Raw genomic sequence first — 105,728 nt, 5'->3', positions numbered from 1 at the left:
CCCACTGACAACCACCCCCCCCCGAAAGAAGCCACCCTGACTGGGTCAGAACACAACCCCCCCCCCCCCCTTCCCCCCCCCCCCCCCCCCCCCCCCCCACCGCCATGTCGTACCAGGTGTGCGGGATCAGGCCGCGCTGCCCGCCTGCCACTCGCTCCACGACATGTTCCAGCCGTTGAGGCCGTTGTCCGGCTTCACGGTCTTGTCGGGCGAGTTCTTGACGACCACGACGTCACCGACGAGCGAGTTGTCGAAGAACCAGCTGCCGTTGGTGCTGCCGCCGCCGCCCTTGTTGTCCTGGAGGCCGACGCAGCCGTGGCTGGTGCCGGACTTGCCGAAGATCGACGGGCTGCCCCAGTAGTTGCCGTGGATGAACGTGCCGGAGCTGGACAGCCGCATGGCGTGCGGGACGTCCTTGATGTCGTACTCGCCGCCGAAGCCGACGGTGGAGCCGTCCATGCGGGTCTGCTCGAACTTCTCCGAGATGACCATCTGGCCGTTGTACGTCGGGTTCTTCGGGCTGCCGCCGGAGATCGGGATGGACTTCACGGTCTTGCCGTCGCGGACCACCGTCATGGTCTGGGTGTCCATGTCGACGGTGGAGACCTGGGAGCGGCCGATGGTGAAGGTCACCGTCTTGGACTGCACGCCGGTGATGCCCTGGCCGCCCTTGACCCCGTCCAGGTCGATCTTGAGGGTGACCTTGGAGCCGGCCTTCCAGTACTGCTCGGGGCGGAAGTCCAGGCGCCGTGCGCCGAACCAGTGCCCGACGACCTTCTGGCCGCTGCTGGAGGTCACCGTGATGTGGGACTGGACATCCTTCTTGTTGGTGATCGTCTTGTCGAAGTTGACGGACACCGGCATGCCCACGCCGACGGTCTTGCCGCCGTCGGGGGTGTAGGAGCCGATGAAGCTGTTCTTCGAGGAGACGGTGGTGAAGGTGGCGTTCTCGGTGGCCGCCCGGTCCTTGGCGTCCTTGGCGTTGGCCACCAGCTTGTACTTCGTACCGCGCTCCAGCTGCACCGACGGCTTCCAGGAGGAGCCGTCGGCGGATATCGAGCCCTTGACCTCGGCGCCGTTGTCCGCCTGCACCAGCTTGACCTCGGTCAGCTTCCCGCCACTGACCTTCACACCGGTGTCGTTGATGCTGGCGTCGGTGGCGCCGTTCTTCGACGTGACCGAGATCTTCGCCTCGGAGGCGTCCTTGGCGGCCGCGGCGTCCGCACCGGCCTGCCCCTTGCCGTCGTTGCCGCCCGCCGAGGCGTCACCGCCGCAGGCGGACAGGGCCAGGGCACCGGCGGCGAGGAGGGAGGCCGCCGCAAGACCGCGACGCAGCCGGCGCTTGGCGCGGGACGGTGCGGGCGGCGCGGTGTTGTCCGGCATTGTCACGGGCTGCTCCATGCAAGGGTGTTGTCAGTCAGTGCTGGTAAACAGCAACTACGGACGGGTTTGGTTGCACTCCCGACTTCGTTGTGACGAGCGTCACATGAGGGGGGGGGAAGGGGGGCGTCGGCCGGTCCGGACAGCCAGGCGCGCAAGGGGTCGCCGTGCTCGTCCAGAGCGGGCGGCGCGTGCGGCGGGACGACGGGTGTGGCGGTCAGCCGCAGCGGACTGCGCACCTGCGGCGTCCGGTCCGCGCCGACCGGCACGACCGGGTCCAGGCCGAGCCGTCCGGCCAGCTCCAGCGCCTCGCCGACGGTGTGGACCGGCCCGCACGGCACGGAGACCGCGGTCAGCCGCTCGGCCCAGGCCGCGGGCGTCTCGGCCGCCAGCCGCTCCTCCAGTTCCTTGACCAGTTCGGTACGGTGCCGCACCCGGTCCTGGTTGCGGGCGAAGCGCTCGTCGTCGGCGAGCCAGGGTGCGTCCAGCGCCTGCGCCAGCGCCCGGAACTGCCGGTCGTTGCCGACCGCGACGGCGAGCGGCTCACCGTCCCGGCAGGCCAGCGTCTCGTACGGGGCGATGCTCGGATGCCGGTTGCCCATCGCGCCCGGATCGCGGCCGGTGGCCAGCCGCCCGGACGCCTGGTTGACCAGCGAACCGAGCAGCGACGACAGCAGGTTGACCTCGACGTGCTGCCCCTGCCCGGTGCGGTCGCGGTGGCGCAGCGCGGCCAGGACGGCGGTGGCGGCGTCCTTGGAGGTCAGGACGTCGACGAGCGCCACGCCGGCCTTCAGGGGCGGGCCGCCCGGTTCGCCGGTGATGCTCATCAGGCCGCCGACGGCCTGCACGACGAAGTCGTAGCCCGGCAGGTGCGCGCCCTCGCCGGAGCCGAAGCCGGTGATGGAACAGTGCACCAGGCCCGGGTGGGCGGCCAGGGTGGCCGCCGGGTCCAGCCCGTAGCGGGCGAGCGCACCCGGCCGGAAGTTCTCGATCAGTACGTCGGCCCGGCGGGCCAGCTCACGGGCCGCCGCGGCGTCGCCGGGGTCGGCGAGATCCAGGGCGAGGCCGCGTTTGGAGCGGTTGGCGGCGTCGAAGTACGCGGCGGTGCCGTCGGAGGAGAAGGGCGGTCCCCAGGAGCGGGTGTCGTCGCCGGAGCCGGGCCGCTCCACCTTGATCACTTCGGCGCCCAGGTCGCCCAGCGTGGCGGCGGCCAGCGGACCGGCCAGGACCCGGCTGAAGTCGGCGACCAGGACGCCTTCCAGGGCTTTGGGAGCGACGGGCGCCTTCTGGGTGGCGCGCGGTGCGGTCGGCTGCGGCACGTGCGGACTCCTCACGTCGGGAGGGCGGGGTGCCACATGCTCGTGGACGATCTTGGGCGAGGGGAAGGGGGCGTCCGCGCACGGGCGGTGTGCGCGAAACGTGGGGAGGGCGGGCGGGAGGTGGGGAGGTGTGGGAGTGATGCGGGAGCGGTGTGGGAGTTACGTCACTTGTGGGGCGTAAGTCCGTTCAATCCCCTGACGGAAGTCCCTGACATGGTGTCTACTACTGAAGTCCGCCCCGCCGGGGCCCGCACGGGCCCGGAATCGCACCGTCGCGCACCCGACCTGGAGGACCGCATGTTCCCCTCCGTTCCGCTCCTCCAGCAGATCGGCCTGGCCATCCTGCTCACCGTCACCGTCGGGTGGGCCGTGAGCCAGGCCCGGATCGTGCGCCGGCACCGCTTCGGGAACCCGTCCGGAAACGGCCGCTTCGGGACCCCGCCAGCCAACGGCGGATTCGGCGCGACACCCGGAAACGGCACGAGACCGCTGCTGCGCGCGGTACCGCGGCAGACCGGACCGGCCGGACCACCGTCCGAACGCGTGGAGCTGAGCGCCGCCGAGCGCGAGGCCTTCGCCGGACTCGTACGGCAACTGGGCGGCAACGAGCGGCACTGAGCGGTGCCGCCCGGGGGAACGCGCCCCGCCTCAGCGCACCGGCCCCAGTTTCAGCAGCGCCAGCGAGGCCAGCATCTGCACCGCGACCGCCACCGCCGCCTTGACGGTGGACAGATGGTGCTGGCCCCGGATGAGCAGGATGGCCAGCAGATAGCCGAAGCCCCAGGTCGACCAGGCCACCGCCTGGACGAGCGTCGAGCCGTGCGGCAGCCACGTGGCCAGCACCAGCCGCGGCAGGTCGGTGACCCAGAACAGCACGATGAACAGGCTGACCGTCGGCTCGAACCGGCCGTTCCCGCCGATCGTGCGCGCTATGGCGTGGGTGACCATGCCCAGCGCGAGACTGGCGACCAGCACGCCCGCCTCGGCGATGGCCGCCAGCTCCAGTGCCTGCTGCTGGTCCGCCGGCCACTGCTTGCGGAACGCGTCCACCGACAGGATGCCGAGAGCGCCGCTGATCAGGCAGAGGAGGACGGCCGCGCTCCAGGCACTGCGGTCGCGCGCCTCGTCCATCACCTCGACGGGCCGGTACCAGAGTCCGAGGAACAGCCGGTGCCACCACAGCCGCCGCTGCCGCTTCGGCGGCGGTGGCGGGCCCGGCTTCTTCCTGGGCGATGGCTGGACGAGCGTGGGGGGAGGAGGCGGCGCGGACATATGGCCCGTTCTACCACCGGAGTCAGGAGGGCGGCTGCGACGGGTAGAGGTCACGGTACGACGGGAAGCAGCCGCCCGGAGTGTCCACCGTCTCCGCCGCCAGTACGCCCTTGACCACCGCACGGGCCAGCACATCGGCCCCCGCGGCCAGGATCTCGTTGAGGGCGCCGGCCTCGGCGAGCGCCCCGAACGCCGGGTCGGCGGCCGCCTCTTCCGGCAGCGGCGGCCGGTCACCGGTGGCGAGCGCGAAGACCGTGTCGCCGTCGGTCAGCAGATGCGCCGGGCGTACGGCGCGGGCCAGCCCGTCGTGAGCGGTGCCCGCCAGCTTCTGGGCCTGGGCGCGGGTCAGCACCGCGTCGGTCGCGACGACGGCGAGGGTGGTGTTCAGCGGCGGGTGCACGGAAGCGGCCGAACGTCGCTCGGAAGCGGTACGGGCCTCGGCGAGGCGACGTCGCGCGTCGGCGTGCGCGCCGGGGGAAGGCAGACCGGCGCCGCCCTCGGAGGCCGCCCGCGCCAACTCCTCGCACACGTCCCCGTACTGCCCGTACAGCACACCGGTACGCGGGTCGACCACAGCCCCCGCCGCGTTGACGGCCGCCAGCGCGGCGACCGTGATGCCCGAGGGCAGGACCAGGCTCGCGGTGCCGATGCCGCCCTTGACGCCGCCGGCCACCGCGCCCGTACCGGCACCGGTGTTGCCCTGCCGGACGGGCGCGTTCAGCTCCGCTGCCGCGGCGTCCTCGATGGCGGCGCGCCCCAGCGCGGCGTCCGGGCGCGCGTGCCAGTTCCCGCCACGCCCCAGGTCGAACAGGGCCGCGGCCGGTACGACGGGGACCACCTGCGCCGGGTCGGGGCCGACGCGGAAACCGCGCCCCTGCTCCGCCAGCCAGGCCACTGCCCCTGAGGCGGCGTCCAGGCCGAAGGCGCTGCCGCCGGTGAGGACCACCGCCTCGATGCGCTGGACCAGGTTGCGCGGGTCCAGGGCGTCCGTCTCGCGGGTGCCGGGGCCGCCGCCGCGTACGTCCACGGCGGCGATGACGCCGCCCTCGGGCGTCAGGACGACGGTGGTGCCCGTCAGGCACCCGTCGCCGAGGCGCTGTGCGTGCCCGACCCGGAGCCCGGTGACGTCGGTCAACGCGTCACGGGGGCCGGGACGTTGCGGGGTTTCCCCGGGGGCGAAGGCGGTGGCGCGGGGGGCGGCTTCGTCGAGCGAGTGCTGAGCGTCGTCGGCCATGGCACATGCGTACCACGGGTGATGCGGGGGCGGTAAGAGCTGTCTTGGCCGGTGCGGCGGGCCTGGCGGGTGTGGCCCGTACCGGCGGTGCGGCCGTCCCGGTCGGCGGCGCCCGGTGTCAGTGGCCCGCCGGGCCCATCACGATGACCGGGTGCTGGGCCGGGTCCAGCGTCCGCAGCAGTTCCTGCATCACCTCGGGCTTGAGGCTGATGCAGCCCTGGGTGGGGCCGTTGTGGTCGACATGCAGCCAGACGCCGCCGCCCTTGGCCGCGCCCTGCGGGCGGCGCTGGTCCAGGGGCGAGGAGCCCTTGACGCGGTTGTAGTCGATGGCGATGACGTAGTCGAAGGCGCCGCCCAGCGGCTCGCCCTCGACGCCGGTGCCGTGCGCGACGAAGCTGTCGTTCCGGTCGTACGGCAGCTTGGTGCCCTCGGGCGGTGCGAACTTGCCGCCCGCGTCGCTGAGCGTGAACACGCCCTGCGGCGAACGCAGGTCGCCGTAATGGTGGTCCTTGGTCCAGCCCCGGGACGCGTTGTGCGCGGCCCACCGGGCGCCGGGCCGCCAGTCGTCGGAGTTCTCGGCGCGGGTGTAGAGCACGACGGAGGAGTCGTGCTGGTCCGCACCCTGCCCCGTGACGACCAGGACCTGCCGGGACTCGGCCGGGATCTGCTTGCGGGTGGCGTCGCTCAGGTCCGGGATCGCGCGCGGCGCCGGCGCGGCGGTACCGCCGGTGACGTGCAGCGCGGGGGTGTCCGGGGCCGAGGGGGCCGGCCGGGCCTGGTCGGCGCGGTGGCCGTCGTGGTCGTCGCCGGAGGCGGGCCAGGCCCACAGCGCGGTGCCCACGAGCGTGGTCAGGGCGAGGCCGCTCACGGCCTTGCCGCGACGGGTCATCCTTATTCGCGTACCGCTTGGCTGGGCGTGGCGGGCAGCCATGTCGTGGCGTCTCCTCGCCCGTCGGCTCCGGGCCGGTGGGCTGTCGTAGGTATAAATCGGGCAATCTGCACCCTACACCGTTCGGGGAAACAGTCGGCACCGGTCCTGGCGGTCTTCATGCGCCGCGAGAGGCCAATGGCCGAAAGGTGCAGGACCTTTGGCCGGAAGCATGGGTTCCGTGGGTCTGCCCGGACACGATACGAACGGCCTGACGCGTGGGGCCCACGGCCCCGTGTGAGGTGGTGAGCACCGTATGTGGCGGCTGGTCAGCTGCGGCGGCGGGTCGGCTGCGGCGGTGGTTCGGCTCGCCGGAGCCCGTCCCGGCGCACGGTCAGCTCGCCGGAGACCGCCCCCGCGCGCGGTCAGCTCCCCAATGCCTGCCCCTGGCGCGCGGTCAGCGTCGCTCCCACCGCCACCGTCAGCGACGCCACCAGCCCGGTCAGCAGCACCGCGCCATGACCCGCGAACGTACAGGCCAGCACCAGAACGGACGACACCGGCAACACCAGTTGCTGGGCCGGGCCGCGCTTCTGATGGCGGGAGTGGATCAGCCACACGGTGAACATGAACAGCGCGCCGGGCACGGTGACGCACGCCGACGCCGCGAACTCCGAGATGTGCGCCTTGCCAACCGACTCCTCCACCGCCACCTCGATCCCCGCGCCGATCGCCGCCGCCGAGCCGAAGACCAGGTAGTGCCCGTAGCCCCAGACGAACGCCTGCCGGTTGGAGGCGAGGTGCAGGTGGATCGGGACCGCGAAGTAGATCCAGTACGCGGCGAAGATCAGCAGCAGGCCACCCGCCGCGATGGGCAGCAGGCCGCCCAGCGCTTCCTGCTCGTCCACCGCGGACTGCACGGCCACTGTTGCGGCGGCGACCGTCTCACCGAGCATGATGATGACGAACAGGCCGTACCGCTCCGCGATGTGGTGCGGATGCCAGGCCGTCTGATGGCCGCGCTCGGCCAGCGTGGGTACGGCCATCTCCGCGACCGCCAGCGCCAGGAACACCCACGGCCGTACGGACTCCGGCGTCAGCAGCAGGGCCAGCCAGCCGAACTGGCACAGCGTCACCCCGCCGGCGTAGCGCAGCGCGGTGGTCCGCTCGGGACCGGTACTGCCGTGCGCGGCCCGCAGCCACTGCGCCACCAGCGCGAGCCGCATCACCAGGTAGCCGGACCAGACCACCACGAAGTCACCGTCGAACGCGCGCGGCACCCCCGCCGCCAGAATCAGCACGCCCGCCATCTGTACGAGCGTCACCACCCGGTACAGCGCGTCATCCGTGTCGTACGCGGACGAAAACCACGAAAAGTTGACCCAGGCCCACCACATGGCGAAGAAAAGCATCAGATAACCCGGGATGCCGTGCCCGGGATGCCCTTCGGCGAGGGCGTGCACGAGCTGCCGCCCGGCCTGGGCGGCGGCCACGACGAAACACAGGTCGAAGAAGAGCTCCAGCGGGGTGGCCGCGCGGTGACCCTCGGACCGGCCGCGCTCCTTCATGCGGGCCATCACGGGCGGCCCGCCCGCGCGGCCCGGCCGCTCACACAGGCGCGACGCTCATGGCCCGCCCAGCTCACCTGGCCCGTCCCGCTCACCTGGCCCACCTGACTCATCCGGCGCTCCTTGCTCCTGTACCGCGTCGAGGGCTGCGCCTCAGTACAACCCGCCCGGCCCGCCGGCCGCCACGGGACGCGCGGAGACCCCGCCGGTCGGGGGACGGCGGAGAGTGGCCGGGAGCGGCGGGGCGTTACGGGACGGGGGAGTGTTGCGAGGCGGCGGAGTGCGCGCCCCACTTGGCGACGTAACCGGCCCCGTGCCTGCGGTTCCGGTTCCTGTCCCCGTTCCGGGAAGGGAACTCCTCGCACGTAACGCACGTTCTCCCTAAAGCATTTACGTGGAAAGGAGATGCCTCGTGCAGCAGTCGGCCCGCCGCGCCCCGGCGGCACCCGCGAAGGTGGCGTTTTCGGCCCGTCGCGACCGGTCCTGGCCTCGCCCGGGCGTCCGTTACATGATCAAATGCTACGTATGAGCGATAGCGCGCGCGACACCGTACTGGCCCCGCTCGACGCCCGCATGGCGGACCTCGAATCCCTCTACGAAGACCTCCACCGCCACCCCGAACTGGGCTTCCAGGAGAACCGCACCGCCGCCGAAGCGGCCCGCCGCCTGACCTCGTACGGCTACGAGGTCACCACCGGCGTCGGCCGTACGGGCGTGGTCGGCGTGCTGCGCAACGGCCCCGGGCCGGTCGTCCTGCTGCGGGCCGACATGGACGCCCTGCCCGTCACCGAGCGCAGCGGCCTGCCGTACGCCTCCGCCGTGCCCGGCGTCATGCACGCCTGCGGCCACGATGTGCACGTCACCTGCCTGGCAGGAGCCGCCGATCTGTTGGCTGCGGGCCGGGAGCACTGGTCCGGCACCCTGGTCGTGCTCTTCCAGCCCGCCGAGGAAGTCGGCGACGGTGCCCGGGCGATGATCGAGGACGGGTTGTTCGGCGGGGCGGCGGTGCCCACTCCCGACGTCATGCTCGCCCAGCACGTCGCGCCGCTCGGCGCGGGCCTGATCTCGTACGCGCCCGGGGCCTGTATGGCCGCCTCGGACAGCCTGAAGATCACCTTCCATGGCACCGGCGGCCACGGCTCCCGCCCGGAGACCGCCGTCGACCCGATCGTGATGGCCGCCGCCTTCGTCCAGCGGCTGCAGTCCGTCGTCGCCCGGGAGATCGCGCCCAAGGACCGTGCCGTCGTCACCGTCGGCTCCTTCCAGGCCGGGGACGCCCCCAATGTCATCCCCGACCAGGCGGTGGTGCAGCTCAGCGTCCGCACCTTCGACGAGGATGTGCGCGCCCGGGTGCTGGCGGCCGTCGACCGGATCGCCAAGGCCGAGGCCACCGCCTCCGACGCGCCGCGCGAGCCGGAGACCGAGGTGCTGAACACCTTCCCGGTCACCCGCAACGACGACCGGACGCTGGCCCGGGTCAACGCCGCCTTCACCGACCACTTCGGCGCCCAGCGGCTGTTCGGCTACGAACCGGCGGCCGGCAGCGAGGACGCCGGCCTGATCGCCACAGCCGCCGACGCGCCGCTTTACTACTGGTGGCTCGGCGGCTGGGACCCCGACGAGTTCCGCGCCGCCATGTCCTCCGGTCGCCTCGCCCAGGACATCCCCTCCAACCACTCACCGCACTTCGCACCGGTCAAGCAGCCCACCCTGACCATGGGCGTCGAGGCCCTCACCGTCGCGGCCTTGAGCCACTTGGAGCCGGGACGGTGAGCCGTGGTCCCGGCCGTACGGCGGCGGTCAGGGCGCCACGATGCGGTCGACGGCGGCGTGGACGAGTGCGTCCCGCTCGGCGTCCGAGAACACTCCGGGGAGCGTGAGCTGTTCGACGATGAGCCAGTTGAACGCCAGGTACAGCAGCCGGACGGCGGTCGCGTCGCCGGGGAGGCCGGATTCCGCGTGGTAGGCCACGTTGGCGTCGATGTCGGCGCGGACGCGTTCGGTCAGCAGTGCGCGCAGTGCGGGGCGCCGGGTGGCTTCGAGGCGTAGTTCCAGCAGCGCCAGGTAGCCGGCGCGGAACGCGCTGATCCGGCCGACCAGCTCGCGCATCAGCATCGCGTACGTCTCCCGGTCCGGCGGGCCCGACCGCTGCCGCGCGACCGTCTCCTCGTCGGGCTGGAGCCGTTCGTAGACCCGTGCGCCCGCCTGCGTGAGCAGGTCGTCGCGGTTGGCGAAGTAGTTGGAGGCCGTGCCGGCGGGGACGGCGGCCTCGGTGTCCACCGCGCGGAAGGTCAGCCCTCGTGCGCCGTCCTTGGCCAGCACCTCGATCGCGGCGTCGACGAGGGCGGCCCTGCGTTCGTCGTTCCTGCGGACCATTGACACCACTCCATTCGTAGTACTACGTTCTGGCCGCTTCAGTTAGAGCACTATGAATGGAGTTGTTTATATGCGCAAGCTTGTGTACTACGTAGCCGTGTCCCTGGACGGCCGTATCGCGGGCCCCGGCGGGGAGTACGACTTCTATCCGGCGGGCGACGAGGAGCAGGCCGCCGTCTACGGAGCCTGGGTCAACGCGCGCTACCCGGAGTTCGTCCCCACCGCGATGCGCGCCGCCCTCGGCCTCGCCGATGCGCCCAACCAGCGCTTCGACACCGTGCTGATGGGACTCGGCAGCTACCGTCCCGCGCTGGACATGGGCATCACCAGCCCGTACGCGCACCTGCGCCAGTACGTCGTGTCGAGCACGCTCGCACCCGAGACCGACCCCGCCGTGACCGTGGTCCGCGCGAGCCCGCTCGGGCTGGTCCGTGACCTGAAGGGGGAACGGGACCGGGAGCGGGACATCTGGCTGTGCGGCGGCGGACGGCTCGCGGGCGCGCTGCTGCCCGAGATCGACGAGCTGATCATCAAGAGCTATCCGGTGGTCGCGGGGGCCGGGATTCCGGTGTTCGACGGGGCCTTCGACCCAACGGTCTTCGAGGTGACCGACCGTGTGTCGTTCGACAATGGTGTGACGGTGACGCACTTCGCCCGGAGTTGAGCGGGCGGCCCTCCTTGACCTTGCCCTTGGGGGAAGACACAGCCTCGGGACTGCGGGGGGGCCTCCCCGTACGAGGAGGGCAGGGCGGTGGGCGGAGACATGGGACCGGGGTCGGGGCCCGGCAACGCGGCCGGTGAGGACGCCGGACGGCTGCTGGGCATCGGAGCATTCGCCAGGGCGGCGCGGCTCTCGCCGAAGGCGCTGCGGCTCTACGACGAACTGGGGCTGCTGCCGCCCGCACAGGTCGACCCCGCCAACGGCTACCGGCGCTACGCGCCCGCCCAGTTGGAGCGCGCCCGGCTGGTCGCCTGGCTGCGCAGGCTCGGTATGCCGCTGGCCCGTATCCGGGACGTGTGCGAGCTGGCCCCGGGGCCGGCCGCCGAGGCGGTCTCGGCGTACTGGGCACGGGTCGAGACCGACACCGCCGCCCGCCGCGAGCTGGCGGCCTTCCTCGTCGACCACCTGAAGGGGAAGGGCACGGACATGACGAAGACATCCGCGGGAGAGCCGGGGCCCGCACGGCCGCTCGGCATCCGGTACGCGGCGCTCTCGGACACCGGGCTGGTACGGGAGAGCAACCAGGACACGGCCTACGCGGGCGACCGGCTGCTGGCCGTGGCCGACGGCTTCGGCGGGGCCGGGGCGTCCGCGGGGGCGGCGGCCGTCGAGGCGCTGCGCGGGCTGGAGAGCTTCGACGGCGGGGCGCTGCGCCCCGGCGACCTGCTCAACGTCCTGGCGGACGCGGCCGGGCAGGCGAATCGTTCCGTACGGGGTGTCGTGACGGCCGCGTCCCCGGGCCGGGACCACGCGGGCACCACCCTGACCGCCATGCTCTGGACGGGCTCCCACCTCGCCCTGGTCCACGTCGGCGACTCGCGTGCGTACCTGCTGCGCGGCGGCGAGCTGTTCCAGATCACGCACGACCACACCCACGTCCAGTCGCTCGTCGAGGAGGGCCGGCTGACGCCCGAGGAAGCCGAGTCGCACCCGCAACGCGCCCTCCTGGCTCGGGCGCTGGACGGCGCCGCGGCCTTCGAACCGGAGGTGGGCCTGCGGGAGGCGCGCCCGGGCGACCGCTATCTGCTGTGCTCCGACGGCCTGTCCGCCGTGGTGCCCTCCGACGCCGTACGCGACGTCCTCGGCGCGGCCGCCGACCCCGGCCGGGCGGTACGGGACCTGGTGGCACTGGCGCACGACGCCGGGGCGCCGGACAACGTGAGCTGTGTGGTGGCGGACGTGTCGGCGGCCACCTGACCGGGAGGTTCGCCGGTATCGTCCGTCCCACGACGTTCCCGATCCGTATCTGCCGCTGGAGCCCCGGTGAACGAACCCACCGCGCACGAGCCGGACAGGGACGAGCCGGACAGGGACGAGCCGGCCGCACACGATCCGGCCGCCGACGGGCGCCGGGCCGTGGACGACCACCGGCGGCGGGCGCTGATCGAGGCCGCTCTGCGCGTCATCGAACGGGACGGTGCGGCAGGGATCACCCACCGCACCGTCGCGCACGAGGCGGAGCTGCCCCTCTCGGCCGCCACGTCCTTCCACGAGAACGTCGACGCGCTGATGACCGCCGCGCTGACCAGCGCGATGGACCAGGATGCCGAACGGGTGCGGCAGCTCACCGCCGCGCCCGTCGACGGCCCGGGCGAGGCGGGCGCGCGCGCCGACAAGCGGCGGATGCTGGCGCGCCTGATGGCCGGGACGTCGGCGGACCGGGGGCTGCTGCTCGCCGAATTCGAGCTGTGCCTGCTCGCCGCCCGCCACCCCGAACTGCGCAGCCGGACCCGCCACCGGTCCGAAGCGCTCGCCGATTTCGCCCGCCTCTACACGCAGGACCCTTTGCGCATCGCGCTCTTCACCCGCGCCTTCGACGGGCTGCTCCTCCACGCTCTGCTGGCCGACGAGCCGCCAGCCGCCGAGGAGTTCGAGGCGGCGCTGTGGGCACTGCTGCCCGACCCCGGGTAGGTGCCCGGGCCGGGCCCTCGGCCACCGCTCCGGCCGGGCCCATGGCCACCGCTCAGGCCAACCCCTTCAACATCCCCTTGAAGTACAGCTGCGGCAGCCCGTACCGCTTCAGGAACCACATGTCCGTCCGCTCCTTCGTCGTGTCGATGAACGGGATGGAGGGCGCCGGCTCCAGGTCGTAGTCGAACTCGGCGAGCAGCATCTTGTGGCGGGCGGTGACCAAGGGGCAGGAGGTGTAACCGTCGTAGCGGGCGACGGCGGGCCGGCCGCGCAGTCCGGCGCGCAGGTTGGCGACGACGACCGGTGCCTGCTTGCGGATCGCCGCGCCGGTCTTGGACGTCGGCAGGTTCGCCACGTCACCGATCGCGAACACCTCCGGGAAGTCGGGGTGTTGCAGCGTCGCCCGGTCGGCCTTGGCGTAGCCGAAGGGGGAGGCCGGGTCGGCGAGCGGGCTGTCCGCCACCCACTGCGGCGCGCGCTGCGGCGGCACGGCGTGCAGCAGGTCGTAGTGGACCGTCTCCTTCTCGCCGGTCGCGTGGTCGACGATCTCCGCCTCCCGCGCGGCGCCGTCCACCTGCGTCAGCTCCGACTGGAGGCGCACCTCGATGCCGTACCGCCGCGCCGTCTCCTCCAGCGCCCGGTTGAAGACCGGCACCTTGAACATGGCGGGCTCGGGCAGCACCAGGATCGTACGGATACGGCCCAGCAGCCCCCGCTTGCGCCAGTGATCGGCGGCGAGGTACGCGATCTTCTGCGGCGCGCCGCCGCACTTCACCGGCCCGGACGGCATCGTGAACAGCGCCGTACCGCGCTGCATCCGCCGGATGTAGTCCCAGGTCAGCGGGGCCAGATCGGGCCGGTAGTTGCTGGACACGCCGCCATGGCCGAGGGCCTGCGCCAGGCCCGGTACGCCGTCCCAGTCCAGGCTCAGCCCGGGGGCCAGCACCAGCCGGTCGTACGAGACCGTCCGCCCCGAAGCGGTGCCCACCGTACGCGCGGCCGGGTCGACCGAGACGGCGGACTCGCGCAGCCAGCGCACACCGGGCGGCATGACCTCCGCCTCCGTACGCAGCGACGCCCGCAGGGGCGCCTGGCCGCCGCCGACCAGCGTCCACAGCGGCTGATACCAGTGCGTCTCGGAGGGCTCCAGCACCGCGATGTCGCGCAGTCCGGCGCGGCGCAGCCGGGCGGCGACGGTGATGCCCGCGGTGCCGCCGCCGATGATGACGACCTGGTGGTGCGTCGGGGCGGAAGTCATGGTTCTTTCCTCCTGGGGTCGAGGACCGGATTCGGGGGAGGGCTCGGGGCCGGCCATGAGGCCCGGTCGGCGGAGCCCGGTCATAAGCGGGGGATGCTGGTCACCGCCATAGAGACGGCCAGCACGGTGACCAGCGACGCGAACGCCGTGGACAGGGCCTGCGGCCGCAGCCGGGCGGCGAGCCGGTTGCCCAGCCAGCTGCCGAGCGCGGCACAGGCCGCGAAGACGGCCAGCAGCGGCCAGTCCAGGCCGCCCGCGCCGGCCCGGGTGGCGAACGCCGTCGCGGAGTTGACGAGGATGACGAGGAGCGACGTACCGACGGCGACCGGCATCTCCATGCCGAGGACGAGCGTCAGCGCCGGTACCACGACGAAGCCGCCGCCGACACCGAAGAACCCGGTCAGCAGGCCGACGGCGGTCGCGGTGGCGCCGATGCGCAGGGCGGAGGCCAGGCGGGCGGCGGAGGCTTTCGGGGGAGTGGGAAGAGTCGGGGGAGTGGGAAGAGTCGGGGGAATGGGGAGCGTCGGGGGCGCGGGGGCTGGACGCGTGGTGAGTGGGTGGTCAGGTGAGGTGTGCGCCTTTTCCCGGGCGCGCCAGGCCCGTACGAGCATCACCGCCGCCACCGCCAGCATCAGCCCCGCGAACGCCGTCATCAGCACCGTCGGGGCCATCGACGCGCTCCAGCGCGACCCCAGGAACGTACCGGCGGTGCCCAGCCCCCCGAAGGCCGTACCGGCCGCCCAGCGGACCCGGCCCGCGCGGGCGTGACAGGCCAGGCCGGAGGCCGCGCCGATGCCGACGACGACCAGCGCGCCCGCCGTCGCCTCGTGCGGCGACTGGTGCAGCAGATAGACCAGCGCCGGAACGGCGAGGATCGACCCGCCACCGCCGAGCGCGCCCAGCAGCAGCCCGATGGCCAGCCCGCACGGAAGCGCCGCGAAGGCTAGGAGCGGCATGACCGGCGGCGGATCGTCGCTGCTGCCGGCCGCGCCGCGTGCGTGCCCTGACCGGCAGTCATGGCAGCCACGGCAGTCATGACGGACACGAGGCGCGCGGCGCGAGTTCGACCGCACGGCTGTCGCTCGACCACTCGGCGACGAAGGTGAAACGGTCACCGCGCACGACCGTCTCGCGCCACTCCACCGGCCGTTCGCCGGAACGCCCGAGCCGCTCGATGGCGAAGGCCGGTTCCCGGTCGGCCAGCCCCAGCAGCCACGCCTGCCGGATGTCGGGCAGGAAGGGCTGAATGCGTTCCCGGCCGCCGGTGACCTTGATCCCGCAGCGCTGCTGCAACTCCCCGTACAGCGAGGTGTGCCGGAAGTCGGCGTCGAGCAGCGGCTCGGCCACCTCGGCGGGCAGGTACGTGGTGTCGTGGGCGAGCGGCTCGCCGTCCGCCAGCCGCAGCCGCTCCAGCACGATCAGCGGCGCGTCCGGCACCAGCCCGAGCTGTTCGGCGACCGGACCGTCCGCCGTCCGCTCCAGCCGCAGCACCTCGCTGCGCTGCTCCACGCCCTGGCCCTCCAGCTCGCGGAAGAGGCTGTAGAGCGAGCCGAGCGGCTGCTGTATGCGCCGGGTGTTCAGCCGGCTGGCGCGGCCGCGTTCGGCGATCACCAGACCGTCCGCGCGCAGTTTGCGCAGCGCCTCGCGGACGGTGTGCCGGCTGACCTCGTACTCCCCGGTGAGGCGGTGCTCGGCCGGGAACTCGTCGGTGAACTCACCCGCCTCCATGCGCCGCCGCAGGTCCTCGGAGAGCTGGGCCCACAGGGGCAGCGGCGAGCGCCGGTCCAGGGGACGCGGGCCCGGGGGGTGTGCGGTCATGGAGCGCCTCCGAGCGGGTGCGGGGTGTGCGGGCGGGCGGACCGGCCGGGTCGTACGGGTGGGAGGGGGTGTGTGGATGGGTCGGGGTGTGCGGGTAGGTCGGGTGTGCGGGCGGGCCGCCGCTTCCGGGGCCGGATCGTCCGAACTTGTCGCCGACAACCCCACATGCCTAATGTACGTACATCCGTGCATCCGCACAACACGCCCCCGCGTGGCCCGTGGTTGCGGGCCCGCAGGACCACGGAGGTCGACCGTGCACTTCGCGCAGTACTACCTCGACTGCCTCTCCCAGGCGTCGTACCTGATCGGCGACGAGACCACCGGACGTGCCGTCCTCGTCGACCCACGCCGCGACATCGACGACTACCTGCGCGACGCGGAGGCGGCCGGACTGCGCATCGAACTGATCATCGAGACGCACTTCCACGCCGACTTCCTCTCCGGCCACCTCGAACTGGCCCGCGCCACCGGCGCCACCATCGCCTTCGGCGAGGCCGCCGAGACCGGCTACCCGATACGGCGGCTGCGCGACGGTGAGCGGATATGTCTGGGGCCGGCCGGTTCCCCCACCCCCTCCTCCGGCGTCACCCTCACCGTCCTCGCCACCCCCGGCCACACCCCGGAATCCATCTGTCTCGTCGTCCACGAACACCCGGAAGCGCCCGAACCGTACGGCGTCCTGACCGGCGACACCCTGTTCGTCGGCGACGTGGGGCGCCCCGACCTGCTCGCCACGGCCGGCCTGACGCCGGAGGACATGGCGGGCCGCCTCTACCGTTCCCTGCACGGCAAACTGCTCGCCCTCCCGGACGCCACCCGCGTCTTCCCGGCCCACGGCGCGGGCTCGGCCTGCGGCCGCAACCTCTCCACCGAGACCACCTCCACCATCGGTGACCAGCGCCGCCTCAACTACGCGCTGCAGCCCATGCCGGAGGCCGAGTTCGTACGCCTGGTCACGGCCGGGCAGCCCGCCACCCCCGGCTACTTCGCCCACGACGCCGCCCTCAACCGCGACGGCCACCCGCTCCTGGACGCCGCGCCGCCCGCCGCGCTCACCCTCGACGAGGCGCTGGCCGCCTGCCGGGACGCCGGCGCGGTCCTCCTGGACAGCCGCCCTCTCGCCTCGTACACGGAGGCGCACTTCACCGGCTCGCTGCACATCAGCCTGGACACCCGGTTCGCCGAGTACGCGGGCAGCGTGGTGACTCCCGGCACCCCGATCGTCCTCGTCAGCGACCCGGGTACGGAGGCCGAGGCCCGCCTCCGTCTGGCCCGCATCGGCTACGACCACGTACTCGGACACGTGACGGACCCGGCCACCGAACTCACCCGGCATCCCGAACTGGTGTCGCGCACCCGCCGCCTGGCACCCGGTGAAGCCCCGGCCAGTGATGTCCAGTTGATCGACGTACGCAATCCCGCCGAGTACGAGACGGGAGCCCTGCCCGGCGCCCGTAACCTGCCCCTCGCGAGCCTCCCCAGCAGCTGCGCGACCCTGGACCCGGACCGCCCGGTCGTCCTCTACTGTCGCAGCGGCAGCCGCTCCGTCATCGCCGCCGCGCTGCTGGAGTCCCGCGGTTTCCGGGACGTACGGGACATCATCGGCGGTTACGAGGGGACCGTGTCGACCTGCGGCTGACGCACAGGACCTGCCGGGCCTGCTGGGCCTGCCGGACCTGCCCTGTCTGCCAGGCCCGCCGGACCCGCCAGGCTCACCGGCTTCGCCGGACCCGCCGGACCCGCAAGAGGAGGGCCAGACAGGCGGCCGCGCACCCGGCGGCGGTCAGGCTCATCGCGCAGCCCGGGTCCGCACCAGCGGGCGCGAGGCCCAGCCCGGCCGTCACCGTGATCGCGCACTTGGTCAGCCCGGACGCCGCGCCCGCGCGCTCCGGGGGCACCACGGCCTGCGTGGCGGTCAGGGCCAGCGCGCCTGCCATGCCCAGCGAGGCGGCCGCCACGGTGGCCGCCGACAGCAGTACGGCGAGCGCCGCGCCGCCGCTCGGCCTTGTCGCCGCCAATGCGACAGCGGCGAGGCCGAGGCAGGCGGCCATCGCGGGTTCGGCGGCGCCGGGCGGCACCCGCCCGGCCAGCGGCCCGGCCGCCGCCATCGCCACGGCCGGCACGAGGAAGGCGACCCCCGCACCCATGACCGACAGCCCCTGCACCTCCTGAAGCGCGAGCGGTACCACGAAAAGCAGCACCACGGTCGCCGCGTTGGCCACCGCGCCGGCCGAAGTGAGCGTCACATAGGGCGCGTTACGGAAGAGAGCGAGATCGAGCAACGGCGCGCGCGACCGGCGCTCGACCCGTACGAACAAGGCGCCGAACACCACCACGCCCGCCGGCCACGCCGGCCACCACACCCCCACGCTCCCGACAATCATCACCAGACAGCCGGCCACCCCGGTCCCCAACACCATCGAACTCCAGCCGCCCCTGCCCCAGCCACCCCTCGATTCCCACTCCGAAGTGCGCCGGGCACACGACATCGCCACGGCACACAGCGGCACATTGACCCAGAACACGGCCCGCCACGAAACCGTCTGAGCCAGCGCCCCGCCCACGAACGGCCCGCACGCCGTGGCCAGACCGGCCAGGCCCAAGGCGTACCCCGTCGCGACGCGCGCCCGCCCCGGCGGGAAGGAACGTGTCAGCAGAGCCAGCCCCACCGGCGTGATCAGAGCCCCACCCGTCCCTTGCGCCACACGGGCCGCCACCAGGAACGGCAACGAGGGTGCCAGCGCACACCCCGCCGACGTCCCCCCGAACAGCGCGAGCCCGATCAGCAGCAGCCGCCGCCTCCCGTACCGATCACCCAGCCGCCCGGCAGCGGGCATCAAGGACCCGGCCGCCAGCAGATACCCGCTGACCACCCACGGACCGGCGGCCGCGGAAGCATGCAGCTCCCGGCGGATCACCGGCAGCGCCATGTTCAGCGCAAAGGCATCCAACTGCACACAGAACCCACCGATAGCCACCGCCACCACGGCCCACAACCGCCACCACTCCTCCACTCGGACACCACCCGCACGACCTCCCCCTCGACTTCTCCCACGACCTCTCTCAAACACCTGACACACCGGTCCACCTCTCACGCCACGCGCGGCGGCGCGGCGCACTTCGTACGGATGAGGAAGGTGAAGGGCGGGGGATTGGGTGTGCCGGAGACGGGGCAGAGACGTGGGGGTGCCGTACGGGCACCTACGGATTCTTCCGAGCGCGTCGCCCATGGGGCACGAGAAGCGACGCCCGTCAAGGGCGCCGCGAGAAGCGGCAGCTACGTGGCACGGCCGCGGCCGTGCAGCGGACGTTCAGCAGTTGTTGATCGCTGATCTTCAGGCTGGTCCGTATGTTGCGCCGTGTGATCTCCGAGCATGAGGAAACGACCCGGGAACCGCAAGAGCCCCCGGCGTCCCCGTCCCCGATCGCCCTCACCTGGCACGGTGAGCCGGGACGTCACGAGGAGCTGACCCACATCATGCTCATGGGCCAGGCCAAGCGGGCCGCCGCGGCACTGGCCCGGCTCGGCGTCCGGGCCGGCGACCCGGTGGCCGTGCACCTGCCGCTGGTCCCGGAGTCGGTCATCGCCACGCTCGCCTGCGGCCGGCTCGACGCGGTCCGTACGACGCTGCCGGTCTACCTGACCGTCCCGGAACTCGCCGAAGCGGCCCGGGACTCCGGCGCCAAGGTGATCATCACGGCGGACGCCGCGTTCTGGGACGGCGCGGTACGCCCGGTGAAGCCCGTACTGGACCGCGCCCTGCGCCGCGACTGCTCCCACGTACGGTCCGTCCTGGTCGTGAACCGCACCAGCCGCCCGGTCTCCTGGGCAGCAGGCCGCGACCACTGGTGGCACGAAGCCCTCGCCACCCGCTGACGCCTGGTTACGTCCGGGTCCGCTGCACCGCCAGCGCGGTCGGCACCCGTACGTACCCGGCCCGCTCGTCGCTCTCCCCGAACGTCGTGACCGCGTACCCGCCCACCCGCGCAACGCGCCGCTGCAACGCGAGCCGCCCTTCGACGTCATGCGCGAACCGGTTCCAGTGATGCACGAGGCAGAACGCACGCCGCCGCCCCACCACCGCCCGCCCCAACACGGCAATCAACTTCCCCAATTCAGGCCGCTCACCACCCAACGCCTCATCCCCGAAATCCACCCACCACCCGGCAACCTCCCACCCCTGCCGCTCGGCATAGGTGCGACAACCGACGATTCGCATCTCCAACACGGCGTGCGAACGCGTGGCACAACGGTCGTAGACGAAGGCGAGCGGGGGTGTGGTGTCACCGGTCATACCTGGCTCCTGGTGGCTCTCCGAGCGGCGCCGTCTCCGCCCCGGTCCGGGAACGCGCGGGCGCCGCATCATGCGGAGCACGCTAGGCAACGACGCCATCCCGGCCCAGGGAGGCCTTGGCCCACTTCGGGTCCGGGGCAGGGCGGCAGGACCGACCCGCCGGAAGGGTGGGGCAGGGCGTCCTACCCCTCGACCCCCAACCTGTCGGCGAGCCCCAGCACCGGTGAGTCCCGTCGCCCGACGCTGCCGCGCAGTTCCGCCACCAGGCGGCGGGACGTCGAGTGGTAGCGCATCCACTCGGGGGCGTCCCGCTCGGCGTGGAGCAGGGCGCGTATCGCCGAGGTGTCGTCTTCGAGGTCATGGTGCGCCAAGGCCCGGTCGACGTGGAAGCGGGCCTGCCAGGTGGGCGGGAGGGACGCGAGGGCGGGCACTTCCCGCGCCTCGCGGACGGCGCGGTCGCTCTGCTCCATCTCCACCAGGAAATTGACCTTGGCGACACCGGCGTTGGTCGGACCGAAGGGGATGGCGTAGACGATCCGGTCCTCTCCGATCCGTTCGGCCGCCGCCGAGGCCAGCCGCAGGAGGTCGGTGACCTCGGCGTGCCGCTTCCGACGGACAGCGGCGGTGGCGGCGCGCAGCAGCAGGATGCCCCAGAGGGCGATGTCCCGGGGCGGCGAACGGAAGCCCGGTTCGATCACGTCCGCACGGGCCATCGCCACGCGTTGGGCATCGGCGAGGCGGCCCTGTTTGGTGAGCACCCAGCTCAGGGTGGATGCCGCGAGGGTCTCCAGGTGCGGGTCGTCGGAGCGGCGGACAGCCGTCATGGAACGTTCCATGGCGGTGAACGCCGCGTCCTCCTTGCCCAGTGCGGCCAGCGTCGTGGCCGCGACTTGGTAGGCGACGGCCAGTACGGAGTTGGCGGCGGCCGCCTCCGCGCCGGTGAAGGCGTGGGCGGCCGTGCGCGCGTCGCGGATCAGGCTGGGCAGCAGGACACCGATCTCGCCCATCCGCCCCTCGCGCCTGATGCCGTCCGTGGAATGGAGAGCTGCGCGCAACTGGCCGAGGGAGGGCGGATCTTCATGATCCTCCTCCCCGAGGAGGTCCGAGACCGGCGACACGGCGCGGCGCAGGGCCAGGACTGACGGGGCTTCCTGCTGAGCGGGCTGCCGGACCTCGAAGGTTTCGGGCTGGCCGACGAGGCGGGACGGCTCGGTGTCCAGGGCGGAGGCGAGCGCGTTGATGCTGGACAGTCGTGCCGTTCTGCGGCGGCCTTGTTCCAGTTTGCGGACGACATCCACCGAGAGGCCGGCCGCCTCGGCAAGCTGCTCCTGCGTCAGGCCACGGCGCAGCCGGAGCCGAGCCAGCCGATCGCCCATCCCTGCTTCGTACGCGGCGCTCATGTAGACCCCCGCCAGAAGGTGTTCCAGCAACGGTACGCCCGGGAACCCGGCACCCCGCGCACGGAGGGGAGTGTCGCTCCTTCCGCCCCCGCCCGCTGCCCGGCCGCACCGGGGTTTCTGCCACCGGCCGTACCCTGGAGGAGTGAGTACCACCCCTGATTCCCGACCCGAGGCCGACGCGGAGCCACAGGAGAGCCCGGATCCGCAGGAGAGTCCGGAGCGGCCGGAGCGAGCGGAGAGCGCGAAGCGGCCCGCGCGGGCCAAGGCGCACGCGGCGCTGATCTTCGACGACCCGCTGAGCCGGCAGTCGTCGGACGACACCGACCGAGGCTGGGGCGAGCGCCCGGCCAGCGGGGACAGTGCCGCCGACCTGGCGCGCTTCCTCGACGAAAAGCCGCCCCACCACCTCTGACCGAGGCGCCGGGGCGGCTTCGTCGCGGGACCGGAGCCCCTCACCGCTGGGCTTACTGCTGCGTCTTCTGCGTGACCACGCCCGCGCCGCCACCGGCGGACGAGCCCGTGCCCGAGCCGGACAGCGAGCCGTTGCGCTGCGCGACGAGCGCGTCGCGGATCTCCTTGAGCAGCTCGACCTCGGTCGGGTCCGCCGGGGTGTCGTCCACCGGCTTCTTGGCGTCCTGGCGTGCCTTCCACTTGTTCATCGGCAGGATCATGAGGAAGTACACGACCGCGGCGGTGATCAGGAACGTCAGGACCGCGCTGAGCACCGATCCCCACAGGATGTAGATCCCGTCGGTGAAGTCGCCCGACTTCGCATCGGTGTGGCAGGTGGTGAGGCAGGCCTTGTAATGATCGAGGTTCTGCGAGCCGAGAGCACCGACGATCGGGTTGATCACGCCCTTGACCACCGCGTTCACAATGCTCGTGAACGCGGCTCCGACCACGACGGCCACCGCGAGCTCGATCACGTTGCCGCGCATCAGGAATTCCTTGAATCCCCCGAGTACGCCCGTCTTCCCGCTCAACTGAAAGCCTCTTTCCACACTCACTACGAACCGTGCAACGAACACCGCAACCTACGGCAGGGCAGGGCACGGCTGTCCAATCCCATGACCTGAACCGGTGAGCGGACAGAGCGTCCGTACGGATCGGCGCCGCGTCACGGTCGGCCGGGGGAGAGCCTTCCCACCGGCACGCCAAACGCACCCCGCCTCTCCCGCCAGTGTCGCGCGCATATCGGGCAAAGGCCACTCGATCTTTGCCGGGCGCGGTCCGGACCGTCATGACTGCCCCCAGCCGGGCCGGCTCCCGGACGCCGGTGCGGCGCAGGCGCCCGGAGGGCCCGAGGCGCGGCCTTCGCCGCTCTGGTGGGCCGTCGCGGTCAGGGCCGCGGCAGTCATCGCCAGCCCGGCCGTCACGGTCCGCCGCCGGCGACGTACCGCCCTGCGCAGCCGGTGGCGTCCACCCGGCGCCCGTACGGGAGCGAAGTGGGCAACCTCACAGGGGGGAGGCGAGGGAAGCGGTGGGGTGGGGTCGTCGAGGGAGAGGGAGTAAGGGGAGGGGGAGGGGTCGGAGGGTGAGGGGGAGGAGGGTTGGGGCACGGTAACCACCGCCTGCGGTGCCGGAATCGGTGCGGACGAGATCCACCGTGCCGGACTTCGCCGACGCCCGCTCGGCCCTGTGGACAACGAGGGATGGGGAGTGCGGGCCGGGGAGCGCTACCCGCGGGTTGTGGAAAAAGACGTCACCCTCGCGAGGCTCATCCCGGCTCTTCCCAGCCCCTCTGGCCCTCTCGCCTCTCCTGCCGCTCTCACCTCTCCCGCCTCTCCCGCCTCCCCTCCCGCTCCGCCTCCCCGCCCTTCACGGCAGCTGGATGCCCAGGTCCCACCCCGCGTGCACGTCCGCGCACAAGCAGGTCCGCTCCGCCGTGGCCGGCAGTGCGCCCACCGCGTCGAACAGCACCTCGCGCAGCCGCCCCACGTTCCGCCCGAAGACCTCCAGCACCTCCTCGTGCGAGACGCCCTCGCCCGTCTCCGTCCCCGCGTCCAGGTCCGTGACCAGCGTCAACGACGTGTAGCAGAGGCCCAGCTCGCGGGCCAGGACCGCTTCCGGGTGGCCGGTCATGCCGACCACCGACCAGCCCTGTGCCGCGTGCCACCGCGACTCCGCGCGGGTCGAGAAGCGCGGTCCCTCGACGACGACGAGCGTGCCGCCGTCCACCGGCCCCCACGCGCGGCCCCGGGCCGCCGCCGCCACCGTCTCCCGGCCGACCGGGCAGTACGGGTCGGCGAAGGACACGTGCACGACGTTCGGCACGCTGCCGTCCGGCAGCGGCGTCCCGTCGAAGTACGTCTGTGCCCGGGCCTTCGTCCGGTCCACGATCTGGTCGGGTACGAGCAGCGTGCCCGGTCCGTACTCCGGCCGCAGCCCGCCGACCGCGCACGGGCCGAGCACCTGCCGTACGCCGACCGACCGCAGCGCCCACAGGTTGGCGCGGTAGTTGATGCCGTGCGGCGGCAGGTGGTGCCCGCGGCCGTGCCGGGGCAGGAAGGCGACGGTGCGGCCGGCCACCTCGCCGAGGAAGAGTGAGTCGCTGGGGGAGCCGTAGGGGGTGTCGATCGTGATCTCTGTCACGTCGTCCAGGAACGAGTAGAGGCCGGACCCGCCGATGACCCCGATTTCCGCGTCAGCCATGCGGTCACATTAGTGGCGGAGGGCGACGGATGGTTCCACGCCGGAACGCCGCAAGCCCCGCCGTCGTGGACGGCGGGGCTTCGAACGGCTGTGACTGCGGCTGTCAGCCGGCCGTCAGGCGGCCGAGGACTTGGGCGTCGAGCCGGCGCCCGTACCCGAGGAACTCGACGAACCGGCGGACGACTTCGGCTCGCTGCCCGAGGAGGACGAAGAGGACCCGGAGTCCGAGGACGACGAGGAACCCGACGACGAGGACGAGCTCGACGCGGGGGTGCTGCTGGACGACGAGCCGCGGCTGTCGTTCCGGTAGAACCCGGAGCCCTTGAACACGATGCCGACCGCGGAGAACACCTTCTTGAGGCGTCCGTTGCAGGCGGGGCACTCGGTGAGCGCGTCGTCGGTGAACTTCTGCACCGCCTCTAGGCCCTCGCCGCACGCGGTGCACTGATACTGGTAGGTCGGCACTGTGACTTCCTCCTGGCACTCTCACTCAATGAGTGCTAACGACGCTCCATAGTGCAGTATTCCGGCCCGTCAGTCCACTGTTACCGGAGTACGGTGACCGACCCCACGTCCCACGACGAGGGTTTCGGAGCGCGGCACCAGGTGTCCCCGGAACACCGCCAGTACCACCAGCGCCAGGCCCGTACCGCACAGCGGCACCAGGAATCCGGCATGCGGACCGAAGTGGTCCGCCAGCAGGCCGGCGATCGTCGAGGCCGCGGCCTGGCCGAGGCCGACCGCGCCGGTCAGCCACGTGAAGGCCTCCGTACGGGCGGACGCCGGCACCAGCGAGTCGACCAGCGTGTAGCCGGTGATCAGCGCCGGGGCGATGCACAGGCCCACCAGCAGGCCCACCGCGCCCATCAGCGGAGCCACGCTGACCGCCCACAGCGGGGTGGTCATCAGCGCCAGCAGCGCGTACCCGACCAGCAGGCGGCGACGGGGACCGATCTTCCAGGCGATCGCGCCGCACACGATGCCGGCCAGCATGTTGCCCGCCGCAAACACCCCGTACAGCAGGCCGTTGATGCCGGGCTGCCCGATGTCCTCGGCGAAGGCCGTGAGGGAGACCTGCATGCCGCCGAAGACGGTGCCGATGCCGAAGAGGCCCGCGATCAGGACCCGCAGGCCCGGCACCGACAGTGCGGAGACGCGCTTGGCGGAGCTGTCGCCGGACCGGTGCACCGGCGGCTGGCTGCGCCGCTGCGCCGCGAAGAGCAGGCCGCCGCCCAGCGTCAGGGCGCCCTCGGCGATCAGGCCGGCCGCCGGGTGGATGCCGGTGCACAGCGCGGTCGCCAGCACCGAGCCGACGACGAAGGTGAACTCGTCGGTCACCGACTCGAAGGCGGTGGACGTCGGCATCAGGGGCGTACCGGTCAGCTTGGCGGCCCACCGGGAGCGCACCATGGGGCCGATCTGCGGCGTCGAGGCGCCGGTCGGTACGGCGATGACCAGCAGCGCCCACAGCGGGGCGTCCGCCAGCGCCAGCGCGATCATCGCGGTGACCGCCGCGGCGTGCACCAGTACGCCGGGTACGAGCACCGCGCGCTGCCCGAACCGGTCCGCCAGCTTGCCGCTCTGCGGCGCGAACAGCGCCATCGAGACACCGGTCACCGCGGAGACGACACCGGCGGTGCCGTACGAGCCGGTGGTGTGCTGGACGAGCAGCAGGATGCTGAACGTCAGCATCGCGAAGGGCTGGCGCGCCAGGAAGCCCGGCAGCAGGAACGCCCATGCGCCGGGGGTGCGCAGCAGCTGCCCGTAACCGGGGCGAACTTCCTTCGCGGGGGTCTGCCCGATGGGGGTGGAGTTCTCCGGGGCGGCTTCGCCCTGGGCGCCCTCGCCCGCGTTGTTCTTGACCGCGGATGCCACGGCCGAGCCTTTCTACCGCCTGGTAGCGCGCTGCCGCGAGGTTGTCACGGGGTGCGCGCCGAGAGCTGTCCTCTCGCGCAGGACCGAGTGATACCGCGTGGTCCGCACCGGGGAGGTGGCTGCGTGTGGCAGGGGACCGCGGCCGCCGAGCGGTCGCGCCAGCTCTGCGTCAGGCAGAGTTGGTTCCTTTGATTGCTCATTCATAGTACAGGCCGATATGTGTGAAGCCCTGGTATCGACCAGGGCTTCACAGCGCTTCACAGGGCTTCACGGAGCTATACAGGGCTTTGCAAAGCTCTACTCGGGAATTCCTTCGATGGGGCGGGTCGCAGGTCTGCTCCGCTCAACGCGCCGGCGTGTGCGGTGGCCCTCCTGCGGTCGTCCCGCCCGGCCGCTCGGCGACGTGCCCGCCGGGCCGGCCGGCCGGCCGCACTCCCGCCTTTTTCCCGGGCCGCCGCCCGCCCGGCGCGCTCGGTGCCAGCCAGCCGGCCAGCTTGCCGTGCTGGGAGACCGCCTGGAGCCGGTTCTCGACCGTGTCCCGTACCGGGTCCGTGGCCACGACCAGCAGGTCGTCCCCGCGTCGCAGCACGGTCGTCGGCGACGGTACGAAGCTGGTGCCGTCCCGTACGACGAGGGTGACCGCGGCCCCCGGGGGCAGCCGAAGCTCGCTGATCTCCACGCCGTGCATACGGGACTTCGCGCTGATCGTGGTGGACAGCAGGTGGCCGCGCAGCCGCTCCAGCGGCGCCGACTCGATGCCCAGGTCGGCGGCCTCTTCGTCGTCCCCCAGGCGCAGCTTCCTGGCCAGCCAGGGCAGCGTCGGGCCCTGGATCAGCGTGTAGACGACGACCAGGATGAAGACGATGTTGAAGACCCGGTCGCTGCCGGGCACGCCGCCCACCATGGGGATGGTGGCCAGCACGATCGGTACGGCGCCCCGCAGCCCGGCCCAGGACAGCAGGGCCTTCTCGCGCCAGGGCACCTTGAAGGGCAGCAATCCCAGGAACACGGAAGTCGGCCGGGCCACGATCGTCAGGATCAGGCCGATGATCAGCGCCGGCACTGCGTCGTCGAAGAGCGTGTGCGGGGTGACCAGCAGACCGAGCAGGACGAACATGCCGATCTGCCCGATCCAGCCGAGTCCTTCGGCGAAGCCGCGGGTGGCGGCCGAGTGCGGCAGTTTCGCGTTGCCGAGGATCAGCGCGGCGATGTAGACGGCGAGGAAGCCGGAGCCGTGCGCCAGCGCGCCCGCCGCGTACGCGGAGACCGCGATGGCCATGACGGCGATCGGGTACAGACCGGAGGCGGGCAGCGCGACGTGCCGCATCCCGTACGCGCCGAGCCAGCCGACGGCCAGGCCTATGGCCGCGCCGATCGCCAGTTCCAGGGCGATCTCGCCGATCAGGGCGTACCAGTGCTCCACCGGTCCGGCGGTGGAGAACGCGACGACGAGGATGACCACGGGGGCGTCGTTGAAGCCGGACTCGGCCTCCAGGACACCGGTCAGCCGGGCGGGCAGCGGCACGTTGCGCAGTACGGAGAAGACCGCTGCGGCGTCCGTCGAGGAGACCACCGCGCCGATGAGCAGCGCCTGGCGCCAGTCCAGGCCGACGAGGTAGTGCGCTCCGGCCGCGGTGACCCCCACGCTCACCGCGACACCGAACGTCGACAGCACCGCGGCCTTGGGCAGCGCGGGTTTGATCTCTTTCCACTTCGTGCCCAGGCCGCCCTCGGCCAGGATCACGACCAGCGCGGTGTAGCCCAGTATCTGGGTCAGCTCGGCGTTGTCGAAGACGACACCGCCGAATCCGTCCTGCCCTATGGCGATGCCTATCCCCAGATAGATGAGCAGGCTGGGCAACCCGCTGCGGGAGGAGACGCGTACCGCTGCCACCGCGATGAGCAGGACGAGGGCGCAGATCAGCAGGAGTTCGTTGAGGCGGTCGACAGTCAGGACTGGTCCTTCCTCGTGGCGGGCCGGTCAGGCACGGGAACGGGCACAGGGCTGGAGCGGGCGGGGCTTTCCTTACCGTATCTAGTTACTGAGGCTAACAATTTACCATTGCTTGAACCTTGGAGGCGCCGCCGGCTACACCGCGTAGGGCTCGGCGGACCCGTGCGCCTATGGTTGCTCCAGCACTCCCACCCTGCCCCTCGAAGGACAGAGATGCCCGCCAACAAGTCCGCCCCCGCCCCTGACAAGGCTGCGAAGAAGCCGAAGAAGAAGGGGCGGCGCGGCCGCCTCGTAGCGATCACGGTCGTGCTTCTGCTCGTGGCGGGCATCGGCTACGGCGCGTTCTGGGGCGTCAGCACCGTCCGCGCCTCGTACCCGCAGACCACCGGCTCCCTGAAACTGGCCGGCCTGACCGCGCCCGTCGACGTCTCACGCGACGGCAACGGCATTCCGCAGATCTACGCCGACACCGACGAGGACCTCTTCCGCGCCCAGGGCTTCGTACAGGCCCAGGACCGCTTCTGGGAGATGGACGTACGGCGCCACATGACGGCCGGCCGCCTCTCCGAGATGTTCGGCCAGAGCCAGGTCGACACCGACGCCTTCCTGCGCACGCTCGGCTGGCACGACGTCGCGCAGCGGGAGTACGACACCAAGCTCTCCCCGGAGACGAAGAAGTACCTCCAGGCGTACTCCGACGGCGTCAACGCCTATCTGAAGGACCATGAGGGGTCGGCGCTCTCCCTGGAGTACGCGGCGCTCGGCTTCCAGAACGACTACAAGCCCCAGAAGTGGACCCCGGTTGACTCGGTGGCCTGGCTGAAGGCGATGGCCTGGGACCTGCGCGGCAACATGCAGGACGAGATCGACCGCGCCCTGCTGGCCAGCCGCTTCAGCCCGACGCAGATCGACCAGCTCTACCCGAAGTACCCGGCCAAGCGGAACAAGCCGATCGTCGAGGGCGGCGCGGTCGACCCGGCCACCAAGGACTTCGACGCCAAGGCCACGCCGAGCGGCGGTTCGCAGAACAGCTCGGGCCAGGGCCAGGGGCAGAGCCAGGGGCAGGGCGCGGGATCGGGCGCCGGTAAGGGGAACGGCACCGGTCCGCGTGCGGGCACCGGCAGTGGCACCGGCACGAACTCCGCCTCCGCCGCCACCCAGGGCGTGAAGACCCAGCTCTCCTCGGTCGCCAAGTCCCTGGAGAAGATCCCGGCCCTGCTCGGCCCCAACGGCAACGGCATCGGCTCCAACTCCTGGGTCGTCTCCGGCGCCCACACCACCACCGGCAAGCCGCTGCTTGCCAACGACCCGCACCTGGCCCCCCAGATGCCGTCGCTCTGGTACCAGATGGGCCTGCACTGCCGCACCACCAGCGCCAAGTGCAACTACGACGTCTCCGGTTACACCTTCTCCGGGATGCCGGGCGTGGTCATCGGCCACAACCAGGACATCTCCTGGGGCATGACCAACCTCGGCGCGGACGTCACCGACCTGTACCTGGAGAAGATCAACGCCAACGGGTACCTGTCGGACGACAAGCTCCAGCCGTACAAGACCCGCAAGGAGACCATCAAGGTCGCCGGCGGCGCGGACCGCGAGATCACGGTCCGCTCGACCGACAACGGCCCGCTGATCTCCGACCGCGACAGCGAGCTGACCAAGGTCGGCAAGCACGCCCCGGTCGGCAACGCGGCACCGGACCGCGGCGACGGTTACGGCATCTCACTGCGCTGGACCGCCCTGGACCCGGGCAAGTCGATGGACGCGGTCTTCGAACTGAACCGGGCCAAGAACTGGACGGACTTCCGCAAGGCCGCCGCCCACTTCGAGGTGCCCTCGCAGAACCTGATCTACGCCGACACCAAGGGCAACATCGGCTACCAGGCGCCGGGCCGGATCCCGGTCCGCGGCAAGGGCTACGACGGCACGCTGCCCGCCCCGGGCTGGGACCCGAAGGCCCGCTGGAACGGCTTCGTGCCCCAGAATGCCCTGCCCAACGAGTACAACCCGGCGCGCGGCTACATCGTCACCGCCAACCAGGCCGTCATCGACCCGGACAAGTACCCGTACCTGCTGACCAAGGACTGGGGCTACGGCGCCCGCAGTCAGCGGATCAACGACCTCATCCAGTCGAAGATCAAGGACGGCGGCAAGGTCTCCACGGACGACATGCAGACCATGCAGAAGGACAACAGCAGCGAGATCGCCAAGCTGCTGACGCCCTACCTGCTGAAGATCGACGTGGACGACGCGTACGTCCGCGAGGCGCAGAAGCTGCTGGAGGGCTGGGACTACACCCAGGAGCCCGACTCGGCCGCCGCCGCGTACTTCAACGCGGTCTGGCGCAACACTCTCAAGCTGGCCTTCGGCAACAAGATGCCCAAGGAGCTGCGGGTCGAGGGCCAGTGCCTCAACGTCCGCCCGGCCGACGACACCGGCCCGGCCGACGACCAGGACAAGCCCGTACGCGAGTGCGGCGAGCGCGCCCCCGACCAGGCGCAGCCCGACGGCGGCGACCGCTGGTACGAGGTCGTGCGGTCCATCATCGAGGACCCGAAGAACGACTGGTGGAAGACCGAGTCCCGGCCCGGCCGGGTCCTGGACGCCAACCGCGACCAGCTCCTCCGGCACGCCATGCGGGACGCCCGCTACGAGCTGACCAGCAAGCTCGGCAAGAATGTCGACAACTGGAGCTGGGGCCGCCTGCACCAGATGTTCCTGAAGAACCAGACCCTGGGCACCGGCGGCCCGGGCCTCCTCCAGGGCCTGTTCAACCGCGGCCCCTGGAACCTGGGCGGCGGCGAGGCGGCCGTCGACGCCACCGGCTGGAACGCGGCGGGCGGCTACGAGGTCACCTGGGTCCCCTCGATGCGGATGGTCGTCAACCTGGCCGACTTGGACAAGTCGCGCTGGATCAACCTGACGGGCGCCTCCGGGCACGCGTACCACACCCACTATTACGACCAGACGGACAAATGGGCCAAGGGTGAACTGCTGCCGTGGGCCTTCTCCCAGAAGGCCGTCAAGGCCGCGGCCAAGGACACGCTGACCCTGTCGCCGTGACGGGTCGCCGACCACGTACGCCGGGCGGGCTCGAAGACTCTTCGAGCCCGCCCGGCGCCGTTTCACCGCAGTGCGCGGACCGGCGGCCTACGAGATGAACCGGTGCACACCCCCCGGCGTCACCGCCACATCCACCGGCCGGTCGTGCTCCTCGGCCGGCACCTCCGCCAGCACCTCCGCGTCGTACAGCAGCACCACCTTCGCCGGCCGCACGCCCGCCGCCGCCAGCCGCTCCAGGACCCGGTCGTACGACCCGCCGCCGCGCCCCAGGCGCATCCCGCGCCGGTCCACCGCCAGGCCCGGCAGCAGCATCGCGTCCGCCTCGGTGACGGCCCGCGCCCCCAGCCGGGGCCCGGCGGGCTCCAGCAGCCCCCGCCCGGCGCGTACGAGGCTGTCGGGGCCGTCGTACGGCGCCCAGTCCAGGTCGTTGTCCGGCAGCAGTACGGGCAGCAGCACCCGCACCCCGGCCGCGTGCAACTGGTCCAACAGCGCGTGCGTGGACGGCTCGCGCCCCACCGATACGTACGCGGCGACCGTGCCCGCCCCCGCCAGCTCCGGCAGCGCCAGCGCACGGCGCGCCAGCACCGCCCCCGCCGCCCGGATTTCACCGGTCGGCAACTGGGCCCTCACGTCCAGGAGGACGCGCCGCAATCCGCGCTTCGTACCGTCGTAACCGCTCATGATGCGCCGTCGCTCCCGCTCCTGTGACCCGTTCGCAGGACCCCATCTTCCGCCGCAAAGCGCCGGTTATCGTGATCCGCATGACTCCATCGCGTACTCGGATCACCAAGGCTGTCATTCCGGCAGCCGGTCTCGGGACCCGCTTCCTCCCGGCAACCAAGGCCACGCCCAAGGAGATGCTGCCGGTCGTCGACAAACCCGCCATCCAGTACGTCGTGGAGGAGGCCGCCACCGCCGGACTCTCCGACGTCCTGATGGTCACCGGACGCAACAAACGCCCCCTCGAAGACCATTTCGACCGCAACTACGAGCTCGAAGAAGCCCTCGACCGCAAGGGCGACGAATCCCGGCTCGCCCGCGTCCAGGAGTCCAGCGACCTGGCGACCATGCACTACGTCCGCCAGGGCGACCCCAAGGGCCTCGGCCACGCCGTCCTGTGCGCCGCCCCGCACGTCGGCGACCAGCCCTTCGCGGTGATGCTCGGCGACGACCTGATCGACCCGCGCGACCCGCTGCTCCGGCGCATGATCGAGGTGCAGGAGCGGCACGGCGGCTCCGTCATCGCCCTCATGGAGGTCGACCCGGCGCAGATCCACCTGTACGGATGTGCCGCCGCGGTACCCGACGGCGACGACGATGTCGTGCTCGTCTCCGACCTGGTCGAGAAGCCCGATCCGGCCGACGCGCCCAGCAATCTCGCCATCATCGGCCGGTACGTCCTCGACCCGGCCGTCTTCGAAGTGCTGCGCACCACCAAGCCGGGCCGCGGCGGTGAGATCCAGCTGACCGACGCCCTCCAGGCGCTCGCCGCCGACCCGGGCCTCGGCGGCCCCGTACACGGCGTGGTCTTCAAGGGACGCCGCTATGACACCGGCGACCGCGGCGACTACCTCCGCGCCATTGTCAGGCTGGCGTGCGAACGTGAGGATCTGGGCCCGGAGTTCCGGACCTGGCTGCGCAGCTTCGTCAGCGAGGAGATGTGACACCGTGAGCGCCACCACCGACCGGATCACCCACCAGGAACGCGTCTGGTCGGTGGCCGACCACCTCGAAGACGTACTGTCCAAGATCCATCCGCTGGAGCCGATCGACCTCCACCTCCTCGACGCCCAGGGATGCGTCCTGGTCGAGGACGTCACCGTGCCCGCCGCCCTGCCGCCCTTCGACAACAGCTCCATGGACGGGTACGCGGTCCGCGTCGCCGACGTGGCGGGCGCCACCGAGGACTTCCCCGCCGCCCTGACGGTGGTCGGCGACATCGCGGCGGGCAGCGCCGAACCGCCCGCCATCGGCCCCGGCGAGGCCGCCCGCATCATGACCGGCGCGCCACTGCCACCCGGCGCCGAGGCCGTCGTCCCCGTAGAGTGGACCGACGGCGGCACGGGCCGCGGGCCCGCCGAGGCGATGCGCGCGCACAGCGCGGCGCCCGAGGCCGCGGGCGGTGAGGTCCGGGTGCACCGCCCGGTCGACGAGCGTCAGTACGTACGCGCCCGGGGCAGCGACGTCCCGGCCGGCGAACTGGCCCTGAAGGCCGGCACCGTCATCGGCCCCGCCCAGACCGGCCTGCTCGCCGCCATCGGCCGCGCCACGGTGCGCGTCCGGCCCCGCCCCCGGGTCGTGGTCCTGTCCACCGGCAGCGAACTGGTCCAGCCCGGTGAAGAGTTGGCCCCCGGCCAGATCCACGACTCCAACAGCTTCCAGCTCACCGCCGCCGCCCGCGCGGCCGGCGCCATCGCCTACCGGGTCGGCGCCGTCGCCGACGACGCCGAGACGCTGCGCGCCACCCTGGAGGACCAGCTCATCCGGGCCGACATCCTCGTGACCAGCGGCGGTGTCAGCGTCGGCGCGTACGACGTGGTCAAGGAAACCCTCGCCGACCTGTCCGCCGAAGAGGGCACCGTCGAGTTCCGCAAGCTGGCCATGCAGCCCGGCAAGCCCCAGGGCTTCGGCCTCATCGGCCCCGACCGCACACCGCTGCTGGCCCTGCCCGGCAACCCGGTCAGCTCCTACGTCTCCTTCGAACTGTTCGTACGCCCCGCCATCCGTACGCTCATGGGCCTGCCCGACGTGCACCGCCACACCTCCCGGGCCACCTGCGGCGCGCCCATCACCGCCTCACCCGAGGGCAAGCGGCAGTTCCTGCGCGGCTGGTACGACGCCGACACCACCACCGTCACCCCCGTGGGCGGCGCCGGATCCCACCTGATCAAGGCGCTGGCCCAGGCCAACGCGCTGATCGTGGTCCCGGAGGAGACGACGGAGGTCGCGGAGGGGGCGGAGGTGGAGGTGGTGTTGCTGGGGTGAGGGGGTGAGGGGAGGTGGATGCGGGCGGAGCTTGGCGGGCCGTGCGCGCCGTCCCGGGCGGTCCGTGAATGCCGGCCCGGGCGGGGCGTGGCCAGTCCGTGAGCGCCGTCCTCGCCGGGTAGCCGGGTGACGGCCGACGCCTGCGGGTACGGTGTCGTCGCACAGGCGGCACGGTCCGGACCGGGAGAACGATGAGCAGCGGCCAGCAAGACCTCACCCACCTCGACGCGTCGGGCGCGGCCCGCATGGTCGACGTGTCCGGGAAGGACGTCACCGCGCGTACCGCCCGTGCCAGCGGCCGCGTCCTCGTCGCGCCACGCGTCGTCGAACTGCTGCGCGGCGAAGGCGTCCCGAAGGGCGACGCGCTCGCCACCGCCCGTATCGCGGGCATCATGGGCGCCAAGCGCACCCCCGAGCTGATCCCGCTCTGCCACCCGCTGGCGGTCTCCGGCGTCGAGGTGGACCTGAAGGTCGCCGACGACGCGGTGGAGATCCTGGCCACGGTCCGCACCACCGACCGCACGGGCGTCGAGATGGAGGCCCTGACGGCCGTCTCGGTCGCCGCCCTGACCGTCGTGGACATGGTCAAGGCCGTAGACAAGGGCGCGGTCGTCACCGACGTACGGGTCGAGGAGAAAACGGGCGGCAAGTCGGGCGACTGGAGCCGGTCGTGACCGCGGACCGGGGCCCCGAGCAGGGCCCGGACCAGGGCGTACGGGACGTACGGGGCGTACCGGCCGATCCGGGACCGGACGCCGTGCCCGAGGGTGAACGCGGTACGACCGCGAACCCGGGCCCGGACGCGGCCCCCGACCGCCCCGCCACCGGCACGCCCAACCCCGGCCCGGGCACCGCCCCCGGGGCTCCTGGCGCCACCACCCCCACCAACCCGGGCCCGAAAGCGACCCAGCACCCGCACCCACAGTCACCACCCCAGCCACCTCCCTCCTCCTCCCCGCCCCGGGCGCTCGTCGTCACCGCGTCCAACCGTGCGGCGGCCGGCGTGTACGCGGACAAGGGCGGGCCGCTGCTGGCCGAGGGCCTGGCCGCGCTGGGCTTCGCGGTCGACGGACCGCAGGTGGTCCCGGACGGCGATCCCGTCGAGGCCGCCCTGCGTGCCGCCGTGGCCGCCGCGTACGACGTCGTCGTGACCACCGGCGGTACGGGCATCTCGCCCACCGACCGCACCCCGGACGCCACCCGCCGCGTCATCGGCTACGAGGTCCCCGGCATCCCCGAGGCGATCCGCGCCGCGGGCCGCGCGAAGGTGCCCACCGCCGCGCTCTCCCGGGGCCTGGCCGGGGTCGCGGACCGTACGCTGATCGTCAACCTGCCCGGCTCCACCGGCGGCGTACGCGACGGCCTGGCCGTACTCGCCGAACTTCTCCCGCACGCGGTGGACCAACTGCGCGGCGGCGACCACGCCACCTCCCCGGGTACGGGCGCGAGCGCGTCCCCGGCCCCCGGAAGTTCCACGGGAGCCCCCGGGAGTTCCACGGGGAGCGCGCACTGAACGCCCCCTGGCCCGTCGTACTGGCGGACGGTGACACCGCCCTCCGCCCCATAAAGCTGCGCGACCAACGGGCCTGGCGCGAGGTCAACCGCCGTAACCGCGACTGGCTGCGCCCCTGGGAAGCGACCATCCCGCCGCCCCCGCCGGGCATCCCCGCACCGCACCGGCCCACGTACCGTCAGATGGTCCGTCACCTGCGCGCCGAGGCGCACGCGGGCCGGATGCTGCCGTTCGTCGTCGAACACCGGGGCCGGCTGGCCGGGCAGCTGACGGTGGCCGGGATCACCTGGGGCTCGATGTGTTCGGGCCATGTCGGCTACTGGGTCGACGAGGCGGTGGCCGGCCGCGGCGTCATACCGACGGCGGTGGCGCTCGCCGTCGACCACTGCTTCCGCTCGGTGGGCCTGCACCGCATCGAGGTCTGTATTCGGCCGGAGAACGTGCCCAGCCGCCGGGTCGTGGAGAAACTCGGCTTTCGCGAGGAGGGGCTGCGGCCGCGCTATCTGCACATCGACGGGGCCTGGCGCGACCACCTCGTATTCGCGCTGACCGCGGAGGAGGTGCCGGAGGGGCTGCTGAACCGCTGGCGCCGGGAGAAGCCCAGCACACCCCACAAATAAAATAAGTGTTCGAATTGTTTCACCAATTGACCACAAGAGTGTGCGGCTGATCTCAACAATCACAAAAAAAGTTCGAGATATCAGCCAGATCGTGCGACACACCGGCTCAATTGGCGGATGGCCCCCTGCAAACCCCTCTACCGTGTGAGACGTGAGCAGCAGCGGCCTCATCTACGCAGTCATCGTCGGGGCCTGGGCCGCCTACTTGGTGCCGATGTGGCTCCGCAGGCAGGACGAGCTCAATGAAGCCCGGCCGACGGAGCGCTTCAGTACCGCCATCCGGCTCCTTTCCGGGCGCGCGGCCATGGAGCGCCGTTACGCCAAGGGGCTGGAGGGGCAGGGCGGCCGTGCCACCGACGATGCGAGCGATGCGCGAGAGCCGGACGCCGCGGCCGACGAGGCCGACGTCCGGGACTTCGACGCGCCCGTAGCCGAAGCGCCGCCCGCCGCTCCACGCCAGCCGGTGGCCGCGTCCGGCAGCGCGTCGCCCGGCGGCCAGCCCGCCTCCGCGGGTGCTGCCGCGTCCGTACCGGCAGCCCGGCCCGGCAAGAAGCCCGGCTTCGGCCGGGCCACCACCGCCGACCGCATGAAGCGCGCCAAGGTACTGGCCCGCCGCCGGCGCACCACCACGATCCTCTTCCTCGCCTTCACCATCGGGACGATCATCGCGGCCGTCGGCGGCCTCGCCTTCCTCTGGGCGCCGGCCATCCCCGCCATACTCCTCAGCGCGTACATCGTCTACCTCCGCGCCCAGGAACGGCGCCGCTTCACCTTCACCATGGACCAGCGCCAGGCGGAGGCGGCAGCGCAACGGCTACGGGAGGGCAGGCCACGCCCTCCCCAGGCGTCCCAGCAGCCCCCCGTCGACGAAGCCCCCGTTGAGGACGCCGCCGCCCCCCTCCCCGCCCCGTCGCACCTCGCCGCGCCCGCTGCCCGCCCCGAACCGGCGTCGACGGCCGGCCGCCGGGCCCTGGTGGAGGAGACCGACCACGCGGAGTGGGTCGACCAGCAGCGCGCACGCGAGCGCACCGAGCCCGGCGGCTGGGACCCCGTACCGGTCCCGCTCCCCACCTACGTCACGGCCCCGGTCGCCCCGCGCGCCACCAGCCACGTCGACCTCGACGCCGACGACGCCTGGAGCTCCGCCCGCTCCGGCCCGGCCACCGAAACCCCCCACCCGATCCCGTCCACCGACCCCCAACGCCGCCCCGCTCCCGGCCGCCGCACCCGAGGCCGCACCCCCCTGTTCGACCAGTACGCCGACGACGACCGCCCCCGCGCGGCGAACGAGTGACCCGGCCGCAGCTGACCAGCACGGGAAGCGGTTTTTGAGCACCCCGACAAGGATGCTAGAGTTTCACTCGTCGCAAGGGCCTGTGGCGCAGCTGGTAGCGCACCTCGTTCGCAACGAGGGGGTCAGGGGTTCGAATCCCCTCAGGTCCACCGACGGACTGTTCTTGAGTCAGCTCAGGGACAGTTGACGAAAATCCCGCCTGATCTTCGGATCGGGCGGGATTTTCGTCGTTTGCGGATCCGTTCGAGCCGGAGTCCGTTCGAGGCTGTTCGGAGTGGTGGGGATGGCCATCCTTGCGGCCTGCTGCGGAGTCGCCTCGTTCTTCGTTGGTGTACGCGGCACGGTCGGCCCCGGGTGCCGGGGCCGGCCGTGAGTGTGTGGTCTCGGCCCGTGATCGCCGGCTGCGATCACTTGCGGATTCGCGAACGGTACTCGCCCGGAGGCATGCCTCGGGCGCGTCGGAAGGCACGGCTGAAAGCGTGCGGCGAGGCGTAGCCGACCGCGCCGGAGATCGACTCGACCGGCTCGTCGGTGTCGCGGAGCCGGACGGACGCCAGGTCCATGCGCCACTGCGTCACGTACGCGCCCGGCGTCTGTCCGAGCGCGGATCGGAAGTGCCTGGACAGCGTCGTTCGGGAGACCGCCGTCGCGGCCGCCAGGGACGCGGTGGTCCAGGGGCGTTCAGGTCGGGCGTGGACACATGCCAGGGCGTCGCGCACGACCGGATCACGCATCGCGCCCAGCCATGAGCCGGACTGCTCCTCCGGGTGGCGGGCCAGCCAGACGCGTATGAACTGGACGAGCAGAAGGTCGACGATGCTGTTGACGGCGGCGGTGGTGCCGATCTGCGGCTGTGCGAGCTCCGCCGTGAGAAGCTCGACGGTGTTTCTGAGCTGCGCGTTCTCCCGGCTTGTCACGTGCATCGGTCTGACGAGGGAGGTGAGCACCGGCGTGCTCACCTCCGGGTCCTGCTCATAGCGCAGGACCAGCACTTCCGTCTGCGCCGGCGTCGAGCCCAGGTGCAGGGGGCTGCCGTCGGTGAGGGCCTGGACCGTCGCCTTCCGGTCACAGGGGCTCATCGTCGTACGGGACCCGCCGGCTATCCCGTGGGCGGTGCCCGGCGACAACAGGACGGCGTCTCCCGCCTGCACCTCCAGGGGTCTCCCGCCCGGGACATGGAGCCACATCGTGCCACGGGACACCACGTGCAGTGCCGCTGCCGGAGAGGAGTCCAGCCGCAGGCCCCAGGTTCCTCCGGCCTTCAGTACGACCCCGAGCGCCCCTCGCGCACCCGATACACGCAAGGCCTCCGCGAGTACGTCCATCGTCTTATTCTCGTCTACGGGTGTCAGACCACGTCGAGAACGATCTTTCCGTGCACCTTCCGCGCGAACAGTGCCCGGACGGCGTCGTTGACGTCCTGCCAGTTGCCTCGCAGTCCGACCGGTGCCGAGAGCCTCCCGGCGGCCATGAGGCCCAGCAGGTCCGTCAGCTCCCCGCTGGTCGGCGTCATGTCGCCGTAGGTGGCGATGGTGCGGGGCTCGCCGAAGCCGAACAAGGACCCTGACGGGAACGTGGTGTCCTGCCCCGAGGAGTAACCGACCAGGTAGATGGTGCCGCCCTCGGCGAGGAAACTCCACGCCTGGGCCACCAGCGGCCCACCGACCGTGTCCAGTACGAGGTCGAACCGGTCCTCGGTCTCGGCCAGGTCGGTCAGAACCTTGTCGGCCCCGAGTTCCCGGAGTCCGGCGGCCCGGCCCGGCGAACCCACGAGTGCCGTCACCCGGGCGCCTGCCAGCGCCGCCAGCTGGACGGCGAAGTGCCCCACGCCCCCGCTGGCGCCGGTGACCAGGACGTTGCGCGCCAGCAGGGAACGCTTGCGCAGCACCCGCAGTGCGGTGACTCCGGCGATCCCCAGCGCGGCACCGTCGGCCAGATGCACGCCCTCGGGGACGGTGCCGAGCGAGGCGGGGCTGACTGCCACCCGCTCCGCCCACGCGCGGCCGGACATCCCCAGCACGACGCGCGTACCTTCGGGTGGCCCCGAGCCGTCGGACGCGGCGCGCACCACGACGCCGGCCGCGTCGTGACCGTGCACAGCGCCGGCCGGCCACTGGTCCACGTAATTCAGCTCTCCGAAGTTGAGACCGATGTGCCGTATCTTGACCAACGCCTCGTCGCTGGACGGCACGGGCTCATCGACATCGGCGAACCGGACGGGTCCGGCCTTGCCGTGATCGACCACAAGGGCGCGCATGGATGTGTTTCCTTCGGGCTTGAGGGTGCGCCTGAACACGCGGCGCGGCAGCGGACGGCAGTCCGCGAATGCCGCACTGCCGTCTCCTTGAAACCCTATGCAGGACCAGCACAGCGACCAGTCCTGTGAGAACCGATCAGTTGACGATCTGTATCAGTGCGGATCGCGCGCGGCGTCGAGCCGGTGTGAACACCCACGCGACCGGCCCCGGGCAAGCCGTGCGCCTGTGGACGCTCTACGCGGTCAATTGATGGCGTACCTCGGCGCGCATACCGCCGGCGGTCTGGTGGCGACGCTTGCCGCCGTGTTCCCCGAGTGCCTGCAACGGCAGGCTCATTGGGCCTCGCGACGCGCAATGCCACCGTTCACGACTCGGGTGTTCCGATGCCCTTCCCGCCGCCGGAGCACGGATATCCACAGGGCAAGTTGAATGACGGTGCAGGAGCCTAAAGTTGGTCTTCGCGGGGCCGGTGGGGTCTCGTCATGGGGGTACGTGATCGGGTATCCGATGGCGGTGGCGACGGGAGGGCGCATGGCCAAGGAAAGGGCGTTCGGGCCGCATCAGCTGGCCGAGTGGCTGGGGATCGAGCCGCGGCATGTACGGCGTGCCGAGACCAGGGGGCTGATTCCGCCTCCGGACGTGGGGGACGAGCGGTGGTCGGAAGGGGTGGCCAGGACGCTGCCGGACCGGGTCGAGGAGATCCTGGCCGTGGTGGGGGACGAGAACTACGTGATGGCGCTGGATGCCGGTAAGGCCGGGCGTCGTAAGCCGGTCAAGGGGGAGTCTTTTGGGCCGCACCAGTTGGCGAGTGAGCTGGGGCTTCAGCGGTGGCAGGTCGGCCGGGCCGAGCAGCGGGAGATGATCCCGTCGCCGGACGTGGACGGCAAGCGCTGGTCGCGGGAGGCCGTGGAGGGGGTGCGGGACCGGGTGGAGGAGATTCGGGAAGCGCTGGGTGACCACCCCGGGCTGGGGTCGATCGACGCGGCGAAGCACCTGGCCGAGCGTACGGAGCTGGAGGTCGAGCGGGAGGACGTGCGGGTTCTGGCGGGGGAGGGTCATCTTCGGCCGGTGGGGGAGTTCCGGGGGTATCCGATGTACAGCCTGGAGAGCCTTGACGGGCTGGACGGGAAGCTGGTCGCCGGCGTGGTGGGGGACCGACAGCGGTGGATGGAGCGGAGTGTGACGGCCAAGGAGGCCGCGGCGCTGCTGGGGTGGTCGGCCGGGAGGTTCGAGGTGACGGCGGAGCGGAACGGTCTGGTGCCGGGGCGGCTCGGCCGGTACGACCGGGCGGAAGTCGAGGGGCTACCGGAGCGGGAGGGGTAAGGGGGAGGGAGGGGGAGGGATGTGGGCTGAGGGGGCGTCAGGTGGGGAGGAGGGATTGGGCCTGGTTGCGGGCTTCGAGGATGGGAGAGGGGAAGACGGCGAGGCCGTGTGCGACCAGGGCGCCTTCGTGGAGGAGTAGGAGGGTGCGGGCCAGGCGGCCCGGAGCCGGGGCGGCGAAGGCCCGGGCGAGGTCGGTGAACAGTGCGAGCATCCAGGCCTTTTGGCCGGTGATGATCGGGTAGGCCGGGTGGGCCGGGTCGCTGATCTCCGCGTGCGCCTTGACCATGCTGCAGCCCTTGGCGCTGTGCTCCACGGACCAGGCGTGTGAGGCGTCGAAGACGGCCAGAATGCGGGCGGCCGGGTCGGGGCCCGCGGCGACGAGGTGTTCGCCGAGAAACGCGCGCCAGCGTTCGTCGCGTTCGGCCAGGTACTCCACGACGATCTGTTCCTTGGAGCCGAACCGGTCGTAGAGCGTCTTCTTCGTGACCCCGGCCTCCGCTGCGATCAGGTCGACGCCGACGGCGTGGATGCCGCGTTCGTAGAACAGCTTGGCGGCGGCCGTGCGCACACGCAGCGCGCCCGGGGTCATGATGACGCGGTGCGGGGAGTTCGGAGTGGGGTCAGGGCCTTCCGGGGTGGGGGTTTTCGGGGCGGGCGCCTTCGTAGGGGTGGCTTTCGAAGGGGTGGGCTCCGAAGGGGTGGGGTTTGGGGTGGGGGTTGGGGGCATGTCGGGTCCTTGGGGTGGGTGGTGGAGGGGGCGGGGGGAGAGGGAGGGAGTGGGGCATCGGGGCGCTGTAGTGAGTATACCGATCTGTATAGTGCGGAGGTGGAGGTAGACAGATCGGTTTAGTTGGAAGGTGGGTGAGGGATGTGGGGCTGCTGGTCTCGGCCGGGTTCGTGGTGTGCTGGAGCTCCGGGTTCATCGGTGCGAAGCTGGGGGCGGGGAGCGCGGAGGCGGTCACCGTACTGATGTGGCGCTTCCTGCCGCTGGCCGTGGTGCTGATCGTGGTGGCGGCCGTCGTCGCCCGGCGGTCGTGGCGGGGGCTGACGGCGCGGGACGTGGCGCGGCAGGTGACGATCGGGGCGCTGTCGCAGAGCGGGTACCTGCTCACCGTCTACTACGCGATCCAGCTCGGAGTCAGCAGCGGCACCACGGCTCTGATCGACGGCACCCAGCCGCTGGTGGCAGGCGCGCTCGCCGGGCCGCTGCTGCGCCAGTACGTGACGGGCCGGCAGTGGGCGGGTCTGTGCCTGGGCGTGGGCGGCGTCGTCATCGTCACCACGGCCGACGCGGGGGCCGGGGGCAACGCGGCCGGGTGGGCCTACGCGGTGCCGTTCCTCGGGATGTTCGCGCTGGTGGCGGCCACCTTCCTGGAGAGCCGGTCGGCTACCCGGGTCGCTCCGGTGGTGTCGATGACCGTCCACTGCGCCACCAGCGCCGTGATCTTTTCCGGGCTGGCGCTGGCGGAAGGGGCCGCGACACCGCCCGCCGACGCTTCCTTCTGGCTGGCGGTCGGCTGGCTCGTCCTTCTGTCCACGCTGGGCGGCTACGGCTTGTACTGGCTGATCCTCCGCCGGGCAGGCGTCACCAAGGTCAACACGCTCATGTTCCTGATGGCGCCGGTGACCGCCCTGTGGGGCGCCGTGATGTTCGGGGAGCCGTTCGGCCCGCAGACTGCAGTCGGGCTGGGTGTGAGCTTGGCGGCGGTCGTGGTGGTACGGCGGGAGGGGGGAAAGGGCGGGTGTGACAGGACCCGGGTGGTGGCTTCGGGGGTGCGCGCGGAGCGACCCGTGGGGCGGTACGGGGGTGGTGGGGGTCAGGAGGGTCAAGAGGGCCAGAAGGGGAGGGAGCGCTGGTTGATGCGGATGCCGCGGCGGGACAGGTAGGTGAGGGGGTTGATGTCGGAGCCGTACTTGCGTGTCTTGCGGACTTCGAAGTGGAGGTGGGGGCCGGTGGTGCGGCCGGTGGCGCCGCTGTAGCCGATGCGGGTGCCCGCCCGTACGCGTTGGCCGACGCGGGCCGTGATGCGGGAGAGGTGGCCGAAGAGGGTGTAGTACCCGTCGGTCATGTGGATGGTGACGGCGAGGCCGTAATCGCCCGAGCGCTTGGCCAGGACGACGGTGCCGGATCCGACCGAGGAGACCGGGGTGCCGGTGCGGACGGCGAAGTCCACACCGGTGTGGTGGCCGGCGGCCCAGTGTCCCTTGACGCCGTAGGGCGAGCTGATGCGGGCATTGACGGCGATCGGACGGGTCCAGGGGCCCGCCGCCACGGCCGGGACCGCCTCGGTCGCGGTCAGGCCGAGGACGGTGCCGAGGGCCACCGGCACCACGCCGTGCAGCAGGAGTCGTCTGCGGAGCCAGTTCATAGTTGTGAGGACACGCCCTGCGAGGGGCGGGCGCATCCGGAAACGCGCGGGGGGCGCCCGAACGGCGGAGAGGTTCCCCGTACCGGGTGGTAACTGGAGTGAGTCGGGATGAAGGGGGAATCAGGGCGCGCGAGTGGTGCTCTCGCGGTGTTCGAGGTGGGGGAGCTCGGCCTGGAGGCGGCGGGTGGGGGCGCCGTCGAGGAGGGACAGCAGTTCCCGGGCGGCCAGGCGGCCGAATCCGGCGGTGTCGCGGACGAGCGAGGTCAGGCGGGGGTGCGTGACGCGGCACAGGGGGGAGTCGTCCCAGGCCACGATGGACAGGGCGGCGGGTACGGAGACGCCGCGCCCGGCGGCCACGGCGGCCCCGGCCACGGCCATCACGTCGTTGTCGTAGACGATCGCCGTGGGCGGCCGGGCGGCGGCCAGGAGGCGGTGGGTGGCCTCGGCGCCCTGCTCGTCGGAGTAGTCCGTGGAGACGGAGCGGACGTCGGCGGCGTCCAGGCCGAGGCGGGCGGCCTCGGCGCGCAGGGCCGCGACCCGGCGCTCGGTGTGGGCGAGGCCGCGCAGGCCGGCGATGTGCACGATGCGGCGGTGCCCGAGTTCGTACAGGTGGTCGATGATCGACCGCATCGCGGCGCCGTCGTCGGCCCAGATGGTGGAGAGGGGCGGGGGAGGGGGAGGGAGGGGTGGCGCCTCTGACGCTGGGTTCGCTCCCGTCCGCGTGTCGCCGATGACGACGGCGGGGAGGGTGAGGGAGGTGAGGAGGGCCGGGCGGGGGTCCTCGGTGCGGGGGTCCACGACCAGGACGCCGTCCACGCGGCGTTCGGCCCACCAGCGGCGGTAGGTGGCGCACTCGGTGTCCAGGTCCTCGACGACCTGGAAGAGGAGGGCGACGCGGCGGGCGGACAGGGTCTCCTGGATGCCGGAGACCAGCTGGAGGAAGAAGGACTCGACGCCGAGGGTGTGGGCGGGGCGGGCGAGGACGAGTCCGACGCAGTCGGAGCGTTCGCCGGACAGGGCGCGGGCGGCGCTGTTGGGCTGCCAGCCCAGTTCCTCGGCGACCTCGCGGATCCGGGCGCGGGTGCCGGGGGAGACGCCGTCGCGGTCGTTGAGGGCGAAGGAGACGGCGGAGGGGGAGACGCCGGCGCGTTCGGCGATGTCCTTCATGGTCGGGCGGCGGCGTGGGGGACTCGTGGGGAGGCGCGGGCCGTCGGTGTTCGCGCCCGGGGGGCCGGTGGTCATGTCGTCGGTCAGCTCCTCCGGTCGGCCCGGGCCGATGGTACGGACGGCGCTGCGGCTAAACCGCATTAGTCCGCCGGGCTAAAGCGCATTAGGGCGTTCAGGATCACGGCGTGGGCGGTGGAAGTCAATCGCTCTGTGGGAGGTGGTTGGGGGCGTGAACTAGCGGTTGGTGTTACGGGAGTTACGGAATTGAGATGGCGAGGGTGGGGGGAGTTGGCTTTAGCGCATTAGTGCAGGCGGGGAGGGGGATGGAGGGAGGGTGGGGGAGAGGCGGAGGGAAGGGGAGGTGAGGGTGAAGAGGAAGTGCGAAGGGGAAAGTTGGGGCTTGTGCATTGACGGGAGCGGGAGCGGGCGACAACGTTGGCACCGCCATCCGGCGGCGCGGCCGGGCGTGTGCCGGTCCGTGCGTGGTTCTTTGCTGTTTCCTCGCGGATTCCCGATGCGGGAGCGCTCCCGTACGGGGCGTGCCTCCCGGGCAGAAGCGTTTCCCCGACGCAGGAGTGACCATGATGCGCAGGCACTTGGCTCCCGTACGCAACGTTCAGCACGTTCAGCGCGATCAGCACGTACAGCGCGTTCAGCACATCCATCGCATCCATCGCATCCATCACGTCGGATATCGCCGGTACGGCCGTTTCCGGTTCGTGCTTGCCTCCGCCCTTACCGTCGGCCTGATGTCCGCCACGGCCGCTTGCGGCGTCGGTGGTGCCGAGGGCTCCTCCGCCGCTGAGGGGCAGCCGAAGCGGACCGGCAAGATCTCCGGCGAGATCACCTTCCGTACGCTGCAGCTGAAGCCGACCTTCACCACGTACGTGCAGGGCGTCATCGACGCGTTCGAGAAGAAGTACCCGGACGTGAAGGTGACCTGGGAGGACGTGCCCGGCGAGGGCTACAACGAGAAGCTCGTCGCGGACGCGCAGGCCGGCGGGCTGCCGGACGTGGTCAATCTGAACACCGACTCCTTCCAGCTGCTCGGCGACCGGGGGATGCTCGCGGACGTCACCCAGCTGGACCCGAAGGTCGCGAAGCAGTACGTACCGGGCGCCTGGGAGCAGTACAAACTGCCGGGCAAGGGGGACGGGGTCTACGCGTACCCCTGGTACGTGACGCCCGAGATCCTCACGTACAACAAGGAGCTGTTCGCCGAGGCCGGGCTCGACGTTAACAAGCCGCCCACCAGTGTCGAGCAGTTCTTCGACCAGGCGGAGCGGATCGCGAAGGCCTCGGGCGGCCGGTACAGCGCGTTCATGGCGGATCCGAAGGGGCGGCTGCCCGGCGACTGGCAGAAGATGGGCGTGCCGATCCTGAACAAGGAGAAGGACGCGTTCGCCTTCGACACGCCCAAGGCCGTCGAGTGGGTGCAGCGGATGAAGAAGCTGTACGCGATGGGGGCGATGCCGAAGGAGTCGCTGACCAAGGCCGACGATCTCGCGCAGCTCTACGGAGCGGGGAAGCTGGTGTTCGGGCCCGGGTCGCCGGGCGTCATCAAGGACATCAAGCGCAACTCCCCGTCCGCGTACACGAAGACGCAGGTGGCCCCGGCCGTCACCGGGACGCTGAAGCACATCGGCATCTATACGCAGTCGCTGGGCGTACGCAAGGACACCAAGCATCCGGACGCGGCAGCGGAGTTCGCCAAATGGGTGACCAACGGGCCGAACCAGGTGGCGTTCTCGAAGCAGGTGACGATCTACCCGTCGAACGCGAAGGGCCTGGCCGACCCGTACTTCGCCGACCGGGGCGACGGCAAGGACCCCGAGACCCTGGCGCGGAACATCGGCGCCGAGGAGCTGAAGTCGGCGCAGCTGGACGCCAATACGCCGGTGGAGTGGACCACTCAGGTCGGCGACGCGGTGGTGCGGGAGATGCAGAAGGGGATCAAGGGGGAAGAGGCCCCCGCGACGGCGGTCAAGAACGCGCAGGAAGCGGCCAACAAGATCCTCGCGCAGCAGCAGAAGCAACAAGAGCAGCAGAAGCAGAAGCGGTAGTGATCGGTGATGACACACACCGAGCGCGTGGATGGGGCGGTTGGGCAGCAGAGAGTAGCTGGAGCAGCTGGATCAGCTAGGGCAGTCGGTACGGAGGGGGCGGGAGGGGTAGCGGAGACAGCGGGGGCCGCCCCGCCTCCCCCCGCGGACCCGGCCCACCCCGCCCGGCGCGCCGCCCGCCGCGCAACCCGTCGCGCCACCCGACGCCGCGCCAAAGCCCTCGACACCGAGCCCGGCCTCGTGCACCGCCGCTGGTGGACGCCGTACCTGTTCCTGCTGCCGGGGCTGGTCATGGTGGTGCTGTTCAGCCTCTGGCCGTTCGTCAACACGGTCATCCTGTCCCTCACCGACGCGCAGATCCTGCGCGGCGGCCGGTTCGTCGGCCTGGAGAATTACGGGCGGGCGCTCGATGATCCGGACTTCTGGACGGCGACGGTCAACAGCGTCGTGTACCTGGCCGTCGTCGTGCCCTGCCTGGTGCTGCTGCCGCTGGCGCTGGCCGTCCTCGTGCAGCGTAAGGTGCCCGGGATCGGCTTCTTCCGTTCCGCCTTCTACACGCCGGTCATCGCCTCGGCGGTCGTGGTCGGGCTGATCTGGCAGTGGGTGCTGCGCAGTGACGGACTGGTCAACACCGTGTTCGAGAAGCTTCAGCTGATCTCCGGGCCGATCCCGTTTCTGACCGACTCCACGATGCTGCTGGTGTCCGCCATGATCGTCACGGTCTGGAAGGGCCTGGGCTACTACATGGTCTTCTACCTCGCGGCGCTGGGGAACGTGCCGGCGTCGTTGTACGAGGCCGCCGCACTCGACGGCGCCGGCGCCCTGCGCCGGTTCTTCAGCATCACCATCCCCAGCGTGAAGCCGATGATGCTGCTGGTCGGGACGTTGTCGGCGATCTCCGCGCTGCGGGTGTTCACCGAGATCTACATCCTCGGCGGGGAGAGCGGCGGCCCCGGCGGCGGGGCCCGGACGCTGCCGTTCCTGATCCGGCAGGTGGGGCTGGGCTTCGCGGGCGAGACCGGTTACGCGGCGGCCGTATCGATCCTGCTGTTCCTGCTGACGCTGGCGTTCAGCCTGCTGGGGCACCGGCTGTCGAAGGGAGACGAGAGGTGACCGTTCTGTCCTCGCCAGGTGTACGGCGGGCCCGGCGCGCCCCGGTCGCGGGCCGCGGCCGCAAGGCGGTCATCGGGCTGACCGGCCGCTACCTGACGTTGTGCCTGATGCTGGTGGTGATGCTGGGGCCCATCGTCTGGCAGTTCCTTACGTCGCTGAAGGGGCGCGGGGAGGATGTGTACGGGGGTGTGCTGCCCAGCCAGCCGACCCTGGACAACTATGTACGGGTCGCTGAGTCCTTCCCCCTGCTGCACTACGTCGGCAACACGCTGATCGTCGCGGCGCTGGCCGTCACCTCCAACTGCGTGTTCGCCGCCATGGGCGGCTACGCGCTGTCCCGGGCCGGGTGGCGCGGGCGGCGGATCGTCTTCACGGTGCTGGTCGCGACGCTGATGTTCCCCTTCGAGTCCGTGATGATCTCGATGTTCCTCACGGTCCGGTCCATGGGGCTGGTGGACACGCTGGTCGGCGTCTGGCTGCCCGGCGCGGTCTCCGTGCTCAACCTGATGATCATGCGGGCCGCCTTCCTCGCCGTACCGAAGGAGGTGGAGGAGGCCGCGGTCCTGGACGGGGCCAACGAGTGGCAGCGCTTCACGAAGGTGTTCGTGCCGGCCGCGAAGGGCGCGCTGGCGGTGGTCTGTCTGACCAGCTTCATGGGCGCCTGGGACGACTTCCTGTGGCCGCTGATCGTGCTGACCAACAGCGATCACTACACCCTGCAACTCGGACTGAAATCGCTGGCCGGAGCGACCACGGTCAATGACCAGCGGCTGATCGCGGCGGGCGCGATGGCCGCGCTGATCCCGATGATGGCGCTGTTCTTCGCCTTGCAGAGGTTCTTCTTCCGGGGCGTGGGCGAAGGGGCGCTGAAGACGTGAAGGGAATCGACGTGACGACGCCTGCCGCTACGGCTGCCAGCCCATCCCCGTCTCAGCCCCCACCCCGGCCCGCCGCCCCGGAAACAACCCCCCGCATGGGCGCCAACTACACCCCGCGCACCGGCTGGTTCCATCACTGGCTGGACTTCGACCTCGACGACGTACGCCGCGACCTGGACGCGCTCGCGGCCCTCGGCCTGGATCACGTCCGGGTGTTCGCCCTCTGGCCCGTCTTCCAGCCGAATCGTTCCCTCATCCGCCCGCGCGCCGTCGAACAGCTCGGGCAATTGGTGGACGCGGCCGCGCGGTGCGGCCTGGACGTTGCCGTGGACGCCCTCCAGGGGCATCTGTCCAGCTTCGACTTCGTACCGTCCTGGCTGCGCACCTGGCACCGGCGGAACATGTTCACCGACCCGGATGCGATCGACGGCACGGCCCGGTATCTGGAAACCCTCGCTTCCTCCCTCGCAGGGCGTCCCAACTTCCTCGGTATGACGCTGGGAAACGAGGTCAACCAGTTCTCGGGTCCGCCGCACCCGGACCCCGACCCGTGCACGTACGAGGAGGCCGGGCAGTGGCTGACGCGGCTGCTGGAGGTGTGTGAGCGGGCCGCACCAGGGCGGCTGCACACCCACGCCGAGTACGACGCGGTGTGGTTCCAGGACGGCCACCCCTTCACACCCGCGCAGGCCGCGCGCCTGGGCCGGGGCACCACCATCCACTCCTGGGTGTTCAACGGCACGGCCCAGCGGCACGGCCACGACGGCACCGCCACGGTGCGGCTGGCCGAGTACCTGATCCAGGTGGCCACGGCGTGGGCGGACGGCCCGGCGCGCCCGGTCTGGCTCCAGGAGGTCGGCGCGCCCGCCCCGCTCGTACCGCCCGAGCACGCCGCCGAGTTCGCCACCGCCACCATCGACAACGCCCTGACCTGCGAGGGGCTTTCCGGCATCACCTGGTGGTGCTCGCACGACGTGTCGCGGGAGCTGGCGGACTTCCCTGAGCTGGAGTACGGGCTCGGGCTGCTCACCTCGGACGGCGAGGTCAAGCCGGCGGGGCGGGCGGTGGCCGAGGCGACGGCCCGGCTGCGGGCCGCGCCGCCCCGTCCGGTACGCCGTACGACCGCGCTCGCGCTGGACGCGGGGGCGGAGGACACGGCGCCGCACCGGTCCGTGTGCGCGCCGGGCGGCCCCTTCTTCGAGGCGTGGGCGCGGCTGGCAGACCAGGGCGTACGGGCGGCAGCCGTGCTGGCGGGCCGGTCGCGGGACGCCGCGCACCTGGAGAGCCGGGGGATCACGGAGGTGGTGTGGCCGTCGGACGTGACGTGAGGAGCGAGGCGGTACGGGCGCGGACATGACCGGAGAGCGAGCGGGACGAGCGGTGGAGGACGCAATGGACGTACGACGTGATGCGGGGCGGGGCAGGGGCGCGGAGCGCGGGGTGTCGCGGCGCGGGCTGGTCGCCGGGGCCGCGGTGGCGGGGGCGGGGCTGGCGCTGCCGCTGACGGCGGGGAGCGCCGGGGCGGCCGTACGGGCGGATGCCACCGGTGCGGCGAGACGGACGCAGGCACCGGGCCCGGCGGCGGCCGGTGCCGGTTCGCTTCAGCCGTACGCGTCCTACTGGTTCCCCGACAGCTTCCCCGAGGGCCGCGAGCCCGACCCGGGCGCGGTGTGGCGCAGCCTGAAGAGCTGGCGGCCGCAGGATGACGCTGACCTGCCGTACAACACCGCGACCGTGCCGCTGGCGAAGCGCTTCACGCCGGTGCCCGCCAACACCACCGCCCGCGCCGGACAGGCCCGTATCTCGGCGCTCGTCTCCTTCGCGGGGACGGCCGGCAACCCCTCGCAGGGCAGTGCCAAGGCGGACTTCTACGCCCTCTCCCACTGGGCCTACCTCGATGAACTGGTCTTCTGGGGCGGCTCGTCGGGCGAGGGCATCATCCTCGCCCCCAACGCCCCGGTCACCGACGCCGCACACCGTAACGGCGTGCCCGTACTGGGCAACGTCTTCCTGCCGCCCACCGCGTACGGAGGCGAGCTGGCGTGGACGCGCGAGCTGGTCCAGAAGGACGCGCTCGGCCGCTTTCCGCTGGCGGACAAACTGATCCAGGTGGCCCGTACGTACGGTTTCGACGGCTGGTTCCTGAACGGTGAGACCGACGGCGGTGATCCCGCGCTGGCCCGGCAGTTCGCCGATTTCGTGCAGGCTCTGCGCAAGGGAGCACCCGAATTGCGCATCACCTGGTACGACGCGTTCAACGCGGACGGCCGGGTCGGCTGGCAGGGCGCGCTGAACGACAAGAACGCGATGTTCTTCCAGCGCGGCGCCGAGAAGTTGTCCGACACGGTGTTCGTGGACTTCCGGTGGAGCACGGCCCGGCTGGTGTCGTCGGCCGCGTACGCCCGGCGGCTGGGGCGTTCGCCGTACGAGCTGTGGGCCGGTGTCGATGTCGAGGCCCGCGGCTGGGACACGTACGTGAACTGGGACGCCTTCGTGCCGGAGGGCCGTGACCACGTGGTGTCCTACGGGCTCTACCGGCCGGAGTGGACGCGGCGGTCCGGCGAGGCGCCCGGGCCGTTCCACGCGCGCGACGACCGGTTCTGGGGCGGGCAGAACACCGACCCGTCGGCGCCCGCCGGGCCGGGCTCCTGGCGGCCCGCGGCCCGTACGGTCGCCGATCGCTCCACCGTCACATCCGTCCCGTTCGCCACCACCTTCAACACCGGTCACGGCACGGCCTGGTACGAGGGCGGGGTGCGCTCCGGCGATGCCGAGTGGAACCACCTCGGCCTCCAGGACCGGCTTCCGGGGCGGCGCTGGGCACTGTGGGCGGACGGCGGCGAAACCTTCCGGCGGCCCGCGGTCGGCTTCGACTTCGGTGCGGCCTGGCGGGGCGGCAGCAGCCTGCTCGTGGAGGGCGCAGACGGCGGGCTCGCCCGGCCCGTGACCCTGGAGCTGTACCGGACCCGGCTGCCGCTCCGCGCCGACACGGTCCTGGAGATCACCCACCGCGCCGACGAGGGTTCGGCGGCGGTCACCGTGGAGGCGGCCGTGGCGTACGCGGAACCCGCGAAGGCGGGCGGGCGGCCGGCGTTCCGCCGGCTCCCGGCCCGGACCGTGCGGGCCGCGGACGGCTGGGTCACCTCGACCGTACGGATCGGGGACGGGCCAGACCGGACCGCGTACGCGCTGGGCGTGCGGCTGAGCGCCCCCGGCGGCGGCCCGGTCCGCTGGCGGCTCGGCGCCCTTGCCGTACGCGACGGCGACCCGGCCGCGCACACTCCCGCACCGCCGAGCGCCTTGCGAATATCCGCATCGCGCGTCACCGGCGACGGCGTGGCCGAACTCCGGCTCACCTGGAAGCTGTCGGCCAAGGGCGTGCCCGTACGGCACTACGAGATCCACCAGGCCCTCCCGGACGGGAAGCGGCGTTTCCTCGGCGGGACCTGCGGCACCGCCTTCCACCTGCCCGCGCTGCGGCGTACGTCCGGCGAGCCGGGGACGCGGCTGGAAGTGCGGGCGGTCGGCGAGCCGTACACGTCGTCGACGGCAGCCTCGGCGGATTTCGACTGGCAAGCCACCCGGTAAGCCACGCGCCCGAGGGGCAGAAACCCCGCAGGACGCGTATCACCGCACGCCTGCTCGTCCGCCCGTACCCGCCTACACCGACCGGAGCGCCCCCATGCACGACGACCGCAGCATCGTGGAACACCGTCTACGCCGTGTCCTGACCGACCGCATCGTGCCCGCCGTCCGCAGCCGGTCCGTGCCGCTGACGGTCGAGCGCTGGGAGGCGCCGGGTGAGCCGGTGCCGCCGGCCGAGGGCCTGGCCGCCGCGTACGAGCCGGCGAAGACCGGGGAGGGGTGGGGGCCGGCCTGGGGCACCACCTGGTTCCGGGTCACCGGGCAGGTACCGGCGGAGTGGGCCGGGCGCACCGTCGAAGCCGTACTGGATCTGGGCTTCGACGCGAACATGCCCGGCTTCCAGTGCGAGGGCCTGGTCTACCGGGCGGACGGTACGGCGGTGAAGGGGCTCAACCCGCGCAACGACTGGGTGCGGGTCGCGGCTCCGGCGGCGGGGGGCGAGGAGGTCGAGCTGTACGTGGAGGCGGCCTCCAACCCGGTGCTGGCGGACCACCGGCCCACCTACGAGGGCGATCGGCTCACCGCGAGCCACGCGCCGCTGTACCGGCTGCGGCGAATGGACCTCGTCGTCTTCGAGACCGAGGTCTGGGAACTCGTCCAGGACCTGGAGGTGCTGGGCAGCCTGATGCGGGAGCTGGACGTGGCCGACGCACGCCGCCACGGCATCCTGCGCGCCGTCGAGCGGGCCCTGGACGCGGTCGACCTGAAGGACGTTCCCGGTACGGCCGCGCGGGCGCGTGAGCAGCTCGCGGACGTCCTCGCGGCGCCCGCCCACGCCTCGGCCCACCGCGTCAGCGCGGTCGGCCACGCGCACATCGACTCCGCCTGGCTGTGGCCGCTGCGCGAGACGGTCCGCAAGGTGGCCCGTACGTCGTCCAACATGGTCAACCTGATGGACCAGCACCCCGGGTTCGTCTTCGCCATGTCGCAGGCGCAGCAGCTCGCGTGGATCAAGGAGCACCGGCCGGAGGTGTTCACCAGGGTCAAGGCGAAGATCGACGCGGGGCAGTTCGTGCCGGTCGGCGGCATGTGGGTGGAGTCGGACACCAACATGGTCGGCGGCGAGGCGATGGCCCGGCAGTTCCTGTACGGCAAGAAGTTCTTCCTCGACGAGTTCGGGATCGAGACGAAGGAGGTGTGGCTGCCGGACTCCTTCGGCTACACCGCGGCCATGCCGCAGCTGGTGAAGCTGTCGGGCTCGACGTGGTTCCTGACGCAGAAGATCTCCTGGAGCCAGGTCAACAGGTTCCCGCACCACACGTTCTGGTGGGAGGGCATCGACGGCACCCGCGTCTTCACCCACTTCCCGCCGGTCGATACGTACAACTCCGATCTCGGCGGGAAGGAGATGGCGCACGCCGCGCGGAACTACCGTGAGAAGGGCCGGGGTTCCCGGTCGCTGGCGCCCTTCGGGTGGGGCGACGGCGGTGGCGGCGCCACCCGCGAGATGCTGGCCCGCGCCGCCCGGCTGCGCGACCTGGAGGGCTCGCCCCGGGTGGAGATCGAACGGCCCGCCGCGTTCTTCGAGAAGGCGCACGCGGAGTACCCGGACGCGCCGGTGTGGGCGGGCGAGCTGTACCTGGAGCTGCACCGCGGCACGTACACCTCGCAGGCCAAGACCAAACAGGGCAACCGGCACAGCGAATCGCTGCTCCGGGAGGCCGAACTGTGGGCCGCCACCGCTGCCGTACGGGTGCCGGATCACGCCTATCCGTACGAGGACCTGGAGCGGATCTGGAAGACGGTGCTGCTGCACCAGTTCCACGACATCCTGCCCGGCTCGTCGATCGCCTGGGTGCACCGGGAGGCCCGCGACACGTACGCGCGGGTCCGCGAGGAGCTGACCGCCATCGTGCTCGCCGCGCAGACCGCGCTGGCCGGGCCGGGCGACCGGGAGATCGTCTTCAACGCGGCGCCGCACGCGCGCGGCGGCGTCCCGGCGGGTGGCGCGCAGCCGGCTCCCGGGCAGGGCGGCGCGCCCGTCTCCGTGAGTCCGGTGACGGTCGAGCCGCTGACCGTGGACGGCCGGGCCACCGGCGGCCACCGGCTCGCCAACGACCGGCTGCGCGTCGACGTCGACGCACGGGGGCTGGTCGTGTCGGCATATGACATCGAGGCCGGACGCGAGGCCGTCGCACCGGGCGCGGCCGCCAACCTGCTCCAGATCCACCCCGACTTCCCCAACATGTGGGACGCCTGGGACGTGGACGAGTTCTACCGGCACAACGTCACCGACCTGGTGGCCGTGGACGAGCTGACGGTCGACGCCGCCGGGCCGGACGAGGTACGGATCAAGGTCGCCCGGTCCTTCGGTCACGGCTCCACCGTCGTACAGCACCTGACGCTGCGGGCCGGCGCCAAGGTGCTGGACATCGACACCGAGGTGGACTGGCGGGAGACCGAGACGTTCCTGAAGGCCGCGTTCCCGCTGGACGTGAAGGCCGACCGGTCCGCGTCCGAGACCCAGTTCGGGCACGTCTTCCGCGCCACCCACACCAACACGTCCTGGGAAGCCGCCAAGTTCGAGATCTGCGCCCACCGCTGGATCCAGGTCGAGGAGCCGGGCTGGGGCGCGGCCCTCGTCAACGACTCCACGTACGGGCACGACGTCACCCGCGACATCCGCCCCGACGGCGGCCAGACCACGACCGTACGGCTGTCCCTGCTGCGCGCGCCCCGCTACCCGGACCCGGAGACGGACCAGGGCCACCACCGGCTGCGGTACGCGCTCGCGCCCGGCGCGGCGGTCGGGGACGCGGTACGTGAGGGGCACTGGATCAACCTGCCGGAACGGACGGTCCAGGGCGGTGGCCCGGTCGAGCCGCTGGTCGGCGTGGACAACGACGCGGTCGTGGTCGAGGCCGTGAAGCTGGCCGAGGACCGCGGCGGGGACGTCGTGGTCCGGCTGTACGAGTCGCACGGGGGCCGGGCGTCGGCGACGCTCGCGGCGGGGTTCCCGGTGGTGGCGGCGGCGGAGACGGACCTGTTGGAGCGGCCGTCGGAGAGCGCGGAGCAGGCCCCGGCCGTCGGTGAGGTGCGGGACGGGCAGGTGGCGTTGACGCTGCGGCCGTTCCAGATCGTGACGGTGCGGCTGTCGCGGGGAACGGAGAGCTGACGGGACGGGCGGGGCGGGACGGGCGGGACGGCCGCAGCCCGGCCGCCCCGCCCCGCCTCAGCCCCCGTTTTCCACCGCCTTCAGCACTTCGCCCGCGCCGTCCTCCGCGCTCATGCGCCGTGCGAGTCCGGCGGCGGCATCGCGGTAGGAGGGTTCCCGTACGGCGCGCCTGATGGCCTGGGCCAGCCGGTCAGCGGCGCCGTCCTCCGCCGCCAGCGCCCGGAACGGCACCGGTTCGGTGCCGGCGCCCACCGCGGACAACCGGGCGGCCCAGAACGGCTGGTCGGCGGTGACCGGGACCGGAATCGCCGGGACACCGGCCCGCAGCGCGGCGGCCGTCGTACCCGCGCCCGCGTGGTGCACCACGGCGGCCGTACGCGGGAAGAGCAGGGCGTGCGGGACCTCGCCGACGGTCAGGATGTCGGCCCCGGCTCCGGCCCCGGCACCGGCCCGGGCACCGGATTCGGCCCCGGCCTCGCCGTTCTCGCCGGTGAGGCCCGCCCACCCCGACTGGATCACGCCCCGTACCCCGGCGCGGCGCAGCGCGGCCACGACGGTCGCCGCGAGCCGTTCGGACGCTCCGCTCTCCCGGCCGCTCGCCGCCATGCTGCCGAAGCCGACGAAGACGGGCGGCGGGCCCGCCGCGAGGAAGTCCTCCAGTGCGGACGGGAGGGCCGCGTCCGGTGCGGTGTACGGCCACCAGTTGCCGACCAGCTCCAGGCCGGGGCGCCAGTCGGCGGGCCGGGGCACGAGTGACGGGCTGACGCCGTGCAGCACCGGGCGGCTGTCCTGGCCGCGGCGTCGCCGTATCGCGCGCGCCGACGCGGGCGGCAGGCCGAGCCGCGCGCGCAGCTCCCGTACCCCGTCCGCGTACAGGCGGTCCACCACCCGCAGGGAGAGACGCCCCGCGGCGCGGTTTCCCCAGCGGCCGAGCGGGCGGGTGCCCGCGACGACGGGCGGGAAGTCGCCGGTGGGGGCGTTCGGCTGGAGGGGCAGGTCCAGCGACGGGATGTCCATGGCTTCGGCGACGTGCCGGCCGAGCGGGGCGGTGGTCGCGGACAGAAGCAGCAGGTCGGTGCCCTGGGCGGCGGCTTCGGCGACACCCGGTCCGAGTTCGCGGACGAAGGCGGCGGCCCGGCGCATCAGGTCGCGCTGCCCGCCGGAAGTTCCGCCGGAGGCCCTGTCGGAAGTTCCGCCCGCCGTCCGCCGCGGATCGGCGGGCAGCTCGCGGAATTCCAGCCCGGCGGCCCGTACGAGTTCGGCGTACGAGGCGTCGGCGGCCAGCGCGACGGTGTGCCCGGCCTCCCGGAGGCGGGCGCCGAGGCCGGTGTACGGGGCGACGTCACCGTACGAACCGGCCGCCGTGATGAGGATCTTCATGACTGCTCCGGTCGGGGGAGAGGGGACGGTACGGCCTCGGAAGAGCCGGGGGCGGGGGTGGGGGCGTGGCGTATCGCGTTGGCCAGTACCGCCGTCCGCAGGTACGCGGCGAGGCCGGGGCGCTGCTGGGACGGCGGTACGACCAGGGCGAAGGCCCGCGGGTCGGACGCGAAGTCGTCGGCGATCCGGCCGTGCATGTCGGTGGGGCACGGCGTGAACCAGCGGGTGATGTGGGCGCGGTGCTCCTCGGCCAGGTCCATGGCCCGGTCGCCGTCGGCGGGCTCCCCGGCATCGAAGGCGGCGAGCAGCCGGTGCCGCCACGCGCCCGCCTCGGCCATGATCCGCGCCCAGTCCTCCTTGGTGTGTGCGGCGGCCCGCGCCATGGACTGCCGGTGGCCCTCGCTGTGCTGCCATTTCAGGTGCGCTTCGGTGGCGTAACTGAGGTCGAAGGTGACCTCGCCGAAGACCTCGAAGCGTTCCTCGGGTGTCAGCCGCACCCCCGTACGCTGCACCTCCATCGCCCGTTCGGCGACCTCGACCAGCCGCCTCAGCTCGGTGATCTGCTCGTTGAGCAGGCGGTGCCGGGCACGGAGGTGGTCGAGCGCGTCGGCCTGCGGGTCCCGGAGGATGGCGGCGATCTCGTCGAGTCCGAAGCCGAGCTGCCGGTGGAAGAGGATCTGCTGGAGACGGGCCAGGTCGGCGTCGTCGTACAGGCGGTAACCGGCTGGGCTGCGGGCGCTGGGGCAGAGCAGGCCGGTCCTGTCGTAGTGGTGCAGCGCGCGGACCGTGATGCCCGCGAAGCCGGAGACCTGCCCGACCGAGTACGCCATGGAACCGCCTTTCGCGCCACGGCCCGCGGGGCCGCCGTACGGCCCGTGCCGTATGGGGAAAGACTGCGGCCTGACGTGGGGAGAGGGTCAAGCGGGGTCGGACGGGGGCGGTACGGGGAGGCGAGGCGGGTTCGATACGGGACCGGGTCGGGGCCGGTCCGGGAGGTCACCGGCGGGGCCGCCACCAACGAAGGGCCCCCGCCGCGACCACCGATGGAACGCTGTTACACGTCCGTGAGACCGCCGTGAACCCGGCTGCTTAGCGTGGGGGCAATCTGGGCGGACACGGCTACCTTTGTCGTAAAAGCCCACCCGTGGCACCCCGGTGGCACCCCGGTGCCGCCCCGCATCCCACCCAGCCGACCGAGGGACACGTGCGCTCACTCACCGCGACCGCCTGCGTCGCCGCGATGTCCGCGGCCGCGCTGCTGCTGTCCGGCTGTTCCGACCCGCGCGGCCTGCGGGTGGCGGGCCCCGCCGTGTCCCCCTCGCCGCCGGCCGGCCCGGCCGAGGTCACCGACCCCGTCTACGTCTCCGACGCGGCGCGCCGCCCGTTGCAGCGCCCGGCCTCCTTCGTGCTCAACGACTCGGTCAGCCTGACCGGGCTGCGCTGGACGTCCTGGGGCGACGCGACCGCCGAGGCCGTCGGAGGGCTCAGCGGCGCCTGGTGCCGGCCTGAATGCGAGCGGCAGCCGTACCCGGTCAAGGTCACGCTCAGCGGGCTGCTCAAGCAGGAAGGGCCGAAGCACAAGGACCGGCCGGTGTTCTACACGCGGGCCACGCTCGTTTCCGACCGCCTGCCGCCGAAGAAGGCCGCCGAGCTGGGCAGGATCAGCCTGCACACCCCGGAGTTCTAGACCGCCATGGGGTTGCGCGCGAAGATCGGCATAGCGATCGCCGCCACGGCTGCCGTGGTGGCGGTCCTCATCGGGGTGCTCGTGCACAACCGGACCGTGGACGCGCAGTTCGACCTGGCGGCCGAGTCGATCGACGGGCGGCTGCAGAGCCTGGTGCAGGACCGGGCGGCCGGGGTCGACACCGGGCGGGCGATCGTCGATCCGCCCGATCTCCCCGGGCCGCTCGCGGACGCCGTCGCGCACGGCAAGCGCGGCGTCTACCTCGAACCCGACGGGCCCAAGCCGCACCTGTGGGCCGCGACCGAGCTGGACGGCGAGGTCATCGCGCTCAAGCGCCCGTACGTACGGGAGCGGGAGACCCTGCGCAGCCTGGACCGCGTCCTGTGGCTGTCGGGCATCGCGGGCACCGCGCTGGGCTGTGTCGTCGGCCTGCTGGTCGCCCGGCGGCTGGGACTGCGGCTGACCGCCTCCGCCGGTACCGCCCAGCGGATCGCCGAGGGCGACCTGACCGCGCGGCTGCCGCGCGGCGGCAAGGACGAGATAGCCCAGCTGACCACCGCGGTGAACACCATGGCCGACGCGCTGGCCGCCCGCCTCCAGGCCGAGCGCGATGTGACCGCGAACATCGCCCACGAACTGCGCACCCCCGTCGCCGGGCTGGTCGCGGCCGCCGGTCTGCTGCCGCCCTCGCGTCCCACCGAGCTGGTCCAGGACCGGGCGCAGCGGGTACGGGGGCTGATGGAGGACGTGCTGGAGGTGGCGCGGCTGGACGCGCGCACCGAGGAGGCGGACACGGAGCTGCGGCCGCTGGGCGAGCTGGCGCGGCGGACGGTGGCGGCGATGGGGGAGGCGATGGGGGAGGCCGCCCGGGCGGGCGTGGACGTACGGGTGCTCTCGGACGGGCTGGTGGAGACCGACCCGCGGCGGGTCGAGCGGATTCTCGTCAACCTGATCAGCAACGCGCTGCGGCACGGCGCCGCCCCGGTGACCGTCGAGGTCGAGCGCGGTGTGCTGCGGGTACGCGACAGCGGGCCGGGCTTCCCTGAGGCGCTGCTGGCGCACGGGCCGCAGCGCTTCCGTACGGGCGGCGGTTCGGACGGCCACGGGCTCGGCCTCGGGCTGACCATCGCGTCCGGGCAGGCGCGGGTGCTGAGCGGACGGCTGACGTTCGCCAATCCGGAAGGCGGGGGCGCGCGGGCGACGCTGGACCTGAGCGATGCGCTGCGGCCGTCCACGGAGGGCCCCGCCGCCGACCGGCCGTCCACGAAGGACACTGCCGCAGACCGGCCGCCCTCCTAGGGCGCTGCCTCCGGCCGGCCGCCCCCGGGCCGCCCCTGACGTGCGTACCGGCCCCGTCGCGCCAAGAGTGGTGTGAGACGCCCGCCCCCGGAGCAGGCGTTCAGATACCCAACCGTTGACAGCCGACCACTGGAGCCACCGCGATGGACGAGAACGTGCTCTTCCTGGACCTCACCGACGCCGGTGAGGGCGCGGCGCGGCGCGCCCTGAACGCGCTGCGCCACGAGGACGCCGAACACCGGATCACGCTGCGCGAGGCCACCGTGATCGCCCGCGACACCGACGGCAACGTGACCTTCCCCGAGAACGAGGACCACACCGGCACCGCGCGCGGCTTCGCCGTCGGCGGGCTGCTCGGCGGACTCCTCGGACTGCTGGGCGGGCCGCTGGGCGCGCTGGTCGGGTTCGGCGCCGGCGGCTTGCTCGGCGGCGCGCACGACGCGCGCCGGGCCAGCGCGGACAACGCGGCCGTGGACATGCTGGCGGCGGAGGTGCCGCCGGGCAGCACCGTCCTGGTCGCGGAGGTCTCGGAACCGGCCAGGGGCCCGGCCGACGCGGCGCTGGCGGGCCTCGGCCAGGAGGTCGTCCGCTACCCGGCGGCCGAGGTGCGCAAGCACGTGGAAGAGCTGATCGCGGAGAGCCGCTGAGGGCTCACCGGCGCGAGGTGCTCGTGCGCTCACCGGCCGGGGGTGTCCGTACCCTCACCGCCCGGAGGCGCCCGCGTCCTCACCGGCCGGATAGCGCTCCGCCACCACCGCGTTCAGCAGCGCCTGTACGTCCTCCCTGGTCAGGCCCTGCGTACGGGCCTTCTCCATCCACGTACGCAGTTCCTCGCGCAGCAGCGCGTCGGAGTCCGCGGCGGACTCGGGCCGGGCCAGTGACCGGCTCACGAACGTGCCCAGGCCGGGCCGCGGTTCCACCAGGCCCTCGCGCTCCAGCTCCCGGTACGCCTTCAGCGTCGTGTTCGGGTTGACCTTCGTCGTGGCCGCGACCTGCGCGGCCGTGGGCAGCCGGTCGCCCTCGACGAGGATGCCCAGCCGCAGGGCCTGCTGGACCTGCTGGACGATCTGGAGGTAGGTGGCGACGCCGCTGCGCCGGTCGATACGGAACTCCACCGTGTTCACCACCTCCCCGTCTCTCGTGGCCGCCGTGACCGGGGCGATGAGTGCCCCGGCGTCCGGTTCGGCTCGATGATCGGCTCACTCGTACGGAGTGTCAAAGCGGTGCCGCTCAGAGTGGCCGGCGCCGTGCCCACCACACGATGAACACCGTCACCGCCACGGCGAGCGCCACCAGGATGCCGGTACCCGCCCACTGCATACCCGCCATCTGGTCGTAGCCGTAATAGTCGGTGGCCCGGTTGACGATGCCGAGTTTCGCGCGGCACGTCTCGCCGGGGTCATCGGTGCAGGTCCCGATGCCGAAGACCCGGCCGTCCGCGGTGGCCAGCCAGTCGTCCATCCGTACGGCGCCGCCGGGCAGCAGCGGGTCGCCCTGGTCGTACGGGTACAGCTTGCGGCGCAGCGGAGCCAGCAGCGGCCACACCCTCTCCGCCCAGACCACGCCCGTACCGAAGCCGAAGACGAAGAGCAGGGCCATCGAGGCGACGACACGGCGCAGGAGCATTCCGACGGCGATGCCGACGACCGTCAGGAGCAGGGAGCGCGCGACCGGGAACGGGCCGGTGACCTCCAGCAGGCCGTCGTGGTACCAGTCGCCGAACGCGGCCAGCTCGTGGGCCGGCTCCCACAGCCAGGTGAACGCGGCCGACATCAGCGAGGTGCACACGAACACCAGCAGCAGCGGCACGCCCAGCTTCGCCGCGATCCAGCGGCCGCGGGAGACGGACTGGGTGGTGGCCAGCCGGATGGTGCCCTGTTCCTGCTCGGCGGCGATCAGCGGGACGCCGACGAACACGCCGAGCACGACGGGCACGGACTTCAGGAACCCCACGTCCCCGCTGAAGGTCGAGTGGAAGGCGTCCTGGAACCGCATCAGCAGTTCGCCGTCCGCACTCGACGAGCGGCCCATGGTGTGCGGGTGCGCTGCGAGGAAGTCCAGGACGCCCATGCGCTGGTATGCGAAGGCCGCGCAGGCCAGGGCGGTGATCGCGAAGCCGAGGAGGAAGGTGCCGCGGTGCCGGCGCCAGACCAGCCAGGTCATGCCGTGCAGGACGCCGCGGCGGGCGGCGGCGTCGTTCCCGGCGCTGCCGGCGGTACGGGTGAGGACGCTCATGCCACGGCCCCCCGATCGCCGCCGGTACCGGATCCCGTACCCGATTGCGTACCGGACCCCGGTGCCACCCGTGCCTCCTCGGCGATCAGCGGCGGTGCCCCCGGCGAGCGCAGATAGGCCAGCAAGACTTCCTCCAGGCTCGGTTCGTCCGTCTCCCAGGTGCCGGGGAGCGGGCCGTCGGGGCGGATCAGGGCGGTGAACTGGCGGCCGGTGACGCGGGACTCGACGACGGTGTGGCGCCCGGCCAGCTCGGCGGGTACGCCACCGGGGCTCCCGGCCGTGCCGCCGCCCTGCTCCGCCAGCCCCTTCACCAGCACATGCCCCGGCATCAGCTCATCCGTCCGCCCGGCCATCCGCAGCCGCCCCTCCGCGAGCACCAGCAGGTAGTCGCACATGTCCGCCATCTCGGAGAGCAGGTGCGAGGACATCAGCACGGTCGTGCCGTGCTCGGCGGCCTCCGCCAGCAGCAGCCCCGACAGCTCGTGCCGGGCGAGCGGGTCCAGGTCCGACATCGGCTCGTCCAGCAGGAGCAGCTTCGGCCGCTTGCCGAAGGCGAGGGCGAGGGCGACCCGGGTGCGCTGGCCGCCGGAGAGCGTGGCGATACGGGCGTCGAGGGGGATCTGCCCGGCGCGGACGATCCGCTCGGCGACCGCGGCGTCCCAGCGCGGGTTCAGTTCCCGCCCCAGCCGCAGGGTCTCGGCGACCGTGAAGCGCGCGTACAGCGGCTTGTCCTGGGCGAGGAAGGCGACGTGTTCCAGTACGGCCGGGTCGCTGACCGGCACGCCGAACAGCCGCAGCGTGCCGGTCGTCGGCCGCACCAGCCGGGTGGCGGTGCTCAGGAAGGTGGACTTGCCCGCGCCGTTCGGGCCGACCAGCGCGCAGACGTGTCCGGCCGGGAGCCGGAACGAGCAGTCCCGCAGGGCCCAGCCGCGGCGGTACTTCTTGCCGAGGCCGTACGCCTCGATGGCCCATGGGCTCGGGTCGCTCACCCGAATCCCCCCTTCCACTAGTTCATTAGTGGAACGAGTATGGGGAGCGGCGGTGACACGTGTCAATGTCGACTCCGTGTGCCGCCCGGGAGCCCGGCGCAGGCCCCGGACCTCAGACCCGCACGTCCTCCACCACATCCGCCACCGGCCCCTCCACCAGCGACTTCGCCATGCAGCGGCTCTCCTCGTACATCCGGTACAGCCCGAATTTCGGCGCCGTCCGGTAGCCGCACGACGCGTACAGCGTCAGCGCCTCGGGCTGCTTGGTGCCGGTCTCCAGCACCATCCGGGTACGGCCCGCGGCGCGCGCGTCCGCCTCCAGGGCCGCGAGGATGCGCCGGGCCAGCCCGCGCCCGCGGGCCTCCTCGACCACGAACATCCGCTTGATCTCGGCGTCGCCGTCCGCGTACCCCTCGGGGTTGGTGTCCTGGGACCGCCAGCCGCCGGTGGCCAGCGGACGCCCGTCCTCGTAGGCGAGCAGATACAGACCGTGCGGCGGCCGGAACATCCCCGGATCGAGCGGGGTCACGTCACCCTCGTCGTCGTACCGCCGCGCGTACTCGCGCTGCACCAGCCGGTCGAGGGTGACGGCGTCGGGGTGGTCATAGGGGACGGGACGGATCTCCATCCGCCGAATCGTACGGATGTCCGGCCGCCGGGGCGAGAACGGCAGGTGAAACACCGGCGGCCCCTCTACCGGACCCCGCCCCCGCCCTCCCCTTCCATACGGCGGTTCGGCGGAGCCAAAGCACCCGATGGGGGTGTGTCGGTACGGGATCGGGCGATACGGGCCGCCAACGGGGAACGGCTGCTGCGCCACTGACGCTGAACCGAAGGAGAATGCCATGCGTCTGCGTCCCGTGCTGGCCACCGCCGCCGCCGTACTCTCGCTGTCCGCAACCGGTCTGACCGGAGCTGCCGCGGCGGCCCCGGCGGACCCCGCGCCGCCGGTCAGCTTCGGCAGCGCGCCGAACGACGACAGCGCCAACGGCGACGGCCGCGGCGAACAGGACTACCCGGGCACCATCGGGTGGGGCCACAAGCCGTACCAGCTGCTCGGCGACCGCGACGGCAGGTACGTGATCACCGCGGTCAACAAGACCGGCACCGACCGGCTGCCGACCTGCTACCGCGACCTGTACGCGACCCCGGCCTCCTCGATCTGCCACTGACCGGGGCGGCGCACCGTGGTGCCCGGCGCTCACCGCGCCGGGCACCGGCGCGCGTAGCGCCGAATCGCCGCTCTTCCCCCTCATCCCGTAGGCTGCTCTGCCGCCAGCGCGATGAGGGAGCAAGTAGTGCTAACTGTGACAACCGTCAACGTCAACGGTCTGCGCGCCGCGGCCAAGAAGGGCTTCCTGCCGTGGCTGGCGGAGACGGACGCCGACGTGATCTGCCTCCAGGAGGTACGCGCCGAGCCGGGCCAGCTGCCCGCCGAGGCCCGCGAGCCCGAGGGCTGGCACACGGTGCACGCCCCCGCTGCCGCCAAGGGACGGGCCGGCGTCTCCCTCTACTCGCGCCGCGAGCCCGAGCGCGTACAGGTCGGATTCGGGTCCGCCGAGTTCGAGACCAGCGGCCGGTACGTCGAGATCGACCTGCCCGGCGTGACGGTGGCCAGCCTCTACCTGCCCTCCGGGGAGGTAGGCACCGAGCGCCAGGACGAGAAGGAACGCTTCATGGCCGAGTTCCTGCCGTACCTCGCCGCGCTGCGCGAGCGGGCCGCCGCGTCCGGCCGCGAGGTCGTGGTCTGCGGCGACTGGAACATCGCCCACCAGCAGGCCGACCTGAAGAACTGGAAGGCCAACCAGAAGAAGGCCGGCTTCCTCCCCGAGGAGCGCGCCTGGCTCACCCGCGTCCTCGACACGCACGACGGCGGCTACGTGGACGTCGTCCGCGCCCTCCACCCGGACACCGAGGGCCCGTACTCCTGGTGGTCCTACCGGGGCCGCGCCTTCGACAATGACGCGGGGTGGCGCATCGACTACCACGTCGCGACGCCCGGCCTCGCCGCCCGCGCGGTCAAGGGCTTCGTGGAGCGCGCCGCCTCCCACGACACCCGCTGGTCGGACCACGCGCCGGTCACGGTTGTCTACGATCAGGGCTGACGCCCGAGCCGCACCGGGCCGGGCGCGCCGATCACAGGAGCAGTACCCCTGAAGTTTCCGCCGCACCACCACTGGCCGCCCGGCCTCCACCGCACCGACATACCGGCATACGCGCTGGTCAACACCGACGACGACGCCTTGTGGGGAGTCTGCGCCGACGTCACCGGCCTGTACGCCGACCCGCCCCGCCGCGCGTACGAACTCCTCGGCTGCGCCCCGACGGGCCCGCTCCTCGACGCGCTGCGGGACGGTACGGGAGCCCACCGCCTCGGCGACATCTGGCTACGGCCCGAAGCGGACGACCGGTGCCCCGAAGGCTCCGAGCGGCTGGACGCGTGGCGCCTGGTCGACGCACGCGTCACCGGCAGCCGCCGCAACCCCGCCGACACCGCACGCTGGGACATCACCCTCGATGGCGCCGAGGACTTCTACGGAGAACCCGAGGACCCGTACCTCGGAGCAGGCATGTCCCTGCACGACGAACGCACCTGGCTCGGCCGCTGCCGGGACCTCTCCGTCATCCTCCCGCCCGATGAGGACCCCTCGGGCCCGCCCTTCCAACTCCTCGGCTGCGCCCCCAGCCCCGGACTCAGCGCCGCCCTGGCCACCGGCACCCGCCGCTCCCTGTTCCTCGACGAGGCCGAACTCCGCATCCTCGACCACACCGGCGCGACGCTGACCGACCGCCTGGTGTTCGGCCCCCACATATCCGGCTGGCGCCCGTCCCCCCTCGGCGACGGCCTGCTCGACATCGACCTCACCCGAGCCCCCTTCCCGCAGATCCCCACCTGGGCCCGCCCCATACGGGACCGCTGGCTCACCGCCCCACCCACCGAACCCAACCTCTGGGCCGCCTACCCCGCCCGCGAGCGAGAGCAGTGGTTCGACGTCGTCCGGGAACGAGGCTGCCGCCGCTCCCCGCACACCCCCGACCGCCCACCCGGCCGTGTCTACGACCTCGACGGCCGCCACATCACCGACGACACCGGCCTGTTCTGCGCCTTGGGCGAGGCGGTCAACGGTCCCGGCGGATACTTCGGCGGCTGCCTCAACGCCCTCTCCGACTGCCTGTCCGGCCGCTTCGGCGCCACCGCTCCGTTCACCCTCCGCTGGCACCACTCCGACGTGGCCCGGCGCCATCTGGGCCGGTGCCTGTCACCTGACGGCGATACGTACAGCCTCTTCGACGAGGTGATCGAGGTATTGGAGGGGAGAAGGGTGGAGGTCGAATTGCGGTGAGGCGACGGCTCGTGTGGGGCGGGGCCGACGAACCCGCTGGGGCAGGGCTCAGCCGGGGAACGCGCCAGCCTTGACGCCAGCGATGAATTCCGCGAAGGAGTGGGTGGGGATGGAGAGGATGGGGCCGCCCGGGTTCTTGCTGTCCCGGACCGGGACGGTGCCGGTCGCCTCGGCGGTCGAGGGGGACCACTCCAGGCAGTTGCCCCCGTCCGGACTGCTGTGGCTCGACTTGACCCACCGAGTCGGACTGATCTTCACGTCAGCTTCTCCATCTGCTCAGCGATCAGACGCGCGCTTTCCCGTGTGGGCAGAGCGTCACCGGTCAGTTCATCGTAGGCCCGCAGCGCTGCTCGGACGAGATCCGGATCGTCCAGGATGCCAGCCGTCCGGTAGTTCTCCACACAGACGGACACGTTGTGGTTGGGGGAGGTGATGAGCGACACCGGGCACTCGATGAACAGGTGGGCAGGCGCGTCCAGGGGGAGGATCTGCACGCGAACCGTGGGTCGCGATCCGGCAGTGAGCAGGGCTTTCAGCTGCTGACGCATGATCTCGGGAGGGCAGAAGTGGCGGCGCAGCACTGACTCGCACAGCACCACGCGGACGTCAGGCGGCATGTCTCCGTCGAGCAGGGCTTTCCTCGCCATCCGGTCGCTCACGAACGCCGAGGCTTCCCTCGTGCTGGCTCGCGGATAACCGCCCCTGTACAAGTGGCGTGCATAGTCCGCGGTCTGGAGCAGTCCCGGGATGAGAGTTGGCGACCACTCTCGAATGGTCACGGCCACGCGTTCCATGGCCATGCGTCGCCGGTAGACCGAGGGGAACGATGCCGTAACTGCCTCCTCATGGAGCCGCTTGAACTTCCCGTCCGTTCCGAAGACCTCGTCCAGCAGTGGCGGCAGCTCCGGCGGAATCGCCCCATGACACGTCTCCACGCGCGAGATCGTGCTCTTGGAAGTGCGCAGCAGCCTGGCCAACTGGGCCTGTGTCAGCGCAGCCGGGTCGTGGAGTTCCCGCGCGCTTCGGCACTCCTCGGCGAACTCCCGGCGTGGGTCTTCGGGGCTGTCGGTCTCTTCGTCCACGATTCTCCCGGCTCAAGGTCTGGTCATGGCTCTCGGGGAGGGCGTATCCGGTGGTCAGCGGCGCGCGCATATGCCGTAGGGCCCAGCTGTCAGGTTGGGCGCCCGAATCCCCCCAGACTACTGAGCGTTGCGCCACTCTGTAACCAGTTGGCCGCACTGAGTAAATGTGCGGTTCGGGAACAGGTGAAGGGCTCCCCATGGGCGTCGATGAAAAAGCTGATCTGGTCACGGAGTTGGAGCCGGTACCGGCACCCGGCTGTGATGTGTGCGCGTCGGCGCACGGGGACCGTGAACCCGCTCGGGCCGAGGGGCGCTCGCTCGCCGTAATGAGCTGCAACGGCGTCATCGCCGGTCACCCTCACGGGCGAGGGGTTCAGGCGTGACGGCCGCGTGCAAGGCCCAGGAGGGCGCCGGGGAGTGCCCCGGCTGCGCGGAGTTGGCGCGCGCACTGGTCGTTGCGCTGAAAGCCGGGGACCGGTCCAAGGCGACAGACTGCCAAGTCCTGATCCGCCGGCATCCCGATCACGGCGCACCGTCCGCCGACGGAGGCGGCCGCCCGTAGTACACGCTCCCGTGATCCCACGGTCGCGTACCGCACCACAGTCAGGACGTATCCGCATGATGACCGAAGCCCTCCGCAACCACGGCGGCGACAAGCTCCCCGGGGAGCCTTACCCCGGCCCGCACCAACCGCCCACCCCCGACGGCGGCCCCGGCGTTCCCAACCCGCCGAAGGCCGCATAGACGTGGCGTACGTACGACAGGAGCGCCCCAGCCACACCGAGCTGGGGCGCGCTCTCAGGGCCGGTGGGGCGATGTCCGCCGACTGGGCGGACGCGTACGCGGCCGTGCCCCGGGCCGCATTCCTTCCGGAGCTCATGTGGCCGTGGGACATGGCGGCCGGGCGCAGTGTGCCCGTGTCGCGGGTGGACGAGCCGGAGCGGTGGCTGGCGTATGCCGAGTCCGACTGTCCGGTCGTCACGCAGTGGGATGACGGCAGGCACGCCGGTACGGAACCGGGGGAGACCGCCACCAGTTCCGCGTCCATGCCGTCGGTGGTGTTCCGGATGCTCCGGGACCTGGATGTGCGGGCCGGTGACCGGGTGCTGGAGATCGGCGCGGCCACGGGGTGGAACGCCGCCCTCCTGGCTCACCGGGCCGGGGCCGGACGGGTGGTCACGGTGGAGGTGGACAGGGCCCTGGCGGACCGGGCCCGTGCCGCTCTGGCGGCGTTCGGCAGCTCTGCCCAGGTGATCCATGGGGATGGGTTCCGGGGGTGTCCGGAAGGGGCCCCGTACGACCGGATCATCGGGACCTGCGGGCTCCGGCGCTTCCCGTGGGCCTGGGTCGAGCAGTGCCGTACCGGCGGCATCATCGTCGCGCCCTGGGGGACGCACTACGGCAACGGTGACGGCGTGGCGCGCTTGGTGGTGGCGGAGGACGGGCGCAGCGCTTCCGGGAAGTTCACCGGGCCGGTGGAGTTCATGAAACTGCGGGCGCAGCGGCTCCCGTTGGTGGTGCACGGCGAGTACGTACGGGGGAGTGTGGCCGAGGGATGGGAGTCCTCCACGGATATCGAGGAGGCCGAGTTTCTCGGCGGGGGGTTCGGGCCGCAGCGGTTCGCCGTGGGGCTGCGGGTGCCGGACTGCCTGCAGGTGGCGGCGGACAAGCGTGACGGGGCCCGGCCGGTGTGGTTCTACGGGCTGCGGGACCGATCTTGGGCGTGCGCGCAGTTCCGGGACGGGAAAGGGACGCGAGTCTGGCAGTACGGGGTGCGGCGGCTCTGGGACGAGGTGGAGACCGCGTACCGGTGGTGGGTGGGGAACGGCCGGCCCGGTCATGAGCGGTTCGGGCTGACCGTCACGCCGGAAGGTGAACGGGCTTGGCTGGATGAGCCCGGGTGAACAGTGCGGTTTTTTGCTGGACAAGCGGTGACTTGGGTGGCGCCCGGGGCTGTTGATCTCTTCGGATACAGTGATCGACGGTTATCGGCCACACCCCAACGGGGTCGTGGCAGTTCGTTACTTGAACGGGGAGTTTTATGCGTCGTCGCTTCACCACCCTTGCCGTGTCCGCCGCCATCGCCGGCGGCGTCCTGTTCTCGGCCGTTCCCGCGCAGGCCGCCGTGTCGGCCAAGGGGAAGGTCACCTGCCACATCGACCAGATGGACGCGCAGGTCAAGGAGCACAAGTACAAGGCGGCCAAGCTGGAGCGCGCCGGCAAGCACGCGGCGGCCAAGAAGGAGCGCGCGAAGGCGCGGTCGATCGAGAAGCGGATCCAGCAGTGCCTGGACGCTGACAAGCACAACTCGGGTCCGTTCGGCAAGTAGAGCCGGACACCGGATCACTTCGGGCGGCCTCGCGGCCTTCCCCGTAGGTGAATGAGCCCCCGCCGGGCGATCGCTTGCCCGGCGGGGGCTCAGCCGTGTCCGCCGCCGGTGTCCCCGCCCCGCTCCCGGTGCCACGTCTCCAGTTCCGCCCGGACCCTGCGGTCCATCGCCATGGAGAGTTCCGCGTCGACGATGCCCTTGGAGATGGGGCGGAGTTTTTCGATGGTCCGGGTGATGCGGGCGGCCTCGGTGGGGTCGAGGGGTTCGCCGGCCGCGGCGCGGTCGAGGACGTCGGTCAGGACGTGGGTGCGGATGACCGAGATGAACAGGTCGGCGAGGGCGTCGGCGTGGGTGCGGACCTCGCGGCCCGCCTGGAGGACGGCGGAGAGCGGGACGCCGTTGGCCACGAGTTCCGTGGAGGCGTCGAGCAGGCGGCGGCTGATGTGGACGAACTCGTCGCCGTCGACGGCCAGATAGCCGATGTCGAGGGAGGTGGCGAGATTCTCCGGGGTGACGTCGTCCTTGAAGTGGTCGGCGAGTTCTTCGGGGGTGAGGCGTACGGGGGTTTCCTCGGACCAGGGCGCCACGAGGGTGTCCTCCAGGCCGAGGAGTTCGCCGACGTCGCGGCCGTTGTCGAAGGCGGAGAGCAGTTCGGCGATGCCGCCGAGGGTGTGGCCGCGGTCGAGCAGGCCGGCGATGGTGCGCAGGCGGGCGAGGTGGTGCTCGCTGTACCAGGCGATACGGCCTTCGCGGCGCGGTGGCGGGATGAGTTTGCGTTCGCGGTAGAAGCGGAGGGTGCGGACGGTGATGCCGGCTGCTTCGGCGAGGTCGGTCATGCGGTATTCGCGGGGACCGGGGGTGGGGGTGCCGGGGTCGGCGGGAGGTTCGGGATCGCCGTGCGTCTTCTCTGCCACGGGTTCACCCTATGTCGCCGTACCGGGGCCCAGCCGAGGTGCAACCAGCGGTAACTTCCCGCCGCGTAACCCCTACCGCTCGGTACGTACGTGTCCTACCCTCAATCGTGCCAGTGATTGCTGGCGCGGTTGAGCAAGGGTCCGAAGATTCGACGGTCGAGAACTCGGGAGGCGGCGGCATGGCCGAGCGCGAACACGAGCACGTACGGGTGGCGGTGATCGGATCGGGGTTCGGTGGTCTGGGGGCGGCCGTACGGCTGCGACGCCAGGGCATCACCGACTTCGTGGTCCTGGAGCGGGCCGGCTCGGTGGGCGGCACCTGGCGTGACAACAGTTATCCGGGATGCGCGTGTGATGTGCCCTCGCACCTGTACTCGTTCTCCTTCGCGCCCAACCCCGAGTGGCCGCGCAACTTCTCCGGGCAGCCGCACATCCGCGCGTACCTGGAGCGGGTCACCGACACCTTCGGCCTGCGGCCGCACCTCCGCTTCGACTCGGAGGTGCGCAGCCTGCGCTGGAACGGCGAGGAGCTGCACTGGGAGGTGGAGACGGCGAGCGGGGCGCTGACGGCGGACGTGGTCGTGTCGGCGACCGGGCCGCTGTCGGACCCGAAGGTGCCGGACGTGCCGGGGCTGGACTCGTTCCCGGGGAAGGTCTTCCACTCGGCGCGCTGGGACCATGACTACGACCTGCGCGGCAAGCGGGTCGCGATGATCGGTACGGGCGCCTCGGCGATCCAGATCGTGCCGTCCGTCCAGCCGACGGTCGACCGCCTCACCCTCTTCCAGCGCACCCCGGCCTGGGTGCTGCCGCGCGCCGACCGCAAGATCAGCGGCCTGGAACGCTGGCTGCACGCCAAGGTCCCGGCGACCCGGGCGGCGCGGCGCGGACTGCTGTGGGGCATCAGGGAGTTGCAGGTCAGCGCCTTCACCAAGCGCCCGAACGAGCTGGGCCTGATCGAGGGCCTGGCCAAGGGCCACATGAAGCGGGCGGTGAAGGACCCGGCGTTGAGGGCGAAACTCACGCCGGACTACCGGATCGGGTGCAAGCGGATCCTGCTGTCGAACACGTACTACCCGGCGCTCACGCAGCCGAACGTGGACGTGGTGGCGAGCGGGCTGAAGGAGGTGCGGGGGAACGTACTGGTCGCCTCGGACGGTACGGAGACGGAGGCCGACGCGATCGTCTTCGGTACGGGCTTCCACGTGACGGACATGCCGATCGCGCACCGCGTCACCGGCGCCAACGGCACGACGCTCGCCGAGGAGTGGAAGGACGGGATGGAGTCGCTGCGTGGTGCGGCGGCGGCCGGGTTCCCCAACTTCCTGACGATCATCGGGCCCAACACGGGCCTCGGGAACAGCTCGATGATTCTGATGATCGAGTCGCAGCTGAACTATCTCGTGGACTTCATGCGGCAGTTGGACGTGCTGGGCGGGAAGATCGCACTGAACGCCCGGCCCTCGGCCGTGCACGCCTGGACGCGCGGCATCCAGAAGCGGATGGAACGCACCGTGTGGACCACCGGCGGCTGCGACAGCTGGTACCTGGACTCCAACGGCCGCAACACGACCGCCTGGCCCGGTACGACCGCCGAGTTCCGCAAGCTGACGCGGGAGGTGGACCTCGCCGAGTACGAGGTGCTGCGCGTCCCGGCGACTCGTGCGGGCCGGCGGCCGGAGCAGGCCGCGAAGGCGGTGGCGTGATGCCGGTGACGCCCATGACCCACGGCCGGTACGCGCCGCCCGCACCGCGCCGGGAGCTGACCGCGGCCTCGGCCGACGGCTCCCGGCTGCATGTTCAGATCCACGGGCCGGACACCCCGGGGCTGCCCGCCGTCGTGCTGTCGCACGGCTGGACCTGCTCGACCGCGTTCTGGGCCCCGGTCGTACGGGACCTGGCCGCCCACCACAAAGTGGTGCTGTACGACCAGCGGGGACACGGCCGTACCCCGGCGGTGGGCCCGGCCGTCGGCCCGCGCGGCTACAGCACCACCGCGCTCGCCGACGACCTGGCAGCCGTCCTCCAGGCGGCGCTGGAGCCGGGCGAGCGGGCCGTGCTGGCCGGCCACTCCATGGGCGGCATGACCATGATGGCGTCCGCCGAACGTCCGGAGTTCCGGGAGCGGGCCGCCGCCGTCCTGCTGTGCAGCACCGGCAGCGCCAGTCTGACGGCGGAGTCCCTGGTGATCCCCCTGCGCTCGCCGGGCGGGCGGCGTATCGCGCACCAGGTCGTCCTCGGGTCGCGGGCGCCGCTCGGGCCGGTCACCGCGCTCGCCAAGCGCATCCTGAAGTACGCCACGATGGGGCCGGCCGCCACCCCCGAGCAGGTGGAGGCGTGCGCGCGCATCGTGCACGCCTGTCCGGTGGGCGTGCGGTCGAAGTGGGGCAAGGTCCTCGCGGGACTGGACCTGACCGGGGGCGCGGCACGGCTGGAGGTGCCGACCGCGGTCATCGCGGGCACCGCCGACCGGCTCACCCCGATCGTGCACTCCCGGCGGCTGGCCTCCGTACTGCCGCACTTCCTGGGACTGACCGAACTGCCGGGCGCCGGGCACATGACGCCCATCGAAGAGCCGGACGCGGTCATCGGCCGCATCCGGGAACTGGTACGGGACCACCTCCCGGGCCAGGGGACGACGACCACCGTGGCGAAGGAGCAGACCGCATGAGCGCACGCAGGAGCCTGGAGGGGCAGGTCGCCGTCGTCACCGGGGCGGCCCGCGGGGTCGGCGAACTCCTCGCCCGCAAACTGTCCGCGCGCGGCGCCACGCTCGCGCTGGTCGGCCTGGAGCCGGAGGAACTGGCGCGCGTCGCCGCCTCGTTGCACGGCGAGGCGGCGCACTGGCACGCCGATGTCACCGACCACGAGGCGATGGCCGAGGTGGCGCGCGAGGTCAAGGCGCGTTTCGGCAAGGTGGACATCGTGGTCGCCAACGCCGGGGTGGCCACCGGCGGCCCGTTCGTGGACTCCGACCCGGTGGCCTGGCGACGGGTCATCGAGGTCAACCTCATCGGCGGGGCGGTCACGGGGCGGGCGTTCCTGCCGGTCCTCATGGAGTCCCGCGGCTACTTCCTCCAGATCGCCTCGCTCGCCGCCATCACCCCGGCGCCGATGATGACCGCGTACTGCGCCTCCAAGTCCGGCGTCGAGGCGTTCGCGCACAGCCTGCGCGCCGAGGTCGGCTACAAGGGCGTACGGGTCGGGGTCGGTTACCTGAGCTGGACCGACACGGACATGGTGCGGGGCGCCGATTCGGACGACGTGATGCGTGAACTGCGGCAGCGGCTGCCCTGGCCGTCGAACAAGACGTACCCGCTGAGCCCGGCCGTCGACCGGATCGTGGCGGGCATCGAGCGCCGCTCCGCGCATGTGTACGGGCAGTGGTGGCTGCGCGGGATGCAGTCGGTGCGCGGTTATCTGCCGTCCGTCATCGGGTCGGTGGGGCAGCGCGAGATGCGCCGCTTCGGTGACCGGCTGGAGGGGATGCGGGTGGGCCTGGTGGGTGCGGGCGGCGAGGCGGACGAGAAGGTGCGCGCGAACCGCTGAGAAAGGTGTCTGGCGCCGCCAATTGATCGAAATGCGAGGTGTGTCGGTGCGTGCGAGTCTGGTCGGGGCCCACCCCCGACCACCCCACCAGGAGTGCACAGCATGGGCATCAAGGGCCAGTTCGAGGACAAGAGGCGGCAGCTCCGGAAGAAGGCGGAGGAGCGCGGACAGCAGGGCCGGGACGAGGCGAGCGGACGGGCCCAGCGGGCCCGCGAGGAGGCCCGTGACCGCGAGGAGCAGGGCCGTCAGCAGGTCGCGGACGCCGAGCGGGGCCCCCGGGGTACCTTCAAGGGCTGACCGCGGCTGACCGCGCGTCCCGCACACCGCACGCATGACATGAGGGGTGCACCCGTACCAGCGGGTGCACCCCTCAACGCATGCCGGATCAGCGCTACTTGACGACCTTCAGCGACGTCGGCCAGCCGTGCCGCCGCGCCTCCGCGAACAGGTTCTTGATGTCCGCCGGGGCCAGCTTCACACAGCCCAGCGAGCGGTAGTCCACGTCCCCGTCCCAGCGGTACGGGCTGTCGCGGCCCGGCACCGCGATGCCCTGGGCGCCGTCCGACCGCATCTCGCTGTGCAGGAACAACGCGGTGCGCTGGGTGCGGCCGTCCCGGCACACCTTGTCCGCGACATGGATCGCGTAGCCGTTGATGCCGTCGCGCCCGCCCTTCTTGCCCGTGGTGTGCGAGAGCACCCGGTACGTGCCGTCCGGCAGCCAGCCCTTGTTCCGTACGCACTCGTCGCGGCCCGCCGTGCCGCCCTGGCCGGACCCGGCGCGGTACTCGGCCAGCATCTTGCCGGTGCCGGACTGCACCAGGCGCACCCGGGAGGCGGCCGGGTCGCGCTGGTTCTTCTCGAAGACGAGGCGGGTGGCGCCCGCCCGGCCGGGCGGGGCGGCGGCGTGGGCCGGCGGCGTGGCGGTGGCGAGCCCGGCCGTCAACACTGTGGTGACGGTCAGTGACGCTCTGCGTATGTGGGTTCCCATGCAGATGCTCCTGTCGGTGTGCGGTGTCGCTCCTGTCTCCGGCCGGTCCCCGGGGCGGCCGTCAGCCGCTGCGCGGCGGCAGTGCGGGGCGTCGTCGGTCCGGTACGTCGGACAGGTCCGGCGGCGTCGCGGCGGGGTGGCGTTCCAGCAGGTCCAGCGCGGTACGGACGGCGACACCGAGCTGCGGGTGGCGGCCCTCCGCCCAGTCCAGCGGGGAGCGCGGCGCCTCGATGTCCGGTGCCACGCCGTGGTTCTCCACGCCCCAGCCGTAGGCCTCGAACCAGGCGGCGTTCATCGGCACCGTGATGTACGTGCCGTCGCCCAGCCGGTGCCGCCCGGTCATCCCGACCACGCCGCCCCAGGTGCGCAGGCCCACGACCGGGCCGATGCCCTGCAGTTTGAACGCGGCGGTGATCATGTCGCCGTCGGAGGAGGTCATCTCGTCGGCGACCGCGACGACCGGACCGCGCGGCGCGTTGCTCGCGTAACTGACCGGCTGGGCGTCGCGGGTCAGGTCCCAGCCGACGATGGTGCGGGTCAGCTTCTCGACGACCAGCTCGGAGATGTTGCCGCCGGCGTTGCCCCGTACGTCCACGATCAGCGCGGGCCGGGAGACCTCCATGCGCAGGTCGCGGTTGAACTGCGCCCAGCCGGAGCCGCCCATGTCGGGGATGTGCAGATAGCCGCACCGGCCGTCGCTCAGCTCCCGTACGACCTCGCGGCGCTTGGCCACCCAGTCCTGGTAGCGCAGCGGCCGCTCGTCGATCAGCGGGACCACCGCGACCCGCCGCGACGGGCCGCCGCCCTCGGGCGCGAAGGTCAGCTCGACGGTGGTGCCGCCGGCCGCGGCCAGCAGCGGGGAGGGGCCCGCGACGGGGTCGACCCGGCGGCCGTCCACGTGGGTCAGCGCGGCGCCCTCGCGGATGCCCGTACCGGCCAGCGGCGAGCGGGCGCGGGAGTCGGAGGAGTCGCCGGGCAGGATGCGCCCGACCACCCAGTACCCGTCGCGGAAGACGAGGTTGGCGCCGAGCAGGCCGATCGCGCGCTGGTAGTGCGGCGGTCCCTCGTTGCGCTTGCCGGCCGTGACGTACGCGTGCGACGTGCCCAGCTCGCCCAGCACCTCGCGCATCAGGTCGGCGAACTCGTCGGGGGAGGCGACCCGTTCGACCAGCGGCCGGTACTGCTCCAGCACCGCCTCCCAGCCGACGCCGCACAGCCCGGGGTCCCAGAAGTACGCGCGGATGATCCGGCCCGCCTCGTCGTACGCCTGGCGCCACTCGGCGGGCGGATCCACGTCGTGCAGGATGCGCCGCGGGTCCAGGTGGACGGTCGAGTCGGCGTCCGGCGGCTCGGTCGCGGGCACCGCCCGCAGATCGCCCTCGTCGTTGACGACCAGCCGGGTGCCGTCGCCGCTGAGCGCGTACGAGTCGATGGCGCCGGTCAGTTCGGTGCGCTTGGCCTTGACCAGGTCGAAGTGTTCCAGCGTGGGCTGGCCCGAGGTGTTGTCGGGGTTGGCGAACGTCTCGCCGAGCGCGCCGGAGATCGGCCAGCGCAGCCAGACCAGCCCGCCGCCCGCGACCGGGCGCAGCGCCGAGTACTTCGACGCCGAGACCGGGAACGGCGTCACCCGGCTCGCCAGACCCTCCACCTCCACCAGTGCCGTGCCCTCGGCCGTCACCGGTGCCTCCGCCGGGTCCAGGCCGCCCGCCGCGGGACGCCCGTCGGCGGACAGCTGGAAGGGGGAGGGGGTCGCGGAGGACAGCGGTACGAGGTAGGGGCGGCAACCGAGCGGGAAGGACAGGTCGCCGGTGTGCACGTCGTAGACCGGGTCGAAGCCGCGCCAGGACAGGAACGCGAGATAGCGGCCGTCGCGGGTGAAGACCGGCTGCTCGTCCTCGAAGCGGCCGTTGGTGACGTCCACGACGGTGCTGGCGGCCTCCGCGCCGTCCCCGGAGCCGTTGCCGGTGAGCCGGGCGATCTTGATGCTGCGCAGCGCCCGGCCGATGCCCGGGTGGGACCAGGTCAGCCAGCCGGAGTCGGGGGAGAAGGCCAGGTCGCGTACGGGGCCGTTGACGGACCTGATCAGCTCGGTGACCCGGCCCTCGCCGTCCCCGTCGGCCGAGACGTCGACGAGCAGCAGCCGCCCGTCGTGCGCGGCCACCGCCAGCCGTTCACCGTCCGGTGCGGCGACCAGCTCGTGGACGCGGCCGAGCCGGCCGGCAGCGAGGCGGTGCGGCTCGCGCGGGATACCGGCCTTGGGCAGGTCGGCGATCTCGATGGCGTCGTCGCCCTCGGCGGAGGTGACGTAGGCGATCCGGCCGGTGGAGCCGAGCATCTCGGGCAGCCGGACGCGGACGCCCGGCTCGTCGTGGATGGTGCGGGCCGGGCCGTCGCGGTGGGTGAGCCAGTACAGGCTGCCGCGGACGCCGACGGCGCTGGCCCGCCCGGTGGTGTCCACGGCCAGGGAGGTGATGTGCGAACCGGCCGGGACCTGGTACGTACGGCGTCCGGCGCGCGGGCCGCCCAGGCGCAGGTGGAGGCGGCGCGGTGTGCCGCTCGGGCTCAGGTCGTCGACCAGCCACAGGTCGCCGCCGCACTGGTAGACGATGCGCTGCCCGTCGGTGGCGGCGTGCCGGGCGTAGAAATCGGTGTGGTCGGTGTGCCGCCGCAGGTCCGAGCTGTCCGGCTTGCACGAGTAGACATTGGCGATGCCCTCGTGGTCGGAGAGGAACGCGATCCGGTCGCCGACGAACATCACCGCGTCCAGGTGGCCGTGCAGATCCGGCACGAGCCGGGTGCCGTGCAGCCACATCCGGCCCATCGCGCCGCCCCGGTAGCGCTTCCAGGAGGCGGGCTCGTGCGGCGGCTTGCCGGTCAGCAGCAGCGTCTTGCGGTCCACCGTGTCGTCGTGGCCGCCCCCGCTGCCCCCGCCGCTCTGGGGGCCGCCGTCGCCGACGTGCCCGTACGGATGGCCGTCGCCCGCCATCCGGTGCCCGTCCGCGGCGAAGTCGGCGACCGCGATGTCGGAGACCGGCCCCCAGGGCAGCCGGCCGCCGGGGCTGCCGTCGGTGGGGACGCTGTAGGCCCAGGAGTAGTACGAGAAGGGCTGGCCGTGCGAGGAGACGGCCAGGATGTGGCCGTCCGGGGTCCAGCCGCAGACCCGGGCGTCGGTGCTCCCCCAATAGGTGAGGCGGCGGGCCGGGCCGCCCTCCACCGGGGCGAGGTGGATCTCCGGGTCGAGGCTGCGCCAGGTGGTGAAGGCGATGTGTCCGCCGTCCGGGGAGAACCGCGGGTGGCTGATCCGGGTGCGGTCCACCGTCAGCCGCCAGGCCCGCGGCGCATCGCCGCCCTCGGTCGTCAGCGGTGCCGCCCAGAGGTCGTCCTCGGCGGCGAAACACAGCATCTCGCCGTGGAGATGCGGGAACCGGAGATACGCGCCGTCACTCACGCCCCCATGTTTTCGGCGCGGGCGGAGCGTGGCAACTCGGCCGCGGGCCGTGCTCCCGTGACACACACCACCATCGAAACGTTTCCGTTTCGCTTCGGCCGGGGGTACGGTCGATCCGTACGAAGCTGTACGAAACCGTTTCGTTCACATGGGAATCCGAGGAGGTGCGCCGCGATGGGCCGCAGCCGGCTGACCCCCGAGCGCGAGGCGGAGCTGTACACGGCCGTGCTCGACCTGCTCCGCGAAGTCGGTTACGACGCCCTGACCATGGACGCCGTCGCCACCCGCACCCGCGCCAGCAAGGCCACCCTCTACCGCCAGTGGCAGGGCAAGCCCGAACTGGTCGCCAAGGCGCTGGACCACCACAAGCCCGTCCGGATCGCGGACATCGACACCGGCAGCCTCCGCGGCGACCTGCATGCGATGGTCGCCAGCGATGACGACTGCCGGATGGAACAGGACTCCGCGCTGATCCGGGGCCTGGCGCAGGCCGCGCACGACAACCCGGACCTCCACCGGGCGCTGCGTGAGCTGCTCATCGGGCCCGAGATCAACGGACTGGACGCGATGCTCGCGCGCGCCGTCGAACGCGGCGAGATCCCCGCCGACCGCCCCGCGCTCGGCTATGTCCCGCACATGATGATCGGCGCCTTCGTCGCCCAGCAGCTCATCGAGGACCGGCCCCCGAACCGCGCCTTCCTCATCGATTACGTCGACGCCGTGGTCCTCCCCGCCCTCGGCGTCTGACCGGGCCCGGCCGCCCCCCCCAGGCCGGGCCCCGTTGCCACAACTCCCCATAACTCCCCCCTCAAACGGCAGCACTCGACGCGCCGCTCTCGTCGTCGGGCCGGCTCCGTACGCCCTTGTACGTCCCACATCCCGACGGGAGCACCCCTTCTCGTGGCTACATTCCTTTACAAACTCGGACGGTTCGCCTTCCGGCGACGCCGCTTCGTCGCCCTCATATGGGTGGCGCTGCTGGCCGTCGCCGGAGTCGGCGCCGCCACCGCGTCCTCGCCCGCCGCCGACTCCTTCTCCGTACCGGGCACGGAGTCGCAGAAGACCTTCGACCTGCTGGGCGAGCGCTTCCCCGGCACCAAGGCGGACGGCGCCACCGCGCGCGTGGTCTTCAAGGCGCCCGACGGGCAGCAGGTCACCGCGCCCGCGCAGAAGCAGGCCGTCGGGAAGGTCGTCGGGGAGCTGAAGTCCTCCTCGCCGCAGGTCGCCTCGGTCTCCGACCCGTACCTGGCCAAGGGGGTGGCCCAGAACGGCAAGATCGCCTATGCGCAGGTCACCTACAAGGTCTCCGGCTTCGAGCTGAAGGACGACGCGCGCGACGCGCTCAAGGAAGCGGCCCAGCACGGCCGGGACGCCGGGCTGACCGTCGAGATCGGCGGCAACGCGCTCCAGGCGATGCCGGAGACCGGCGCCACCGAGGTCATCGGCATCGTCATCTCCGCCATCGTCCTCGTCATTACCTTCGGCGCGCTGATAGCCGCCGGCCTGCCGCTGCTGACCGCGCTGATCGGCGTGGGCATCGGCGTCGCGTCGATCACCGCGCTCGGCAGCGTGCTGGACCTGTCGAGTACGACGTCCACCCTCGCCATGATGATCGGCCTCGCCGTCGGCATCGACTACGCGCTGTTCATCGTCTCCCGCTACCGCTCCGAACTGGCTGAGGGCCGCGAGCGGGAAGAGGCCGCCGGGCGCGCGGCCGGAACCGCCGGGTCCGCGGTGGTCTTCGCCGGACTGACCGTCGTCATCGCCCTGGTGGGCCTGTCGGTGGTCAACATCCCGATGCTCACCAAGATGGGCATCGCGGCGGCCGGCACCGTCGTCATCGCCGTACTCGTCGCCCTGACCCTGATCCCCGCGCTGCTCGGCTTCGCGGGCAAGCGGGTACTGAGCCGCAAGGCCCGCAAGGGCGCCACCGCCCCCGGGGAGGCCGAGGGCGGCAAGCCCAACATGGGCACCCGCTGGGCGCGCTTCGTACTGCGGCGCCCGGTCGCCGTGCTGCTCGCCGGAGTCGTCGGCCTGGGCGTCATCGCCGTACCCGCCGCCTCGCTGGAGATGGGCCTGCCGGACGACGGCGCCCAGCCCGCCAGCACCACCCAGCGCAAGGCGTACGACCTGCTCTCCGACGGCTTCGGACCGGGCTTCAACGGGCCGCTGATGCTGGTCGTGGACGGGCAGGGCGGCAAGGACCCGAAGGCGGCGGCCGCACGGGTCGCCACCACCGTCGCCAAGCTCGACGGCGTCGCGGCCGTCACCCCGCCGACCTTCAACCAGGCCGGGGACACCGCGATGCTCAGCGTCGTACCGAAGTCCAAGCCGAGCAGCACCGAGACCGAGGACCTGGTCCACGAGATCCGCGGCAAGGCGGGCGACGCGGCACGGGACGCCGACGCGCGGGCGCTGGTCACCGGAACCACCGCGATGAACATCGACGTCTCCGAGAAGCTCAACGACGCCCTGCTGCCCTACCTGGCGCTGGTGGTCGGCCTGGCCTTCCTGCTGCTCATGGTGGTCTTCCGGTCCGTCCTGGTGCCCCTGAAGGCCGCGCTCGGCTTCCTGCTCTCGGTCGTCGCGGCGCTCGGCGCGGTGGTCGCGGTCTTCCAGTGGGGCTGGCTGGCGGACCTGTTCGGTGTCGAGCAGACCGGCCCGGTCATGAGCATGATGCCGATCTTCATGGTGGGCGTGGTCTTCGGACTCGCCATGGACTACGAGGTCTTCCTCGTCACGCGGATGCGCGAGGCGTTCGTCCACGGGGAGCGCCCCGGGCAGGCGGTCGTCACCGGCTTCCGGCACGGCGCGCGGGTGGTCACCGCCGCCGCGGTCATCATGATCTCGGTCTTCGCGGGCTTCATCGGCTCCTCCGAATCCATGATCAAGATGATCGGCTTCGGACTCGCCGTCGCCGTCTTCTTCGACGCGTTCGTGGTCCGCATGGCCCTCGTCCCCGCCGTCCTCGCCCTCCTCGGACGCGCGGCGTGGTGGCTGCCCAAGTGGCTCCAGCGGGCCCTGCCCGACGTCGACGTCGAAGGCGAACAGCTCCAGAAGCACCTCGCACCCGAACCGGCCGGGAAGCCGGAACTCACCAAGGTGTGACGACCGAGGTGTGACCAGCCCCGGGGCGGCCGTGTGAGCGGCGCGTCCGCCCCGGTCCGCGCCGCCCCGTGGGGACGGGGCGCGGCGCGGCCAGGCCCGGCGACGGACTCCGTGGGGACGGGGCCCGTCGCCGGGCCTTGTCGTACGCCGGTGTCCCGGCCGCCTCAGGCGGTGCGCCCGGCCGGTCCCGGTGCCGCGTACACCGCCTCGACCAGCGCGACGTTGCGGGTGTCGCCGCCCGTCGTGCCGCCGCCGAACTTGTTCATCGCGTACGCGTACGACAGCCGGTTCTCCGGGTCGGCGAAGGCGAGGGAACCGCCCGCGCCGCCATGGCCGAACGCGGCCCTGTTGGGGCCGAGGAAGCCGCCGCTGTTGAGCATGTAACCGGCGGCCCAGGTGAACGGCAGGGCGCCGTCCGGCACGATGGCGCCGAGCACCACGTCCGGCTCGCCGGGGCGGCCCTGCGGCTCCCGCAGGGCGGCGAGGGTGCCGGGGCCGACCAGTTCGCCGCACGCCAGCGCGCCGTAGACCGCCGCCAGGCCCCGGGCGGTGGCGTTGCCGTTGGCGGCGGGTATCTCGGCGGAGCGGCAGGCGGCGCTGTTCACGTCGCCCAGGGGGAGGTGCCCCATGGCGAGCGCCATCGGGGCGAACGGGTGGGCGTCCAGCGACCGTACGGGCCCCTCCGGCAGCCCCGGGAACGCGCCGCTGAGGGTGCCGCCGCCGTCCGGGCCGATCAGCCGGGCGCAGCGGCCGTGCTCCGAGGCGGGGGTGCCGATGTAGAGGTCGGCGCCGAGCGGTTCGGTGATCTCCGTACGCAGGAAGGCGCCGAGCGGGACACCGGTGATACGGCGGACGACCTCGCCGACCAGGAAGCCGAAACTGACGGCGTGGTAGCCCTGCGCGGTGCCCGGCTGCCACCAGGGCTCGGTGGCGGCCAGGACGGCGCAGGTCTTCTCCCAGTCGTACACGTCCTCGGGCCGCAGGCGCTCCCGCGGGCCGAGGAGGCCCACACGGTGCGAGAGCAGCCAGCGCACCGGTACCTCGCCCTTGCCGGCCTGCGCGAACTCGGGCCAGTAGCGGGAAACGGGCGCGTCCAGGTCCAACTCGCCGCGGTCGGCGAGCAGATGGGCGCACAGGGCGGTCATGCCCTTGGTCGTCGAGTAGACGTTGACGAGGGTGTCGCGCTCCCACGGGCGGGTGCCGTCGGCGTCGGCGTGCCCGCCCCACAGGTCGACGACGGTCTCGCCGTCCAGGGTCACCGCGAGCGACGCGCCCACCTCGCCGCGGCCGGCGAAGTTGCGTTCGAACTCGGCCCGTACGTTCTCGAACTCGGGGGCACAGGTGCCCTGAACGGCTGCGGTCACGGTCGACGGCTCCTCCCGCGGGCTAAATGGTTGCCTTGGCAACCTAACCTCGGGCCGTTGCCCCGTCCAGGACGCCCCCGGACACTTGGACGGCCGTGGCGCGTACCCGCCCTCAGACCGCCGTCCGCTCCCGGTGCGACGAGTCCTCGTCCAGCAGCCGCGCCGCCATGTTGTCCAGCGCCCGCGCCAGGCGGGCCCGGTCCTCGGGGTCCTCCGCGGTCCAGCCCTCCAGCCGCTCGTCCAGCCACTCGCGCCAGGCGACGATCAGCCGGTCGATCTCGTGGCGGCCCGCCTCGGTCGGCACCAGCCGGCCGCCGTCCTCCTGCCGCGCGTACCCGCCGGACACCACCCGCGTGAAGACCGGCTCCAGCACCTCGTCCGGCATCCGGTGCGCCTGCGCGACGGCCGCCAGCGACGTCTCGCCGTGGATACGGGTGCGCCAGTGAATCTGGCCCAGCGCCCACGCCTGGCCGGGCGTCAGCGGGCTGCCGGACGCGGCCAGCACCTCCAGGCTCACCGGCCCCTCCGCCTTGCGCATCGTCCGCGCCACCGCACGCTCCAACTGCTGGTCGGAGTCGGTGGAGTCGGGTGCGGCGAAGCCCTCGCCGAGGTCACCGGCGGCGGCCCGTGCGCTGTCGCGCAGTGGTACTTCCTTGAGGAACCACGCCACCACGAACCCGGCCAGCGCGACCGGCACCACCCACTGGAAGACGTGGTTGACGGTGTCCGCGTAGGCGTCGATCACCGGCCTGGCCTGCGCGGTGGGCAGCCGGTGCAGTGCCTGCGGGCTGGCCGCTGCCTCCGGTGGCACGCCCGGGGACTTCGCCAGCGCCGCCTTGAGGTTGGGGTCCAGGCGGTTGCTGTAGAGCGTGCCGAAGACGGCCGTGCCGAAGGACGAGCCGAGGGTACGGAAGAAGGTCACGCCGGAGGTCGCCGAGCCCAGCTCGTGGTAGTTGACCGTGTTCTGCACGGCGATGGTCAGCACCTGCATCGCCAGGCCGATGCCGAGGCCCAGCACGAACATGTACAGCGATTCGAGCCAGACACCGGTGTCCGCGCCCATCGTCGACATCAGGTACAGGCCGAGCGCCATCACCCCCGTACCGGCGATCGGGAAGAGCCGGTAGCGGCCGGTGCGGCTGACGACGACGCCGGAGAGCATGGAGGTGCCGAGCAGCCCGGCGACCATCGGGAGTGTCCGGACGCCTGACATCGTCGCCGAGACGCCGTCGACGAACTGGAGATACGTCGGCAGGTACGTCATCGCGCCGAGCATCGCGAAACCGACGATGAAGCTGAGCACCGAGCAGACGGTGAAGACCGGATTGCGGAACAGGTGCATGGGGAGCATGGGCTCCTTGGCCCGCAGCTCCACGAAGACGAAGGCCGCCAGCAGCACCGCCGAGCCGACGAACAGGCCGATGGTGACGGGTGAGCTCCACGCGTACTCGTTGCCGCCCCACTCCAGGCCCAGCACCAGGCCGGAGGCGCCCAGCGCGACCAGCACGATGCCGATGTAGTCGATCACCGGGCGGACCGCGGCCCGTACGACCGGGACCGTACGCGCCGCCATGACGACCATGACGATCGCGATGGGGATGTTGACGTAGAAGCACCAGCGCCAGGAGGCGTGGTCGGTGAACAGGCCGCCCAGCGTGGGCCCGACGACCGTCGTCACACCGAAGACGGCGCCCAGCGCGCCCTGGTACTTGCCGCGTTCGCGCAGCGGGATGACATCCGCGATCAGCGCCATCGCCGTCACCATCAGCCCGCCGCCGCCGATGCCCTGCACCGCGCGGGCCGCGACCAGCATCAGCATCGAGGCCGAGGCGCCGGCCAGGATCGAGCCCGCGACGAAGACCACCGCGCTGACCTGGAAGATGACTTTCCGGCCGAAGAGGTCGCCGAACTTGCCGACCAGCACCGTCGAGACGGTCTCCGCCAGCAGGTAGGCCGTCACCACCCACGCCATGTGCCCGCCGCCGCCCAGGTCCGCCACGATCGTGGGCAGCGCCGTGGACACGATCGTCTGGTCCAGGGCGGCCAGCAGCATGCCGAGCACGATCGTGGTGAAGACCAGGTTGGTACGGCGGCGGCTGAGCGCGGGCGGAGCGCTGCGCGCTTCGGGGGCGGAGGCTTGCGCGGCGGCCGTGGTCATGGATCAAGCCTTTGCGCCATTGCCCCGCTTCGCCACCTTTTGCTGCTGCGGGGGTGACGCGCCGTTGCCGTTTCGCGCCCCGAGCGCTCTTGCGACCCGTTTGCAGTACGGCCACGATGAAGGGATTGCGCGGCTGAGCGGAGACCCTCATGCACGTACCCGACGGATTCATCGACGCCCCCGTATCGGCCGCCACCGGCGTCCTCGCCGCTGCCGCCGTGGCCGTCAGCCTGCGCGGCGCCCGCCGCGAACTGGGCGGCTCCGGGACCGGCGCGTTCGGCGCCGAACGCACCGCACCTCTCGCCGGCCTCGTCGCCGCCTTCATCTTCGCCGTCCAGATGCTCAACTTCCCCGTCGCCGCCGGAACCAGCGGTCACCTGCTCGGCGGCGCGCTGGCCGCCATCCTCGTCGGCCCGTACACCGGCGTGCTCTGCGTCTCCGTCGTCCTGCTCATGCAGGCCGTGCTCTTCGCGGACGGTGGGCTGACCGCGCTCGGTGTGAACATCACCGACATGGCGGTGGTGACCGTCCTCGTCGCGTACGGGATCTTCCGCGGCCTGGTGAAGGTGCTGCCGCGCGGCCGCCGCACGGTGACGGCCGCCGCCTTCGCGGCCGCCGTGGTGTCCGTACCGGCCGCCGCCGTCGCCTTCACCGGCCTGTACGCGCTGGGCGGCACCACCGATGTGCCGATCGGTACCGTCTTCGCCGCGATGACCGGCGTGCACCTCCTCATCGGCATCGGCGAGGCCGCCATCACCGCGCTGACCGTCGGCGCGGTCCTCGCCGTGCGCCCCGACCTCGTGTACGGGGCGCGCGGGCTGGCCAAGCCGCTCCAGCTGCGGACTTCCCCCTTGGCCGGACCCGCGGCGGAAGCGGGGGAGCGGGAGCCGGGACCGGCGGAGGCGGCCGGGCCCGGCGCCCGGCGCTCCACCCGCCGTGTATGGCTGGCCGGCGTCGCCGTCGCGCTCGTCTGCGCGGGCGGCGTCAGTTACTACGCCTCCACCAGCCCGGACGGCCTGGAGAAGGTCGCCCAGGACCAGGGCATCGACGCCAAGGCCGATGAGCACGCCGCGAAGGACTCGCCGCTGGCCGACTACAGCGTCAAGGACATCGCGAATCCCCGGGCCTCCGGCGGGCTCGCCGGGGTGATCGGCGTGGGCGCGACGCTCGCCGCCGGCACCGGCGTCTTCGTCGTCGTACGGCGCCGCCGCGGCGCGGCCCGGGACGCCACCGGGACGGACGCCGCTGCCGCGGCCGGGGCCGACACGGCCGCCGGGGACACCCCGGCGCCCCCGCGGCACACCCCGGAATCGGCCTGACATGGGCTCCGGGCACGCCCACAAGCTCTACCGGCACGGGCACTCGCCGGTGCACGCCCTGCCACCGCACTGCAAGATCGCGGCGGTGCTCTGCTTCGTCCTGGCCGTCGTCGCCACCCCGCGCACCGCCGTCTGGACGTTCGCCCTGTACGCGCTGCTGCTCGCCGCGGTCGCGGCGGCGGCCCGGGTGCCCGCCGCCTTCCTGCTCAAGCGGCTGCTCATCGAGGTGCCGTTCGTGGCCTTCGCCGTCCTGATGCCGTTCGTCGCCACCGGGCCGCGCGTCCGCATCCTGGGGACGGCACTGAGCGAGCCCGGTCTCTGGGGCGCCTGGAACATCCTCGCCAAGGGCACCCTGGGCGTCGCCGCCTCCGTCCTGCTCGCCGCCACCACCGACCTGCGCGGCCTGCTGCTCGGCCTGCAACGGCTGCGGATGCCGCCGCTGCTCGTCCAGATCGCCTCCTTCATGATCCGCTACGGCGACGTCATCGCCGACGAGCTGCGGCGGATGCGCGTCGCCCGCCTCTCCCGCGGCTTCCAGGCGCGCGGGCCACGCCACTGGGGCGTCCTCGCCAAGTCCGCGGGCGCCCTGTTCATCCGCTCCTACGAGCGCGGCGAACGCGTCCACCTCGCCATGGTCAGCCGCGGCTACACCGGCACCCTGCCGGCACCGGACGCCGCCGCGGCCACCGGCGCCCAGTGGGTCCGCGCCGCCGCCCTGCCCGCCGCCGCCCTCGCCGTATGCCTGCTGGGATGGACTCTGTGAACGACCCCGTGACCCCACCCGTCACCACCGCACCCGTACCGCCCCGGGGAGCCTCCGCACCCTCCCTGGAGGTCGCCGGGCTCGCCTACGCCTACCCCGACGGACACCAGGCCCTCTACGGCGTCGACCTGACCGTCGCCCGCGGCGAGCGGGTCGCGCTGCTCGGCCCCAACGGCGCCGGCAAGACCACCCTCGTCCTGCACCTGAACGGCATCCTCACGCCCGGCGCCGGCACCGTCACGGTCGCCGGGCTGCCCGTCACCCGGCGCCACCTCGCCGAGATCCGCCGCCGCGTCGGCATCGTCTTCCAGGACCCCGACGACCAGCTGTTCATGCCCACCGTCCGCGAGGACGTCGCCTTCGGGCCCGCCGCGGCCGGGCTGCGCGGCGCCGGACTGGCGGCCCGGGTCACCGAGGCCCTCGGCCGCGTCGGCATGGCGGAGTACGCCGACCGCCCGCCGCACCACCTCTCCTTCGGGCAGCGCCGCCGCGTCGCGGTCGCCACCGTCCTCGCGATGCGCCCCGAGATCCTCGTACTGGACGAGCCGTCCTCCAACCTCGACCCCGCCTCCCGCCGCGAACTCGCCGACATCCTGCGGGCGTTGGACGTGACGGTGCTGATGGTCACCCACGACCTGCCGTACGCGCTCGAACTGTGCCCGCGGTCCGTCGTGCTGTCCGGGGGCGTCATCACCGCCGACGGCCCCACCCAGGACCTGCTGGGCGACACGGAACTGATGACCGCGCACCGACTCGAACTGCCCTTCGGTTTCGATCCGCGCTCTGTGACGATCCCCACGCCCTGACGGCACCCCCGCACACCGCGTCCGGCACCGCCCCTGGTCACCAGCACTGATCCGCGCGTTGCACCATTGATAGGTCACAAACGCGACGGATGAGTGGGAAGCGGGAAACAGTGGTGGACGTCCAGGGCACGGTCGCGGACGGCTTCGAGCCGGTCCGGGACGCCTTTGCGGCCAACTTCGCGCAGCGCGGCGAGCGCGGCGCGGCTGTCGCCGTCTACCGGCACGGGCGCAAGATCGTCGACCTGTGGGGCGGCAGCCGGGACGCCGACGGCCCCGCCGAGGGTACGCCGGACGACGCCGCCCCCTGGGAGGCGGACACCGCCCAGGTCATCCGCTCCGCCACCAAGGGCGTCGCCGCCATCGTCCCGCTCCTGCTGCACCAGCGCGGACTGCTCGACCTGGACGCCCCCGTCGGCACCTACTGGCCCGAGTTCAAGGCCGCCGGCAAGGAACGCGTCCTGGTCCGCCACCTGCTCTCGCACCGCGCCGGACTGCCCGTCCTGGACACCCCGCTCACCCCCGAAGAGGCCGTCGACGGCGTCAGCGGCCCCGCCGCCCTCGCCGCCCAGGCCCCCGCCTGGACACCCGGTGCCGAGCACGGCTACCACGCCCAGACCTACAGCTGGCTGCTGGCCGAACTGGTACGGCGGATCACCGGCCGCACCATCGGCACCTGGATCGCCGACGAGATATCCGGGCCCCTCGGGCTGGAACTGTGGGTCGGCGCACCCGCCGACGCGCTCGCCCGCACCGGCCGCCTGGCCGACGTCGAAGCACCGGCCCCGCCCGCCGCCGCCGGACTGCGCGTACGCCCCAAGCGCAACGTCTCCGACGCGTACGGCGACCCCGCCTCCCTCACCCGGCGCGCCTTCGGCGCCATCACCCCGGCCCCCGACGAGAACGCCGACACCTACCGGGCCGCCGAACTCCCCGCCTCCAACGGCATCGCCACCGCCCGTGCCCTGGCCCGCTGCTACGCGGCGCTCATCGGCCCCGTCGACGGCCACCCCCGCCTCTTCGCGCCCGCCACGCTCACCCTGGCCCGCACCGAGGAGTCCGCGGGCCCCGACCGTACCCTCGTCGTCAACACCCGCTTCGGCCTCGGCTACATGCTGCACGGCCCCGCCTCGCCCCTCCTGGCCCCCGGCTCCTTCGGCCACCCGGGCCGCGGCGGCTGCCTGGCCTTCGCCGATCCCGAGTCCGGCACGGCTCTCGGCTACGTCACCAACGGGATGCAGCAGAACGTGACGGCCGACCCGCGGGCCCAGGCGCTCGTACGGGCGCTGCGGGCGGCGCTGGAGGACTGAGCGCGGGGCGCACGTGTCGTACGAGGCTCCCGGGGCACCCGTACGCCCTGATCAGCCACTCCACACCCCAAGGAGCCGACATGGGCGACGAGCGCAAGCTGACGGACCCCCGGGAGGCCGGGCCCGACCAGGACAAGCCGAAGCCGCTGAACGGCGAGCGGGACCGCAGCGCCGAGGAGGTCAACGCGGACCAGCCGTCCGTACGCGGGGAGAAGCCGAAGCCGGCGCCGAAACGGTACTGACCGGGCGCCGCCCGCGGTCTGTTGCCGCCGGGGCATATGCGCCAAGGTGGGCGCATGCGGCGATTCGACGGCTACAGCGTACTGATCACCGGCGCCGGCCGGGGCATCGGCGAGGCCACCGCGCGGCGGCTCGCCACCGAGGGCGCGCGGGTGCTGGTCACCGACCTGGACGGCGGCCGGGCCGAGAAGGCGGCCGCCCGTATCCGCGAGAGCGCGCCCGTACGCGGCAGCGGCGGCACCGCCGGGGCGCTCGCCTGCGATGTCGCGGACCGTACCGCCGTGGAAGCGGCCGTCACGCACGCCGTACGGCGCTTCGGCGGGCTCGACGTGCTCGTCAACAACGCCTTCCGGTGCCGGCCCGACCCGCCGCGCTTCGAGGACCACCGGGACGACGACTGGACCGGTGACCTGGACATCACCCTCAACGGCGCGTTCCGCTGCGCCCGCGCCGCCCTGCCCCACCTGGCCGCCGCCGGCGGTCGCGGCGCGATCGTCAGCGTCGGCTCGGTCAACGGCGAGCAGGACTTCGGCAACCACGCGTACAGCGCCGCCAAGGCGGGCCTGGCCTCCCTCACCCGCACGCTCGCGGGCGAGGCGGCCCGGCGGGGCGTACGGGTCAACCTCGTCGCGCCGGGCACGGTCGACACCCCCAACTGGGGAGACCGCCCCGAAGCGCTGGAACGCGCCGCGTCCGAGTACCCCCTGGGCCGCGTCGGCCGCCCCGACGACATCGCCGCGGCCGTGGCCTTCCTCGCCTCCACGGACGCCGCCTGGATCACCGGCGTCACCCTCCCGGTGGACGGCGGCATCCTGATCGCCAACCTGTCCCTGAGCCGGGCGCTGAACGGCGAACCGCAAGCGCCCTAGTGCAGCATCAGCGCGATCCCCGCGACCATCAGGCCCGCCGCCGCGAGCCGAGGGGCGCCGAAACGTTCCTTGAAGAACAGTGTGCCGATGGCCGCGCCCACGATGATCGATGATTCGCGCAGCGCGGCGATCGGCGCCAGGTGGGCGCGCGTCTGGGCCCACAGCACCAGGCCGTAGGCGAAGACGGACAGCACGCCGCCGGCCGCGCCGCGCAGCGCCACCGGGCGGAGCTGGGTGAGGAGCGCGCGGCGCCGGGTGGCCAGCGCGTACGCGGGGATCGCCAGGCCTTCGAGGATCATCAGCCAGGCGATGTAACCGAGCGGGGTGCCGGAGGCGCGGACACCGACGCCGTCCACCGTCGTGTACGAGGCGATGGCCAGCCCGGTGGCGAGCGCGGCGGCGATGGCGGGCCAGTGCGGCTTCGTACCGGAGCCGCGGATGCCCCACAGCGCCACGCCCACCAGGCCCGCCGAGGCGAGCGCGACTCCGGCCAGGGCCCGGGCGTCGGGCAGTTCGCCGACGAAGACGGCGGCCAGGACCGTGACGACGAGCGGCGCGGTGCCCCGCGCGATGGGGTACATCTGCCCGAACTCGCCCAGCCGGAAGGACTGCATCAGCAGCACCTGGTAGACGATGTGCAGCACGGCGGACCCGGCGAGCGGGAGCCAGGCGCCGGCCGCGGGCAGCGGCGTGCAGCAGGCCAGCACCGCGCCGCACACCGCGCCACCGCCGCCGACCAGCGTGAAGGCGATCAGCTGGTCCTTGATGTGGTGCGCGATCGCGTTCCAGCCGGCGTGCGTGACGGCGGCGACCAGGACCGCGGCGACGACCAGGGGGCTCATGCGGCCAGTCCGCGCACGCGGGCCGCGCGGCCCCGGGCGTACGGGGCCGCCGGGGACCCGGCGGCGGGGGCCGGTGGGCGAGTGGCTTCATGACCGTACGGGAAAGGGCGCATGGCCCGCACGCTAGCTGTAGCTGTACGGGCCATGCGATGGTGGACGGGCGGGGTGTGCGAGATCACTCCGCGACCGCCGCGGCGGGCGGGCCTCAGCCCGCCGACAGGATCGAGCGGACGACCGGGCCCGCGTTCGAGCCGCCGTGGCCGCTGGCCGGGACGACGGCCGCCGCCGCGATGTCCCCGCGGTAGGCGGTGAACCAGGCGTTCGGCTTCTCCTGCCCGTCGACCTCCGCCGAACCGGTCTTCGCGCCGATGTCACCGCTGAGCCCGGACATCGCCTCCGCCGCCGTACCGGACGTGGCGGTCAGCTTCATCAGCGACTTCACCGCGGACGCGGTGTCCGGCTTCATCGCGCGCGGCGCCTTGGCCAGGGCCCGGCCGTCGAGCGAGGGCGCGACGACGTACGGCTGGTGGAAGCCGCCGTTCTGCACGGTCGCCGCGATCGAGGCGACGGTCAGCGGGTTCATCCGCACGCCGCCCTGCCCGATCAGCGAGGCGGCCATCTGCGCGTCGCTCTGCACCGGCACCGCGCCGTCGAAGGTCGGGATGCCCGTCTGCCAGTTCAGGCCGATGCCGAAGACGTCACGGGCCTGCTGCGTCAGGTCGTCGTTCGACAGCTTGGGGGCCATCGAGATGAACGCGTTGTTGCAGGACGCGGCGAAACTCTGCGCGAACGTACCGTTCTTGATCTCGGTCTTGTTCAGGTTCTGGAACTTCCAGCCGCCGACCGTCACGAACTTCTCGCACGGGTGCGGCTTGTCCGGCGCGGTGAGCCCCTTGTCGATGAGCATCGACGCCGTCACGACCTTCATCGTCGAGCCGGGCGCCATCGAACCCTGGGTGGCCGTGTTGAAGCCTTTCTCCGGGGAGTTGGCGATGGCCAGGATCTCACCGGTGCTCGGCTTGAGGGCGACCGCGGACGCCTTCGGCTTGCCCTTGACCGCCTTCTCCGCCGCCTCCTGCACCTTGGCGTCCAGGGTGGTCTTCAGCGTGCCCGGCGTGCCCTTGGAGAGCACCTTCAGCGTCTCGTCGGGCTTCTGGGTCGCCTTGTCGCCGACGGCCCGGTGGATGGACAGCTCCACACCGGGCTTGCCGTCCGTCTTCTTGCCGTACTTGTCCCGCAGGCTGTCCAGCACCCCGGCCAGCGCCGGGTGCGCCTCCTTGGTCAGCTCGGCGCCGTTGCGGTCCACGGCCTTGATGGGCGGCGCCTCGGACTCGCCGGTCCGCAGCACGTCGCCCTTGCCCAGCTGCGGGTGCAGGAGGGTCGGCGCCCAGGCGACACGCGGCTCGCCGGTCTCCTTGTCCCGCTTGACGGTCAGTGAGGTGCCGTAGGAGAACGGTGCCTTCAGGTTCTTGTACGAGATCTGGGCGGCGACCGTGTAGGCGACCTTGTCGCCGGTGACCTTGCCCGGGGTGATCTTCAGGTCCGTGAAGTGGGTCTGCTTCGGGTACGCGGCCAGACCGGCGGCGGCCGCCTTCGCGTCGTCCGTGAGGGCGGCCGCCCGGTCGGCGGTGCCGGCCTTCCACGCGTCGAGGAACTTCCCCGCGGTGCCGGTCACTTCCTCGGCGGACAGCGGACCGGTCTTCACCTCGGGCGCACCGCCGCCGGGCTTGCCGTCCCGGGCCGCACGGACCTCCTGGGCCTGATCGTCGTCACCGGACCCGCCGAGCAGCGTGTAGCCGCCGACGCCACCCAGGACCAGGGCCACCGCCCCGCCGATCAGCCCGTACCTCACCTCACGGCGCATGTCGCCGATCCCCTCCCGAATCCTCGTTCTTCAGCACGCACACAAGAACGTGCAGCGCACTCTATGGGACACGGGGTGCCGGGGTGAGTCTCGGCCCTGTGACGCGTGCGACGCCGGTGGTGCTCAGGCGTCCGGCTGCTGCTGCTGCGCCGGACGGCGCTGCCAGCGCTGCGGGGCGACCACTTCCACCGCGGTGATCCGGAAAACGGTGGTCTTCTGCCCGTCGATCTCGGTCTTGGCCTGCAGACCGGTCGCGTTGCCGAGCAGCGGGTTGCTGCTCTCCTGCCAGGTCAGCCCCGGGTAGTGCTGCCGCTCCGCCCAGACCTCGGCCTCCTCCCTGGCCTGGTCGATGTCGAGGAACGCCGCGAGGGCCAGCTCCTTGCAGGCGGGCGCGACGGTACGCAGCGCGCCGTGGTCCTCGACCTGTTCCGGCTTGTTGTGCTCAATGACGTAGACGATCTTCGGTGTGCTCAACTGCGGTCCCTCCCTGCCCCTTCGAGCCACAGGGCAGCGATCGGCATTGGCCGGCATCGTTCGATGCCGGCCAAGTATGGCCGCCGCCCCTGCGCGGACGGCGCTTTCGGCGTACGGGGCCCGGCCGTGTCGCGTCCCGGGCCCGGGTGACGGTGGACGGCACCCCGCTCCATGGGGATGAGTGCCCCGGCCGGCGCGTTGGACTCCGGCCGGGGCTGAATCGGAGGGCGTTGTGCGCCGGTGGACGACGGGGCGGAACTGTGCCCTCCGGTTGCCCGCCCGCTTCGACAACCTGGTCCTGATCGGCACGGGAACCGAACACCGGATCTGGCTCGGCCGCCGCTACGGCAAGGAGGTACACCTGCGCCGGTACTGACACCGAGGGGCAGCCACGGAAGCAGGCCGGGACCCGCGTCCGTGGCTGCCCGTCATGTGGGCCCGAGCGCCCGGGCCCGGCCGGCCGTCAGACCCACGTGTCGAACCACATCCGGTTGTGCCAGGCGCTCTTGGGGATCGGCTGGCCCGTGTACAGCGGGTAGAAGTAGATGAAGTTCCAGATGATGAGCAGGACGAGCACCCCGGCGCCGACCGCGCCGACCGCGCGCCGCCGTTCGCTCGACCCCGGTGGGCCGAGGATCGCGCCGACCATCATGGCCAGGGCCAGGCACACGAACGGCACGAACACCACCGCGTAGAACAGGAAGATCGTCCGGTCCTGGTACAGGAACCACGGCAGATATCCCGCGGCGATGCCGCAGGCGATGGCGCCCGCCCGCCAGTCCCGCTTGAACAGCCAGCGGTAGAGCACGTACAGGAGCGCGAAACAGCCCGCCCACCACAGCAGGGGAGTGCCCAGCGCGAGCACTTCCCGCGCACAGCCCTCGGCCGCCGTACAGCCGTCGTGCCCCATCTTGGGGTCCTCGTAGAAGTACGAGACGGGGCGGCCCTGCACCAGCCAGCTCCAGGGGTTGGACTGGTAGGTGTGCGGTGTGGACAGACCCTTGTGGAAGTCGTAGACCTCCGTCTCGTAGTGCCACAGGCTGCGCAGCCAGTCCGGCAGCCACTGCCAGCCGCCCGCCCGCCCCTCCGGGGTGGCGGTGGCCCAGTCGCGGTTGTAGCCGCCCTTGGTGACCAGCCAGCCGGTCCACGTCACCAGGTACGCGGCCAGGCCCAGCATGACGGTCGAGACGAAGGCGGGCAGCACGTCCCGGCGCAGCGCCGCGCGGACGGGATGCCGGGCGCCGGCCGTGCGCCGCGCGGCCACGTCCCACAGCACCGACAGCACGGCGAACGCCGCCAGGTAGTACAGGCCGTTCCACTTGCTCGCCGCGGACAGGCCCAGGCACACACCGGCCGCCAGCCGCCACGGCCGCCACCCCAGCCGCAGCCGGTCGCCCACCTTCTCGTCCGGCCGCGCCAGCCCGTCCGTACCGACCGGCAGCGCCGCCGCCAGCCGCGCCCGGGTGCGGTCCCGGTCCGCCAGCAGGCAGCCGAACGCCGCCACCACCCAGAACATGACGATGAGGTCCAGCAACGCGGTACGGCTCATCACGAAGTGCAGGCCGTCCACCGCCAGCAGGACGCCCGCCAGGCAGCCCAGCGCCGTGGAACGCATCAGCCGGCGGCCGATCCGGCAGATCATCAGCACCGACAGGGTGCCGAGCAGCGCGACCACGAAGCGCCAGCCGAAGGGGGTCATCCCGAACGCCCATTCACCCAGTGCGATCATCCACTTGCCCAGCGGCGGGTGGACGACATAAGAGTGTTCGGGCGAGAGCAGGATCTCCGGCGGGTTCGCCACCAGCGCGTCGTTGGCGTCCTTCGCCCAGGTGCCCTCGTAGCCGTACTGCAGCAGCGACCAGGCGTCCTTGGGGTAGTACGTCTCGTCGAATATCACCTTCGCCGGGCTGCCCAGGTTCCAGAAGCGCAGCAGTCCGGCGAAGAGCGCCACCAGCAGCGGACCGCCCCAGCCCGACCAGCGCGCCAGCCGGGCGGCGGCGGCCGGGCCCAGGCCCAGCACCGACCAGCCCCGCGTCCCCGGCTCGGGGAAGGCCGGCACCAGCCGCTCACGGGCGTCGGCCTGCGGCTGCCCGGCGTAGCCGAACCGGCGCAGCCTGCGCTGCCACCGGCGGGGCTGCCCGGCCGGTTCCTCGGCGCGGTCGGCGTCTGTCGCGGTGTCACTCGTCACCGGCCCATCGTAGGGAAGCGGTCTGTGCGGGACGCGGGGGCCGCGCGGCCGGGTTCCGGCACCCGGTACCGGCGGGGCGTACGGGGCCCGTGGTCCGGGCCGGGCGGCGCCGCCGGAACGGTCCGTACCGCGCGTGCGGAGCCGCCGCCGGAACGCGCCACGCCGTACGGCTGGGAGGATGGGGACGTGACTGGAACGCTGGTACTTGCAGGGACGCCCATCGGCGACGTCGCGGACGCGCCCCCGCGGCTCGCCGCCGAACTGGCGGCGGCCGAGGTGATCGCCGCCGAGGACACCCGGCGGCTGCGCCGCCTGACCCAGGCGCTCGGCGTGCACACGACCGGCCGCGTCGTGTCGTACTTCGAGGGCAACGAGGCGGCCCGCACCCCCGAACTGGCCGACGCCCTCGAAGCGGGCGCCCGCGTCCTGCTCGTCACCGACGCCGGCATGCCCTCGGTCTCCGACCCCGGCTACCGGCTGGTCGCCGCCGCCGTCGAACGCGGCATCAAAGTCACCGCCGTACCGGGCCCCAGCGCCGTACTCACCGCGCTTGCCGTCTCCGGCCTGCCCGTGGACCGGTTCTGCTTCGAGGGCTTCCTGCCCCGCAAGCCCGGCGAACGCCGCTCCCGGCTGCGCGAGGTGGCCGGTGAACGGCGCACCCTCGTCTACTTCGAAGCCCCGCACCGCCTCGACGACACCCTCGCCGCCATGGCCGAGATCCTCGGCGCCGACCGCCGCGCCGCGGTCTGCCGCGAGCTGACCAAGACGTACGAGGAGGTACGCCGCGGACCGCTGGAGGAACTGGCCGCCTGGGCGGCGGACGGCGTACGCGGCGAGATCACCATCGTCGTCGAGGGCGCTCCCGAGACCGGCCCGCAGGACCTCGGCCCCGACGAACTCGTGCGCCGCGTACAGGTCAGGGAAGAGGCGGGGGAGCGCCGCAAGGAGGCCATCGCCGCCGTCGCCGCAGAGACCGGCCTTCCCAAGCGCGAGGTGTTCGATGCCGTCGTGGCGGCAAAGAATGCGGCACGAACGGGACCCGCGGAAGGTAAATGACTAGCCTGGAAGGTAAAACGTGGGCCGCGCAGCGGGGCCGATTCTCTACACCCCGCCAAATCTGCGCCAACAGGTAGAAGGCCCTGCTGCGCCACCGCCGGGGAAGGCGTCCACTGGAGGTGGGACGTTCGTCCCCGGAGACCTTGTCCAGCGGGCAAGAGGAGCGGCTATGAGTGACATCGCGCGTACGCCGGGTATCGCCACCGGCGCCCACCCCACCCCCCGGGCCGACCCCCCGGCACACGAGGCCTACGCCTTCGCGTGCATGAGGTGCGGCCACGGCTGGGAGCAGTCGTACGAGATAACGCACCACGTCGACGCGGACGGGCGCGCGCACTGTGTGTACTACGCGGACGGCGAGCGTGTGCCTTCCCCCCTGACCCGGCCCACCTGCCTGAACTGCGGCGCGCACGTCGTACGCATCATGCGGGCCGGACAGGTCTCCATGGTCTCCAAAGCGATCGCCAGCCTGTACGAGCAGCCCTCGGCGGGCGCCGCCGAAGGCAACGCGGGCGCGGGCGCGGGAACCGTCCCGCAGCAGAGCGAGAGCCCCGACGACGGCGGCGCCTCGGCGGACGGCCGCCGCGAACGCCACCACTGGCACCTCGCCGACCTGCTGCACCCCTTCCAGCACCGCAGGTGAGCCGGCGGGGCCGCGGTCCCGGCCGGTGACCGCCGGCGGGCTTTCGTAGGATCGCGGCCATGAGCAAGAGCACCAAGGACGCGCCGCCGCCACTGCCCGAACCGCTTCGGGTGGCGGTGGCGGACTCGCACACGCATCTGGACATGCTCCCCCAGCTACCGCTGGGAGGTGCCCCCACCGGCACGGTCACGGAGGCCCTGGCCAAGGCCGCCTCCGTGGGCGTGACCACCGTCGTCCAGGTCGGCTGCGACGTGAACGGCTCACGCTGGGCCGCCGAGACGGCCGCCGCGCACGAGGCGGTGCACGCGACGGTCGCACTGCATCCGAACGAAGCGCCGCGGATCGTGCTGGGGGACCCTGACGGCTGGTCGAGGCAGGGTGCAAGGGAAGCGGGCGGAGACGCCGCCCTCGACGCCGCGCTCGCCGAGATCGACGCGCTGGCGGCCCTGCCGCACGTACGCGGCGTCGGCGAGACCGGCCTGGACCACTTCCGCACCGGCCCCGACGGCATGGCCGCCCAGCAGCGCTCCTTCCGCGCCCACATCGAGATCGCCAAGCGGCACGGCAAGGCCCTGGTCATCCACGACCGCGAGGCCCACGACGACGTGTTGCGGATCCTGCGCGAAGAGGGCGCGCCGGACACCGTCGTCTTCCACTGCTACTCGGGCGACGCGGAGATGGCCAAGACCTGCGCCGAGGCCGGCTACTTCATGTCCTTCGCGGGCAACGTCACCTTCAAGAACGCCCAGCCGCTGCGCGACGCGCTCGCCGTCGCACCGCCCGAACTGGTGCTCGTCGAGACCGACGCCCCCTTCCTCACCCCCGCCCCGTACCGCGGACGGCCTAACGCTCCGTATCTCATTCCGGTCACGCTGCGGGCCATGGCCGCGGTCAAGGGGATGACGGAGGACGCGCTGGCCACCGCCATTGCCGCGAATACGGCGCGCGCCTTCGGCTACTGAGGGACCCCCGGACGTGGGCGCGGCACAATAGCGCGACGACACTGTGTAGCGGGTCCGCTTTGGAGAGTCACCGTCACTCCGCTACATTCCGGCCCCACAACCCGGACCCGTGGCACGTGGAGCGTCGTGACTCATTCGCAGGGCAGCCACCATGTCGCGCACGGCGGCTACGGACCGACCACCGAGCCGCCGCGTGACGCAGCCGTCGAGACCCCCGATCCGTACGGGAGGTATGCCTCGTACGGGGAGTACGGGGGGCAGGGGGCGTACGGGGGCCATGGGGGGTACGGAGGGAACACGGAGTACGGGGCGTACAGCGCGTATGGCGAGTACGGGCCGTACGACGTGTACGAGACGTACTCGCCGTACGGCACCGTCGACCGTCGCGAACGTTACGAACCGGCGCGGGAGGCGGTGCGGGACAGCCGTGCCGGGTTCGGGCCGGCTCAGGGGTACCCGGTGTCGCCGCAGCAGCAGGCGCAGGACGCTCCGGACGGGTACGCGGGCGGACCCGCCGGCTCCGGTGGCAGCGAGGCGTGGGAAGCGCCCGGTACGGCCCCCCAGGCACCCGCGGCGCCGGGGCGCGTACCGCACCAGGGACCGCTGGTGCCGCTGCGCGACGACCTCGCCGACGTACCCTCCACCAGCCTCCGGCCAGGGGAATCCCTGCCCCAGCCGGGACGGGCCGCAGCCCGCCGCGCCGCCCGCGGCACCGCCCACCGCCGCGGCATGACCGGCCGCCTCAACGCCGTGGACCGCCGCGGCACCGAGGGCACCGAAACCCGCCGCCGCCTCCTCCCGCAGGCCCTCGTGGTGGCCTTCCTCGCCGGCGGCACCTCCGCGTTCATCGCCCACGACAAGGCCGTCCGTATCGACGTCGACGGCGAACCCCGCACCCTGCACACCTTCGCCGCCGACGTCGGCGACCTGCTCGCCGACGAAGACGTCGAGGTCGGCGCGCACGACCTCGTCCAGCCCGCCGCCGACGCCGCGCTGACCAGCGGCGACGAGATCACCGTCCGCTACGGGCGGCCGGTCCGCCTCACCCTCGACGGCGAACACCGCCAGGTCTGGACGACCGCCGAGACCGTCGGCGGCGCGCTGCGCCAGCTCGACGTCCGCGCCGAGGGCGCCTATCTGTCCGCCCACCCCGCCCAGCGCATCGGCCGCAACGGCCTCGACCTCGACGTCCGCACCGAACGCAGCGTCACCTTCGTCGCCGACGGCCGCGAACACACCGTCCGCACCAACGCCGCCACCGTCAGCGAGGCCCTCGACCAGGCGGGCATCGTGCTGCGCGGCGAGGACACCACCTCGGTGGCGCCGGAGTCCTTCCCGCGCGACGGGCAGACCGTCTCGGTCCTGCGGATCACCGGCGCCGAGAAGGTCCGCGAGGAGACCATCCCGTTCGAGACCGTCAAACAGGCCGACCCGACGATCTTCAAGGGCACCGAGACGGTGGTCCGCCAGGGACAGCCCGGCGTCCGCCGCCTGACCTACGAGGTGCGCACGGTCAACGGCGTCCAGCAGCGGCCCAAGAAGGTCGGCTCGGAGGTCGTCCGCGAGCCGCGCGACCGGATCGTGCACGTCGGCACCAAACCGATGCCGATGCGCGTCGACGGCGCCGACCACCTGAACTGGGGCGCGCTGGCCCAGTGCGAGGCGGGCGGGCGCGCCGACGCGGTGGACGCGTCCGGCACCTACGGCGGCCTCTACCAGTTCGACTCCGGCACCTGGCGCGGCCTCGGCGGCAACGGACGGCCGCAGGACGCACCGGCCAGGGAGCAGACGTACCGCGCCAAGAAGCTCTACATCAGCCGGGGAGCGAGCCCCTGGCCGGTGTGCGGGCGCAAGCTGCACGGCTGAGCGGCCGGGACGGCCCGGGGTGCGGCGGGCGCCGTCGCCGACCCCGGGCCCGCGCGCCGTAAGCTGCACGGGTGAGCAACAGCAGCCCCACCGACGAGCCCGGCCCCCTCCTGGGCGCCGCCGACATCCGCGAACTGGCCGCCGCGCTGGGCGTACGCCCCACCAAGCAGCGCGGCCAGAACTTCGTCATCGACGCCAACACCGTGCGGCGCATCGTGCGCACCGCCGAGGTCCGGCCGGACGACGTCGTCGTCGAGGTCGGTCCCGGACTCGGCTCGCTGACCCTGGCGCTGCTGGAGGCCGCCGACCGGGTCACCGCCGTTGAGATCGACGACGTGCTGGCCGCCGCGCTGCCCGCCACGGTCGAGACCCGGATGCCCGCGCGCGCCGACCGCTTCGCGCTCGTGCACAGCGACGCGATGCTGATCCGGGAGCTGCCCGGGCCCGCCCCCACCGCGCTGGTCGCCAACCTGCCGTACAACGTCGCGGTGCCGGTGCTGCTCCACATGCTCGCCACGTTCCCGACCATCGACCGCACCCTGGTCATGGTCCAGGCCGAGGTCGCCGACCGGCTCGCGGCCCGGCCCGGCAACAGGGTGTACGGCGTGCCGTCGGTCAAGGCCAACTGGTACGCCGAGGTCAAGCGGGCCGGCGCGATCGGGCGCAACGTGTTCTGGCCCGCGCCCAACGTCGACTCCGGCCTCGTCTCGCTCGTCCGCCGCGAGAAGCCGGTCGAGACCACCGCGAGCCGCGAGGACGTCTTCGCCGTCGTGGACGCGGCGTTCGCGCAGCGCCGCAAGACGCTGCGGGCGGCGCTGGCCGGGTGGGCCGGGTCGGCTGCCGCGGCCGAGACGGCGCTGGTGGCGGCGGGGGTGTCGCCGCAGGCGCGGGGTGAGGCACTGACGGTGGAGGAGTTCGCCCGTATCGCCGAGCACAAGCCCGCGCGCGAGGGGAGTGCCGCGTGACCGCCTCCGTCACCGTCCGCGTACCCGCCAAGGTCAACGTCCGGCTCGCCGTCGGCGGCGCGCGGCCGGACGGGTTTCACGACCTGGCCAACGTCTTCCTGGCCGTCGGGCTGTACGACGAGGTCACGGCGGCCCCTGCCGAGTCGCTGCGGGTCACCGCCGCCGGGCCGGACGTCGACCGGGTACCCCTCGACCGTACGAACCTGGCCGCCCGCGCCGCGGAGCTGCTCGCGGCCCGGCACGGCATCGCGCCCGACGTACACCTGCACATCGCCAAGGACATCCCCGTCGCGGGCGGCATGGCCGGCGGCAGCGCCGACGCGGCCGGTGCGCTGGTCGCGTGCGACGCGCTGTGGGGTACGGGCGCCACGCGCGACGAGCTGCTCGCGATCTGCGCCGAGCTGGGCAGCGACGTGCCGTTCTCGCTGGTGGGCGGGGCGGCGCTGGGACGCGGGCGCGGGGAACTGCTGACGCCGCTGGAGGTGGGCGGCACGTTCCACTGGGTGTTCGCGGTGGCCGACGGCGGACTGTCCACACCGGCCGTGTACGCGGAGTTCGACCGGCTGAACGAGGGCCTGGCCGTTCCGGAGCCCGAGGCGTCGCGGGGGCTGCTCGACGCGTTGCGTACCGGGGACGCGGTGGCGCTGGCCGCGGTCCTGGCCAATGACCTCCAGCCCGCGGCGCTGTCTTTGCGGCCGTCGCTGGCCGCTACTCTCGCGGCGGGTACCGCCGCCGGGGCCCTGGCCGCCCTGGTCTCCGGATCGGGGCCCACGACGGCCTTCCTCGCGAAGGACGCCGATACGGCGGCGTCCGTGGCGGAGGCGCTGCTGGCGTCCGGGACGTGCCGGGCCGCCCGGGTGGCGGCGGGGCCGGTGCCGGGGGCGACGGCCGTCTAGGACGCGCCTCGGAGGGCGGCGCTCACTCCCGCGCCCGGAGCACCCGGGAGGAAGGGATCGCGGGCCGGACTAGGCTGTCAGGAGGACCCCGACCGATGGAGTGAAGAGTGGCCGTCAACCTCGTCAATCTGGAAGCCGTGGGCAAGGTGTACGGGACCCGTGCACTGCTCGACGGTGTTTCCCTTGGTGTCAATGAGGGGGACCGGATCGGCGTCGTGGGGCGTAACGGCGACGGCAAGACGACCTTGATCCGGATCCTCGCGAAGCTGGAGAGCGCCGACGACGGGCGGGTGACGCACAACAGCGGGCTGCGGCTCGGTGTGCTCACGCAGCACGATTCGCTGGACCCGGCCGCCACCGTGCGCCACGAGGTGATCGGCGATCTCGCGGATCACGAGTGGCGGGGCAACGCCAAGATCCGGGACGTGCTGACGGGGCTGTTCGGCGGGCTGGACCTGCCGGGGCTCGGGCAGGGGCTGGACACCGTGATCGGGCCGCTGTCCGGTGGTGAGCGGCGGCGGATCGCGCTGGCGAAGCTGCTGATCGCCGAGCAGGACCTGATCGTTCTCGACGAGCCGACCAACCATCTGGACGTCGAGGGGATCTCGTGGCTTGCCGGGCACCTGCGGGCGCGGCGGTCGGCACTGGTGTGTGTGACGCACGACCGGTGGTTCCTGGACCAGGTGTGTACGCGGATGTGGGACGTGCAGCGTGGTGACGTCCACGAGTACGAGGGCGGGTACAGCGATTACGTCTTCGCCCGTGCCGAGCGGGAGCGGATCGCCGCCACCGAGGAAGCCAAGCGGCAGAACCTGATGCGCAAGGAGCTGGCCTGGCTGCGGCGGGGAGCTCCGGCGCGGACCAGCAAGCCGCGGTTCCGTATCGAGGCCGCCAACGAGCTGATCGCGGACGTGCCGCCGCCGCGGGACACCGCGGAGCTGATGAAGTTCGCGAACTCGCGGCTGGGCAAGACGGTGTTCGAGCTGGCCGACGTGACGGTGCAGGCCGGGCCGAAGGTGCTGCTCAAGCATCTGACGTGGCAGCTCGGTCCGGGGGACCGGGTCGGCCTGGTGGGTGTGAACGGCGCGGGCAAGACGTCGTTGCTGCGCGCGCTGGCCGAGGCGGCGCGTACCGAGGGCGAGGCGCAGCCGGCGGCGGGGAAGATCGTGGTCGGCAAGACCGTGAAGCTGGCCTATCTGTCGCAGGAGGTCGCGGAGCTGGATCCGGCGCTGCGGGTGCTGGAGGCCGTGCAGCGGGTGCGCGAGCGGGTGGATCTCGGCAAGGGCCGGGAGATGACCGCGGGGCAGCTGTGCGAGAAGTTCGGGTTCACCAAGGAGAAGCAGTGGACGCCGGTCGGTGACCTGTCGGGCGGTGAGCGGCGGCGGCTGCAGATTCTGCGGCTGCTGATGGACGAGCCGAACGTGCTGTTCCTGGACGAGCCGACCAACGACCTCGACATCGAGACGCTGACGCAGCTGGAGGACCTGCTCGACGGCTGGGCGGGGTCGCTGGTGGTCATCAGCCACGACCGGTACTTCGTCGAGCGGACGACGGACCGGGTGTTCGCGCTGCTGGGGGACGCGGCCTTGCGGATGCTGCCGCGGGGGCTGGACGAGTACCTGGAGCGGCGGCAGCAGGTGATCGACGCGGCGGCGCCCGCGCCGGCTCCGGCGGAGGCCGCGCCGAAGCAGAAACCGGCCGCGGTGACGCGGGCGGCACAGAAGGAACTGCAGAAGATCGAGCGGCAGCTGGACCGGATGGGGGAGAAGGAGTCCTCGCTGCACGCGCAGATCGCGGAGCATGCGACGGACTTCGAGAAGGTCGCGGGGCTGGACGCGCAGCTGCGCGAGCTGGTGGGGGAGCGGGAGGAGCTGGAAATGCGCTGGCTGGAATTGGCGGAGGACGCGTAGCCCGCTGCCGGAGTCGGCCGTTAACGATCGGCTCCGGCGCCTCTCCTGTCACATTCGGCCAAGAAACCAGGTGTAACTCAACCTGATTGGCCGGGATTTCAGCATTGCGGCAGGCTTCTTCCTCTGAGGGGGCGCGCAATGTCGAACAAGCGTGTAGCTTCCGGGGGCAAGGGGCCTGGCGGGGGCCGGGGGGCTGGGCTCGCCGGGGAATTTGGGGGGTTGCTGCAATGGGCGTGCGGCTGATGGTGGTCGACGATCACCGACTGCTCGCCGAGGCACTCGCCTCGGCCTTGAAACTGCGTGGGCACCGGGTGCTCGCGGCGGCCGCCCCGAGCGCGGGGGCGGCGGATCTGGTGGTGAGCCGCGCGCCCGAAGTGTGCCTGCTGGGCACGGCGTCACCGGCCGAGCCGGGCGCCTTCGACCCGGTCGTACGGATCAAGAAGGAGCGGCCGCAGGTCGCGGTGGTGGTGCTCGGGCCGGTGCCCAACCCGCGCGGCATCGCGGCCGCGTTCGCCGCGGGCGCGTCGGGATACGTACGGCACGACGAGCGGATCGAGGGCGTGGAACGCGCCATGATGAAGGCGCGCGCGGGCGAGGCGGCGATCGCGCCGCAGTTGCTCCAGCAAGCCTTCGAAGAGCTGCTGCACCCGGCCGCGCAGCCCGATGACGAGGGCGCCCGGCTGCTGCAGATGCTCACTCCGCGCGAGGTGGAGGTGCTGGTGCGGGTCGCGGAGGGCGAGGACACCCGGCTGATCGCGGCGGGCATGGGCATCGCGCCGAGTACCGCCCGTACGCATGTGCAGCGGGTGCTGATGAAGCTGGGCGTCGGGTCGCGGCTGGAGGCGGCGGCGCTGGCGGCGCGGACCGGTCTGCTGGACCGGGCGGCGACGCGGGGCGCGGGCGTACGCGAGGCGGCGGAGGCCGAGGTGGCTCCGCCGCCGTGACGGGCGTGTTCAGTCGGTGCCGTCCTGGAGGGCCGCCAGTTCCTCGGCGGTCGGCGGGACGGTCGGGCGGAGCTTGAGCCAGGCCAGGAAGAACAGGCCGAGCAGCAGCATGCCCAGGCCCGTCCAGAGGTTGATGTTGATGTCCTCGGCCTTCTTCAGGTCCGCGTCGGAGACGGTGAACCCGGCGATCGTGACGATGACGCCGTAGAGCGTGAACAGGCCGCCGATGATGAGGCGGATGTCGAAGAGCCGGGCGGCCGTGGCCGACCTGCGTTCGAGTTCGACCTCGTGCTGGTAGTCACTCATGGTGCGTGCGTTCCTTCGGCTGGGATGCGGGCGTCAGAAGGAGTACGGGACGTAGCAGAGGGCGGCGAGGATGATCGCGCCCCAGCCGAGCAGGGCCGGCTTGCGGTACCAGGCGTCGTCGCCCTTGGCGGGCGGCTCGTCCAGGCCGGGGGACCTGGTGCCGTAGACCAGGCCGGCCAGTTGCGCCGCGGGCCTGGGCTCGGTGAACAGGGTGACACCGACCATCACCACGGCGCCGACGACGAAGGCGACGATCGCGGAGACGAAGTTGGCGCCCTGGTCGGTGGGGATGGCGATGATGCCCTGCTTGTAGATCCAGAAGTAGTT

The 105,728-nt window shown here is 72.3% G+C and carries 93 protein-coding genes, 1 tRNA gene and 1 pseudogene (1 of these 95 only partly in view); 52 read left to right on the top strand and 43 right to left on the bottom strand.

The window, feature by feature from the left end:
• Nucleotides 1–126: 126 nt before the first annotated feature.
• Nucleotides 127–1,401, bottom strand: a complete 1,275-nt coding sequence (locus tag ACZ53K_RS17815) for a L,D-transpeptidase (protein WP_468837040.1) — start codon at nt 1,399–1,401, stop codon at nt 127–129.
• Entirely contained in the window at nt 1,386–2,699 is a 1,314-nt protein-coding gene (locus ACZ53K_RS17810; RefSeq protein WP_468837038.1) for a CaiB/BaiF CoA transferase family protein, read from the bottom strand. The genes ACZ53K_RS17815 and ACZ53K_RS17810 overlap by 16 nt, the downstream gene beginning before the upstream one ends.
• A gap of 297 nt (nt 2,700–2,996) precedes the next feature.
• Here ACZ53K_RS17810 and ACZ53K_RS17805 point away from each other — a divergent pair, with 297 nt between their 5' ends.
• Nucleotides 2,997–3,317, top strand: coding sequence for a hypothetical protein (locus ACZ53K_RS17805; protein ID WP_468837036.1), 321 nt, complete (start codon nt 2,997–2,999; stop codon nt 3,315–3,317).
• Nucleotides 3,318–3,347: 30 nt separating this feature from the next.
• Here ACZ53K_RS17805 and ACZ53K_RS17800 read toward each other — a convergent pair whose 3' ends face one another.
• From ACZ53K_RS17800 to ACZ53K_RS17785, 4 genes are all read right to left on the bottom strand, one after another.
• Nucleotides 3,348–3,971: a YIP1 family protein gene (locus ACZ53K_RS17800; RefSeq protein WP_468837033.1), complete on the bottom strand. Its 624-nt coding sequence runs from the start codon at nt 3,969–3,971 to the stop codon at nt 3,348–3,350.
• A gap of 22 nt (nt 3,972–3,993) precedes the next feature.
• Nucleotides 3,994–5,205, bottom strand: coding sequence for a P1 family peptidase (locus tag ACZ53K_RS17795; RefSeq protein WP_468837030.1), 1,212 nt, complete (start codon nt 5,203–5,205; stop codon nt 3,994–3,996).
• Between the two features lie 118 nt (nt 5,206–5,323).
• Nucleotides 5,324–6,094, bottom strand: a complete 771-nt coding sequence (locus tag ACZ53K_RS17790; protein WP_468837027.1) for a L,D-transpeptidase family protein — start codon at nt 6,092–6,094, stop codon at nt 5,324–5,326.
• 404 nt (nt 6,095–6,498) lie between these two features.
• Complete coding sequence (locus ACZ53K_RS17785; protein WP_468837025.1) at nt 6,499–7,650, bottom strand: low temperature requirement protein A; 1,152 nt, start codon at nt 7,648–7,650, stop codon at nt 6,499–6,501.
• Nucleotides 7,651–8,166: 516 nt separating this feature from the next.
• On the opposite strand from ACZ53K_RS17785, the gene ACZ53K_RS17780 reads away from it, so the two are divergent.
• Nucleotides 8,167–9,414: an amidohydrolase gene (locus ACZ53K_RS17780; protein ID WP_468837022.1), complete on the top strand. Its 1,248-nt coding sequence runs from the start codon at nt 8,167–8,169 to the stop codon at nt 9,412–9,414.
• 27 nt (nt 9,415–9,441) lie between these two features.
• Here the strand turns inward: ACZ53K_RS17780 and ACZ53K_RS17775 are convergent, their stop codons facing one another.
• Complete coding sequence (locus tag ACZ53K_RS17775; RefSeq protein ID WP_468837020.1) at nt 9,442–10,017, bottom strand: TetR/AcrR family transcriptional regulator; 576 nt, start codon at nt 10,015–10,017, stop codon at nt 9,442–9,444.
• 70 nt (nt 10,018–10,087) lie between these two features.
• Between ACZ53K_RS17775 and ACZ53K_RS17770 the strand changes: the two genes are divergently transcribed.
• The 3 genes from ACZ53K_RS17770 to ACZ53K_RS17760 all read left to right on the top strand — a co-directional run bounded on the left by ACZ53K_RS17770 (nt 10,088) and on the right by ACZ53K_RS17760 (nt 12,649).
• The gene (locus ACZ53K_RS17770; protein WP_468837017.1) at nt 10,088–10,681 is read left to right on the top strand and encodes a dihydrofolate reductase family protein; all 594 of its coding nucleotides are present in this window, start codon (nt 10,088–10,090) and stop codon (nt 10,679–10,681) included.
• Nucleotides 10,682–10,780: 99 nt separating this feature from the next.
• Entirely contained in the window at nt 10,781–11,935 is a 1,155-nt protein-coding gene (locus ACZ53K_RS17765; RefSeq protein WP_468837059.1) for a MerR family transcriptional regulator, read from the top strand.
• Between the two features lie 66 nt (nt 11,936–12,001).
• Entirely contained in the window at nt 12,002–12,649 is a 648-nt protein-coding gene (locus ACZ53K_RS17760; protein ID WP_468837015.1) for a TetR/AcrR family transcriptional regulator, read from the top strand.
• A gap of 52 nt (nt 12,650–12,701) precedes the next feature.
• On the opposite strand, the gene ACZ53K_RS17755 is transcribed toward ACZ53K_RS17760, so the two are convergent.
• The 3 genes from ACZ53K_RS17755 to ACZ53K_RS17745 form a co-directional block, all read right to left on the bottom strand.
• Nucleotides 12,702–13,907, bottom strand: coding sequence for an NAD(P)/FAD-dependent oxidoreductase (locus tag ACZ53K_RS17755; RefSeq protein WP_468837012.1), 1,206 nt, complete (start codon nt 13,905–13,907; stop codon nt 12,702–12,704).
• 80 nt (nt 13,908–13,987) lie between these two features.
• On the bottom strand, nt 13,988–14,863 hold the full coding sequence (locus ACZ53K_RS17750; protein WP_468837009.1) for a sulfite exporter TauE/SafE family protein: 876 nt from the start codon (nt 14,861–14,863) through the stop codon (nt 13,988–13,990).
• Nucleotides 14,864–14,939: 76 nt separating this feature from the next.
• Nucleotides 14,940–15,725: a GntR family transcriptional regulator gene (locus ACZ53K_RS17745; protein WP_468837007.1), complete on the bottom strand. Its 786-nt coding sequence runs from the start codon at nt 15,723–15,725 to the stop codon at nt 14,940–14,942.
• A gap of 253 nt (nt 15,726–15,978) precedes the next feature.
• Here ACZ53K_RS17745 and ACZ53K_RS17740 point away from each other — a divergent pair, with 253 nt between their 5' ends.
• Complete coding sequence (locus ACZ53K_RS17740; protein WP_468837004.1) at nt 15,979–17,364, top strand: rhodanese-like domain-containing protein; 1,386 nt, start codon at nt 15,979–15,981, stop codon at nt 17,362–17,364.
• A 73-nt stretch (nt 17,365–17,437) separates the two neighbouring features.
• Here ACZ53K_RS17740 and ACZ53K_RS17735 read toward each other — a convergent pair whose 3' ends face one another.
• Nucleotides 17,438–18,739: an MFS transporter gene (locus tag ACZ53K_RS17735; RefSeq protein WP_468837001.1), complete on the bottom strand. Its 1,302-nt coding sequence runs from the start codon at nt 18,737–18,739 to the stop codon at nt 17,438–17,440.
• A gap of 347 nt (nt 18,740–19,086) precedes the next feature.
• Between ACZ53K_RS17735 and ACZ53K_RS17730 the strand changes: the two genes are divergently transcribed.
• Nucleotides 19,087–19,602 carry an AMP-binding protein gene (locus tag ACZ53K_RS17730; RefSeq protein ID WP_468836999.1) on the top strand — a complete coding sequence of 172 codons (516 nt, stop codon included), beginning with the start codon at nt 19,087–19,089 and terminating at the stop codon, nt 19,600–19,602.
• 7 nt (nt 19,603–19,609) lie between these two features.
• Here the strand turns inward: ACZ53K_RS17730 and ACZ53K_RS17725 are convergent, their stop codons facing one another.
• A complete protein-coding gene (locus ACZ53K_RS17725; RefSeq protein ID WP_468836996.1) occupies nt 19,610–20,020 on the bottom strand; it encodes a recombinase family protein in 411 nt (136 codons plus the stop codon).
• A gap of 182 nt (nt 20,021–20,202) precedes the next feature.
• Nucleotides 20,203–21,396, bottom strand: coding sequence for a helix-turn-helix domain-containing protein (locus tag ACZ53K_RS17720; protein ID WP_468836994.1), 1,194 nt, complete (start codon nt 21,394–21,396; stop codon nt 20,203–20,205).
• A gap of 166 nt (nt 21,397–21,562) precedes the next feature.
• Between ACZ53K_RS17720 and ACZ53K_RS17715 the strand changes: the two genes are divergently transcribed.
• Nucleotides 21,563–21,832 (top strand): hypothetical protein, encoded by a 270-nt coding sequence (locus tag ACZ53K_RS17715; protein WP_468836991.1) that lies wholly within the window; start codon nt 21,563–21,565, stop codon nt 21,830–21,832.
• A 52-nt stretch (nt 21,833–21,884) separates the two neighbouring features.
• Here the strand turns inward: ACZ53K_RS17715 and mscL are convergent, their stop codons facing one another.
• The 5 genes from mscL to ACZ53K_RS17690 all read right to left on the bottom strand — a co-directional run bounded on the left by mscL (nt 21,885) and on the right by ACZ53K_RS17690 (nt 27,841).
• Nucleotides 21,885–22,403, bottom strand: a complete 519-nt coding sequence (gene mscL / locus ACZ53K_RS17710; RefSeq protein WP_468836988.1) for a large conductance mechanosensitive channel protein MscL — start codon at nt 22,401–22,403, stop codon at nt 21,885–21,887.
• Between the two features lie 835 nt (nt 22,404–23,238).
• Nucleotides 23,239–24,072 (bottom strand): S-methyl-5'-thioadenosine phosphorylase, encoded by an 834-nt coding sequence (locus ACZ53K_RS17705; RefSeq protein WP_468836986.1) that lies wholly within the window; start codon nt 24,070–24,072, stop codon nt 23,239–23,241.
• A gap of 114 nt (nt 24,073–24,186) precedes the next feature.
• Entirely contained in the window at nt 24,187–24,537 is a 351-nt protein-coding gene (locus ACZ53K_RS17700) for an FmdB family zinc ribbon protein (protein WP_468836983.1), read from the bottom strand.
• Nucleotides 24,538–24,606: 69 nt separating this feature from the next.
• On the bottom strand, nt 24,607–25,875 hold the full coding sequence (locus ACZ53K_RS17695; RefSeq protein WP_468837058.1) for an MFS transporter: 1,269 nt from the start codon (nt 25,873–25,875) through the stop codon (nt 24,607–24,609).
• Between the two features lie 415 nt (nt 25,876–26,290).
• Nucleotides 26,291–27,841 (bottom strand): potassium/proton antiporter, encoded by a 1,551-nt coding sequence (locus tag ACZ53K_RS17690; protein ID WP_468836981.1) that lies wholly within the window; start codon nt 27,839–27,841, stop codon nt 26,291–26,293.
• A gap of 273 nt (nt 27,842–28,114) precedes the next feature.
• Here ACZ53K_RS17690 and ACZ53K_RS17685 point away from each other — a divergent pair, with 273 nt between their 5' ends.
• Nucleotides 28,115–30,964: a penicillin acylase family protein gene (locus tag ACZ53K_RS17685; protein WP_468836978.1), complete on the top strand. Its 2,850-nt coding sequence runs from the start codon at nt 28,115–28,117 to the stop codon at nt 30,962–30,964.
• Between the two features lie 87 nt (nt 30,965–31,051).
• Here the strand turns inward: ACZ53K_RS17685 and ACZ53K_RS17680 are convergent, their stop codons facing one another.
• The gene (locus ACZ53K_RS17680) at nt 31,052–31,645 is read right to left on the bottom strand and encodes a 5-formyltetrahydrofolate cyclo-ligase (protein ID WP_468836975.1); all 594 of its coding nucleotides are present in this window, start codon (nt 31,643–31,645) and stop codon (nt 31,052–31,054) included.
• 80 nt (nt 31,646–31,725) lie between these two features.
• Here ACZ53K_RS17680 and galU point away from each other — a divergent pair, with 80 nt between their 5' ends.
• From galU to ACZ53K_RS17645, 7 genes and pseudogenes are all read left to right on the top strand, one after another.
• Complete coding sequence (galU, locus tag ACZ53K_RS17675) at nt 31,726–32,628, top strand: UTP--glucose-1-phosphate uridylyltransferase GalU (protein ID WP_468836972.1); 903 nt, start codon at nt 31,726–31,728, stop codon at nt 32,626–32,628.
• A gap of 4 nt (nt 32,629–32,632) precedes the next feature.
• Nucleotides 32,633–33,949, top strand: a complete 1,317-nt coding sequence (gene glp / locus ACZ53K_RS17670) for a molybdotransferase-like divisome protein Glp (protein WP_468836970.1) — start codon at nt 32,633–32,635, stop codon at nt 33,947–33,949.
• A gap of 191 nt (nt 33,950–34,140) precedes the next feature.
• Entirely contained in the window at nt 34,141–34,623 is a 483-nt protein-coding gene (moaC, locus tag ACZ53K_RS17665) for a cyclic pyranopterin monophosphate synthase MoaC (RefSeq protein WP_468836967.1), read from the top strand.
• A 278-nt stretch (nt 34,624–34,901) separates the two neighbouring features.
• Nucleotides 34,902–35,462: pseudogene (locus ACZ53K_RS17660) on the top strand (MogA/MoaB family molybdenum cofactor biosynthesis protein); the annotation flags it as partial.
• Entirely contained in the window at nt 35,459–36,082 is a 624-nt protein-coding gene (locus tag ACZ53K_RS17655) for a GNAT family N-acetyltransferase (protein ID WP_468837057.1), read from the top strand. The pseudogene ACZ53K_RS17660 and the gene ACZ53K_RS17655, both read left to right, overlap by 4 nt.
• A 151-nt stretch (nt 36,083–36,233) precedes the next feature.
• On the top strand, nt 36,234–37,376 hold the full coding sequence (sepX, locus tag ACZ53K_RS17650; protein ID WP_468836964.1) for a divisome protein SepX/GlpR: 1,143 nt from the start codon (nt 36,234–36,236) through the stop codon (nt 37,374–37,376).
• Nucleotides 37,377–37,452: 76 nt separating this feature from the next.
• Nucleotides 37,453–37,525 (top strand) — tRNA-Ala (locus ACZ53K_RS17645).
• Nucleotides 37,526–37,783: 258 nt separating this feature from the next.
• Here ACZ53K_RS17645 and ACZ53K_RS17640 read toward each other — a convergent pair.
• Nucleotides 37,784–38,701, bottom strand: a complete 918-nt coding sequence (locus tag ACZ53K_RS17640) for an AraC family transcriptional regulator (protein WP_468836962.1) — start codon at nt 38,699–38,701, stop codon at nt 37,784–37,786.
• Nucleotides 38,702–38,724: 23 nt separating this feature from the next.
• Nucleotides 38,725–39,633, bottom strand: coding sequence for a zinc-binding dehydrogenase (locus ACZ53K_RS17635; protein WP_468836959.1), 909 nt, complete (start codon nt 39,631–39,633; stop codon nt 38,725–38,727).
• Between the two features lie 532 nt (nt 39,634–40,165).
• Here ACZ53K_RS17635 and ACZ53K_RS17630 point away from each other — a divergent pair.
• The gene (locus ACZ53K_RS17630) at nt 40,166–40,957 is read left to right on the top strand and encodes a hypothetical protein (protein ID WP_468836957.1); all 792 of its coding nucleotides are present in this window, start codon (nt 40,166–40,168) and stop codon (nt 40,955–40,957) included.
• 37 nt (nt 40,958–40,994) lie between these two features.
• Here ACZ53K_RS17630 and ACZ53K_RS17625 read toward each other — a convergent pair whose 3' ends face one another.
• On the bottom strand, nt 40,995–41,546 hold the full coding sequence (locus ACZ53K_RS17625; RefSeq protein ID WP_468836955.1) for a TetR/AcrR family transcriptional regulator: 552 nt from the start codon (nt 41,544–41,546) through the stop codon (nt 40,995–40,997).
• A gap of 281 nt (nt 41,547–41,827) precedes the next feature.
• Between ACZ53K_RS17625 and ACZ53K_RS17620 the strand changes: the two genes are divergently transcribed.
• The gene (locus tag ACZ53K_RS17620) at nt 41,828–42,844 is read left to right on the top strand and encodes a DMT family transporter (RefSeq protein WP_468837056.1); all 1,017 of its coding nucleotides are present in this window, start codon (nt 41,828–41,830) and stop codon (nt 42,842–42,844) included.
• On the opposite strand, the gene ACZ53K_RS17615 is transcribed toward ACZ53K_RS17620, so the two are convergent.
• Together ACZ53K_RS17615 and ACZ53K_RS17610 are read right to left on the bottom strand one after the other, a co-directional pair.
• Entirely contained in the window at nt 42,784–43,326 is a 543-nt protein-coding gene (locus ACZ53K_RS17615; protein WP_468836952.1) for a M23 family metallopeptidase, read from the bottom strand. The genes ACZ53K_RS17620 and ACZ53K_RS17615 overlap by 61 nt on opposite strands.
• A 120-nt stretch (nt 43,327–43,446) precedes the next feature.
• On the bottom strand, nt 43,447–44,568 hold the full coding sequence (locus ACZ53K_RS17610; protein ID WP_468836949.1) for a LacI family DNA-binding transcriptional regulator: 1,122 nt from the start codon (nt 44,566–44,568) through the stop codon (nt 43,447–43,449).
• A gap of 674 nt (nt 44,569–45,242) precedes the next feature.
• On the opposite strand from ACZ53K_RS17610, the gene ACZ53K_RS17605 reads away from it, so the two are divergent.
• The 6 genes from ACZ53K_RS17605 (at nt 45,243) to ACZ53K_RS17580 (ending at nt 55,307) form a co-directional block, all read left to right on the top strand.
• Nucleotides 45,243–46,556 (top strand): ABC transporter substrate-binding protein, encoded by a 1,314-nt coding sequence (locus ACZ53K_RS17605; protein ID WP_468836946.1) that lies wholly within the window; start codon nt 45,243–45,245, stop codon nt 46,554–46,556.
• A 240-nt stretch (nt 46,557–46,796) separates the two neighbouring features.
• Nucleotides 46,797–47,669, top strand: a complete 873-nt coding sequence (locus ACZ53K_RS17600; protein ID WP_468836944.1) for a carbohydrate ABC transporter permease — start codon at nt 46,797–46,799, stop codon at nt 47,667–47,669.
• On the top strand, nt 47,666–48,547 hold the full coding sequence (locus tag ACZ53K_RS17595) for a carbohydrate ABC transporter permease (protein ID WP_468836941.1): 882 nt from the start codon (nt 47,666–47,668) through the stop codon (nt 48,545–48,547). The genes ACZ53K_RS17600 and ACZ53K_RS17595 overlap by 4 nt, the downstream gene beginning before the upstream one ends.
• A gap of 95 nt (nt 48,548–48,642) precedes the next feature.
• On the top strand, nt 48,643–49,875 hold the full coding sequence (locus ACZ53K_RS17590) for a glycoside hydrolase 5 family protein (RefSeq protein WP_468836938.1): 1,233 nt from the start codon (nt 48,643–48,645) through the stop codon (nt 49,873–49,875).
• 64 nt (nt 49,876–49,939) lie between these two features.
• The gene (locus tag ACZ53K_RS17585) at nt 49,940–52,135 is read left to right on the top strand and encodes an endo-beta-N-acetylglucosaminidase (RefSeq protein ID WP_468836935.1); all 2,196 of its coding nucleotides are present in this window, start codon (nt 49,940–49,942) and stop codon (nt 52,133–52,135) included.
• Nucleotides 52,136–52,229: 94 nt separating this feature from the next.
• A complete protein-coding gene (locus ACZ53K_RS17580; RefSeq protein ID WP_468836933.1) occupies nt 52,230–55,307 on the top strand; it encodes an alpha-mannosidase in 3,078 nt (1,025 codons plus the stop codon).
• A 57-nt stretch (nt 55,308–55,364) separates the two neighbouring features.
• Here ACZ53K_RS17580 and ACZ53K_RS17575 read toward each other — a convergent pair whose 3' ends face one another.
• Both ACZ53K_RS17575 and ACZ53K_RS17570 read right to left on the bottom strand, forming a co-directional pair.
• Nucleotides 55,365–56,687, bottom strand: a complete 1,323-nt coding sequence (locus ACZ53K_RS17575) for a glycosyltransferase (protein ID WP_468836930.1) — start codon at nt 56,685–56,687, stop codon at nt 55,365–55,367.
• On the bottom strand, nt 56,684–57,517 hold the full coding sequence (locus ACZ53K_RS17570) for a MerR family transcriptional regulator (RefSeq protein WP_468836927.1): 834 nt from the start codon (nt 57,515–57,517) through the stop codon (nt 56,684–56,686). Before ACZ53K_RS17570 ends, ACZ53K_RS17575 begins: the two co-directional genes overlap by 4 nt.
• A 374-nt stretch (nt 57,518–57,891) precedes the next feature.
• On the opposite strand from ACZ53K_RS17570, the gene ACZ53K_RS17565 reads away from it, so the two are divergent.
• The 3 genes from ACZ53K_RS17565 to ACZ53K_RS17555 all read left to right on the top strand — a co-directional run bounded on the left by ACZ53K_RS17565 (nt 57,892) and on the right by ACZ53K_RS17555 (nt 60,320).
• The gene (locus ACZ53K_RS17565) at nt 57,892–58,374 is read left to right on the top strand and encodes a hypothetical protein (RefSeq protein WP_468836925.1); all 483 of its coding nucleotides are present in this window, start codon (nt 57,892–57,894) and stop codon (nt 58,372–58,374) included.
• Nucleotides 58,375–58,380: 6 nt separating this feature from the next.
• Nucleotides 58,381–59,673, top strand: coding sequence for an ATP-binding protein (locus tag ACZ53K_RS17560; protein ID WP_468836922.1), 1,293 nt, complete (start codon nt 58,381–58,383; stop codon nt 59,671–59,673).
• A 143-nt stretch (nt 59,674–59,816) separates the two neighbouring features.
• Nucleotides 59,817–60,320 carry a DUF1269 domain-containing protein gene (locus tag ACZ53K_RS17555; protein WP_468836920.1) on the top strand — a complete coding sequence of 168 codons (504 nt, stop codon included), beginning with the start codon at nt 59,817–59,819 and terminating at the stop codon, nt 60,318–60,320.
• 54 nt (nt 60,321–60,374) lie between these two features.
• On the opposite strand, the gene ACZ53K_RS17550 is transcribed toward ACZ53K_RS17555, so the two are convergent.
• The 4 genes from ACZ53K_RS17550 to ACZ53K_RS17535 form a co-directional block, all read right to left on the bottom strand.
• Nucleotides 60,375–60,800: a GntR family transcriptional regulator gene (locus ACZ53K_RS17550; protein ID WP_468836918.1), complete on the bottom strand. Its 426-nt coding sequence runs from the start codon at nt 60,798–60,800 to the stop codon at nt 60,375–60,377.
• Between the two features lie 103 nt (nt 60,801–60,903).
• Nucleotides 60,904–61,908: an ABC transporter permease gene (locus ACZ53K_RS17545; protein ID WP_468836915.1), complete on the bottom strand. Its 1,005-nt coding sequence runs from the start codon at nt 61,906–61,908 to the stop codon at nt 60,904–60,906.
• On the bottom strand, nt 61,905–62,897 hold the full coding sequence (locus tag ACZ53K_RS17540; RefSeq protein ID WP_468836912.1) for an ABC transporter ATP-binding protein: 993 nt from the start codon (nt 62,895–62,897) through the stop codon (nt 61,905–61,907). The genes ACZ53K_RS17545 and ACZ53K_RS17540 overlap by 4 nt, the downstream gene beginning before the upstream one ends.
• 112 nt (nt 62,898–63,009) lie before the next feature.
• Nucleotides 63,010–63,525, bottom strand: coding sequence for a GNAT family N-acetyltransferase (locus ACZ53K_RS17535; protein WP_468836910.1), 516 nt, complete (start codon nt 63,523–63,525; stop codon nt 63,010–63,012).
• Nucleotides 63,526–63,742: 217 nt separating this feature from the next.
• Between ACZ53K_RS17535 and ACZ53K_RS17530 the strand changes: the two genes are divergently transcribed.
• The 3 genes from ACZ53K_RS17530 to ACZ53K_RS17520 all read left to right on the top strand — a co-directional run bounded on the left by ACZ53K_RS17530 (nt 63,743) and on the right by ACZ53K_RS17520 (nt 66,241).
• Complete coding sequence (locus ACZ53K_RS17530; protein WP_468836907.1) at nt 63,743–64,069, top strand: hypothetical protein; 327 nt, start codon at nt 63,743–63,745, stop codon at nt 64,067–64,069.
• A 126-nt stretch (nt 64,070–64,195) separates the two neighbouring features.
• Complete coding sequence (locus ACZ53K_RS17525) at nt 64,196–65,002, top strand: exodeoxyribonuclease III (RefSeq protein ID WP_468836905.1); 807 nt, start codon at nt 64,196–64,198, stop codon at nt 65,000–65,002.
• A gap of 138 nt (nt 65,003–65,140) precedes the next feature.
• Nucleotides 65,141–66,241, top strand: a complete 1,101-nt coding sequence (locus ACZ53K_RS17520) for a barstar family protein (protein WP_468836902.1) — start codon at nt 65,141–65,143, stop codon at nt 66,239–66,241.
• Nucleotides 66,242–66,289: 48 nt separating this feature from the next.
• On the opposite strand, the gene ACZ53K_RS17515 is transcribed toward ACZ53K_RS17520, so the two are convergent.
• Both ACZ53K_RS17515 and ACZ53K_RS17510 read right to left on the bottom strand, forming a co-directional pair.
• Complete coding sequence (locus ACZ53K_RS17515) at nt 66,290–66,499, bottom strand: DUF397 domain-containing protein (RefSeq protein WP_468836899.1); 210 nt, start codon at nt 66,497–66,499, stop codon at nt 66,290–66,292.
• Complete coding sequence (locus ACZ53K_RS17510) at nt 66,496–67,323, bottom strand: helix-turn-helix domain-containing protein (RefSeq protein WP_468836897.1); 828 nt, start codon at nt 67,321–67,323, stop codon at nt 66,496–66,498. Before ACZ53K_RS17510 ends, ACZ53K_RS17515 begins: the two co-directional genes overlap by 4 nt.
• A 746-nt stretch (nt 67,324–68,069) precedes the next feature.
• Here ACZ53K_RS17510 and ACZ53K_RS17505 point away from each other — a divergent pair.
• Both ACZ53K_RS17505 and ACZ53K_RS17500 read left to right on the top strand, forming a co-directional pair.
• Nucleotides 68,070–69,227, top strand: a complete 1,158-nt coding sequence (locus tag ACZ53K_RS17505) for a methyltransferase domain-containing protein (protein WP_468836895.1) — start codon at nt 68,070–68,072, stop codon at nt 69,225–69,227.
• Nucleotides 69,228–69,364: 137 nt separating this feature from the next.
• Nucleotides 69,365–69,652: a hypothetical protein gene (locus ACZ53K_RS17500; RefSeq protein WP_468836893.1), complete on the top strand. Its 288-nt coding sequence runs from the start codon at nt 69,365–69,367 to the stop codon at nt 69,650–69,652.
• Nucleotides 69,653–69,741: 89 nt separating this feature from the next.
• Here the strand turns inward: ACZ53K_RS17500 and ACZ53K_RS17495 are convergent, their stop codons facing one another.
• Nucleotides 69,742–70,488 carry a MerR family transcriptional regulator gene (locus ACZ53K_RS17495; protein ID WP_468837055.1) on the bottom strand — a complete coding sequence of 249 codons (747 nt, stop codon included), beginning with the start codon at nt 70,486–70,488 and terminating at the stop codon, nt 69,742–69,744.
• 257 nt (nt 70,489–70,745) lie between these two features.
• On the opposite strand from ACZ53K_RS17495, the gene ACZ53K_RS17490 reads away from it, so the two are divergent.
• The 4 genes from ACZ53K_RS17490 to ACZ53K_RS17475 all read left to right on the top strand — a co-directional run bounded on the left by ACZ53K_RS17490 (nt 70,746) and on the right by ACZ53K_RS17475 (nt 74,412).
• Nucleotides 70,746–72,272: a flavin-containing monooxygenase gene (locus ACZ53K_RS17490; protein WP_468836891.1), complete on the top strand. Its 1,527-nt coding sequence runs from the start codon at nt 70,746–70,748 to the stop codon at nt 72,270–72,272.
• Nucleotides 72,272–73,237, top strand: a complete 966-nt coding sequence (locus tag ACZ53K_RS17485) for an alpha/beta fold hydrolase (protein ID WP_468836889.1) — start codon at nt 72,272–72,274, stop codon at nt 73,235–73,237. Before ACZ53K_RS17490 ends, ACZ53K_RS17485 begins: the two co-directional genes overlap by 1 nt.
• On the top strand, nt 73,234–74,115 hold the full coding sequence (locus tag ACZ53K_RS17480; RefSeq protein ID WP_468836887.1) for an SDR family oxidoreductase: 882 nt from the start codon (nt 73,234–73,236) through the stop codon (nt 74,113–74,115). Before ACZ53K_RS17485 ends, ACZ53K_RS17480 begins: the two co-directional genes overlap by 4 nt.
• A 102-nt stretch (nt 74,116–74,217) precedes the next feature.
• Nucleotides 74,218–74,412, top strand: coding sequence for a hypothetical protein (locus ACZ53K_RS17475; protein WP_468836885.1), 195 nt, complete (start codon nt 74,218–74,220; stop codon nt 74,410–74,412).
• 94 nt (nt 74,413–74,506) lie between these two features.
• Here ACZ53K_RS17475 and ACZ53K_RS17470 read toward each other — a convergent pair whose 3' ends face one another.
• Together ACZ53K_RS17470 and ACZ53K_RS17465 are read right to left on the bottom strand one after the other, a co-directional pair.
• Complete coding sequence (locus ACZ53K_RS17470; protein WP_468836883.1) at nt 74,507–75,103, bottom strand: hypothetical protein; 597 nt, start codon at nt 75,101–75,103, stop codon at nt 74,507–74,509.
• A gap of 61 nt (nt 75,104–75,164) precedes the next feature.
• Nucleotides 75,165–78,551: a S41 family peptidase gene (locus tag ACZ53K_RS17465; protein WP_468836881.1), complete on the bottom strand. Its 3,387-nt coding sequence runs from the start codon at nt 78,549–78,551 to the stop codon at nt 75,165–75,167.
• 174 nt (nt 78,552–78,725) lie between these two features.
• Between ACZ53K_RS17465 and ACZ53K_RS17460 the strand changes: the two genes are divergently transcribed.
• Together ACZ53K_RS17460 and ACZ53K_RS17455 are read left to right on the top strand one after the other, a co-directional pair.
• Nucleotides 78,726–79,298 carry a TetR/AcrR family transcriptional regulator gene (locus ACZ53K_RS17460; RefSeq protein ID WP_468836879.1) on the top strand — a complete coding sequence of 191 codons (573 nt, stop codon included), beginning with the start codon at nt 78,726–78,728 and terminating at the stop codon, nt 79,296–79,298.
• Nucleotides 79,299–79,451: 153 nt separating this feature from the next.
• Nucleotides 79,452–81,659 (top strand): MMPL family transporter, encoded by a 2,208-nt coding sequence (locus ACZ53K_RS17455; protein WP_468836877.1) that lies wholly within the window; start codon nt 79,452–79,454, stop codon nt 81,657–81,659.
• Between the two features lie 164 nt (nt 81,660–81,823).
• Here ACZ53K_RS17455 and ACZ53K_RS17450 read toward each other — a convergent pair whose 3' ends face one another.
• Both ACZ53K_RS17450 and ACZ53K_RS17445 read right to left on the bottom strand, forming a co-directional pair.
• On the bottom strand, nt 81,824–83,023 hold the full coding sequence (locus ACZ53K_RS17450; RefSeq protein WP_468836875.1) for a serine hydrolase domain-containing protein: 1,200 nt from the start codon (nt 83,021–83,023) through the stop codon (nt 81,824–81,826).
• 112 nt (nt 83,024–83,135) lie between these two features.
• The gene (locus ACZ53K_RS17445; RefSeq protein ID WP_468836873.1) at nt 83,136–85,181 is read right to left on the bottom strand and encodes an MDR family MFS transporter; all 2,046 of its coding nucleotides are present in this window, start codon (nt 85,179–85,181) and stop codon (nt 83,136–83,138) included.
• A 149-nt stretch (nt 85,182–85,330) separates the two neighbouring features.
• Between ACZ53K_RS17445 and ACZ53K_RS17440 the strand changes: the two genes are divergently transcribed.
• The 6 genes from ACZ53K_RS17440 (at nt 85,331) to ACZ53K_RS17415 (ending at nt 90,485) form a co-directional block, all read left to right on the top strand.
• Nucleotides 85,331–86,500 carry an energy-coupling factor ABC transporter permease gene (locus ACZ53K_RS17440; protein ID WP_468836871.1) on the top strand — a complete coding sequence of 390 codons (1,170 nt, stop codon included), beginning with the start codon at nt 85,331–85,333 and terminating at the stop codon, nt 86,498–86,500.
• 1 nt (nt 86,501) lies between these two features.
• Complete coding sequence (gene cbiQ / locus ACZ53K_RS17435) at nt 86,502–87,263, top strand: cobalt ECF transporter T component CbiQ (RefSeq protein WP_468836869.1); 762 nt, start codon at nt 86,502–86,504, stop codon at nt 87,261–87,263.
• Nucleotides 87,251–88,069, top strand: coding sequence for an energy-coupling factor ABC transporter ATP-binding protein (locus tag ACZ53K_RS17430; RefSeq protein ID WP_468836867.1), 819 nt, complete (start codon nt 87,251–87,253; stop codon nt 88,067–88,069). The genes cbiQ and ACZ53K_RS17430 overlap by 13 nt, the downstream gene beginning before the upstream one ends.
• A gap of 89 nt (nt 88,070–88,158) precedes the next feature.
• On the top strand, nt 88,159–89,376 hold the full coding sequence (locus tag ACZ53K_RS17425) for a serine hydrolase domain-containing protein (RefSeq protein ID WP_468836865.1): 1,218 nt from the start codon (nt 88,159–88,161) through the stop codon (nt 89,374–89,376).
• An 80-nt stretch (nt 89,377–89,456) separates the two neighbouring features.
• Nucleotides 89,457–89,618, top strand: a complete 162-nt coding sequence (locus ACZ53K_RS17420) for a hypothetical protein (protein WP_468836863.1) — start codon at nt 89,457–89,459, stop codon at nt 89,616–89,618.
• A 54-nt stretch (nt 89,619–89,672) separates the two neighbouring features.
• Nucleotides 89,673–90,485, top strand: coding sequence for an SDR family NAD(P)-dependent oxidoreductase (locus ACZ53K_RS17415; protein ID WP_468836861.1), 813 nt, complete (start codon nt 89,673–89,675; stop codon nt 90,483–90,485).
• On the opposite strand, the gene ACZ53K_RS17410 is transcribed toward ACZ53K_RS17415, so the two are convergent.
• From ACZ53K_RS17410 to ACZ53K_RS17395, 4 genes are all read right to left on the bottom strand, one after another.
• The gene (locus ACZ53K_RS17410; RefSeq protein ID WP_468836859.1) at nt 90,482–91,327 is read right to left on the bottom strand and encodes an EamA family transporter; all 846 of its coding nucleotides are present in this window, start codon (nt 91,325–91,327) and stop codon (nt 90,482–90,484) included. The genes ACZ53K_RS17415 and ACZ53K_RS17410 overlap by 4 nt on opposite strands.
• A gap of 205 nt (nt 91,328–91,532) precedes the next feature.
• Nucleotides 91,533–93,191, bottom strand: a complete 1,659-nt coding sequence (locus ACZ53K_RS17405) for a penicillin-binding transpeptidase domain-containing protein (RefSeq protein ID WP_468836857.1) — start codon at nt 93,189–93,191, stop codon at nt 91,533–91,535.
• A 123-nt stretch (nt 93,192–93,314) separates the two neighbouring features.
• Nucleotides 93,315–93,665: a hypothetical protein gene (locus ACZ53K_RS17400; RefSeq protein ID WP_468836856.1), complete on the bottom strand. Its 351-nt coding sequence runs from the start codon at nt 93,663–93,665 to the stop codon at nt 93,315–93,317.
• A 463-nt stretch (nt 93,666–94,128) separates the two neighbouring features.
• The gene (locus ACZ53K_RS17395; RefSeq protein ID WP_468836855.1) at nt 94,129–95,853 is read right to left on the bottom strand and encodes a dolichyl-phosphate-mannose--protein mannosyltransferase; all 1,725 of its coding nucleotides are present in this window, start codon (nt 95,851–95,853) and stop codon (nt 94,129–94,131) included.
• A 186-nt stretch (nt 95,854–96,039) separates the two neighbouring features.
• Between ACZ53K_RS17395 and rsmI the strand changes: the two genes are divergently transcribed.
• From rsmI to ACZ53K_RS17355, 8 genes are all read left to right on the top strand, one after another.
• Nucleotides 96,040–96,909, top strand: a complete 870-nt coding sequence (gene rsmI, locus ACZ53K_RS17390) for a 16S rRNA (cytidine(1402)-2'-O)-methyltransferase (protein WP_468836853.1) — start codon at nt 96,040–96,042, stop codon at nt 96,907–96,909.
• Between the two features lie 169 nt (nt 96,910–97,078).
• On the top strand, nt 97,079–97,552 hold the full coding sequence (locus ACZ53K_RS17385) for a hypothetical protein (protein ID WP_468836852.1): 474 nt from the start codon (nt 97,079–97,081) through the stop codon (nt 97,550–97,552).
• 59 nt (nt 97,553–97,611) lie between these two features.
• Nucleotides 97,612–98,514, top strand: coding sequence for a TatD family hydrolase (locus ACZ53K_RS17380; RefSeq protein WP_468836851.1), 903 nt, complete (start codon nt 97,612–97,614; stop codon nt 98,512–98,514).
• Nucleotides 98,515–98,640: 126 nt separating this feature from the next.
• Nucleotides 98,641–100,380, top strand: a complete 1,740-nt coding sequence (locus ACZ53K_RS17375; protein ID WP_468836849.1) for a ubiquitin-like domain-containing protein — start codon at nt 98,641–98,643, stop codon at nt 100,378–100,380.
• A 71-nt stretch (nt 100,381–100,451) separates the two neighbouring features.
• Nucleotides 100,452–101,345, top strand: coding sequence for a 16S rRNA (adenine(1518)-N(6)/adenine(1519)-N(6))-dimethyltransferase RsmA (gene rsmA / locus ACZ53K_RS17370; RefSeq protein ID WP_468836847.1), 894 nt, complete (start codon nt 100,452–100,454; stop codon nt 101,343–101,345).
• A complete protein-coding gene (locus ACZ53K_RS17365; protein WP_468836845.1) occupies nt 101,342–102,241 on the top strand; it encodes a 4-(cytidine 5'-diphospho)-2-C-methyl-D-erythritol kinase in 900 nt (299 codons plus the stop codon). Before rsmA ends, ACZ53K_RS17365 begins: the two co-directional genes overlap by 4 nt.
• Before the next feature lie 107 nt (nt 102,242–102,348).
• Nucleotides 102,349–104,151, top strand: a complete 1,803-nt coding sequence (locus tag ACZ53K_RS17360) for an ABC-F family ATP-binding cassette domain-containing protein (protein ID WP_468836843.1) — start codon at nt 102,349–102,351, stop codon at nt 104,149–104,151.
• Nucleotides 104,152–104,378: 227 nt separating this feature from the next.
• Nucleotides 104,379–105,095 (top strand): helix-turn-helix transcriptional regulator, encoded by a 717-nt coding sequence (locus tag ACZ53K_RS17355; RefSeq protein WP_468836841.1) that lies wholly within the window; start codon nt 104,379–104,381, stop codon nt 105,093–105,095.
• Between the two features lie 9 nt (nt 105,096–105,104).
• Here ACZ53K_RS17355 and ACZ53K_RS17350 read toward each other — a convergent pair whose 3' ends face one another.
• Nucleotides 105,105–105,401 carry a hypothetical protein gene (locus ACZ53K_RS17350; RefSeq protein WP_468836840.1) on the bottom strand — a complete coding sequence of 99 codons (297 nt, stop codon included), beginning with the start codon at nt 105,399–105,401 and terminating at the stop codon, nt 105,105–105,107.
• 33 nt (nt 105,402–105,434) lie between these two features.
• Nucleotides 105,435–105,728, bottom strand: partial view of a sodium:solute symporter family protein gene (locus ACZ53K_RS17345; protein WP_468836838.1) — the 3' portion only. 1,377 nt of this gene lie beyond the right edge of the window; 294 of the gene's 1,671 nt are visible here — the last part of the coding sequence; its start codon lies beyond the right edge, outside the window; the stop codon is at nt 105,435–105,437.

The organism is Streptomyces sp. NPDC033221 (genome assembly GCF_055577005.1).
This window is presented reverse-complemented; position numbering and strand designations above follow the sequence as displayed.

What these genes read in the sequence shown, in the direction of transcription:
- ACZ53K_RS17745 (WP_468837007.1), bottom strand. Translation starts at nt 15,725, where the DNA reads ATGACCGCACACCCCCCGGGCCCGCGTCCCCTGGACCGGCGCTCGCCG.
- ACZ53K_RS17605 (WP_468836946.1), top strand. Translation starts at nt 45,243, where the DNA reads ATGTCCGCCACGGCCGCTTGCGGCGTCGGTGGTGCCGAGGGCTCCTCC.
- ACZ53K_RS17490 (WP_468836891.1), top strand. Translation starts at nt 70,746, where the DNA reads ATGGCCGAGCGCGAACACGAGCACGTACGGGTGGCGGTGATCGGATCG.
- ACZ53K_RS17585 (WP_468836935.1), top strand. Translation starts at nt 49,940, where the DNA reads ATGGACGTACGACGTGATGCGGGGCGGGGCAGGGGCGCGGAGCGCGGG.
- ACZ53K_RS17355 (WP_468836841.1), top strand. Translation starts at nt 104,379, where the DNA reads ATGGGCGTGCGGCTGATGGTGGTCGACGATCACCGACTGCTCGCCGAG.
- ACZ53K_RS17785 (WP_468837025.1), bottom strand. Translation starts at nt 7,650, where the DNA reads ATGGCCCGCATGAAGGAGCGCGGCCGGTCCGAGGGTCACCGCGCGGCC.
- ACZ53K_RS17350 (WP_468836840.1), bottom strand. Translation starts at nt 105,401, where the DNA reads ATGAGTGACTACCAGCACGAGGTCGAACTCGAACGCAGGTCGGCCACG.
- ACZ53K_RS17795 (WP_468837030.1), bottom strand. Translation starts at nt 5,205, where the DNA reads ATGGCCGACGACGCTCAGCACTCGCTCGACGAAGCCGCCCCCCGCGCC.
- ACZ53K_RS17625 (WP_468836955.1), bottom strand. Translation starts at nt 41,546, where the DNA reads ATGACCCCGGGCGCGCTGCGTGTGCGCACGGCCGCCGCCAAGCTGTTC.
- ACZ53K_RS17475 (WP_468836885.1), top strand. Translation starts at nt 74,218, where the DNA reads ATGGGCATCAAGGGCCAGTTCGAGGACAAGAGGCGGCAGCTCCGGAAG.
- ACZ53K_RS17615 (WP_468836952.1), bottom strand. Translation starts at nt 43,326, where the DNA reads ATGAACTGGCTCCGCAGACGACTCCTGCTGCACGGCGTGGTGCCGGTG.
- ACZ53K_RS17725 (WP_468836996.1), bottom strand. Translation starts at nt 20,020, where the DNA reads ATGACCGGTGACACCACACCCCCGCTCGCCTTCGTCTACGACCGTTGT.
- ACZ53K_RS17750 (WP_468837009.1), bottom strand. Translation starts at nt 14,863, where the DNA reads ATGCCGCTCCTAGCCTTCGCGGCGCTTCCGTGCGGGCTGGCCATCGGG.
- ACZ53K_RS17495 (WP_468837055.1), bottom strand. Translation starts at nt 70,488, where the DNA reads ATGACCGACCTCGCCGAAGCAGCCGGCATCACCGTCCGCACCCTCCGC.
- ACZ53K_RS17405 (WP_468836857.1), bottom strand. Translation starts at nt 93,191, where the DNA reads ATGCGCCGTGAGGTGAGGTACGGGCTGATCGGCGGGGCGGTGGCCCTG.
- ACZ53K_RS17470 (WP_468836883.1), bottom strand. Translation starts at nt 75,103, where the DNA reads ATGGGAACCCACATACGCAGAGCGTCACTGACCGTCACCACAGTGTTG.
- ACZ53K_RS17755 (WP_468837012.1), bottom strand. Translation starts at nt 13,907, where the DNA reads ATGACTTCCGCCCCGACGCACCACCAGGTCGTCATCATCGGCGGCGGC.
- ACZ53K_RS17570 (WP_468836927.1), bottom strand. Translation starts at nt 57,517, where the DNA reads ATGGCGTACTCGGTCGGGCAGGTCTCCGGCTTCGCGGGCATCACGGTC.
- ACZ53K_RS17590 (WP_468836938.1), top strand. Translation starts at nt 48,643, where the DNA reads ATGGGCGCCAACTACACCCCGCGCACCGGCTGGTTCCATCACTGGCTG.
- ACZ53K_RS17555 (WP_468836920.1), top strand. Translation starts at nt 59,817, where the DNA reads ATGGACGAGAACGTGCTCTTCCTGGACCTCACCGACGCCGGTGAGGGC.
- ACZ53K_RS17440 (WP_468836871.1), top strand. Translation starts at nt 85,331, where the DNA reads ATGCACGTACCCGACGGATTCATCGACGCCCCCGTATCGGCCGCCACC.
- ACZ53K_RS17790 (WP_468837027.1), bottom strand. Translation starts at nt 6,094, where the DNA reads ATGACCCGTCGCGGCAAGGCCGTGAGCGGCCTCGCCCTGACCACGCTC.
- ACZ53K_RS17530 (WP_468836907.1), top strand. Translation starts at nt 63,743, where the DNA reads ATGCGTCTGCGTCCCGTGCTGGCCACCGCCGCCGCCGTACTCTCGCTG.
- ACZ53K_RS17780 (WP_468837022.1), top strand. Translation starts at nt 8,167, where the DNA reads ATGAGCGATAGCGCGCGCGACACCGTACTGGCCCCGCTCGACGCCCGC.
- ACZ53K_RS17800 (WP_468837033.1), bottom strand. Translation starts at nt 3,971, where the DNA reads ATGTCCGCGCCGCCTCCTCCCCCCACGCTCGTCCAGCCATCGCCCAGG.
- ACZ53K_RS17640 (WP_468836962.1), bottom strand. Translation starts at nt 38,701, where the DNA reads ATGGACGTACTCGCGGAGGCCTTGCGTGTATCGGGTGCGCGAGGGGCG.
- ACZ53K_RS17765 (WP_468837059.1), top strand. Translation starts at nt 10,781, where the DNA reads ATGGGACCGGGGTCGGGGCCCGGCAACGCGGCCGGTGAGGACGCCGGA.
- cbiQ (WP_468836869.1), top strand. Translation starts at nt 86,502, where the DNA reads ATGGGCTCCGGGCACGCCCACAAGCTCTACCGGCACGGGCACTCGCCG.
- ACZ53K_RS17560 (WP_468836922.1), top strand. Translation starts at nt 58,381, where the DNA reads ATGGGGTTGCGCGCGAAGATCGGCATAGCGATCGCCGCCACGGCTGCC.
- ACZ53K_RS17805 (WP_468837036.1), top strand. Translation starts at nt 2,997, where the DNA reads ATGTTCCCCTCCGTTCCGCTCCTCCAGCAGATCGGCCTGGCCATCCTG.
- ACZ53K_RS17445 (WP_468836873.1), bottom strand. Translation starts at nt 85,181, where the DNA reads ATGACCACGGCCGCCGCGCAAGCCTCCGCCCCCGAAGCGCGCAGCGCT.
- ACZ53K_RS17680 (WP_468836975.1), bottom strand. Translation starts at nt 31,645, where the DNA reads ATGAGCGGTTACGACGGTACGAAGCGCGGATTGCGGCGCGTCCTCCTG.
- ACZ53K_RS17610 (WP_468836949.1), bottom strand. Translation starts at nt 44,568, where the DNA reads ATGACCACCGGCCCCCCGGGCGCGAACACCGACGGCCCGCGCCTCCCC.
- ACZ53K_RS17500 (WP_468836893.1), top strand. Translation starts at nt 69,365, where the DNA reads ATGCGTCGTCGCTTCACCACCCTTGCCGTGTCCGCCGCCATCGCCGGC.
- ACZ53K_RS17380 (WP_468836851.1), top strand. Translation starts at nt 97,612, where the DNA reads ATGAGCAAGAGCACCAAGGACGCGCCGCCGCCACTGCCCGAACCGCTT.
- ACZ53K_RS17580 (WP_468836933.1), top strand. Translation starts at nt 52,230, where the DNA reads ATGCACGACGACCGCAGCATCGTGGAACACCGTCTACGCCGTGTCCTG.
- galU (WP_468836972.1), top strand. Translation starts at nt 31,726, where the DNA reads ATGACTCCATCGCGTACTCGGATCACCAAGGCTGTCATTCCGGCAGCC.
- ACZ53K_RS17630 (WP_468836957.1), top strand. Translation starts at nt 40,166, where the DNA reads ATGGCCAAGGAAAGGGCGTTCGGGCCGCATCAGCTGGCCGAGTGGCTG.
- ACZ53K_RS17485 (WP_468836889.1), top strand. Translation starts at nt 72,272, where the DNA reads ATGCCGGTGACGCCCATGACCCACGGCCGGTACGCGCCGCCCGCACCG.
- ACZ53K_RS17775 (WP_468837020.1), bottom strand. Translation starts at nt 10,017, where the DNA reads ATGGTCCGCAGGAACGACGAACGCAGGGCCGCCCTCGTCGACGCCGCG.
- ACZ53K_RS17425 (WP_468836865.1), top strand. Translation starts at nt 88,159, where the DNA reads ATGAGTGGGAAGCGGGAAACAGTGGTGGACGTCCAGGGCACGGTCGCG.
- ACZ53K_RS17685 (WP_468836978.1), top strand. Translation starts at nt 28,115, where the DNA reads ATGCCCGCCAACAAGTCCGCCCCCGCCCCTGACAAGGCTGCGAAGAAG.
- ACZ53K_RS17385 (WP_468836852.1), top strand. Translation starts at nt 97,079, where the DNA reads ATGAGTGACATCGCGCGTACGCCGGGTATCGCCACCGGCGCCCACCCC.
- ACZ53K_RS17535 (WP_468836910.1), bottom strand. Translation starts at nt 63,525, where the DNA reads ATGGAGATCCGTCCCGTCCCCTATGACCACCCCGACGCCGTCACCCTC.
- ACZ53K_RS17545 (WP_468836915.1), bottom strand. Translation starts at nt 61,908, where the DNA reads ATGAGCGTCCTCACCCGTACCGCCGGCAGCGCCGGGAACGACGCCGCC.
- ACZ53K_RS17420 (WP_468836863.1), top strand. Translation starts at nt 89,457, where the DNA reads ATGGGCGACGAGCGCAAGCTGACGGACCCCCGGGAGGCCGGGCCCGAC.
- ACZ53K_RS17770 (WP_468837017.1), top strand. Translation starts at nt 10,088, where the DNA reads ATGCGCAAGCTTGTGTACTACGTAGCCGTGTCCCTGGACGGCCGTATC.
- ACZ53K_RS17460 (WP_468836879.1), top strand. Translation starts at nt 78,726, where the DNA reads ATGGGCCGCAGCCGGCTGACCCCCGAGCGCGAGGCGGAGCTGTACACG.
- moaC (WP_468836967.1), top strand. Translation starts at nt 34,141, where the DNA reads ATGAGCAGCGGCCAGCAAGACCTCACCCACCTCGACGCGTCGGGCGCG.
- ACZ53K_RS17480 (WP_468836887.1), top strand. Translation starts at nt 73,234, where the DNA reads ATGAGCGCACGCAGGAGCCTGGAGGGGCAGGTCGCCGTCGTCACCGGG.
- ACZ53K_RS17410 (WP_468836859.1), bottom strand. Translation starts at nt 91,327, where the DNA reads ATGAGCCCCCTGGTCGTCGCCGCGGTCCTGGTCGCCGCCGTCACGCAC.
- ACZ53K_RS17720 (WP_468836994.1), bottom strand. Translation starts at nt 21,396, where the DNA reads ATGGGCGATCGGCTGGCTCGGCTCCGGCTGCGCCGTGGCCTGACGCAG.
- ACZ53K_RS17815 (WP_468837040.1), bottom strand. Translation starts at nt 1,401, where the DNA reads ATGGAGCAGCCCGTGACAATGCCGGACAACACCGCGCCGCCCGCACCG.
- ACZ53K_RS17635 (WP_468836959.1), bottom strand. Translation starts at nt 39,633, where the DNA reads ATGCGCGCCCTTGTGGTCGATCACGGCAAGGCCGGACCCGTCCGGTTC.
- ACZ53K_RS17705 (WP_468836986.1), bottom strand. Translation starts at nt 24,072, where the DNA reads ATGGCTGACGCGGAAATCGGGGTCATCGGCGGGTCCGGCCTCTACTCG.
- ACZ53K_RS17575 (WP_468836930.1), bottom strand. Translation starts at nt 56,687, where the DNA reads ATGAAGATCCTCATCACGGCGGCCGGTTCGTACGGTGACGTCGCCCCG.
- ACZ53K_RS17430 (WP_468836867.1), top strand. Translation starts at nt 87,251, where the DNA reads ATGGACTCTGTGAACGACCCCGTGACCCCACCCGTCACCACCGCACCC.
- ACZ53K_RS17415 (WP_468836861.1), top strand. Translation starts at nt 89,673, where the DNA reads ATGCGGCGATTCGACGGCTACAGCGTACTGATCACCGGCGCCGGCCGG.